General features: G+C 68.2%; 65 protein-coding genes and 1 pseudogene. 37 read left to right on the top strand and 29 right to left on the bottom strand.

Annotated elements, in window-relative coordinates; genetic code table 11:
* Positions 1 to 114 (top strand): annotated as a pseudogene (locus tag AC5P65_RS19700) (IS110 family transposase); the annotation flags it as partial.
* A 48-nt stretch (positions 115 to 162) separates the two neighbouring features.
* Here the strand turns inward: AC5P65_RS19700 and AC5P65_RS19695 are convergent.
* The gene (locus tag AC5P65_RS19695; protein ID WP_111099288.1) at positions 163 to 822 is read right to left on the bottom strand and encodes a DMP19 family protein; all 660 of its coding nucleotides are present in this window, start codon (positions 820 to 822) and stop codon (positions 163 to 165) included.
* Positions 823 to 853: 31 nt separating this feature from the next.
* Entirely contained in the window at positions 854 to 1747 is an 894-nt protein-coding gene (phhA, locus tag AC5P65_RS19690) for a phenylalanine 4-monooxygenase (RefSeq protein WP_019658833.1), read from the bottom strand.
* A gap of 125 nt (positions 1748 to 1872) precedes the next feature.
* Between phhA and AC5P65_RS19685 the strand changes: the two genes are divergently transcribed.
* Both AC5P65_RS19685 and AC5P65_RS19680 read left to right on the top strand, forming a co-directional pair.
* A complete protein-coding gene (locus AC5P65_RS19685) occupies positions 1873 to 2355 on the top strand; it encodes an Lrp/AsnC family transcriptional regulator (protein WP_004153377.1) in 483 nt (160 codons plus the stop codon).
* A gap of 85 nt (positions 2356 to 2440) precedes the next feature.
* Complete coding sequence (locus tag AC5P65_RS19680) at positions 2441 to 4438, top strand: hypothetical protein (RefSeq protein ID WP_111099287.1); 1998 nt, start codon at positions 2441 to 2443, stop codon at positions 4436 to 4438.
* 41 nt (positions 4439 to 4479) lie between these two features.
* Here the strand turns inward: AC5P65_RS19680 and AC5P65_RS19675 are convergent, their stop codons facing one another.
* Positions 4480 to 5472 carry a patatin-like phospholipase family protein gene (locus AC5P65_RS19675; protein ID WP_021204629.1) on the bottom strand — a complete coding sequence of 331 codons (993 nt, stop codon included), beginning with the start codon at positions 5470 to 5472 and terminating at the stop codon, positions 4480 to 4482.
* A gap of 173 nt (positions 5473 to 5645) precedes the next feature.
* Positions 5646 to 6659: a TIGR00266 family protein gene (locus AC5P65_RS19670; protein WP_111099286.1), complete on the bottom strand. Its 1014-nt coding sequence runs from the start codon at positions 6657 to 6659 to the stop codon at positions 5646 to 5648.
* 159 nt (positions 6660 to 6818) lie between these two features.
* On the opposite strand from AC5P65_RS19670, the gene AC5P65_RS19665 reads away from it, so the two are divergent.
* Entirely contained in the window at positions 6819 to 9089 is a 2271-nt protein-coding gene (locus AC5P65_RS19665) for a TonB-dependent receptor (RefSeq protein WP_021204631.1), read from the top strand.
* A 132-nt stretch (positions 9090 to 9221) separates the two neighbouring features.
* Here the strand turns inward: AC5P65_RS19665 and AC5P65_RS19660 are convergent, their stop codons facing one another.
* The gene (locus AC5P65_RS19660; protein WP_021204632.1) at positions 9222 to 10061 is read right to left on the bottom strand and encodes an acid phosphatase; all 840 of its coding nucleotides are present in this window, start codon (positions 10059 to 10061) and stop codon (positions 9222 to 9224) included.
* A 262-nt stretch (positions 10062 to 10323) separates the two neighbouring features.
* Here AC5P65_RS19660 and AC5P65_RS19655 point away from each other — a divergent pair, with 262 nt between their 5' ends.
* Positions 10324 to 11202, top strand: a complete 879-nt coding sequence (locus AC5P65_RS19655) for a lipase family protein (RefSeq protein ID WP_111104109.1) — start codon at positions 10324 to 10326, stop codon at positions 11200 to 11202.
* Between the two features lie 11 nt (positions 11203 to 11213).
* Positions 11214 to 12416: a DUF4785 domain-containing protein gene (locus tag AC5P65_RS19650; protein WP_495215807.1), complete on the top strand. Its 1203-nt coding sequence runs from the start codon at positions 11214 to 11216 to the stop codon at positions 12414 to 12416.
* A 128-nt stretch (positions 12417 to 12544) separates the two neighbouring features.
* Here the strand turns inward: AC5P65_RS19650 and AC5P65_RS19645 are convergent, their stop codons facing one another.
* Entirely contained in the window at positions 12545 to 13330 is a 786-nt protein-coding gene (locus tag AC5P65_RS19645; RefSeq protein ID WP_020723483.1) for an ABC transporter ATP-binding protein, read from the bottom strand.
* Positions 13331 to 13517: 187 nt separating this feature from the next.
* On the opposite strand from AC5P65_RS19645, the gene AC5P65_RS19640 reads away from it, so the two are divergent.
* From AC5P65_RS19640 to AC5P65_RS19625, 4 genes are all read left to right on the top strand, one after another.
* Entirely contained in the window at positions 13518 to 14720 is a 1203-nt protein-coding gene (locus tag AC5P65_RS19640) for a DesA family fatty acid desaturase (RefSeq protein WP_111104113.1), read from the top strand.
* Positions 14717 to 15049: an EF-hand domain-containing protein gene (locus tag AC5P65_RS19635; protein WP_021204635.1), complete on the top strand. Its 333-nt coding sequence runs from the start codon at positions 14717 to 14719 to the stop codon at positions 15047 to 15049. Before AC5P65_RS19640 ends, AC5P65_RS19635 begins: the two co-directional genes overlap by 4 nt.
* Positions 15050 to 15068: 19 nt before the next feature.
* Positions 15069 to 15881, top strand: a complete 813-nt coding sequence (mutM, locus tag AC5P65_RS19630; RefSeq protein ID WP_495215805.1) for a bifunctional DNA-formamidopyrimidine glycosylase/DNA-(apurinic or apyrimidinic site) lyase — start codon at positions 15069 to 15071, stop codon at positions 15879 to 15881.
* A gap of 105 nt (positions 15882 to 15986) precedes the next feature.
* Positions 15987 to 17591, top strand: coding sequence for an OpgD/OpgG family glucan biosynthesis protein (locus tag AC5P65_RS19625; protein ID WP_019658845.1), 1605 nt, complete (start codon positions 15987 to 15989; stop codon positions 17589 to 17591).
* A 538-nt stretch (positions 17592 to 18129) separates the two neighbouring features.
* Here the strand turns inward: AC5P65_RS19625 and AC5P65_RS19620 are convergent.
* Complete coding sequence (locus AC5P65_RS19620) at positions 18130 to 18750, bottom strand: thymidine kinase (RefSeq protein ID WP_021204637.1); 621 nt, start codon at positions 18748 to 18750, stop codon at positions 18130 to 18132.
* 101 nt (positions 18751 to 18851) lie between these two features.
* On the opposite strand from AC5P65_RS19620, the gene AC5P65_RS19615 reads away from it, so the two are divergent.
* Positions 18852 to 20828, top strand: a complete 1977-nt coding sequence (locus AC5P65_RS19615; RefSeq protein WP_021204638.1) for a UvrD-helicase domain-containing protein — start codon at positions 18852 to 18854, stop codon at positions 20826 to 20828.
* Between the two features lie 261 nt (positions 20829 to 21089).
* Positions 21090 to 21614 carry a GNAT family N-acetyltransferase gene (locus AC5P65_RS19610; protein ID WP_495215804.1) on the top strand — a complete coding sequence of 175 codons (525 nt, stop codon included), beginning with the start codon at positions 21090 to 21092 and terminating at the stop codon, positions 21612 to 21614.
* Positions 21615 to 21675: 61 nt separating this feature from the next.
* Here the strand turns inward: AC5P65_RS19610 and AC5P65_RS19605 are convergent, their stop codons facing one another.
* Positions 21676 to 22329: a YceH family protein gene (locus AC5P65_RS19605; RefSeq protein WP_180832926.1), complete on the bottom strand. Its 654-nt coding sequence runs from the start codon at positions 22327 to 22329 to the stop codon at positions 21676 to 21678.
* A 101-nt stretch (positions 22330 to 22430) separates the two neighbouring features.
* Between AC5P65_RS19605 and AC5P65_RS19600 the strand changes: the two genes are divergently transcribed.
* From AC5P65_RS19600 to plsB, 4 genes are all read left to right on the top strand, one after another.
* Positions 22431 to 23354: a 5'-nucleotidase, lipoprotein e(P4) family gene (locus AC5P65_RS19600; protein ID WP_134732410.1), complete on the top strand. Its 924-nt coding sequence runs from the start codon at positions 22431 to 22433 to the stop codon at positions 23352 to 23354.
* Positions 23351 to 24076, top strand: a complete 726-nt coding sequence (pyrF, locus tag AC5P65_RS19595; RefSeq protein WP_021202271.1) for an orotidine-5'-phosphate decarboxylase — start codon at positions 23351 to 23353, stop codon at positions 24074 to 24076. Before AC5P65_RS19600 ends, pyrF begins: the two co-directional genes overlap by 4 nt.
* Positions 24077 to 24500: 424 nt before the next feature.
* On the top strand, positions 24501 to 25454 hold the full coding sequence (locus tag AC5P65_RS19590) for a hypothetical protein (RefSeq protein ID WP_019662244.1): 954 nt from the start codon (positions 24501 to 24503) through the stop codon (positions 25452 to 25454).
* On the top strand, positions 25454 to 28090 hold the full coding sequence (gene plsB / locus AC5P65_RS19585) for a glycerol-3-phosphate 1-O-acyltransferase PlsB (protein ID WP_019662245.1): 2637 nt from the start codon (positions 25454 to 25456) through the stop codon (positions 28088 to 28090). The genes AC5P65_RS19590 and plsB overlap by 1 nt, the downstream gene beginning before the upstream one ends.
* A 116-nt stretch (positions 28091 to 28206) precedes the next feature.
* Here plsB and AC5P65_RS19580 read toward each other — a convergent pair whose 3' ends face one another.
* Entirely contained in the window at positions 28207 to 28410 is a 204-nt protein-coding gene (locus AC5P65_RS19580) for a YdcH family protein (RefSeq protein WP_005407501.1), read from the bottom strand.
* Positions 28411 to 28501: 91 nt separating this feature from the next.
* On the opposite strand from AC5P65_RS19580, the gene ttcA reads away from it, so the two are divergent.
* Genes ttcA through AC5P65_RS19565 form a run of 3 tightly spaced genes read left to right on the top strand, consistent with a single transcriptional unit; the run spans position 28502 to position 31203 of the window.
* Complete coding sequence (ttcA, locus tag AC5P65_RS19575; RefSeq protein WP_171953210.1) at positions 28502 to 29422, top strand: tRNA 2-thiocytidine(32) synthetase TtcA; 921 nt, start codon at positions 28502 to 28504, stop codon at positions 29420 to 29422.
* A gap of 36 nt (positions 29423 to 29458) precedes the next feature.
* Complete coding sequence (locus AC5P65_RS19570) at positions 29459 to 30364, top strand: recombination-associated protein RdgC (protein ID WP_021202267.1); 906 nt, start codon at positions 29459 to 29461, stop codon at positions 30362 to 30364.
* A gap of 59 nt (positions 30365 to 30423) precedes the next feature.
* Positions 30424 to 31203, top strand: a complete 780-nt coding sequence (locus AC5P65_RS19565) for a M48 family metallopeptidase (RefSeq protein ID WP_021202266.1) — start codon at positions 30424 to 30426, stop codon at positions 31201 to 31203.
* 325 nt (positions 31204 to 31528) lie between these two features.
* On the opposite strand, the gene AC5P65_RS19560 is transcribed toward AC5P65_RS19565, so the two are convergent.
* Complete coding sequence (locus AC5P65_RS19560; RefSeq protein ID WP_111102371.1) at positions 31529 to 32395, bottom strand: methylglyoxal synthase; 867 nt, start codon at positions 32393 to 32395, stop codon at positions 31529 to 31531.
* A 167-nt stretch (positions 32396 to 32562) separates the two neighbouring features.
* Here AC5P65_RS19560 and AC5P65_RS19555 point away from each other — a divergent pair, with 167 nt between their 5' ends.
* Positions 32563 to 34971: an ATP-binding protein gene (locus tag AC5P65_RS19555; protein WP_180832940.1), complete on the top strand. Its 2409-nt coding sequence runs from the start codon at positions 32563 to 32565 to the stop codon at positions 34969 to 34971.
* Here AC5P65_RS19555 and AC5P65_RS19550 read toward each other — a convergent pair.
* The 3 genes from AC5P65_RS19550 to AC5P65_RS19540 all read right to left on the bottom strand — a co-directional run bounded on the left by AC5P65_RS19550 (position 34957) and on the right by AC5P65_RS19540 (position 41482).
* Complete coding sequence (locus AC5P65_RS19550; protein ID WP_019661976.1) at positions 34957 to 36402, bottom strand: FAD-dependent oxidoreductase; 1446 nt, start codon at positions 36400 to 36402, stop codon at positions 34957 to 34959. The two genes, AC5P65_RS19555 and AC5P65_RS19550, sit on opposite strands and share 15 nt — an antisense overlap.
* 61 nt (positions 36403 to 36463) lie before the next feature.
* Complete coding sequence (gene gltB, locus AC5P65_RS19545) at positions 36464 to 40918, bottom strand: glutamate synthase large subunit (protein ID WP_495215803.1); 4455 nt, start codon at positions 40916 to 40918, stop codon at positions 36464 to 36466.
* A 174-nt stretch (positions 40919 to 41092) separates the two neighbouring features.
* Positions 41093 to 41482: an I78 family peptidase inhibitor gene (locus tag AC5P65_RS19540; protein WP_026347258.1), complete on the bottom strand. Its 390-nt coding sequence runs from the start codon at positions 41480 to 41482 to the stop codon at positions 41093 to 41095.
* A gap of 111 nt (positions 41483 to 41593) precedes the next feature.
* On the opposite strand from AC5P65_RS19540, the gene AC5P65_RS19535 reads away from it, so the two are divergent.
* Positions 41594 to 42652: a DNA topoisomerase IB gene (locus AC5P65_RS19535; protein WP_019661973.1), complete on the top strand. Its 1059-nt coding sequence runs from the start codon at positions 41594 to 41596 to the stop codon at positions 42650 to 42652.
* Here AC5P65_RS19535 and AC5P65_RS19530 read toward each other — a convergent pair.
* Positions 42640 to 42948, bottom strand: coding sequence for a putative periplasmic lipoprotein (locus AC5P65_RS19530; protein ID WP_019661972.1), 309 nt, complete (start codon positions 42946 to 42948; stop codon positions 42640 to 42642). The genes AC5P65_RS19535 and AC5P65_RS19530 overlap by 13 nt on opposite strands.
* Before the next feature lie 196 nt (positions 42949 to 43144).
* Between AC5P65_RS19530 and AC5P65_RS19525 the strand changes: the two genes are divergently transcribed.
* A complete protein-coding gene (locus tag AC5P65_RS19525; RefSeq protein ID WP_021203608.1) occupies positions 43145 to 44251 on the top strand; it encodes an SDR family oxidoreductase in 1107 nt (368 codons plus the stop codon).
* Positions 44252 to 44281: 30 nt separating this feature from the next.
* Here the strand turns inward: AC5P65_RS19525 and AC5P65_RS19520 are convergent, their stop codons facing one another.
* Positions 44282 to 45349, bottom strand: a complete 1068-nt coding sequence (locus AC5P65_RS19520) for a serine hydrolase domain-containing protein (protein ID WP_111102374.1) — start codon at positions 45347 to 45349, stop codon at positions 44282 to 44284.
* Between the two features lie 189 nt (positions 45350 to 45538).
* Here AC5P65_RS19520 and AC5P65_RS19515 point away from each other — a divergent pair, with 189 nt between their 5' ends.
* Positions 45539 to 45925, top strand: a complete 387-nt coding sequence (locus tag AC5P65_RS19515) for a BlaI/MecI/CopY family transcriptional regulator (protein ID WP_019661969.1) — start codon at positions 45539 to 45541, stop codon at positions 45923 to 45925.
* A gap of 3 nt (positions 45926 to 45928) precedes the next feature.
* Positions 45929 to 47920 carry a M56 family metallopeptidase gene (locus tag AC5P65_RS19510; RefSeq protein WP_188250441.1) on the top strand — a complete coding sequence of 664 codons (1992 nt, stop codon included), beginning with the start codon at positions 45929 to 45931 and terminating at the stop codon, positions 47918 to 47920.
* A gap of 92 nt (positions 47921 to 48012) precedes the next feature.
* Here the strand turns inward: AC5P65_RS19510 and AC5P65_RS19505 are convergent, their stop codons facing one another.
* The 3 genes from AC5P65_RS19505 to AC5P65_RS19495 form a co-directional block, all read right to left on the bottom strand.
* Positions 48013 to 48327, bottom strand: a complete 315-nt coding sequence (locus AC5P65_RS19505) for an I78 family peptidase inhibitor (protein ID WP_058983243.1) — start codon at positions 48325 to 48327, stop codon at positions 48013 to 48015.
* Positions 48328 to 48405: 78 nt separating this feature from the next.
* Positions 48406 to 49428: a ribonuclease H-like domain-containing protein gene (locus AC5P65_RS19500; protein WP_111103607.1), complete on the bottom strand. Its 1023-nt coding sequence runs from the start codon at positions 49426 to 49428 to the stop codon at positions 48406 to 48408.
* A complete protein-coding gene (locus AC5P65_RS19495; protein ID WP_111098116.1) occupies positions 49425 to 51914 on the bottom strand; it encodes a DEAD/DEAH box helicase in 2490 nt (829 codons plus the stop codon). Before AC5P65_RS19495 ends, AC5P65_RS19500 begins: the two co-directional genes overlap by 4 nt.
* 494 nt (positions 51915 to 52408) lie before the next feature.
* On the opposite strand from AC5P65_RS19495, the gene AC5P65_RS19490 reads away from it, so the two are divergent.
* The gene (locus AC5P65_RS19490) at positions 52409 to 52927 is read left to right on the top strand and encodes a hypothetical protein (RefSeq protein WP_111098117.1); all 519 of its coding nucleotides are present in this window, start codon (positions 52409 to 52411) and stop codon (positions 52925 to 52927) included.
* Between the two features lie 39 nt (positions 52928 to 52966).
* Positions 52967 to 53641, top strand: coding sequence for a hypothetical protein (locus AC5P65_RS19485; RefSeq protein ID WP_495215801.1), 675 nt, complete (start codon positions 52967 to 52969; stop codon positions 53639 to 53641).
* 71 nt (positions 53642 to 53712) lie between these two features.
* Here AC5P65_RS19485 and AC5P65_RS19480 read toward each other — a convergent pair whose 3' ends face one another.
* Genes AC5P65_RS19480 through AC5P65_RS19440 form a run of 9 tightly spaced genes read right to left on the bottom strand, consistent with a single transcriptional unit; the run spans position 53713 to position 66058 of the window.
* On the bottom strand, positions 53713 to 55521 hold the full coding sequence (locus AC5P65_RS19480; protein WP_111098119.1) for a hypothetical protein: 1809 nt from the start codon (positions 55519 to 55521) through the stop codon (positions 53713 to 53715).
* A complete protein-coding gene (locus tag AC5P65_RS19475; protein WP_456115572.1) occupies positions 55518 to 57680 on the bottom strand; it encodes a hypothetical protein in 2163 nt (720 codons plus the stop codon). Before AC5P65_RS19475 ends, AC5P65_RS19480 begins: the two co-directional genes overlap by 4 nt.
* Positions 57677 to 58798 (bottom strand): BatA domain-containing protein, encoded by a 1122-nt coding sequence (locus AC5P65_RS19470; protein WP_456115571.1) that lies wholly within the window; start codon positions 58796 to 58798, stop codon positions 57677 to 57679. The genes AC5P65_RS19475 and AC5P65_RS19470 overlap by 4 nt, the downstream gene beginning before the upstream one ends.
* Positions 58795 to 59691, bottom strand: coding sequence for a DUF58 domain-containing protein (locus AC5P65_RS19465; protein WP_111098122.1), 897 nt, complete (start codon positions 59689 to 59691; stop codon positions 58795 to 58797). Before AC5P65_RS19465 ends, AC5P65_RS19470 begins: the two co-directional genes overlap by 4 nt.
* Positions 59692 to 59698: 7 nt before the next feature.
* Positions 59699 to 60682, bottom strand: coding sequence for an AAA family ATPase (locus tag AC5P65_RS19460; protein WP_019661957.1), 984 nt, complete (start codon positions 60680 to 60682; stop codon positions 59699 to 59701).
* Positions 60683 to 60698: 16 nt separating this feature from the next.
* Positions 60699 to 61406, bottom strand: coding sequence for a DUF4159 domain-containing protein (locus tag AC5P65_RS19455; RefSeq protein WP_495215800.1), 708 nt, complete (start codon positions 61404 to 61406; stop codon positions 60699 to 60701).
* Entirely contained in the window at positions 61406 to 62740 is a 1335-nt protein-coding gene (locus tag AC5P65_RS19450; RefSeq protein ID WP_019661955.1) for a TldD/PmbA family protein, read from the bottom strand. The genes AC5P65_RS19455 and AC5P65_RS19450 overlap by 1 nt, the downstream gene beginning before the upstream one ends.
* 21 nt (positions 62741 to 62761) lie before the next feature.
* On the bottom strand, positions 62762 to 64396 hold the full coding sequence (locus tag AC5P65_RS19445; RefSeq protein ID WP_021203292.1) for a TldD/PmbA family protein: 1635 nt from the start codon (positions 64394 to 64396) through the stop codon (positions 62762 to 62764).
* 30 nt (positions 64397 to 64426) lie between these two features.
* Entirely contained in the window at positions 64427 to 66058 is a 1632-nt protein-coding gene (locus AC5P65_RS19440) for a TldD/PmbA family protein (RefSeq protein WP_167692751.1), read from the bottom strand.
* Positions 66059 to 66804: 746 nt separating this feature from the next.
* Between AC5P65_RS19440 and AC5P65_RS19435 the strand changes: the two genes are divergently transcribed.
* Positions 66805 to 67419, top strand: a complete 615-nt coding sequence (locus AC5P65_RS19435; RefSeq protein ID WP_021203731.1) for a DUF938 domain-containing protein — start codon at positions 66805 to 66807, stop codon at positions 67417 to 67419.
* An 85-nt stretch (positions 67420 to 67504) separates the two neighbouring features.
* Here the strand turns inward: AC5P65_RS19435 and AC5P65_RS19430 are convergent, their stop codons facing one another.
* On the bottom strand, positions 67505 to 71191 hold the full coding sequence (locus AC5P65_RS19430; RefSeq protein WP_111099342.1) for an indolepyruvate ferredoxin oxidoreductase family protein: 3687 nt from the start codon (positions 71189 to 71191) through the stop codon (positions 67505 to 67507).
* A 171-nt stretch (positions 71192 to 71362) separates the two neighbouring features.
* On the opposite strand from AC5P65_RS19430, the gene AC5P65_RS19425 reads away from it, so the two are divergent.
* Positions 71363 to 71998: a tetratricopeptide repeat protein gene (locus AC5P65_RS19425; RefSeq protein ID WP_019661950.1), complete on the top strand. Its 636-nt coding sequence runs from the start codon at positions 71363 to 71365 to the stop codon at positions 71996 to 71998.
* Between the two features lie 597 nt (positions 71999 to 72595).
* Here AC5P65_RS19425 and AC5P65_RS19420 read toward each other — a convergent pair.
* Positions 72596 to 74080, bottom strand: coding sequence for an AAA family ATPase (locus AC5P65_RS19420; protein ID WP_021204083.1), 1485 nt, complete (start codon positions 74078 to 74080; stop codon positions 72596 to 72598).
* Between the two features lie 123 nt (positions 74081 to 74203).
* On the opposite strand from AC5P65_RS19420, the gene AC5P65_RS19415 reads away from it, so the two are divergent.
* The 9 genes from AC5P65_RS19415 (at position 74204) to AC5P65_RS19375 (ending at position 83183) form a co-directional block, all read left to right on the top strand.
* Positions 74204 to 74833, top strand: a complete 630-nt coding sequence (locus AC5P65_RS19415; protein ID WP_010487235.1) for a nucleotide-binding protein — start codon at positions 74204 to 74206, stop codon at positions 74831 to 74833.
* 49 nt (positions 74834 to 74882) lie between these two features.
* A complete protein-coding gene (locus AC5P65_RS19410; RefSeq protein WP_019661948.1) occupies positions 74883 to 75359 on the top strand; it encodes a SixA phosphatase family protein in 477 nt (158 codons plus the stop codon).
* Positions 75360 to 75363: 4 nt separating this feature from the next.
* Positions 75364 to 75990 carry a YceI family protein gene (locus AC5P65_RS19405; RefSeq protein ID WP_019661947.1) on the top strand — a complete coding sequence of 209 codons (627 nt, stop codon included), beginning with the start codon at positions 75364 to 75366 and terminating at the stop codon, positions 75988 to 75990.
* Positions 75987 to 78038 carry a phospholipase D family protein gene (locus tag AC5P65_RS19400; protein ID WP_021204082.1) on the top strand — a complete coding sequence of 684 codons (2052 nt, stop codon included), beginning with the start codon at positions 75987 to 75989 and terminating at the stop codon, positions 78036 to 78038. Before AC5P65_RS19405 ends, AC5P65_RS19400 begins: the two co-directional genes overlap by 4 nt.
* Before the next feature lie 10 nt (positions 78039 to 78048).
* The gene (locus AC5P65_RS19395) at positions 78049 to 78483 is read left to right on the top strand and encodes a hotdog fold thioesterase (RefSeq protein ID WP_021204081.1); all 435 of its coding nucleotides are present in this window, start codon (positions 78049 to 78051) and stop codon (positions 78481 to 78483) included.
* Positions 78484 to 78604: 121 nt separating this feature from the next.
* Entirely contained in the window at positions 78605 to 79396 is a 792-nt protein-coding gene (locus AC5P65_RS19390) for a lysophospholipid acyltransferase family protein (RefSeq protein WP_019661944.1), read from the top strand.
* A gap of 52 nt (positions 79397 to 79448) precedes the next feature.
* Positions 79449 to 80438: a YheT family hydrolase gene (locus tag AC5P65_RS19385; protein ID WP_026347255.1), complete on the top strand. Its 990-nt coding sequence runs from the start codon at positions 79449 to 79451 to the stop codon at positions 80436 to 80438.
* Between the two features lie 56 nt (positions 80439 to 80494).
* Positions 80495 to 82564 carry a tetratricopeptide repeat protein gene (locus AC5P65_RS19380; protein ID WP_495215798.1) on the top strand — a complete coding sequence of 690 codons (2070 nt, stop codon included), beginning with the start codon at positions 80495 to 80497 and terminating at the stop codon, positions 82562 to 82564.
* A 10-nt stretch (positions 82565 to 82574) separates the two neighbouring features.
* Positions 82575 to 83183, top strand: a complete 609-nt coding sequence (locus AC5P65_RS19375; protein ID WP_111097738.1) for a YbhB/YbcL family Raf kinase inhibitor-like protein — start codon at positions 82575 to 82577, stop codon at positions 83181 to 83183.
* Positions 83184 to 83409 lie beyond the last annotated feature (226 nt).

Raw genomic sequence — 83409 nt, 5'->3', positions numbered from 1 at the left:
TTTAACATCCTGGCCAGGAAGCTGGCCAAGATCGCCTGGGGCGTCTTCAAGAGCGGTCGGGACTTTGACCCAGCCATGCTGAAAGTGGGTCAAGCCTGCTTCCAGCAGGCTTGACCGCGAACATAGGATCTCGGCTCTACAGAACAGCGCCGGCGTGCATGGTCATCGTCGTTCGACAGGCTCCGGGCCGAAGTGCTTCAGCCCCAACCTGGCCAGGTCTTCCGGTCGCTCGAAATAGGCTTCGTCGAAGGCGTGCAGCGCCTCCTGCTCCTGTTCGGTCATCGCGCCGTACAGGTCGGTCAGTTGCTTGACCGCCGGGTCATCTTCCAGCCGGTCGACCAGCCCGCGCATGCCGGCCAGGATCGCGTGGGTCTTCGCCGCGCCCATCGCCTGCAGCGCACGCAACGCCAGCTGGCAGGTCGGGTCGCCCCAGTTGCACAGGAACTGCATGAAGCCGCCGTTGTTGATGTCGGCCTCCATGCGCCACAGCGCCACCAGCTGCTGGTCTTCGTCGGACAGCGCATCCAGCGTCCACGCGGCTGCCTTCAGTCGCGCCAGCGCGGCCTCGTAGCGGTCTTCCCAGACCTGGTTGAGGATATCGACCACGCCAGCCTCGCGCGCCGGCCGCAGCGCCGGCCAGTTCACGCCCAGGCCATCGGCGGTGGCGACCCACCGCGCGCGTTGCCCTGCATCGGCTTCGAACAACGCAGGTACCCAGCGCAGCGGCTGGCGGGTGCGGCGGCCATCGGCCAGGGTCAGCAGGATGAAGTCGTCGTCGAAAGCGACATCGGTTACGCGCAGCGAAGCAAATGCATCAGTCATGCCGTGCAGGATAGCCGCGCGGCAGCGCGCATCACACGTCGCCGCCGTCCGCCCAGCCTTCACCCGTGCCGGCCTGGAACACGTGATCGTCAGCCTGCACGTCACCGGCAGGCAGGTGCGCCTGGTCGGCCAGTGCCGCGTAGATCGGGGTGAAGTCCGGCGACGTCGCCTGCATCAGCTGTTCAAAGCTGTCGATGACGAAGTAGGTCTTCTGGAAGGTGTCGATGCGGTACTTCGTTCGCATGATCCGCTGCAGGTCGAAACCGATGCGGTTGGGTGCGGCCGATTCCAGCGAGTACAGCGACTCGCCCTTGGACGACACGATGCCGGCACCGTAGATGCGCAGGCCGTCGGGCGTGTCGATCAGGCCGAACTCCACCGTGTACCAGTACAGGCGGGTGAGGTTCTGCAGCGCGTCCGGGCCGATCGCGTGGGCTTTGACGCCGCCACGGCCATAGGCCTCCATGTAGTCGGCGAACACCGGGTTCATCAGCAGCGGCACGTGGCCGAACAGGTCGTGGAACAGGTCCGGCTCGGCGATGTAGTCGATCTGGTCCGGGCGACGGATCCACCAGGTCACGGGAAAGCGGCGGTTGGCCAGGTGGTCGAAGAAATCCAGTTCCGGCAGCAGGCCTTCGACGCCGACCAGGGTCCAGCCGGTGGCCGCGCCCAGCACTTCGTTGAGCTGGTCGAAGCGCGGAATCATGTGCGCGTTCATGCCCATCTCGTCCTGCGCGTCCAGGAATTCCTGGCAGGCACGGCCGACCAGCAGCTCGCGCTGGCGCTGGTACAGCGTGCTCCAGGTGGCGTGGTCGTCGGCGCTGTAGGTGTCCCACGGCTGCTCGACGAGCGCGGTGGTGTACACCGGCACGTAGCCCTTGTCGGTCTGCTGGTGTTCGACGCGGCGGGGCTGGGCGAGGTCCATGGGGCACTCCTTGAAGGGATAGCCACGATGCTAGGGCAGGGCGCGCGCAACAGGGTTGCAAAAGTTGCGCCGATTGGCATTGTTGGCGCAATATCCTTGCGCAGTCACCATGTTGCGGAGCAGCAATGGCCGGAGAAGTCCAGTTTGATCGCACGGATATACGCCTGCTGGCTGAAATCCAGCGGGATGGGCGCGCCACCAACGCGGAGCTGGCGACTCGGGTGAACCTGTCGCCCTCGGCCTGCCTGCGCCGCCTGCAGCGGCTGGAAAGCGAGGGCGTGATCGTCGGCTACGGCGCGCGGCTGGAGCCGCGGCAGCTGCGCCTGGGCCTGCAGGCCTTCGTGCGCGTGCAGTTGGAAAAGCACGACCAGGCCGCCATCGGCCACTTCGTGGACAGCGTGCAGGGCTGGGACGAGGTGGTGGCCTGCCATGCGCTGACCGGCGACATGGACTACCTGCTGCACGTCTACGTGCGCGACCTGGAGCACTTTTCGCACTTCCTGCTGGACCGCCTGCTCAACGCCGGCGGCGTGGCCGACGCCAATTCCAGCTTCGTGCTGCGCACGGTGAAGGGTTTCCAGGCATTGCCGTTGTCGCAGCTGGAATGAGCGCAGCGGCGATTTGACGCGGCCGGGCGGGTAGCCGAGCATCACCGCCCTGCGCGCGCCGCAGCGTTCCTTTCCGGTTCCACGCATGTCCGAACTCCAGCACCCGGTGCCCACCACCATCTTCCTGCCGCTGCAGCGCAAGTCGCTGGCACGTTACATCGCTCACGGCACGCCGCCGCAGACGGCAGTGGAGCAGGCCGGGCTGATGGCCGCGCAGTTGTGCCGGGCGCGCCTGCATCCAGCGGCCGAGATCGAACGCCTGCTGCATGATGCCTGCGCGCTGTTTGCTGGCAACGAAGGCGCCGCCGCGCAGCTGGCCGGCCCCGGTGGCGGAGGCCAGCCGGAGCTGGATGCCTGGCTGACCGCATTGGCCGCCCACGGCGTGCTGCTGGCGCCGGCGCAGATCCTGCAGGACGTCATCGCGCAGTCGCCATTGGAGTATCCGGGCCTGGCCCTGCAGCAGGCCTGCCAGGAAACCCTGACCGAGCATGAGATCCGCTTTCCCGCCACCTTTTCCAGTGACGAGGCGCTCACGCAGGATGACGTGGCCGCCGAGGACGCGCGTGCGGTCGAACACCATGGCCTGTACACCTCCGAGCAGGCCCGCGTGCTGCGCGCCATCGCCGCCAACCCCGATGAGCTGATCGACCTCGATGGCTATGCCGGCACCGGCAAGGGCCACCTGGTGCTGGCGCTGATGGAGGCGCGGCCCGGCCGCTACACCTACGTGGCGCCCTCGCGTGGGCAGGTGGAAGCCTTCCGCAGCCGCGTGCCGGCCAGCACCGCGGTGCGCCTGCTGACCCAGATCGAGTTCGCCAACCGCGTGGCGCAGCATGCCGCGCGCAGCGGCCACACCGGTGGCTTCGTTGCCAGCTACCGGCGCAGCACCCGCACGCCGCGCGAGATTGCCGGCCGCATCGGCCTGCAGGGCATCGGTGGGCGCAGCCCGGAGCAGGTGCTGCTGACTGCGTTCGAGGCCATCAACCGTTGGTGCGCGTCGTCGGCACCGGGCTTGGCGTTCCAGCATTTCGACCGTTCGGTGCCCGCCGCGATGCTCGACGTGTCACCGTACATGGCGGCTGCCGAGCACGTCTGGCGCTGCATGTTCGACGCCGAGCTGCAGCGGGGCACGCTGCTGAGCCTCAGCCCGGCGCACATCGGCAAGTGGTTGGCACTGCGCGGCGTTACCCCGCCGCTGGACATGGGCATGCTGCTGGTGGACGAGGCGCATGACCTCAGCCCGTCGTGGAAGCAGTTGCTGGCCGGCCATGCGCCTGGCGTGGTCAGTCTGGGCGATCCGCATCAGTGCCTGTCCGGCACGGTGCCGCGCTGGGGCGCGTCGAAGGTGCTGGAAATGCACCAGTCGGTGCGCCAGGGCAACCAGGTCGAGGGCCTGGTCAACCAGACCCTGGCGCTGGATGGACTGGGCCAGGACAGTGGGCCGTTCGTCGGTGCCGCCGACCGCGCCACCGGTGTGCTGCATTACCGCCACTGGGCGCAGGTACCAAGCGAGGGCCTGCGCATCCATGGCAGCGTCGCCGATCTGGCCCTCGATGCGGCGCAGCTGCAGGCGCTCGGGCTGCGGCCCTACCTGCATCCGGCATCGCTGCGCGCGCTGCGCGGTGTGTTGCAGCGCCCGCTGGATGCGTGGCGCCGTCGCCACGCCAGCGCATCGGACCCGGAGTGGGAGCGCTTCCTGGCCACGCAGGCCGACGAAGGGCAGGGCGCGCTGGTCGAACTGTTTGCGTCTGCCGATCGGGTGCAGTCACTGCTGCAGGCGCTCGATGACCAGGACACGCCCGCTGAAGGGCGCGTGGCGCTGTGCCTGGCCGAACACGCGAAGAACCTGCAGTTCGACGTGGTCTCACTGTCACCCGGTTGCTTCAGTGCGGGGCAGGGCGGGCGCATCTGGCACAACCCGGTGCGCGCGGTCTATCTGGCACTCACCCGTGCGCGACGCCAGCTGCATGTGCCGGCCGATGGCATGGAACAACTGCAGCACACGGCGACACTGCAGGAGCAGGCCCGTCAGGCGCGCAGGCGCGAGCGGCAGCAGGCCAGCGGTTACCGGCCTGCGCGCTAGAACGCGCGCGTCGCTGTCTGGCAGCGACACGCCGGCTCAGCTCAGCACTTGTCCTTGCGGCCCATCAGCCTGCCCAGGCGCGAGGCTTCCTCGCACTTCGGCGCGGCCACGGGTGCCGGTGCGGCGGCCGCGGCGCGTGCACGCTGCAGCTGCTGGATCTTCGCGCGGATCTGCGGCATCGCGGCCATTGCGGCCTTTTCGCCCTCCAGGATCGCGGTGCCACGCTGGCTGAAATCGGCGGCGCCGATGTCCAGCACCTTCGGGCGGATGACGATGTCGGCGCGTGCCAGTTCCTGCTCGCCCAGGCGCTGGCCCATGATCGAGATGGACTGGTTGACGATGCCCAGCATGTCGGTCGGCGCCTTGCCGCTGGCCTTGCTGGAGATGTCCACGGCGATCACGAAGTCGGCGCCGAGCTGGCGCGCGGCATCGACCGGCACCGGGCTCACCACGCCGCCATCGATGTAGTTGCGGCCACCGATCTTCACCGGTTCGAACACGCCGGGAATGCTGCTGGAGGCGCGCACGGCCTGGCCGACGTTGCCGCGCACGAAGATCGCGCGCTCGCCTGTTTCCAGCTGGGTCGCGACGGCGGCGAACGGCTTCTTCAGGCGCTCGGCGGGGCGGTTGGCGACCTGCTCGTTGACGTAGTCCTGCAGCTTCTGGCCCTGCACCAGGCCACCGGAGAACAGGCGCACGTCGCGGATGCTGGCTTCATCCAGCGCCACTGCCTTGCTCTGCATCTGGAACGCATCCATGCCGCTGGCATACAGCGCGCCGACCACGCTGCCGGCACTGGTGCCGGACACCACGGCCGGTTCGAAGCCATTGGCCTCCAGCATCTTGATCACGCCGATGTGGGCGAAGCCCTTGGCTGCGCCACCACCGAGGGCGATACCGATCTTCACCGGCTTGGCCTGCGGTACCACGGTTGGCGCCGGCGGCGGCGCAGGGCGGACCGGGTCGCCACCGCAGCCGGCCAGCAGGCCGATCAGGGCGACGGACAGCAGCATGCGGGGTCGGAACAGGCTCATCGGCAGTGCGCTCGCGGCGCCGGATTCAGGAAAGGGCGCCAGCATACCGAAGGTGCCGCAGGGCGGGCAGGGTAGGTCGGCCCGCCCATTCATCGGATGCTTCGGGTAGTGCCGGCCGCTGGCCGGCACCCTCGTGAAACAGCCGGCCAGCGGCCGGCACTACCGCGAGGCGGTCAGAACCGGTTGTCGCCGTCCAGCATCCGGCCCAGGCCGCCCAGCACCGAGCCTTCGCCGCGGTTCTGGCCGCCGCCCTGCGGCGCGGCCATCCACATGCGGCCGGCCAGGCGCGAGAACGGCAGCGACTGCAGCCAGACCTTGCCCGGACCGGTCAGCGTGGCCAGGAACACGCCTTCGCCGCCGAACAGCATGCTCTTGATGCCGGCAACACGGCGCACGTCCATGTCCACCGTCGGGTGATACGCCACCACGCAGCCGGTATCCACGTCCAGGCGTTCACCGGCAGCCAGCTCGCGCTCGACCACGCAGCCGCCGGCGTGGATGAACACCCAGCCGTCGCCCTCCAGCTTCTGCATGATGAAGCCCTCGCCGCCGAACAGGCCGGTCATGATCCTGCGCTGGAACTGCACGCCGATCTGCACGCCGCGCGCGCCGGCCAGGAAACTGTCCTTCTGGCAGACCAGGCGGCCGCCGTGCTGGTCCAGCTTCATCGCCAGCACCGTGCCCGGGTAGGGCGCGGCGAAGGCGACCTTGCCCTTGCCGTGGCCGCTCTGGGTGTAGACGGTGGCGAACAGGCTCTCGCCGGTCAGCACGCGCTTGCCGGCGGCCATCACCTTGCCCATGAAGCCGCCGCCCTGGTCGCCGTTGGCGGCGCCGAACACCGTGTCCATCTGTACCGTGGCGTCCTTGAACATCAATGCGCCGGCCTCGGCAATGGCGCTCTCGCCGGGGTCGAGCTCGATCTCCACGAACTGCATTTCATGGCCGACGATGCGGAATTCGATGTCGTCGGCGCGGCCGCTGGCGGAGGGGACCGGCGGCGGGCTGTTCGGCATGCCCGGGGCCGCAGATTGCAGCTCCGGCACCTCGGCAATCGAGGTCCATCCGCTCATGCCCTGGCACCAGGCCAGCGCGCGCGGGTTGGCCCGCGCATAACGGCGCGCAGCCTGGTCATCAAGCGGGCCGATACGCTCGGCCTGGGCGGAGGCATGGAAATACCACTGGGTCATCGCGGCGGCTCCGCAGGGCTGGAAACCCCCGAGTCTAGCGAGGGCGCCCGGGCCGGGGCGACAGGCCCATGAACGGCGGGCATTTGCGGGGCAGGTGCTGTATTGCAACAATTATCTGGTAGCGCCGTTTTACCACCCCTCCAAACACAGCCTACCGCCATGTCCCCGACCCGTACTTCCCGTGGCCGCCTTCCGGTCGCGCGCCCCCTCGTTGCCGCTCTTTCCGCCCTGCTGCCGCTGGTTGCGGCCGCCCAGGAAACCCCCGCTGCCAAGGATCCGGTTGCCCTCGATGCCCTGCAGGTGACCGCGCAGCGGCGCGTCGAGAACGCCAAGGACGTACCGGTCGCACTGAGCGCGATCCAGGGCGAGAAGCTGGATGTGCTCGGCTCGGCCGGCGATGACATCCGCTTCCTGGCCGCACGCGTGCCCAGCCTCAACATCGAGTCGTCCTACGGCCGCGCCTTCCCGCGCTTCTACATCCGTGGCCTGGGCAACACCGATTTCGACCTCAATGCTTCGCAGCCGGTGTCGCTGGTGTATGACGATGTGGTGCAGGAAAGCCCGCTGCTGAAGGGCTTCCCGCTGTTCGACCTGGCCAACGTGGAAGTGCTGCGTGGCCCGCAGGGCACGCTGTTCGGCCGCAACACCCCGGCCGGCGTGGTCAAGTTCGATTCGGCGCGTCCCTCGCAGGATGCCGACGGTTACGTGCGCGTGGGCTACGGCAGCTACAACAGCTGGAACGTGCAGGGCGCCTACGGCGGCCCGCTGACCGACCGCTGGTCGGCACGTGTCTCGGCGATCTACCAGCGCCGCGATGACTGGGTCGACAACACCCGCGCCGGTGCGCCCAACAGTGGCTTCGAAGGCTATGATGAAGCCGCCGGCCGCGTGCAGTTCCTGTACGAAGGCGACGACTTCGAAGCGCTGTTCAACCTGCACAAGCGCAAGCTCAACGGTACCGCCCGCCTGTTCCGCGCCAACATCATCCAGAAGGGTGGCAATTCGCTGGTCGAGAACTTCGACCGCGACAAGGTGGCCAACGACGGCGTCAACTTCTCCGACTTGGAGACCTGGGGCGGCAGCGCGCGCCTGCAGTGGAACCTCGGTTCGGTGACCCTGCATTCGATCACCGGTTATGAAACCGCCGAGTCGCTCAACCGTGGCGACATCGACGGTGGCTACGGTGCGGCCTTCCTCGGTGCCGGCAACTACGGTCCGGGCCTGATTCCGTTCTCGTCGGAGTCGGCCGACGGCCTGCCGCACCACCGCCAGTGGACGCAGGAAGTGCGCATCGAGTCCAACGAATGGGGCCGCTTCGACTGGCAGGCCGGCGTCTTCTACTTCGATGAAGACGTGACCATCAACAACTTCAACTACGACTCGCTGACCCCGGGCAATCCGCAGACCGGCCACGTGGTGCAGAACCAGCGCAACAAGGCGTGGGCCGTGTTCGCTTCGGGCGACTTCGATGTCACCGACCGCTTCAAGCTGCGTGCCGGCGTGCGCTATACCCAGGACAAGAAGGACTTCAGCGCCAGCGTGCTGCAGGCCGTTCCGTTCGGCACCCCGGTCAGCGGCCCGTACCTGGCCAACACCGACGTCAACGACGTCAGCTGGGACGTCAGCGGCGTGTACAAGCTGACCGACGACATCAACGCCTACGCCCGCGTCGCCAAGGGCTTCCGCGCGCCGTCGATCCAGGGCCGCCTGGCCTTTGCGCCGGGCCTGTCGCAGGCCGATTCGGAGAAGGTCATCTCGTACGAGGCCGGCATCAAGGCCGACCTGTTCGAGCGCCGCGCGCGCCTGGGCCTGAGCGTGTTCCGCTACAACGTTGACGGCCAGCAGCTGATCGCCGTGGGCGGTGCCAACAACACCGCCACCCTGCTCAACGCCGACAAGACCATCGGCCAGGGCGTGGAACTGGACCTGGAAGCCTACCTGGCCGACAACGTCCTGCTGACCTTCGGCAGCAGCTACAACGACACCGAGATCAAGGACAAGAACCTTGCGGTGGCGATCTGCGGCGGTGGCTGCACCATCAACGACCCGACCACGGTCATCAACGGCGGCACCTATGCGCTGGTGAACGGCAACCCGCTGCCGCAGGCGCCGAAATGGATCCACAACGCGACCCTGCGCGTGGGCTTCCCGCTCAGCGATGGCAGCGAGCTGTACGCCTACACCGACTGGGCCTACCGCAGCGCGGTGAACTTCTTCATCTACGAGTCGCCGGAATTCCGCGGCCGCAGTTCGCTGGAAGGCGGCCTGCGCCTGGGCTACAACTGGGATTACGGCCAGTACGACGTGGCGGTGTTCGGTCGCAACCTGACCAACCAGACCCGCGTGGTCGGCGCGATCGACTTCAACAACCTGACCGGCTTCCTCAACGAGCCGCGTACCTGGGGCGTGGAGTTCACCGCGAAGTTCTGATGCGGTGGCTGCGTTGATGCAATGAAGAAGGGCCGGCGCACTGCCGGCCCTTCTGTTTCCTGCTTCGTGTAGGGCCGAGCCTGCGCTCGGCTGCTCTGAGCCGAGCATGGCTCGGCTCTACAGAGGCGTGGCCTACAGCGCGCTCTGCGGGCGCACCTTCAGCACCGCATTCTCGGTGGCGCAGTCGCGGCTGGAGTGCAGGCCGGCCTTGCGCGCCGCTTCGATCTCCTTGCGTGCGGCCAGCAGGTCCTTGTTGAAGGCCGCGTTGTCGTGCAGGCGGGCCACGGCGGCGGCACCCATGAAGCGGCCTTCGAGGATGTCGCTCTGCCAGTGCACGTTGCACACCAGGCGGCTCTCGCCGTAGTTGCGCCCGCGCGCCTGGATGGCGTCGGCGCGGTCCGGCGCGATCTCCGACAGGATCAGTGCCCAGGCCCAGCCGATCGAGGTGTGGCCGGACGGGTACGAGCCGTTCTTGCGCAGGCCGTCTTCGTCCTTCGGCGAGCAGGTCGGTTCACCGTTGACCATGAACGGACGCGGGCGCTGGTAGTGGTTCTTGGCCGCCTTGGTCGCCGCACTGGCGTCGATCCGGCTGCGCTCCAGCAGGCGATACAGCGCCGGGGTCTTCACCGCATCGACGTCGATGTCGGCGGCGCAGGAGAAGTGGTTGGCGCCTTCGGGGAAACCGAGTTCCGCATCGACGCCGGCCTGGGCGAAGCGCGGGCTGCCACGCAGCGCGCGGGCCTCACGGCTGACCTGCTCGTCCAGGGCGAACGCGGCCGAACCGGCCACCGGTGGTGCCGGTACCAGGTCGAGGCTGGCCGGAACCGCGCTCTTGTCCAGATAACCCACCGCCTTGGTGGTGATGTTGGCTTCGACGGCGGTCGGCTTGGCGGCGGTGGCGGCACAACCGGCCAGGGCAGCGGCCACGGCAAGGCCGAGCAGCGGGCGGGCAGGGTGGGAGATCAGCGACATGGACGGGCTCCGGAGAAAGAACATCGCGTCATGATCGCAGTCCCAGTGCGGCACCGCAGTGGCCATCGGTCATACGGCCAGAACCGGCATGGTCATCGAAACAAGATGAAAAACGTCATCAAGTGACGCCAGTCTCCTGAATCCGGGCGCAGCGCACGGACTTTCACGCGCCCGCGCCGTGAGCATCGGCACATCGGCAGGCACCAGAGGCCGTCCAGTTCCAGCCGGGTCGGGGGGATCCGAAGACAGAGGGAGAGACGCGATGCGCAGCACCGCAACAGGAAGTACCGTCCTGGCCCTGCTCCTGGGGCTTGCAACAGCGCCGGCGCAGGCCGCCGACGTGGTCGGCGTGGCCTTCGTGCATGGCACCGGCGCGCAGACCAACGCCACCCAGGACTACTGGCAGCCGACCATCATCGACACCGTGCGCCAGGGCCTGCCCAACAGCAGCAATTACGTGGTCATCAACTGCGATTTCACCCAGTACATGTGGAAACCGGAAGCGGCCGGCTGCCTGGCCAACCAGCTGACCCGTTTCATCGACAGCCGTGGTATCACCCAGCTGGTGGTGATCACCCACTCCAACGGCGGCAACGTGGTGCGCTGGATCCTGTCCAACCCGACCTACGACAGCCGCTATCCGAAGATCATCCGCGCGGTGCGCAAGGTCAACGCGCTGGCACCGTCCTCGGCCGGCACGCCGCTGGCCGATGCGGTGCTCAACGGCAATACCTTCGAAACCTCGCTGGGCTGGCTGCTGGGTTACAAGAACGACGCGGTGCGCCAGCAGCAGGTGGCGAGCATGGCCACCTACAACGCGCAGAACCTGTACGGCACCGCAGGCCGTCCCGCCCTGCCCAAGCCGTTCCGTGCGGTGGTCGGCAGCGACGTGGAATCGGCGGTATGGGACAGCAACAGCTACTGCGGTGGCTACGCCGCCAATGTCGGCCTGGAGTTCACCCAGAACTGGCTGTCCTCCTGCTCCGATGGCTTCCTGGAGTGCAGCAGCCAGAAGGCCGCCGGCACCACCTGGTTCACCGACACGCAGCGCACCCAGGGGGCAGAGCCGCTCAGCCACAACCAGAGCCGCCGCGAGTGCTTCGGCCTCGGCACCCTGCTGCGCAACGACCTGACCCAGTGAGGGAGACGACCATGACGATTCATTCCACCCTGCTGGCCAGTGCGGTGCTGGCAGTCCTGTCCCTTTCCGCCGCGCAGGCCGCGCAGCCTCTGCAGGCGGCCCGCGTGGGCGACCAGGTGCCTGCGGCGCTGGTTGCCGCGCCATTGCCGGCCGATGACAGCGAACGTGCACCGCTGTCCTTCGCCTGGGCGTTGGACCCGGCACAACCGCTGCAGGCGGCCACGCCGTATGCCTCGGTCAGCCGCAGCTACTGGCAGCAGGTCGATGGCTCGCAGCTGCAACGCGGCCTGGACCTGCCGCTGACGGCGCCCGATGCGGTGATCCAGCTGAGCCCGGCCGCAGGTGCCCGCGCGCTGCCTGCCAACACCCTGCAGATGCGCGACCCGGCTGGCCGCAGCAGCGTGGCCCGCAGTGTCGATGCGCGCGTGCTGCAGGATGCCGGCATGCCGGTGAGTGATGGCAGCATCATGCTGCGCACCGGCGCGACCAGTTCGGCCGGTGCGTACACGCTGCAGAGCACGCAGGCGCAGGGCCGCTATGTGGTGCAGGTGCTTGAGCCGAACAGCCCGCTGCGGCTGGAAGTGCAGGCCAACCAGGCGCAGGTGCTGGCCGGTGGCAACGTGCAGCTGCAGGTACGCCTGCTGGAAGACGGCGCCACCACCGCGCAGCTGGCCTCGCGCCGTGGCGGCCTGGGCGGTGAAGCCCTGCTGGTCGCACCGGATGGCCGCAGTTGGCCGCAGCGCCTGCTGCGCACCACCGATGGTGCCATGCGTGCACAGGTGCGGATTCCGGCTGATGTCGGCAGCGTGCAGGGGCTGTGGGAACTGCAGGTGTTCGCCCAGGCCGATGGCGTGCTGCGCGACGGCAAGGTGGCTTTCGCGGTGGCACGGCCCACTGCTCGCTTCAGTGGCCAGGCGGCACCCGACCCGGCCAGCCGCCAGGTCGCGCTGCCGCTGCAGGTGGCCGCCGCCGGTCGCTACGAGGCGCGTGGCACGTTGTATGCCACCGGCCGCGATGGCCAGCTGAAGCCGGTGGCGCAGGCGCATGCGGCCGCGTGGTTCGATGGACCGGGGCGTGGCAAGCTGGTGCTGCCATTCGACCAGGCCGCGTTGCCGGCTGGCTTCGGCGCACCCTACGAACTGCGCGACCTGCAGCTGCAGGACCAGAGCCGGATGGCACCGATCGAGTCGCGCGCGCTGGCGTTGAAGTTCTGAGCAAGGGTGCAGCGGGCGGGGTTCCGGCCCGCTGTACCGTTTTCTGTAGAGCCGAGCCTATGCTCGGCTGCCGTTCCCCGCGGCCAGAAGCAGCCGAGCATAGGCTCGGCTCTACAGTGGCATGTCGATTATCCCGCGTACGCGGTCAGCCGGCCTTCCTGCTCGCATACCGTGATCGCGCCACCGAACACCGCCGACAGCGGTTCGTTGCGCAGCAGCTCGGCGCGGGTACCGTCAGCCAGTACGCGGCCGTCACGCAGCAGCACCACGCGTTCGATCTCGGGAATGATCTCTTCGATGTGGTGGGTCACCAGCACCAGGGTGATGCCCTGCTGGGCCAGCACGCGCATGGTCGCCACCAGCTGCTCGCGGGCGACCAGGTCCAGCCCGGTGGAGGGTTCGTCCAGCAGCAGCGCCTGCGGCCGGTTGACCAGCGCGCGCGCGATCAGCACGCGGCGGGTTTCGCCGGCCGACAGCTCGGCGTAGGCACGTTCACGCAGGGACAGCGCGCCGGTCATCGCCAGTGTCTCGCCGACACGTGCGCGCATGTCGGCGGTCACCTCGCGGAAGCCGGGCACCACGTAGCTGGCGAAGAAGCCGGACAGCACCGCCTGTTCCACGGTCAGCCCCGGCATGTCGGCCAGGTTGCTGCTGAGGTCGCCGGTGACGATGCCCAGCTGCGAGCGCAGCCGGTCCACCTGCCAGCGGTTCTGGCCCAGCACCCTCACCGCGACGGAGCCGTCGACCTGCGCCAGCGGGTACAGCTCGCGGGTGATCAGCTTGATGAAGGTCGATTTGCCACAGCCGTTGGGGCCGAGCAGGGCGGTGTGCTGGCCCTGCGCGATGCGCAGGCTGAGCCCATGAAGCACCTTCACCTGGCCACGCACCACGGTGGCGCGGTCCAGTTCGATCAAGGGGGGCAGCTCCGCGACGGGCGGGGCGGCGGAAATGCGGCTGGCGCGTGGATCAAGGCTCGACAACTCAGGTCCCCAACTGTGAACGGTGCCACGGATGGCGATGCCAAGCACCGCCGCAGGGATGCAGTTTGCAACGCAAGCGCCCATCATGTCTGCCATCCCCGCGTGGATCCGGAGAGCTGCCATGCCTGATGCCCTGATGTCCCTGTTGACCGGTGGTGTTCTCGGCCTGGGGTGGTGGGCCATGCTGGCCGTGCTGCTGGTCTTCACCCAGATCACCATCTTCTCGGTGACCCTGTACCTGCATCGCAGCCAGGCCCATCGCGGGGTCGACTTCCACCCGGCGCTGGCCCACCTGTTCCGCTTCTGGCTGTGGTTGACCACCTCGATGATCACCCGGGAATGGGTGGCCATCCACCGCAAGCACCACGCCAAGGTCGAGACCGAGGACGATCCGCACAGCCCGGTCACCCGCGGCATCGGCAGGGTGTTCTGGCACGGCGTGGAGCTGTATCGGGAAGCGCGTGGTATGCGCGCGGACATTGAGCAGTACGGGCGCGGCACCCCGGACGATGCGATCGAGCGCCACCTGTACACACCGCACGCCACGCTGGGCCCGGTGCTGCTGCTGGCAATCAACAGCGTGCTGTTCGGCCTGCCCGGCGTGGCCCTGTGGGCGATCCAGATGGCGTGGATCCCGTTCTGGGCAGCCGGCGTGGTCAATGGCCTGGGCCACTGGTGGGGCTACCGCAACTACGAGTCCGCCGATACCTCCACGAACCTGACGCCGTGGGGGTTCTGGATCGGTGGCGAGGAGCTGCACAACAACCACCATGCCTTCCCCAGCTCGGCGCGCTTTGCGATGCGGCGCTGGGAATTCGACATCGGCTGGAGTGCGATCCGCCTGCTGCAGGCGCTGCGCCTGGCCAAGGTGCTGCGGGTGGCACCGGCCATGGACGTACGCCCGAACATCGCCGTGCCCGATGCCGAGACCCTTAAGGCGCTGCTGTCGCACCGCTTCCAGGCGATGACCGACTACCAGCGCAACGTGTTCATGCCGGCCCTGCGCGAGGAAGCGGCACAGGCCGGGGCCAAGCTGCGCCGCCTGCTGCCGCGCCGGCTGCGCCGTGGCCTGGTCAACGACGGTCGCTGGTTGAAGCCGGACAGTCGTGCCCAGCTCAGCGCCTGGGTGGCACAGCGCCCGCGCATCCGCACCCTGGTCGAGTACCGGGGGCGCCTGGCCGCGCTGCTGGAAGCGCGCGGCCACGATGCGGCCGAGCGCCTGCATCAGCTGCAGGCCTGGTGCCGCGAGGCCGAGGAAAGTGGCATTGCCGCGCTGCAGGCCTACGCCGCGCGATTGAAGGGCTACAGCCTGGTGGGCGCGTGAGGGCAAGGTACCGACTACTGCTGGCGGCGCTGCTGCCGGGTGCGGCGCTGGCCCAGGTCACCGATACCGCCAGCTATCTGCAGCGGATGGACAGCGATGGCGACGGCCGGGTGAGTGAATCCGAGTACGTGCAGTGGATGCTGTATGCCTTCGACCGCATGGACCGCAACGGTGATGGTGTGCTGACGGCCGAGGAGCTGCCCGGTGGCAAGGGCAGGGCGATCAGCCGCGAGCAGCAGCGGCAGGTGATCGTGCAGCGCTTCCACAAGCAGGATGCCAACGGTGATGGCTTCCTCGACGCCCGTGAGCTGTCCGCGCCGCCGCGTTGAGCGGGCGTAGAATCACCCCATGCCCGAACTGCCCGAAGTAGAAACCACCCGCCGCGGCCTGGCGCCGCACCTGCAGGGTCGTCGCGTGCATGGCGTGATCCTGCGCCGCGCCGACCTGCGCTGGCCGATTCCGCCGGAAGTGGCCGAGCTGCTGCCGGGCCAGCGCATCGAGGAGATCCGTCGCCGCGCCAAGTACCTGCTGCTGGACACCGCCGTCGGCAGCGCGGTGCTGCACCTGGGCATGTCCGGCAGCCTGCGCGTGCTGCCTGGCGATACCCCGCTGCGCGCCCACGACCACGTCGACATCAGCCTGGACAACGGCCGCCTGCTGCGCTTCAACGACCCGCGCCGCTTCGGCAGCCTGCTCTGGCAGCCGGCCGGCGAAGTCCACCCGCTGCTGCAGGGGCTGGGCCCGGAACCGCTGGACGACGTGTTTGACGGCGACTACCTGTTCGCCCGCAGCCGGGGCCGCAGTGCGCCGGTGAAGACCTTCCTGATGGACCAGGCGGTGGTGGTGGGCGTCGGCAACATCTATGCCGCCGAGAGCCTGTTCAAGGCCGGCATCAGCCCGCTGCGCGAGGCGGGCAAGATCTCGCGCGAACGCTACCAGCGGCTGGCCGGGGCGGTGAAGGAAATTCTCGGCCATGCGATCACCCGGGGCGGCACCACGCTGCGCGATTTCATCAGCCCTGACGGCGCACCGGGCTACTTCGAGCAGGAACTGCTGGTGTACGGCCGCGACGGCCTGCCATGCCCGAACTGTGGCCGCGCGCTGAAGCACGCCACCATCGGCCAGCGCGCCAGCGTCTGGTGCAACCACTGCCAGCGCTGAGCCGGGCGGCCAGCGGCAGCTGAACGGGCAGGAGACGTCTCCGCTGCCCGTTAACGTTTGTCTGCCTATCATGGCCGACCTTCCCTTCGTGCCTGACGCGCCTGCATGCAACGACGCGACTTCATCCGCAATGCCTCCCTCGCCCTGGCAGCATTCGGCCTGCCGTCCCTGCCCGCGTGCGCGGCCAGCAGGAGCGGCCAGATGGGCCTGCGCCGCCTCGGCCAGCCGCAGCCGTTCGACTTCGCTACCCTCAAGGGCCAGGCGCGCGCGCTGGCACAGGCGCCCTACAAGAGCCACAAGCGGGTGCTGCCGGGCCGCCTGGAAGGCTTGGACTGGGACCAGTACCAGTCGATCGGTTACCGCCAGGACCATGCGCTGTGGGCTGACCAGCCAGGCAAGTTCCAGGCCAAGTTCTTCCATCTGGGCCTGTACTTCCATTCGCCGGTGCGCATGTTCGACGTGGTCGACGGCAAGGCGCAGGAGCTGGCCTATGACGGCGCGGCATTCAACTACGGCAAGAGCGGCATCAAGGACGGCGAGCTGCCGGCCGACCTGGGGTTCGCCGGTTTCCGCTTGAACACCCGCAAGGACACCGACCGCGATTTCGCCGCCTTCCTCGGCGCCAGTTACTTCCGCGCGGTCGGCAAGGAGGGTCAGTACGGCCAGTCCGCGCGTGGCCTGGCGATCGATACCGGCATGGGCAAGCCGGAGGAATTCCCGGATTTCATCGCCTACTACCTGGAACAGCCGTCGGCTGATTCGGACACGATCGTGGTCTACGGCCTGCTGGATTCGCCCAGCGTGGCCGGTGCCTATCGCTTCGCGATCACCAACGGTGACGTGCTGCTGATGGACATCGACAGCGCGCTGTACCCGCGCAAGGCGATCGAGCGGTTGGGCATCGCGCCGTGCACCAGCATGTACCAGGTGGGCGAGAACGACCGCCGCATGGGCTGGGACTGGCGCCCGGAGATCCACGATACCGACGGCCTGTCGCTGTGGACCGGTGCCGGCGAATGGATCTGGCGCCCGCTGCTGAACCCGCGCAACCTGCGCTTCAACATGTTCGTGGACCGCAACCCGCGCGGTTTCGGCCTGCTGCAGCGCGACCGCAACTTCGACCACTATCAGGATGACGGCGTGTTCTACGAGAAGCGGCCGTGCCTGTGGGTGGAGCCGAAGGGCGAATGGGGCGAGGGCTCGGTGCAGCTGGTGGAGATCCCCACCGTGGACGAGACCTTCGACAACATCGTGGCGTTCTGGAATCCCAAGGAAAAGCCGCAGCCGGGCCAGGAGCTGCTGGTCGGTTACCGCCTGTACTGGGGCGCCGAGCCGCCGGCACGGCCGCCGATGGCGCACTGCGTGGCCAGCCGCACCGGCCTGGGCGGTGTGGTCGGCAAGAAGCGCGAGTACTTCAGCTGGCGCTTCGCGGTGGACTTCGAAGGTGGCGAACTGGCCAGGCTGATCGACAAGGGCGAGGTCGAGGCGGTGGTGGAAGCCAGCCGGGGCCGGGTCGAGATCGTGTCGGCGCGGCCGCTGCGCGAGATCAACGGCTACCGCGCGATGTTCGACCTGGTGCCGCCGGAAGGCAGTACCGAGCAGATCGACATCCGCCTGTTCCTGCGCAGTGGTGGCAAGACCCTCACGGAGACCTGGCTGTACCAGTACACCCCGCCGCCGGCCGGAGCGCCGGAGCGCACGCTGTACTAAGAGGGGGTTGGGTTTGCAGGGCTTGCAGCCCTGCACCTGCAGAGGCCAGAGCCGAAGCAACGGCAGAAGCTGGTTTCCTGTGGGGAGGCGCTGTGGGTCCGGTTGAGGGGGACGGCGTAAATACGTCCATGTAGCCTCGGTCGCGCCATCCATGGCGCTCACGCCCCCTCAACCGGACCCACCCCGCCTTCGACAGATCGCCGCGATCTGTCGGAGCACGGGGTCGGATCCCGTTGCTGCGCAACGGGCTCTGAACCCAGATGAATGTCGATAGATGAACTTCGATATCTGACAGATGTGCCGACCAACGGTCGGCACCCACCAACAGCCGCGTGAAATTGTCAGAGGTGGGGCGGTGTGGGTGGGCAGGACCGTTGGCGCCATGGATGGCGCCATCGAGCCCCCAGGGACGGGTTTACGGCGTGTCCTGCCCACCCACACCGCCCCGCCATCCCGCGGTGCCGCTTTGGCTTTGGCCGTTGCCGTTGCCGTTGCGTTGAGCAGGTGCAGGGCTGCAAGCCCTGCAAAAGAACACCCCTTACAGCGGCAGCGGGGCCTGCGCCGGATCGATACGCCCTTCACCGCGGGTGATCTTCTTGAACTCGGCGCGGCTGACCGACACGTAGCGGTCGTTGCCGCCGATCTCCACCTGCGGGCCGTCCTGTACTGCGTGGCCATGCTCATCCACGCGTACCGTCATCGTTGCCTTCTTGCCGCTGTGGCAGATGGTCTTGATCTCCTGCATCTCGTCGGCCCAGGCCAGCAGGTACTGGCTGCCCTCGAACAGTTCGCCGCGGAAGTCGGTGCGCAGCCCGTAGCACAGCACCGGAATGCGCAGCTGGTCGACCACCTCGCTGAGCTGCCAGACCTGGGCGCGGGTGAGGAACTGGGCTTCGTCCACCAGCACGCAGCCCATCGGACCGTTCGCCGCCAGGTCCTGCTCTACCCAGCGCTGCAGGTCGGTATCACGGTCGAAGGCCATGCCCTCGGCGCGCAGGCCGATCCGCGAGGCAACCACGCCGGCGCCGGCACGATCGTCCAGGCGCGGGGTCAGGATCGCCACCCGCATGCCGCGCTCGCGGTAGTTGTGGGCGCTCTGCAGCAGGGTGGTGGTCTTGCCGGCGTTCATCGCCGAATAGTAGAAGTAGAGCTTGGCCATCGACGGATTGTACGCCGCGGCCCCGCTTCGCCGAAGCCGTTCAGCAACCCCGCCGGCAGGCCGCTGTGGTCGTCACCCCGCCCCGCTACAATCCCCATCCCATGCACGGTCTCAATCCCCCCCAAGCCGCCGCCGTCCTGCACATCGAAGGTCCGCTGCTGGTGCTCGCCGGCGCGGGCAGCGGCAAGACGCGCGTGATCGTGGAAAAGATCGCCCACCTGATCAGCTGTGGCCGCTACCCGGCACGCCGCATCGCGGCGATCACCTTCACCAACAAGTCGGCCAAGGAAATGCGCGAGCGTGTGGCCAAGCGCCTGCGCGAGCAGGATGCCGACGAGGTGACGATCTGCACCTTCCATGCGCTGGGCCTGAAGTTCCTGCAGATCGAGCACGCGGCGGTGGGCCTGAAGCGTGGATTCTCGATCTTCGACGCCGACGATGCCGCTGCGCAGATCAAGGACCTGATGCACGGGGCCAAGCCCGACGACATCGAGGACATGAAGAACCTGGTGTCGCGCGCGAAGAACGCCGGCCTGTCGCCCGAACAGGCGATGGCCGCCGCACGCAGCAACCGCGAGAAGGAAGCGGCCAGCGTCTACGAGCGATACCAGCTGAGGCTGACCGCGTTCAATGCGGTGGACTTCGATGACCTGATCCGTCTGCCGGTGCAGATCCTGGAAGAGAATCCGGACATCGCCCTGGCCTGGCGCGAGCGCATCGGCTACCTGCTGGTGGACGAATGCCAGGACACCAACGACGCGCAGTACCGCCTGCTCAAGCAGCTGGCCGGTGAGAAGGGCAACTTCACCTGCGTCGGCGACGATGACCAGTCGATCTACGCCTGGCGTGGCGCCAATCCCGAAAACCTGCAGCAGATGGGGCGCGATTACCCCATGCTGGAAATCATCAAGCTGGAGCAGAACTACCGCTGCTCCAACCGCGTGCTGCGCGCCGCCAACGCGCTGATCGCCAACAATCCGCATGAGCACCTGAAGAAGCTGTGGAGCGACCAGGCCGACGGCGAACGCATCCGTGTTTGGGAATGCCGCAACAGCGAACATGAAGCGGAGAAGGTCGCCGCCGAGATCGCCTTCGTGGCGCAATCGCGCAACGTGCCGTGGAGTGACTTCTGCATCCTGTTCCGTGGCAACTTCCAGTCGCGCCCGCTGGAAAAGGCGATGCAGCTGCTGCGCATTCCCTATCACCTGACCGGCGGCACCATGTTCCTGGAACGCCAGGAAGTGAAGGACACGCTGGCCTGGCTGCGCCTGCTGGTGAACCCGGATGACGACACCGCGTTCATGCGTGCGGTGCAGTCGCCCAAGCGCGACGTCGGTGCCGGCACGCTGGCCAAGCTGGCCGAGCTGGCCCAGGAAAAGGACATGCCGATGGCGCATGTGGCCGAAACCATCGGTGCCCTGCAGCAGCTCCCACCGCGCGCGGCCAACAGCCTGGCGCGCTTCACCGACATCCTGCGCGACCTGCGTGCACAGATGCGCCAAGTGACGTCCGGCGACATGATCCGCAAGGTGGCCAAGGAATCGGGGTTGCTGAGCGAGCTGCGCCAGCAGGCCAAGGAAGAGGCCAGCTACCAGCGCCGCGCCAACAACATCGAGGAACTGGCGCAGTGGTTCGAGGGCGGCCCGCGCGGTGCAACCGCCGCCGACCTGGCCGGCCAGCTGGCGCTGCTGTCGCGCAGCGACAAGGACGAGGGCGGCAATCAGGTGCGCATGATGACCCTGCACGCTTCCAAGGGCCTGGAATTCCCGTACGTGTTCATCGTCGGCTGCGAGGACGGCGTGCTGCCGCACCAGGTCAGCCTGGACGAGGGCAACCTGCAGGAAGAACGGCGCCTGCTGTACGTGGGCATCACCCGCGCCAAGATCCAGCTGTGGATGAGCTACAGCAAGCTGACGCGCAAGTTCGGCGAGCATGTGCGGCTGAAGCCGAGCCGGTTCTTCGAGGAGATTCCGGCCGAGGAGATCCAGCGCGATGGCGCCGATCCGGTGGCCGATGCGGCGCGCAAGAAGGAACGGGCGAGTGCGGGGTTGGCGGCGATCGAGGCGTTGTTCGACTAGGGCGCTCCAACGGCGCCGCCCCTCCGTGGTGGAGCACGCGTTGGTTCCGCAGTGTGGCCGGTCGGGGTGGGTTCGCGGGGGACGCCGTGAACCCGTCCTTGGGGGCTTAGCCGCGCCATCCATGGCGCGGATACCCCCGCGAACCCACCTCGACCGGCCTCTGACAGATTCCGGGCGCTTCCTTCCACGGCAATGCAGAGGAAATCAAAAGCAACAGCCGGCGGTTGAGGCAGAATCGGGGTTTCGGCTGGAGGTCTGCCTGTGCAACCGATCGAGAGTGAGCGCCTGCGGCTGCGGGCCATTGAACCTGACCGTGATGCGGCACCGATGCTGGCCCTGCTCAACGATCCGGGCTTCGTGCGTTTCATCGGTGACCGCAACGTGCGCGACGAAGAACAGGCACGCGAGTACATTGCGCTGCGGGTGCTGCACAGCTATGCGTTGAATGGCTTCGGCATGTATGCCATCGAGCGGTTGTCCGATGGTGCCTGGCTGGGCAACGCCGGGCTGGTGCGGCGGGATGGCCTGCCGGGGCCGGACATCGGCTATGCGGTGCTGTCGGAATTCGCGGGGCAGGGCTATGCCGGTGAGGCGGCACGCGCGGTGTTCGCGCATGCGCGTGGAGCGCTGGGCCTGCACGATCTGTATGGCATCACCGATCTGGACAACGTGGTGTCCGGGAAGATCCTGCAGGGCCTGGGTATGCAGACGCGCGGGGTGATCCAGTTGCCGGGCGTGGACAGCCCGAGCCGGTTGTATGCCGCGCCGGGTGCGGCGCAGGTCTGACCCCTGATGTTGGTCGGCACGATTCAGATGCAGTGCCGACCAACGGTCGGCACCCACCCCCTCAGCCGCGCAGTTCGTCCAGCTGCGCCTGCAGCTCGGCCACGGCCGCTTCCAGCCGGGCCACGCGCTCGGCCAGGCCCGGATCGGCCGCATCGCTGCTGCCACCGCCGCCGCTGGCGTACTTCGCTGCCAGTGCCGCGCCGTCCACTTCTCCGCACAGCAGGTGCATGTAGCGGTCTTCGCGCTGGCCGCTGGCACGCGGCAGCACCACCAGCAGCGCGCGCTGCTGCAGGCGCTCGATGGCGTGGCGGGCTTCGTCGGTGTCGGCAAAACGGTACAGACGCTCGCTGCGCGACACCAGCTCGCCCAGGGTTTGCGGCCCACGCAGCAGCAGCAGCGCCAGCAGCACGGTCTGCTGCCGGGTCAGGTCCAGCGCGGCCTGCAGGCGGTGCTCGTAGCGGTCCGCGCGCGAGGAGAAGTGCTGGCGGGCCAGGCCCAACGCCTCCAGCTGGCGCAGCGCGTGCTGCACGCTGCCGGCATCGACGTTCATCACCGGCTCGCGCGCGGTCTTCTGGTTGGCGGCCGATTGGGCGGCGTTGACCGTCAGTGGATAGGTGTCCGGCGTGGTCGCCTCCTTTTCCACCAGGCAGCCCAGCAGGCGGGCCTGCACGGCGTCGAGCAGGGGGACGTCGGGGGTCTGGACGGAATCGGTCATGGCGGCCTCCGGAAGGGCAACGGGTCAACCGCCAAGCATAGCCGTCCCGGCGCCGCCTTTGCCGGTAAAATGCGCCGGTATATCTGATTGCCGGTGAATCCATGCGTCGTCCCGTTTCCCTGTCCCTGACCCTGCTCGCCACTGCGGCGCTGGGCCTGTCCGCCTGCAAGCGCGTGGATGCGCCTGCCGCTGAAGCCGCCGCACCGGAGGCCCCGGCCGCCGCTGCCAAAGCCGACGGCGCGCTCGATGCCACTGCCAATGACAACCTCAATGCAGTGCTGTGGATGCAGCGTGCGCAGGAGTACAAGGCGATCACCGAGCAGACCTACCGCGCCGCCGCCGACCACCTGGACGCCGCGCTGAAGGAAGCCCACTGGGATGCGCTGGTGCCGGAAGAACGCGGCAACGAGGCCAAGGGCCTGAAGCCGGCCGTGGTGCTGGACGTGGACGAGACCGTGCTGGACAACTCGCCCTACCAGGCGCGCCTGGTGCGCGACGGCAAGGAATACGATGAGTTGAGCTGGGACCAGTGGGTGGCCGAAAAGAAGGCCAAGGCCATCCCGGGCGTGGTCGATTTCGCCAAGGCCGCCAACGCCAAGGGCGTGACCTTGCTGTACATCTCCAACCGCGCCGTGCACCTGAAGGACGCGACCCTGGCCAACCTGCGCGAGCAGGGCCTGCCGGTGGCCGACGACAGCGTGTTCCTTGGCCTGGGCACGGTGGTGCCGGGCTGCGAGCAGGCCGGCAGCGAGAAGAACTGCCGCCGCCGCCTGGCCGGGCAGAAGTACCGCGTGCTGATGCAGTTCGGCGACCAGCTGGGCGATTTCGTGGAAGTGACCGCCAACACCAACGACGGCCGTGACGCACTGCTGCAGCAGTACCACGACTGGTTCGGCGAGCGCTGGTGGATGCTGCCCAACCCGACCTACGGTGGCTTCGAGCCGGCGCAGTTCAACAACGATTACAGCCAGTCGCGCCAGGCCCGCCACGACGCCAAGCGCGCTGCCCTGGACTACGCACCATGAGCCGCGCGCCACTGCCGCTGCGCGACGACGAGCGCCTGATCTTCGCGCTGGACGTGCCTGATCGCGCGCAGGCGCTGGAGTGGGTCGACCGCCTCGGCGACAGCGTGGCGTTCTACAAGATCGGCATGGAACTGCTGGCGTCGGGCGAGTACTTCCAGGTGCTGGACGAGCTGGCCCGCCGCGACAAGCGCGTGTTCGTCGACCTGAAGTTCTTCGATATCCCGGCCACCGCCGCGGCGGTGATCAAGCGCCTTTCGCAGTGGCCGGTCAGCTACGCCACCATCCACGGCTGGCACCCGGCGATGATGGAAGCCTGCGCCGCCGCCAACAGCAGCGACATGCGCCTGCTGGCGGTGACCGTGCTGACCTCGATGGGCCGCCCGGACCTGGCGCAGATGGGCATCGACCGTGAACCGGTGGAGGTGGTGGTCGAACGCGCGCTGGCCGCGCAGGCGGCCGGCATCGATGGCGTGATCGCCTCGGGCCAGGAGGCCGGCCCGATTCGCGCCGCGACCGGCGCCGGGTTCTCGATCGTCTGCCCGGGCATCCGCCCCGGTGGCCCGGTCGGCGATGACCAGAAGCGTACCGTTGGCGTGGCCCAGGCGTTTGCCGATGGTGCCGATGCCATCGTGGTTGGCCGTCCGATCCGCCTGGCCACCGATCCGCAGGCCGCGGCCCGGGCCATCCAGCAGGAAATCGCGTCGGCACTGGGTGCGCGCTGAGGTTCCGTTGCGAAGGCTGCAGGCCCGAACGCCATCCCGGCCCGCGCGGGATGGCGTTTTTGCATCTGTCTACCGAGCGGTTGTGCCCGAATCGCCGCAAAACCTGCCGTAGATTTCATTGCGTCCACCCCCATCATCAGGTGAATCAATAAAATCAATAGTTTAAGGTGCACTACGTGAAGTATTGCCTTAACTTGAGCGGCAGCGTAGGATCGCCGCCATCCGGTCCTCGGACCGGACATGTGCCACAACACTGTCCACCGGCCCTGCGCCGGTTTGAAGAGCCTGTGATCCCCGTGATCCCGGCTCTTTTTTTATTCCCGTCAGTGACTTGCACAGGCAACAGCGGAAACCGTGACGTCCCGGCTTGCCGCTGTCACGTCGCAGGCCGCAAGATGCGGACCGGTCCGGGGAGTCCGATTGCATGAGCGTGGCGGTGCGAGGAAGGTCTGCGCGTGGATGGGGGCTGGCAGCCATGCTGCTGCTGGCGGTGGCCGCGTGCCGCGAATCAGCCGATGATCCAGCCAAGCCGGCAGCCGAACCGGTCGCGGCGGTGCAGGCGATGGCCCTGCGCCTGGCCGAGGACGATCTGGTCGGCTACGCGAAGCTGTCGGTACCGCCCAGCCAGTACCAGCGCCTGCAACAGGCCTGGACCGAAGGCCACAGCCAGTGGCCGCTGACCGAACTGCCGCTGGGTGACCAGCTGCTGCCGATGCTGGCCGCGCTGCGCAAGCCCAACGCCAGCGCCGAACTGCAGCGCAGCTTCGATCGCCAGCTGGCCGGACAGGCCGGCGCCGTTCGCCAGGCCGCGCAGTCGATGGGCAACTTCGGCGTGCAGTATCTGCGCCACCAGAAGGGCTATACGCCCGGCCAACAGGCGCACTACATCGCCCTGGTGGAAACCCTCGCCAGCTGGGCGCAGGGCGCACCGATCAGTGACCGCGCCCGCGCGCGCAGCACCATCGCCGCACTGGTTGGCGCGGCCGGCAAGGTTGGGTTCGATGATGAGGCCGGCCTGCAGGCCGCCGGCATGGAAGGCAGCCTGCAGCAGCTGGCGCCGTTCATCCACACCCTCAAGGCCGTGCTGGGCAGCTACGGACTGGGCGTGGACGAGGCGCTGCGCAGCGTGCGCGGTGAGCTGCTCTCGGTGGAGGGTGACAATGCGCTGGTACGCCTGCACTACGACCTGGCTGGCCGCGAAATGATCCTGCAGCTGCCGCTGAGCCGCCGCGAGGGCCACTGGTACCTGACCCGCACCCTGGCCGACACCGATGCGCTGCTGCGCAAGGCCGACGCGGCCCGCGCTGCGGCCTCGCCATCACCGGCTGAAGCCCCTGCTGGGGGTGGGGAAGCAGCAACGCCGCCGCCTAAGCCATAATGGCGCCGATGTCGAAACAGAACCCGCTGCCGTTTCCCGGCGAAGAATCCCAGTCGACGCCCGCCGATACGGTGCCGGCGTCCCCCTCGACCGGCACCGGCCCGAACCCGGTACCGCCGCCCGTGCACGCGCGTCCGGCCGGCCGCCGCCCGCTGTGGGCTCGCCTGCTGGGCCGCCTGGTCGAGCCGTGGCTGTCGCTGAAGATCGAGCCGGAGGACCCAGGCCAGTACAACGATGGCCGTCCGGTCGTGTACGTGCTGGAAGACTACGGCCTGTCCAACGCGCTGATCCTGGACAAGGCCTGCCGCCAGGCCGGGCTGCCCTCGCCGCTGGTGCCGCTGGCCGGTGACCCGACCGGGCGCAAGCGCGCCTACCTGGCGCTGTCGCGGCGCAGCTCCAGCAACTCGCTGATTCCCGAGCAGCGCGGCGCCAAGACCCACTCCGATTCGCTGGCCAAGGTCCTGCAGGCGCACCGCGTGCGCGACGACCTGGATGTGCACCTGGTGCCGGTGTCTATCTTCGTCGGCCGCGCGCCGGACAAGCAGAGCGGCTGGTTCGCGGTGCTGTTCTCGGAAAACTGGGCGCTGGTCGGTCGCTTCCGCCGCCTGCTGGGCCTGCTGCTGAACGGGCGCAATACCATCGTGCGCTTCGCCCCGCCGATCTCGCTGCGCAGCACCGTGGACGAAGGCCTGGAGCCGGAGCGCACGGTGCGCAAGCTGCAGCGCGTGCTGCGTACGCACTTCCGGCGCATCCGTGAATCGGTGATCGGCCCGGACCTGTCGACGCGGCGCCTGCTGGTGGACCAGGTATTGGCTGCCGAACCGGTGCGCGAGGCGATCGCCGCACAGGCCAAGCGCGACAATTCGAAGCCGGCCGATGCCTGGAAGAAGGCACACGCCTACGCCTGGGAAATCGCCGCGGACTATTCCAGCCCGGTCGTGCGCTCGGCCAGCTTCATGCTCAGCCACGTGTGGAACCGCATCTATGCGGGCGTGCTGGTGCACCACCTGGACAAGTTCAAGGCTGCCGCGCCGGGCCACGAAGTGGTGTACGTGCCCAGCCACCGCAGCCACATGGACTACCTGCTGCTGTCCTACCTGCTGTACGACCGCGGCATCGTGCCACCGCACATCGTGGCCGGCATCAACCTGAACCTGCCGGTGGTGGGTACCCTGCTGCGCAAGGGCGGTGCGTTCTTCATCCGCCGCTCGATCCGCGGCAACGCGCTGTACTCGGCGGTGCTCAGCGAGTACGTCGCGCAGCTGGTGGCCGGTGGCTATTCGCTGGAGTATTTCGTTGAGGGTGGCCGGTCGCGCACCGGCCGCCTGCTGCAGCCCAAGGGCGGCATGATCTCGATGACGCTGCGTGCGTTCCTGCGCCAGCCGCGCAAGCCGGTGCTGTTCCAGCCCGTCTACATCGGCTACGAGAAACTGATGGAAGGCGGCAGCTATCTGGACGAACTGTCCGGCCGGCCGAAGGAAAAGGAATCGATCTGGTCGCTGCTGTGGGGCATCCCCAAGGTGCTCAAGCAGAACTACGGCCAGGTGGTGGTGAACTTTGGCGAACCGATCGCACTGAACGACGTGCTGGCCGAGAAGGCGCCGGAGTGGAAGGGCGAGGCGGTGTCCGAGGACGAGAAGCCGGCCTGGCTGTCGACCACGGTGGATACGCTGGCCGAACGCATCCAGGTGCGCATCAACGGCGCCGCCGACGTCAACCCGATCAACCTGCTGGCGCTGGCGCTGCTGTCCACGCCGAAGCACGCGATGGGCGAGGCCGACCTGATCGCGCAGATCGAGCTGTGCAAGACCCTGCTGGTCGAGATGCCATATTCGGACCGGGTGACGGTGACCCCGCACTCGCCGGAGCGGATCATCGCCCACGCCGAGGAAATCAACGTCCTCACCCGCATCAAGCACCCGCTGGGCGATGTGCTCAGCGTCAGTGGCGATACCGCGGTGCTGCTGAGCTACTTCCGCAACAATGTGCTGCACCTGTTCACTGCCTCGTCGTGGGTGGCCTGCTGCTTCCAGAACAACCGCCGCATGAGCCGCGCCGGCCTGGTCCAGCTGGGCCGTACGGTGTACCCGTTCCTGCAGGCCGAGCTGTTCCTGCCGTGGAGCGAGGACGAGTTCGCCCAGCGCATCGACCAGACCATCAACGTGTTCGTGCGTGAGGGGTTGCTGCAGAACGTCAATGACGACGACGGCGGCATTCTGGCGCGCAACACCGGGCAGACCGACGAGGTGTTCCGCCTGCGCGCCATCGGGCACTCGCTGCAGCAGGCGTTCGAGCGCTACTACATCGCCATTTCGGTGCTGGTGAAGAACGGCCCCGGCGTACTTGGCGCCGCCGAACTGGAAAGCCTGTGCCAGCAGGCCGCGCAGCGCCTGAGCCTGCTCTATGCGCCGGCGGCGCCGGAGTTCTTCGACAAGGCCCTGTTCCGTGGCTTCATCCAGAAGCTGCGCGAGCTGCGCCTGGTGTGGCCGGACGAGAACAGCAAGCTGCTGTTCGACGAGCGCCTGGATGCCTGGGCCAAGGATGCCAAGTTCATCCTCGGCCGCGAGCTGCGCCACACCATCGAGCGGGTCAGCCCGGAAGCGGCGCGCCCGGACGAGCCGGCACCGCAGGATTGAACTGAATCCTGCGGTGGGCGTGGACCTTGGTCCGCACACCTTCCCGTCGTGCCGACCAGGGTTGGCACGTACCGGAGCAGGAGGCCAACCCGGGTTGGCACCCACCTGAACCCGGCTCAGGCCGGCTCGTCGGGAATCTGCAGGCTCTCCAGCCTGGCGATGCAATCCTTCAACTGCAGCTTGCGCCGCTTCAGGCGCTTGGCTTCCAGTTCGTCCTCGCCGTTGGCCGCCATGCGGGTGATCTGTTCATCCAGCAGGCGGTGCTCGGCGCGCAGGGCGGCGAGGCGTTCGACGATCTCGGCGGGGTCGTAGGTGTCCACAGGTCCCGAGCATACACAGCGATGATGACCGCCGGGAGAGGGGAATACCGACCCCCGGCCGGGGCCGCTCCGAGCCGTTAGAATGGAGCCCATGAGTGCCGTGATTTCCCTTCCCGATCCCCAGCCGCGCGCCGCCCGCGATCCACGCGTGGCCGAGCGCGAGCAGCACAAGCTGGCCAAGCGCCTGCGCCGCCAGGTCGGCGAGGCGATTGCCGACTTCGGCATGATCGAGGCCGGCGACAAGGTCATGGTCTGCCTGTCCGGCGGCAAGGACAGCTACACCCTGCTGGACGTGCTGCTGCAGCTGCAGAAGAAGGCACCGGTGCCGTTCGAGCTGGTGGCGGTGAACCTGGACCAGAAACAGCCGGGCTTCCCTGAGCACATCCTGCCGGAGTACCTGGCCGGGCTGGGCGTGCCGTACCACATCATCGAGCAGGACACCTATTCGGTGGTCAGCCGGGTCATCCCGGAAGGCAAGACCATGTGTTCGCTGTGCTCGCGGCTGCGTCGTGGCGCGCTTTACAACTACGCCGAAACCCACGGTTTCACCAAGATCGCGCTGGGCCATCACCGCGACGACATGGTGGCCACCTTCTTCATGAACCTGTTCCACCACGCCAAGCTGGCGGGGATGCCGCCGAAACTGCGCAGCGATGACGGCAGGCACGTGGTGATCCGGCCGTTGGCCTACGTGCGCGAAAGCGACATCGTCGACTACGCGCAGGCACGCCGGTTCCCGATCATTCCCTGCAACCTGTGCGGCAGCCAGGAGAACCTGCAGCGCCGCCAGGTCGGCCTGATGCTGAAGCAGTGGGAAAAGGACCATCCCGGCCGCATCGAGCAGATCGCGCGCGCCATGGGCGACGTCCGGCCCTCGCAGCTGGCCGACACTACCCTGTTCGACTTCATGGCGCTGGGCCGTCGCGACGACGCGCCGCTGCCCGATGCCCATGCCTGGCTGGCCGGTTCCCCGGCCGATGCCGACGCAGATCCCGAGACGCCCACCGTTTAAGGTCGGTCGCCCTTCCTCTTTGCCATCCGGAATTCCATGTTCTTTCGCAACCTGACGTTCTTCCGTTTTCCGACCGCCACCGATTTTTCCGAAGTCGATACCCTGCTGCCGCACGCCGTGCTCAAGCCTGTTGGCGCGCTGGAAATGAACTCGCGCGGCTTCATCTCGCCGTTCGGCCGCGAGGAAAAGGAGCAGCTCTCCCACCGCATCGCCGAACACCTGTGGCTGACCGTGGGCGGCGAGGACAAGATCCTGCCGGCAGCGGTGGTCAACGACCTGCTCGAGCGCAAGCTGGAGGAGATCGAGGAGAAGGAAGGCCGCCGCCCAGGTGGCCGCGAGCGCAAGCGCATGAAGGACGACCTGCTGCATGAACTGCTGCCGCGCGCCTTCGTGAAGTCCTCGCGCAACGACGCCTTCATCGACCTGCAGCACGGCTATGTGGCGGTGGATACCTCCAGCCGCAAGACCGGCGAGTACTTCATGTCCGACATCCGCGGCCTGCTCGGCAGCTTCCCGGCGATGCCGCTGAACGCCGAAGTCGCGCCGCGCTCGATCCTGACCGGCTGGATCGCCGGCGAGCCGCTGCCGACCGGACTGAGCCTGGGCGAAGAGTGCGAGATGAAGGACCCGGTGGAAGGCGGCGCGGTGGTCAAGTGCCAGCACCAGGAACTGCGCTGCGACGAGATCGACAAGCACTTGGACGCCGGCAAGCAGGTGACCAAGCTGGCGCTGATCTTCGAGGACAACCTGTCCTTCGTCATCGGCGACGACCTGATCGTGCGCAAGCTGAAGTTCCTCGACGGCGCCCTGGACCAGCTGGAGCATGCCGACGAAGACGGACGCCGCGCCGAGTTCGACGCCCGCTTTGCCCTGCAGAGCGCCGAGATCCGCCGCCTGTTCCTGTTGCTGGAAGAAGCCTTCAAGCTCAGCAAGGCTGACTGAACAGGCAGCGCGACGGCCGCCGGTCATCCGGCGGCCCGAAGCGGCGCTATGCTGGGCGCATGAGCCGTCTGCTGCGCCGCCTGATCAGCCCGACCCCGCCCGCCACCGTACAGCGCGACACCGTTCGCCTGCGCCTGGAGGATGCCGAGATCGAGGTCCTGCGCGTGCGTGATCCGCGTGCGCGGCGCATCAAGCTGAGTGTGGACGAACGCGGCGCACGCCTGACCCTGCCGCCGCGCGCGAGCCTGGTGATGGGCGAACGCTTCCTGGAACAGCACCGCGACTGGTTGGCGCTGCAGCTGCGGCAGTACCAGGGCCAGGGCCTGCCGCCACCGTTGCAGCCGGGCGAAGACGGTGTGCTGCCCCTGCGCGGCGAACTGCTGCCGCTGCGCTGGCAGGAAGGCCGCTACGCGCGCCTGGAGATCGACGCGCACGGCGCCTGCGTGCAGTGGCCGACCCGCGGCGGCGACGCCACCCTGCGCCGTCTGCTGCGCGAATTCTACGAAGCCCAGACCCGCGCCGACGTCGGCCGCTGGCTGCCGAAGTACCTGCCCACTCTGCCGCGCGCCCCCAGCCGCCTGCGGCTGAAGGTGATGTCCTCGCAATGGGGCTCGCTGGCCCCCGACGGCAGCATGGCACTGGACCTGGCCCTGGTGCTCGGTCGTCCGGAAGCGTTCGAGTATGTGCTGGTGCACGAGCTCTGCCACCTGATCCAGCCCAATCACTCGCCTGCGTTCTGGCACGAAGTGGAACAACGCTTCCCCGCCTGGCGCGAGCAGCGCGACTACTTCCAGCTGGAAGGCCGCAGGCTGAAGGCGATGCTTCGCCAGCTGCTGTAGAGCCGAGCCGATGCTCGGCTGACGCGCGTGGCGCGGGTTCCAGTCATCACGTTGAAGAGCAGCCGAGCATGGCTCGGCTCTACAGGGAGTGTCCGTGGTGGGCAGGGGCGTGAGCCGCATGGGCCCGAGGCATGCCTCGGGCGGGTTGGGCAGGACGCCCAACCCCGGTCTTGCCGTGTGCGCAGGAAAGCGCACACGAGCAAGCGGCGACCGAGCTTACAAGGACGTACTTGCAGCGACCCCTGCGCAATCCACCCCGGCCGGCCGAGCACGGCTTCCGATTTGAACGACCCACCACGAGGGGCTCAGCCGTTGGCCGAAACCCTCACCCCACCCGCAACGCCGCGGCCGCCGCCCACCGCGCCGCCACCCGCGGCGCCGTAATGCACACTGCCTGGTCGGTCACCGTCGTCACCGCACGCTCCAGCAGCTGGATATCCGCCTCATGCTGGCGCGCCACATGCGGGTCCTCGAAGAAGATCGCACGCTGGCAACGCCCCTCCAGTACCCGGTCGGCAATCTGCGCATCACCGCCCATCGGGCCACTCTGGTAGCGCGTCACCCACGGCGTATCACGCGGCCAGCCCCGGCTCCAGGCCAGTTCGTTCAAACGCTGGCCGGTGGTGCCGGTCGCCACCCGCTCGCCGAACCGGGCCAGCACATCGAAATGCTCATCGGCGAAGGCCAGCATCGCCGGCTTCATCGCATCATGCGCGATCAGTGCCAGCGTCTGGCTTTCGAACGCATGCAGGTCGTCAGCGCCGCGGTCTGCCGGCAGCCCGCCGTGGACGCGCTCCACTTCGACCCAGTCGCGTGCAGTGGCCACGGTCGAAATGAACGGCTTGCCGTGAATCACGCACTGGCGCTTCAGCGCCGTGGCTTCTGGAAATACCGAGGACGGATCGACCGGGTCGATCAGGTAGATCGCGCCATCCAGTGTCCGATCCGGACCCATGCCAACGACTTCGGCGACCAGCTTCATCAGGCCACCCTCGCGTCCGTACGGGTAACGGTGCAGGCCCGCGTACCCGGTCAGGAAGCCCTGTCGTTCGATCGCGTCATGGGTGCGACCGACCGCATGCAGCGACACGCCCAGCTCGCGCAGGCCGGGCTCGCTGCTGCGCAGCCAACGGAACAGCGCGGCGCGCGCGTCGTGGTGATGAAGACGGTTGGCAGCCAGGCCGATGCGCATCGAACGCTCCGCAGTTACGGGTGAAGGCGGCAGTGTATGTCGGCATTCCCCTATCTGGATGCTTTTACAACTTTCTTCATTGCCGTCGGTCCGCACGTCGATAGCGTGGCAGGCAGCGGTACCGCAGCGCGGCCGTTCCTTCCGCCCGCGAGATGAGGATGCCTACCGTGAATGTCGCCGGCCTCCCGGCAGCCATTGCTGTCATGGCCAGCCTGCTGCTGCCTGCCACGGCCTCCGCCACGGGCTGCAGGACACCGCTGCGCATTGCCTGGCCTTCCGACCGCGCACCGTTGTCGTCCAGCGAACAGGGTGAGGCACGGGGGCTCGGCGCGGTGTACCTGGAGCTGCTGGGCCGGCAACGGCCGCTGCAGCTGCTGCCCGTGCCGGCCGCCAGCGTGGAACGGGATGAGCTGCCGGCCGGCACCCAGGCGCTGCTGGGATGGCCACGCTCGCAGCTGCCCGCCGGCTGGGTGGCCAGCACGCCCTACCTGCAGCTGCCACAGGTGATCGTGCGCCGTGAGGGTACGCCGCCGGTGCTGGGCCTGGAAGATCTGCGTGAGCGAACCGTAGCCAGCCCCAGCCGGATGCCGCTGCAGGGGCTGCTGGCCGAGCAGGCAACGGGTGCGCAGCTGCTGCCACCGGCAGCGCTGGACGATGCGCTCCCGCTGCTGGGCACCGGCCTGATCGATGCCGTGGTTGCCAACCTCGGCGAAGTCGAGGCCGCGTTGCGCCGCTACCAGGGCGATGCACTGCTGATTGCTGCGCCGGCCGGTTTCGATGATGCCCTGGTGCTGGCGACCACGCCCGCCTGCGCCGATGTCATCGCCGGCTTCGAGCAGGCGCTGTCGCAGCTGACCGATCCCGAGCGCGATCAGATCCGCGCGGCCTGGCTGCCGGACCGGCCGCGCAATTGGCCGTCATCGTCACCCCTGCGCTGGCTGGTGCCGGCCTCGTTGATCCTGCTCGCACTGGCGCTGGTACATGCCTACGGTTACTGGCGGGTGCATCGCGAAAGCGTGCGGCGCCGAGTCGTGGAGCAGCGCCTGCAGGAGGTGACTGCGAACCTGCCGGCGGTGGTCTACCAGGCGCGCCGTTCGGCGTGCGGTCACTACAGCTTTCCGCAGATCGCCGGCGACGTGCAGTCCCTGTTCGGAATCAGCGTGGAGAGCGCGCGCATCGATCACCAGTGGCTGCTGGCCGCAGTCCACCCCGAGGACCGCAGCAGGGTGATGGCCTGTATCGAGACAGCCGCATTGGCGCGTGGCCCGATCGATGTCACTTTCCGTACCCGTTCACCACAGGGCTGGCGATGGGTGCGTTCGCATGGGCGGCCGTTGCCCTGCGACGATAGCTACGTCGAGTGGAGCGGCTACTGGATCGACGTCAGCGAGGTGCAGTCACGTACCCGCGCGCTGGCCGACGCGCGCCGCGAGGCCGAGCAGGTGGCACAGGCCAAGGCGCACTTCCTGGCCACGATGAGCCATGAGATCCGCACGCCGATGAGCACGCTGCTGGGCATGCTCGAACGGCTGGCGGGCAGCAGGCTGGAGCCACGCCAGCAGCAGGTGCTGGCCACGGTGGATGATGCGGCGCGGATGCTGCGGCAGATCCTCGACGATGTACTGCACAGCCAGCGCCTGCAGGGCGCACCGCTGCAGTTGCGGCCCACCGATCTGGCGGCACTGGTGCGCGCGGTGCAGCAGCTGCTGATGCCGGTGGCCGCCAGCCGCGGCCTGCACCTGCAGGTGGTGCTTGATCCGGAGATGCAGCCGGGATCGCTGGCCGATGGCCTGCGCCTGCGCCAGATCCTGTTCAACCTGGCCGGTAATGCACTGAAGTTCACCCGGCACGGCCACGTGGAACTGCGGTTGCAGGTACTGCAGCAGCATGCCCGCGGGCAGCGGCTGCGCCTGCAGGTAAGCGACAGCGGCGTGGGCATCAGCGAGGAACGACAGCAGGCGGTGTTCGCCGCCTATGCCCAGGCGGAGCGCTCGACCACGCGGCGCTTCGGCGGCAGTGGGCTGGGCCTGGCGATCTGCCGCGAGCTGGCAACCTCGATGGGGGCGGAGCTGCAGCTGCGCAGCTCCCCTGGGCAGGGCACCACGGTATGGATGGATCTGGACCTGGAGGCCTGCGAGGCACCCATGGCCGCACCTTCGGCGGCATCAGCGGATGAGCATCCATTGCCGGCGGCGTGCGTACTGGTGGTTGAAGACCATCCTACCAACCTGCAGCTGCTGGAGCAGCGCCTGTGCGCGCTAGGGCTGCGGGTCCACGCCTGTACCGATGGGCAGTCGGCGCTTGAAGCATGGCAGGCGCAGCCGTTCGAGCTGGTGATCACTGACTGCCACATGCCGGGCATGGACGGCTTCGCACTGGCGCGGGCGATCCGCGCTGATGCCTGCCCGGCACGTGCGCAGGTGCCGATCATCGCGCTCACGGCCAGCGTGATGGAAAGCACCCGCGAAGCCTGTCGCGCGGCTGGCATCGACCACTTCCTGGCCAAGCCGGTGGAGCCGCACGTGCTGCGGGCGCTGCTGGCGGTACTGCTGGCGCCGGACTCAGTGGGCCAGTAGCCGGACGATGCTGGCGGCGGCATCGCGGCCCTCGGCCACGGCGGTCACCACCAGGTCGGCACCGCGTACCGCATCACCACCTGCGAACAGGCGCGGATGCGCGGTCTGGAACGGCAGGCGATCCTTGCCTCCGGCCACGATACGGCCGTTGGACCGGCCTTCCACGCCGTGCTCGGCCAGCCATGCCGGAACGGTCGGCGAGAAGCCGAAGGCGATGATCACCACGTCGGCCTCCAGCAGCGATTCGCTGCCATCGATCGGCACCGCGTTCTGGCGGCCGTTCGCATCCGGCTCACCCAACCGGGTCTCGACCACGGTTACGCCGATTACTTCGTCATCGGCGCCGGCTTCGATCGACAGCGGCTGCCGGTTGAACAGGAAGCGCACACCTTCCTCGCGTGCATTGGCGACCTCGCGCGCGCTGCCGGGCATGTTTGCTTCGTCGCGGCGGTAGGCGCAGGTGACCTTGGCCGCGCCCAGCCGTATCGCGCTGCGCACGCAGTCCATGCCGGTATCGCCACCGCCGAGCACCACCACGCGCTTGCCGTTGAGATCGGGCAGGGCGATGGTGTCTTCCCAGCCGGCAATCGGCCGGCCCTTCGGATCATCACCACCGACGATGCGGCTGTTCTGCACCAGGAACGGCAACGCCGGCAGCACGCCTTTCAGGTCCTGGCCGTCGAGGCCGCCATCGGTGTAGCGGTAGGCGCCGGTGCCGACGAACACCGCATCGTGGGTATCCAGCAGCTGCTGCAGGCTGATGTCGCGGCCGATCTCCACGCCGAGGCGGAACTGCACCCCCATGCCCTCCAGCACGTCGCGGCGGCGACGGATCACGTCCTTGTCCAGCTTGAAGCTGGGGATGCCGAACTGCAGCAGGCCGCCGATCTGCTCGTAGCGGTCATAGACCACGGCGGCAATGCCGGCGCGAGCCAGGCGGTCGGCACAGGCCAGCCCCGCCGGACCGGCGCCGATCACCGCCACGCTGTGGCCGGTCGGCTGCACCGCGGCCAGATCCGGGCGCCAGCCACTGGCCAATGCGGTATCGACGATGTACTTCTCCACCGCGCCGATGGTGACCGCACCGAACTCCTCCAGCGTGCAGCTGCCTTCGCACAGCCGGTCCTGCGGGCACACCCGGCCGCACACTTCCGGCAGCGGGTTGGTGCTGTGGCACAGCGTGGCCGCCTCGTGGATGCGGTTCTCCTGCACCAGCTGAAGCCACTGCGGAATGGCGTTGTGCACCGGGCACTTCCAGCTGCAGTACGGGTTGCCGCAGTCCAGGCAGCGGCCGGCCTGGTACTGCGCGTCTTCCTTGCCGAACCTGCCGTACAGCTCACCCCAGTCGCCGGAGGTGCGCAGTTCCACCGGAATGCGCTGCGGCATGGTGCGGGGCAGGTCGAGGAACTGGAAAGCGTGCTTGCGGCTCATGGCGGGCTCTGTAATGCGAGGGGGAACGTTGCCGGCCAGCGGCCGGCACTACCGGAAAACATCACGCGGCGCGTCGCAGGGTTTCGGTCAGCGACTCGATGCTGGCGGCCTTCGGTTTGACCAGCCAGAACTTGCCGATGTAATCGCGGAACTCGTCCAGGATCTGCTGCGCCCAGATGCTGCCGGTCAGCTCGCGGTGGCGGCCGATCAGGCGGTGCAGGTGCTGGCGATAGTTCTCGAAGCCCTCGGCGGACACGCGATGGATGTCGATCAGCTCGTGGTTGTAGCGGTCGACGAAATCGCGATCAACGTCCAGCACGTAGGCCAGGCCGCCGGTGAAACCGGCACCGAAGTTCAGCCCGACCTTGCCCAGCACCAGTACCACGCCATCGGTCATGTACTCGCAGCAGTGGTCGCCGGCACCCTCCACTACCGCCAGCGCGCCGGAGTTGCGTACCGCGAAGCGCTCGCCCGCCCTGCCCGCGGCGAACAGCTCGCCGCCGGTGGCGCCGTACAGGCAGGTGTTGCCGATGATGGCGGTGCTGCGTGCCTCGAAGCGGGCACCGCGCGGCGGTCGCACCACCAGGCGGCCACCGGCCATGCCCTTGCCGACGTAGTCGTTGGCTTCGCCTTCCACCTCCAGGTGCAGGCCACCCACGTTGAACGCGCCGAAGCTCTGCCCGGCGCTGCCGCGGAAGCGCAGTTCCAGCGGTGCCTCGGCCATGCCCTGGTTGCCGTGCGCACGCGCCACCGCGCCGGCCAGGCGGGTGCCGATGCTGCGGTCGGTGTTGTGGATCAGGAAGCGATGCTCGCCGCCGCGCTTGTGTTCAATGGCGGAGGCAAGCAGGCCGTCCATCTGCGTGGCCAGGCTGTCCGGCGACTCGTACAGGCGCTGCGCGGCGCAGTGGCTGGCCTCGTAACGGGCATCGGCCAGCAGGCGCGACAGGTCCACGCGCACGCCGTCACGCGGCGCGGCCTCGATCTGCCGCAGCAGGTCGGTTCGGCCGACGATCTCTTCCAGCGAACGCGCGCCCAGGTAGGACAGCCAGCCACGCACTTCTTCGGCCAGCAGCCGGAAGAAGTTCTCCACGCGCTCCGGCTGGCCGGTGAAGTGGTTCTCGCGCAGGCGTTCGTCCTGGGTGGCCACGCCGGTGGCGCAGTTGTTGAGGTGGCAGATGCGCAGGTACTTGCAGCCCAGCACGATCATCGGCGCCGTGCCGAAGCCGAAGCTGTCCGCGCCCAGCAGCGCGGCCTTGACCACGTCCAGGCCGGTCTTCAGCCCGCCATCGGTCTGCAGCAGGGTGCGCCCGCGCAGGTCGTTGGCCAGCAGCGCCTGGTGCGCTTCGGCCACGCCCAGCTCCCACGGCACGCCGGCATAGCGGATCGAGCTGACCGGCGACGCACCGGTGCCACCGTCATGGCCGGAGATGGTGATCAGGTCCGCACCGGCCTTGACCACACCGGCGGCGATGGTACCAACGCCGGCATGGCTGACCAGCTTCACCGATACCAGCGCGGTCGGGTTGACCTGCTTGAGGTCGTAGATCAGCTGCGCCAGGTCTTCGATCGAATAGATGTCGTGGTGCGGCGGCGGCGAGATCAGGCCGATGCCCGGCCGCGCGTAGCGCAGACGTGCGATCAGTTCGTTGACCTTGTGGCCGGGCAGCTGGCCGCCCTCGCCGGGCTTGGCGCCCTGCGCGACCTTGATCTGCAGCACTTCGGCATTGACCAGGTACTCGGCGGTAACGCCGAAGCGGCCCGAGGCGACCTGCTTGATCTTGCTGCGCTTCGCAGTGCCATAGCGCGCGGGATCCTCACCGCCTTCGCCGGAATTGCTGCGGCCGCCGAGGCGGTTCATGGCGATGGCCAATGCTTCATGTGCTTCCGGCGACAGTGCGCCCAGGCTGATCGCCGCAGTATCGAAGCGCGGGAACAGGGTACTGGCTGGAGCGACCTCGTCCAGCGGCACGGGCGCGGCCGCCGGCACCAGCTCCAGCAGGTCACGCAGCGCCGATGGCGGGCGCGCATGCACCGCATCGCAGTACTGCTGCCACGCACGCGGGTCACCGCTGCGCGCCGCGCGCTGCAGGGTGGTCACCACGTCCGGGTTGTACATGTGGTATTCGCCGCCGTGCACGTACTTCAGCAGGCCGCCGACATCCACGCCCTGCTGCGCGTCCCAGGCCTGCGCGCACAGTTCGCGCGCGTCGGCATCCAGGCGGGCAAAGCCGGCGCCGCCGATGCGCGAGGCGGTATCGGGGAAGCACAGGTCCACCACTTCCGGTTCCAGGCCGATGATCTCGAACAGCTGCGCGCCGCGGTAGCTGGCCACCGTACAGATGCCCATCTTCGAGATGATCTTCGACAGGCCCTTGTAGATACCCTTGCGGTAGCGGCGGCCGATCTGCGATTGCTCGCCGCCCTTGCTGAGCTTGAGGATGCCGCGACGGCCCAGGTCGAACAGGGTCTGGTAGGCCAGGTACGGGTAAACCGCCGTGGCACCGAAACCGAGCAGGCAGGCCATGTGGTGCGGGTCACGTGCGGTGCCGGTCTCGACGATGAGGTTCACGTCGCAGCGCAGGCCCAGCCGAGACAGGTGGTGGTGGATGGCACTGGTGGCCAGCAACGCGTGCACCATCGGCCGCCCGGCCACCGGGTAGCGGTCGGACAGCAGCAGCATCACCATGCCATCGCGCGCGGCCTGTTCCGCTTCGCTGCAGATGCGTTCGATGCCGGCGCGCAGGCCTTCGTCTTCGCTGTAAGACAGGTCGAGCAGGCGGTTGGCCTGCACGTACTGGTCCATCTTCAACAGCTGGCGCAGCTTGCGCTGGCTCAGTACCGGCGAATTGAGGATGACGTGGTTCACCGTCTCCGGGCCGGCATGGAAGATGTTGGTTTCCTTGCCGAGCTGGGTGGACAGCGACATCGCGCAGTCTTCGCGCAGCGGGTCGATCGGCGGGTTGGTGACCTGCGCGAAGGCCTGGCGGAAATAGTCGTACAGCGGGCGGCTGCGCTGGCTCAGCACCGCCATCGGCGTGTCGTCGCCCATCGAGCCGGTGGCTTCCTGCTCGGTCTCGGCCAGCGGCCGCAGCACCTGCTCCACCTCCTCGCTGCTGAGCTGGTACAGCTTGTGGTAGCTGCGCAGGGTGCCTTCGTCGAAGGGCTCTTCCACCAGCGACGGGTCGATCAGTTCGGTCTGCAGGTAGGTCACGCCCTGCTGCAGCCACTGCTTGTAGGGCGCGCGGCCGCGGTTGATGCGGTCGACCGCATCGGAGTCGAGCAGGTCGCCGCGCTTGAGGTCGATCGCGATCATCTCGCCGGGGCCGAGCTTGCCCTTGCGCACCACGCGCTCGGTCGGCACTTCCCACACGCCGGCTTCGGAGGCGACCAGGAAGTGGCGGTCGGCGGTGAGCATCCAGCGCGCCGGTCGCAGGCCGTTGCGGTCCAGCGTACACACCGCATAGCGGCTGTCGCAGGCGACGATGCCGGCCGGGCCGTCCCACGGCTCGCTGTTGAGGCCGTGGAACTCGTAGAAGGCCGCCAGGTCCGGATCCTTGAATTCCAGCGACTGCGTGGCAGGCGGCACCAGGATGCGCAGCGCCTGGATCAACTCCATGCCACCGGCGACCATCAGCTCCAGCATGTTGTCCAGGCTCTGCGAATCCGAACCGTGCATGGAGATGACCGGGTCGAATTCACCAATATCGAAGCGCGGCGTCTTCCACACCTTGCTGCGCGCCTGCGCCCAGCGACGATTGCCCTCGATGGTGTTGATCTCGCCGTTGTGGGCGAGCATGCGGAACGGATGGGCGAGCGGCCAGCGCGGCAGCGTGTTGGTCGAGAAGCGCTGGTGGAACACGATCGCGCTGGAGGCCAGCTCGCGGCGCTGCAGGTCCGGGAAGAAGCGGCTGAGCTTGTCCGGCAGCACCATGCCCTTGTAGCTGATCGCATACGGGGTGAGGGTGGTGACGTAGAAGTCGGCGTGATCGCGCAGCTGCTGTTCGCTGCGGCGGCGGGCCAGGAACAACGCCAGCGCGAAGCCGGCATCATCCTGGCCAACCCCCGCATCGACGAACACCTGCTCGATGCGCGGCAGCGTGTCGCGCGCCAGTTGGCCGCAGACGCTGTCGTCGGTCGGTACCTCGCGCCAGCCAGCGACCTTGCAGCCCACCGCTTCCACCTGCGCCTGCAGCTGCGCGCGGCAGGCCTGCGCCGCGTCGGCGTCGTGCGGTAGGAATACCAGGCCGGCGGCGAAGCGTGTGGCGACGGCAATGCCGGCTTCGCTGGCGAGCAGTTTCAGGAACGCATCGGGGCGGCGCAGCAGCAGGCCGCAGCCATCACCGGTCAGGCCATCGGCGGCAACACCGCCACGGTGGGTCATGCGCGAAAGCGCGGCGATGGCGGTATCAACCAACAGGCGCGATGGTTGATCGTCGAGCTGGGCGACCATGCCAAATCCACAGGCATCGCGCTCGGAGCGCGGGTCGTAAAGCCCTTGGCGGTTGCGGGGGGCCATCTCTACCTCGATGCGTATAGGGTTGGCGGCGACACTCGTCCCCGCTCATTCCCTGGAGCGCATCGTGAGGCCACCGGATGCCTCGACTAGATCACAGGTTGCTGCAATGCCGCAATACACGGTTGCAGGTGCAACAGAACGCGCCGGCAACCCAGTGCCGGCGCGGGGCGGGACTCAGCCGCAGCGCACGCCGCTGATGGCGCCCTTGGCGTCCACTTCGATGTTCAGGCGGTCGCCGAGGAACTCCATCGTGGCCACATCATTGGGCTTGAGCACGCGTACCTGGCTGGCGCCTGCATCTTCCTGCGCCTGCTTGCCCAGCCCATCGGTGTAGGCTTGGCCGACCAGGCTCTGCACCTGGCTGGCATCGCAGGTGCCGACCGGCGGCGCCTCGATGGCCTTGCCGGCTTCGTCGGCCGGTGCCTTGGCGGCTTCGGCCGCCTGCTGGGCGTGGGCCGTGGCCGAATCCTGTTCATCCAGCGCCGGTGCCTGGCAGGCGGTCAAGGCCAGCACGGCCGGCAGCAGCAGGGCGGAGAGCGAACGGGCGCGAATCGGGAACGACATCATGACTCCGGAAGGGGTTGTGAAGACCCGAGCATAGCGGCGAACCGGCCCTCACGTGTTTGTCTTGTGTTATCGACAGGATCGCGGCACGGCGACCGCGACACTACTGGCATGCCGACCGCCTCCACTCCCGAACGACAGGCCGCGCGCGCGGCCGGCCTGCGCTATGTCGACGACACCCAGCCGGGCATCAGCCGGCGCCGCGCCGGAAAAGGTTTCAGTTACCGCGATGCTGATGGCCACGCGATACGCGACGCCACCACCCTGCAACGCATCCGCGCACTGGCGATTCCACCGGCCTACACCGCGGTGTGGATCTGCGCCCACGCCAACGGCCACCTGCAGGCCACAGGCCGCGATGCGCGCGGGCGCAAGCAGTACCGTTACCACCCCGACTGGGCGAAGGAGCGCGACGCCGGCAAGTTCGACCGCATCATCGCCTTTGGCGAGGCCTTGCCCACGCTGCGGCGGCGGTTGTCGCGGGATCTGAAACGGCCGGGTTTCCCTAAGGAAAAGGTGCTGGCCATGGTGGTCGCGTTGCTGGCCGACACCCTGGTGCGGGTCGGCAATGAGACCTATGCGCAGCAGAACCGGTCATTCGGACTGACCACACTGCGTAACCGTCATCTGGAGCTGCTGCGTGGCGGCCGGGTGCGCATGCGTTTCCGCGGCAAGTCCGGGCAGCTGCAGGAGGTGACCGTGGGCGACCGCAGGCTGGGGCTGCTGGTGCGGCGCCTGCAGCAGCTGCCGGGGCAGGCGTTGTTCCAGTACCGCGATGACGACGGTGCGCTGCAGCCGGTCGACTCCGGTGCGGTGAACGACTACCTGCGCGAGGTGATGGGCGAGGACTTCACTGCCAAGGATTTCCGCACCTGGGGCGGGACCGTCGCGGCGGTGCAGGCGTTTGCTGCCACCGAGCTGCCGGAACCGGCCAGCCAGCGTGCGCTGGCGCAGGCACAGCGCAGCGTGGTGTGCCAGGTGGCGGCCCGGTTGGGCAACACGCCGGCGGTGTGCCGCAAGGCCTATATCGACCCGTGCGTGTTCGTCGGCTGGGAGCGCGGTGAACTGGCCAAGCTGGCCGGCCTGCGCGGGCCGCGCCAGTGGGAGCAGGCCACCCTGCGCGTGCTGCGCAGGGCACGCCGGCTCAGCCGCAGTCGTCAGCCGCAGTAGATCGCGACGATATTGTTGGTGCGGCCCTTCTCGATGGTCAGGCGGTCGCCGCCTTCGCTGGCCGGTGGCACCCGCGGGCCGTCGTGGCGCAGGACCCGCACGTGCAGGCTGTCGCTGTCCACGCGTGCACGGGCCACAGTGGCGTCCGAGGCGGCCAGGCCCACCGCGCCGCGCACCCTGTCGCTGTGGCACTGGCCGGAAATCACGCCGTCGATCGGCTGCACCTGGGCCATCGGTGTGCTGCTGCAGGCGGCGAGGGCAAAGCAGACGGCGGCGGTGGCGATGGCATGTTTCATGGAGGCGTTCCCTGTGTGGTTGCGTGCAGGGTGCGACGGCGCACGTGGTGGCGGAATGAATGCCGTGCACATCGTGGACACGGCGCGCTCACTGCCGCCAACAGCGTGCGTAGAGAGACTGCAGGTGCGGCGTGCGCCGCCCCCCGGTAGTGTCGGCCGCTGGCCGGCAGCCCCGTTCCCTCCCGAGGAGACCTGCATGGCCACCACCAAGAAGACACCCGCCCGCCGAAAGGCATCGCCGAAAGTGCGTAAAGGCAGCACCCCGGCCAAGGCGGTCGCCGACCCCGATCGCCCCCGCGTAGTGAGGACCGCGACCCGCAAGGCGGCCGCCAGCGATCCGCGGGCAGCACGCGTCGCGGCCCGGCAGCGGCGCCTGCAGGACCAGGAGAAGGCCAAGGACGCCCGGGCGGCCAGCAAGGCCACGAAGAAGACCGCGACCCAGGCCGGCGCACGGCGCCAGCCGGAGGCGATGCCGGCGCAGCAGCTGGCCAAGCCCGGGCATGAGCACGAACTGGAGCTGGCGCCCCGCTTCCTTGCACCCGACTACGCGGGCAGCGGCAAGCTGCAGGGCATGCGTGCGATCGTCACCGGTGGCGACTCCGGCATTGGCCGTGCGGTGGCGGTGCTGTTCGCACGCGAAGGCGCGGACGTGGCGGTCCTGCACCTGGACGAAGCCGAAGATGCCGACATTACCCGCCAGCACGTGGAGCGCGAAGGCGGCCGTTGCATCGTGATCGCCGGTGACGTGCGTGATCCGCGTTTCTGCGACAAGGCCGTCAAGCAGGTGGCCAAGGCGTTCGGCGGCATCGACATCCTGGTCAACAACGCCGCGTTCCAGCTGCACTGCGAGCGGCTGGAAGACCTGGAAGACGCGCACCTGCAGGAGACCCTGCAGACCAACATCGGCGGTTACATCCAGATGGCGCGCGCGGTGCTGCCGCATCTGGGCGAGGGCGCCAGCATCATCAACACCGGTTCGGAAACGGGCATCTTCGGCAGCAAGGCGCTGATCGACTACTCGGCCACCAAGGGCGCGATCCATGCGTTCACCAAGTCGCTGGCCAGCCAGCTGCTGCCACGTGGCATCCGGGTGAACTGCGTGGCGCCGGGGCCGGTGTGGACGCCGCTGAACCCGGCCGACAAGCAGGCCGAGGACGTCGCCGAGTTCGGCAAGGACAGCGACATGGGCCGGCCCGCACAGCCCGAGGAACTGTCGCCGGCCTATGTGTTCCTGGCCTCTCCGGCCTGTGCCAGTTACATCAGCGGGGTGATCCTGCCGGTGATGGGCGGTCCACGTGGGTGAGACGGGGCTGCCGGCCGCTGGCCGGCAGCCTCAGGGCACGGTCACCGCAGGCGCATAGAGATCGGCAATGCGTGGAATGAACTGCTGCGGATTGGCACCGACCAGGTTGGTCAGCACCACCACCGCCACGCCGCGCTCGGGATAGACCACGAACGCCGCACGCGCACCGCCGATACCTGCCACCTGCAGGTCGGGCGATGCGCGCAGTACCGGCCAGCCCTCAGCCCACGGGCCGGCACGGCCATCCGCCAAGCGCTCTGCGCTCCACATCCGCCGCAGGGCCGCCTCCGGCAGCAGGCGGCCTTCGGTCAGCGCGGCCAGCCAGCGCGCGGTGTCGTCGGCGGTGGTGAGGATGCCGCCACCGGCCCACAGCGAAGGCGGTATGTCGTAGAACCAATGCGACAGGCGTGGCGGTGCATCGGCCGCGTCGGTGGCACGCGGGGCCAGGCTGTACATCGTCGCCGCATCCGGAATCAGGTCGTAGCTGTCGCCGAAGGTGGTGCGGGCCATGCGCGCGCTGCTGAACTGGCCGGTGGCGAGAAAACGTTCGTAGGGCATGCCGGATTGCTTCGCGATGATCCGTGCCAGAAGAACGTAGTTGGTCTGGTTGTAGGCGAAGCGCTGCCCGGGTTCGGCTTCGACCGGCTGCGCAGTGACGGCCGCCCACGCCTGCGCTTCTGAGCCAGCGCCCAACAGCCCGTTCGCATCAAGGATGTCCGGAAGGCCGGAGGTATGCGCCAGCAACTGGTGTACGCGTACGTCTGTCCACGCTGGTGGAAGATCATCCAGGTAACGCGAGGCCGGCGCGTCCAGATCCAATCGCCCCTCCTGCGCCAGCTGCGCGGCGGCCACGCCGGTGAACGCCTTGGTGGCCGAGTTGAGCGGGAAGCGGGTGTGGCGCGAAGCAAGCACGCCGTTCTCGACGTTGGCCAGGCCGTAGGCTTCAGACAGCACGATCTGCCCGTCCTTGACCACCGCGACCTGCAGCCCGGGGATGCGCTGCTGCATCATGATCTGGCGGATCAGGCGGCGGGTCTGGTCGTTGGCATGGTCCTGGCTGGCAGAGACGGCGGTGAAGGGCAGGGCACTGATGAGCATGAGCACGACTCGGAGCATTGGACGGAACATGCGGAATTCCAGCGGGCGTTGCGGATCGGATGCGGACAGCGCGCCAAAGGTTTAAGTGCTCGGCGCCGCTACCGTTCGTCGGCCCATGACTTCCGGGGGGTTGACTACAGCTGTCGTCAAGCTGACAGTGACGACACGTGTAGTCAAGGGAGTGGTGTCATGCGTGGCAAAACCATCGGGGACCAGGAGCTGGCCCTGCTGCAGTACATCGATGAACATGCGCCGGCCAGCGTCGGCGAGGTCGCCAGTGGATATGGAGAGGCCCGAGGCCTGGCCCGTTCCACCGTGCTGACGATGATGGAGCGGCTGCGGGCGAAGGGGTATCTTCAGCGCCGGCAGCAGGACGGCGTCTACCGCTACCAGGCCACCCGTGGCCCGCAGAGCGTGCTGCAGGGTGCCGTGGCCCAGTTCGTCGACAACACCCTGCAGGGCTCGGTGTCGCCGTTCGTGGCCTACCTGTCGCAGCGCCAGCAGGTCAGCGACAACGAGCTGGCCGAGCTGGAAGCGCTGGTCGCCCAACTCCAATCGCGTCGCCACGAGGGCTGAGCCATGGACACCACGATGCTGATCCCGATGCTGGAACGGCTGGGCTGGACCAGCCTGCAGACCGTACTGCTGGTGGCGCTGGTGTACGGCCTGTGCCGCGTGCTGCCGTCGCTGTCGGCGGCCACCCGCTGCCGCCTGTGGTGGCTGGTCTCGCTGCAGGCCGTGCTCGGCCTGTTCTGGAGCCAGCCGTTGCAGTTGCCCTGGCTGCCGGCCCCGCAGGCGGTGGCGATGACCGCGACTGACGTGGCCGCTGACATGGTCTACCCGCTGGCCCCGGAGGCCTCGGCACAGTTGCTGGCCGCGATGCCGATGCCTGCAGCGGACGTGCCGGCAGTGGCGTGGTGGGCCGTTGCACTGGCTGCGCTGTGGGCATCCGGCGTGCTGCTGATGGCGCTGCGCACCTTGGGTGAGTGGCGCCGCTGCCGCGCACTGCTGGCGGCGGCCTATCCCTGCGAGGACGAGGCGCTGGTACAGGCGCTGCAGCTGGCCTCCGATGCGCACGGCGTGCGTCCTGCGCCGCGGTTGTGGATGAGCACGCAGGTGGACGCACCGCAGCTGGTCGGGCCGTTCCGCCCGGTGCTGCTGCTGCCGGCCGGCGACAATGCCCTGCAGGGCGATGCGCTGGACCTGGCCCTGACCCACGAACTGCAGCACTTGCAGCGGCGTGACCTGCAATGGGGCCTGCTGCCTGCACTGGCCCAGCACCTGTTCTTCTTCCACCCGCTGCTGCGCCTGTCGGTGCGTGAATATGCACAGGCGCGCGAGGAAGCGGTGGATGCAGCGGTGGTTGGCCAACATGGCGCCAGCCGCCAGGCCTATGGCCGCCTGTTGCTGCAGTTGGGCGTGGCCCCGCAGCCGCATCTGGGCGTGGCCAGCGCCGCACCGAGCACCACCAGCCTCAAGCGTCGCCTGCTTTCGCTGCAGTCGCCCCGGTCCTGCCCGCGTCTGCTGGCGGTGGCGCTGACCGCTGCGGTGGTGGTGGTGGGCGTGGCGCCGATGCGGCTGGTCGCAGCGCCGGTGCCGCCCGCCCCGCCCGCCCCTCCGGCCGCGCCGAAGGCCGTGGCGCCGCCACCGCCTAAGGCCCCGGAAGCACCGTCCGCACCGCCGGCGGCCGCGGCTGCCCCAGCGGCACCTGCCGCACCGGCAGCCCCGGCCGAACCTGCTGACGCGACCGGGCCCGACGATGCCGACGTGGCCGACGTGGCCGACGTCGACGATTCCACCGGCATGGCCGAAGACGATGAAGGCACGGCGTCGGCCGCCCGCTCCATCACCACCTACGGCCGCCTGGACCTGGGCAAGTCGCCCCGGGAGGCTTTTGTGCTGGTTGATGGTGATTCGACTTTCGCCAACGGCGGCATGGACGACGTGACGGTGGCCCGCAGGCAGCTCGGCAAGGGCCCGGCGCTGTGGTTCCGCCAGGGCGACAAGCGCTATGTGGTGCGCGACCCGATGCTGATCCAGAGCCTGCAGCGTGCCTACAGTGGTGCCGCAGAGCTGGGTCGCCAGCAGAGCGAACTGGGCCGCCAGCAGAGTGCGCTGGGTCGCCAGCAGGGCGAACTCGGCAGGCAGATGGGTGAGATGAGCCGCCTGCAGGGCGAGGAGTCGCGCCGCATCGCACTGATTGCCGCCGAGGCTGCACGCAATGCCATGGCCGCCCACGACATCAACCGTGAGGCCGCCGCGGAAGCGGCGAAGGCAGCGCGCGGTGCAACCAGTGATATGGCCGTTGCGCGAGAGGCTGCACGCGAGGCCGCCGCCGTGGCACGCCGTGCGATGCAGGAAGCCCGCAGCGAGGCCGCGCAGTCCGGCCGCACCCGTGACATGCAGCGCCTGGCCAGCCAGCAGTCTGAACTGGCCAGCCGCCAGGCGGCACTGGGCAGCCAGCAGGCCGCGCTGGGTGAGCGCCAGGCACGCGTGCATGCGCAGGCATCGCAGCAGGCACAGCAGGTGATCGCGCGTGCACTGGCCAGCGGCAAGGCCGAGCGCCTCTGAAACGGCGGTAGCGCCGGGCCATGCCCGGCGAGCGCAGCGGCACACCTGAAGAGGGAAGGCGCCGGGCATGGCCCGGCGCTACCAGCGGAACATCAACCGCAGCTGGCGCGTTCGATGCGGTTCTGCGCATCCACCTGCACGGTCACGCGGTCCTGGCGGAAGTCCATGGTCACCGCCATGCCTGGCTTGACCACCCGTGCACCGCGCGCGCCGCTGGCGGCCACCAGCTTCTTGATGGTGGCTTCGTCAGCCGTCTTGCCGGTGAAGGCCTCGAGCGCCTCCGGCCTGCATTCGTGCGCGGCGTCGGCCACGGGCGCTGGCGCGGGATCGGGGGCGGTACTGCTGCCGGCATGGCTGCAGGCGGCCAAGGGCAGGATGGCGAGCAGGACCAGGGGATTGAGGCGCATCGTCGGGCTCCAGGCGTGGATGGTGGCGGCAGTGTCACCGCTGCCACCGTCAGGGCATGTCAACGCTGCCCCGTGTCATTACTGCCCGACCAGCGCCAGTGTCTCGCGCTCGCGCTGTTCCTCGCGCACCAGCCGCTGCAGCAGCAAGGCCAGCGTCACCACGTCCTGATGATTGTGATCGGCCACCCGGCGCAGGTTCACGGCGTCGCCGCCACGCAGGAAGCGCAACCATGCTCCCGGTGCCTCCGAGCCCGGCAGGTCGTCCTCGCGCACCACGCGCAGCAGCTGGCGCTCGATGGTGGACAGCCTGCAGTTCTCCCAGGTGCCGCGATAGCGCCGGCGGGTGGGGTAGAGCAGGTCCACATGGTCCAGCGCCGTGATCGGATCGCGTTGGCGCGCCAGCCGGTAGCGCGCCTTCAGCAGCGGCGCATCGTAGCTGCGGCCGTTGTAGCTGCAGAACACGGTGGAGGGCTGCAGCCAGCTGGCGAAGGTGGCCAGCATCGCTTCTTCCGCAGCCATGGTGGACATCAGCAGCTGGCGGATGCGCAGGCCTTCGCCACGCTGCGGGCACACGTACCAGTCGGCCGCGCCGATCATGAAGGCACGCGTGCCGGTGCCACCGGCCAGGCCGGTGGTCTCGGTATCGAAGAACAGCAGGTCGCGCGCAGCTACGTGCTGGTCCTCGCGCTTGGCGAAGGCCAATGACAGCGGGGCGGTCGGGATTGGTTGCGGCTGCAGCGATTCGATCAGGAACAGGCCCGGTGCGATCTCCTCGCCGGGCAGCTGACGATCCTGTGCGCTGGCGCGTGCCGGCGTGGTACTGCCGCGGGAGCGCAGGCCGAGCAGGCGATGCAGGCTGCCTACTTCCGGCCGACGCAGCGGTACGGGTGCCGGTGCGGAGGCCGCAGCGCCGGTCGGCTTGTGGCGGATTTCCTGTTCGACCCAGGCGAACACCGAACGTTCGGCCGGTGGTTGCCGCGCATCGTTGGCGGCCACGGGCGCCGGTGGCGCAGGGGGCGCGTCCGGCGCGGCCGGTGTGATCGCCTTCGGGTCGCCGGCCTGCTTCCGCAGCAGGCGCAGCTTGTCCAGGCTCAGGCTCACGGTGCCAGCAACTCCATCGGCTCGCGCGTGGTGATCACCACGTCGGGCACATGCTGGCAGGCGTCGGCGTCGAACAGGTCGAGCACGCGCAGCGCCAGCGTGCGCGGCGAAGTCTCATCGTCTTCCTGCGCGGCCAGCACCGGACCCACGCAGGCCGGGCAGCCAGCCTTGCAGTCGCAGCGCTGCACCAGTTCGCGCGCGCGCTGCACCAGCTCGGCCTGGCGTTGCCACAGCGGTTCGCTGAGACCGACACCGCCGGGGAAATTGTCGTACAGGTACACGGTGGGCACGAATTCCTGCAGCAGCTCCACTCCAGCGGGATCGCCCTCGCTGCCGCGCAGCTGGCCACGGCCACTCTGGTCGGCGATGGCGAACCAGGAACCATCGCCGTTGCCGACCGACTTCTGCAGGTCGCGCGCATCGGCCATCACCGCCACGGTGGCAACGATGTGCAGCGCGTAGGCGGCGCCGAGAAAACCATCCAGCGCATCCTGCTTGCTGGCGAACGCACGCAGCAGCAGCGCCTGAGGCAGCTGCCACCACACCGCCGTGGTGTGCAGTTCCTGGTCAGGCAGGTTCACCGGGCCGTAGCCGATGTTTTCGTGGGTGTAATAGCGGATCTTCTTGTAGCCGGCCACGCGCCGCACTACATGCACTTCGCCATGGTGCGAATCGCCACGGCCGGCCACGCCGCCGTCGAAACGGTCCAGCACCTTGAGCTTGGTGAAGTCGATGCTGTCGGTGTAGTAGTCCACGTGGGTACGGGTGACGTAGGCCTTGCGGCCCTCCCAGTCCAGCGTCTCCACCTGGTACGGGGTGGACTGCACCATGTGGATCGCCCCTTCGTACAGGGTGAGTGCGGCGGCGGAGTAATCGACCTCGGCGATGATCTGCTGGCGGCCATCGCTGCGGTCGACCACCACGAAGTTACCGTCGGCCACCGCGCGCAGGCTGACCGCATTGGCGGGATAACTGTCGGCAATCCATTCCCAGCGCTCGCCTTCGCGGTGGATCACTTCGGTCTCTGCCAGCGCTTCCAGGAATACCTCCGGATCGATCGGGCCGAAGCCATCGCCGACCCGGAACGGCAGCTCGAAGGCCGCGCACCGGATATGGTCGAACAGGATCAGCGGCTGGTCCGGCGCGATACGCGCGTGCTCGGGCGAGGCCTCGGCGAAGAAGTCCGGATGCCGCACCACGTACTGGTCCAGCGGCTGCGAACTGGCCACCATCACCCCCAGCGCGGGCTGCTGGCGGCGACCGGCACGGCCAAAGCGCTGCCAGGTGGCGGCCACGCTGCCGGGGTAACCATTGAGGATGACCACGTCCAGGCTGCCGATATCCACGCCCAGTTCCAGCGCCGACGTGCTGACGATGCCGTCGATGTTGCCGGCACGCATCGCGCGCTCGGTCTCGCGCCGCTCGGTGGGCAGGTAGCCACCGCGGTAGGCGCGGATGCGCGGCGGTTTGCGCGGGTCGTGGTCGAAGATGTCCTTCAGGTACTTGGTCAGCACTTCGACCATCAACCGGGTCTGCGCGAACACCAGGGTCTTCAGCCCGGACTTGATCGCGATGCGCGCGATGCGGTTGCTCTGCGACCGCGCCGAGGCGCGCAGGCCCAGGTCCGGATTGATCACCGGCGGGTTCCACAGCAGCACCTGTTTCGGCCCGCTGGGCGCGCCGGATTCGGTGATGGCGGTGACCGGCGCCTCGATCAGCGCCTCGGCATGTGCCTGCGGGTTGCCGATGGTGGCCGAGCACAGGATGAACTGCGGTTGCACGCCGTAGAACGCGCAGATGCGCTTGAGCCGGCGCAGCACGTTGGTGACGTGGCTGCCGAACACGCCGCGGTAGGTGTGTACTTCGTCGATGACGATGTAGCGCAGGTTCTCGAAGAACTGCGCCCACTTGGTGTGATGCGGCAGGATCGCCTGGTGCAGCATGTCCGGATTGGACACCACGATGTCGCCATGCAGGCGGATCGCCTGGCGCGCATCACCCGGGGTATCGCCATCGAAGGTGAAGGCCTTGACGCCCAGATCGCCAGCACGGTTGAGTTCCAGCAGCTCGGCCACCTGGTCCTGTGCCAGCGCCTTGGTCGGGAACAGGTACAGCGCCTTGGCTTTGTCCTGCATGGCCGCACTGACCACCGGCAGGGTGTAGCACAGCGACTTGCCGCTGGCGGTGGGGGTGACGATGGCCACGTGTTCGCCGCGCTGGCTGGCCTCCCACGCTTCGGCCTGGTGGCTGTAGAGCTGCTCGATGCCACGTGCCTTCAGCGCGGCGGCCAGCGCCGGCGGCACCGACCCGGGAATGGGCGCGTAGCGGCCTTCGCGGCCGGGAATGGCGAAGCTGCCGGTGATGCGGTCCTGGTAGCGGCGCTGCAGGCGCGCGCTGAGCAGGGCGCCGTCGCGGGCGGGCAGGCCGTCGCGGGTGGCGAGCTTCTGCTCGGCGTCGGCGGTGCGCTTGGCGAGTTCGTAGGCCATGGAAAGTGGAGCCGGGACGGATTGCGAGGGGTCACATGGCACCACATCCACGTCTCAGGATGTGAGACATCGCGCGCGAGGGGCGTGAACCGTTCAGTGCCACGGGGCCGGACGCTGCGCGATATCCGCGTCAAGCGCCTCATTGCGGCGGAGGAACTGCACCATGCAGACCACAAACCGCATCGCGTGCCAGCCCAACGCCAGCAATGCCGCCGCCCGCCACCCAGACGCAAGCGGCCAGCCCAGCTCCAGGTGCTGCGACAACGGCGGCCGACGCGGCAGGCGTATGGAGGGAGCTGTCATCAGCGAGGCCTTACCGGGAAAACCGCAGGATGCCGTCCCCATCCCCCGGCGGGAATGAAGTTCGTTGCAAACTTCGGCGCCCAGGCCGCGCAGCGATGATGCGTGACACACCCTGAATGCCCCCGCCGATGCCAACGAAATCTGAAGCCCGCATCCGTATCCTTGTTCACTGGACGCAACCAACAGGGTGGATGGCTGTGGCACGACCGGGAACGCAGGGAGCACTGCTGGCCAGCCTGTTGCTGGCGGGCGTCGCGCAGGCGCAGCAGGCAGCGCCGGTAGCGGTGTCCGATCCTGTGCCCGCTCCCCCTGTTGATGCCCCGGCAGCACCTGCCGCGCCGATCTCCACCACCCTGCCGCAGGACAATGTCACCACACTCGGCGAAGTGCGTGCGCTCAAGCCCGATGACGAGCCGGTGGACCTGTACCGCTTCAAGAACCCGGTGAAGTTCGGCGACAACCGCTTCAGCCGTGACTGGAGCGAGCCGCCGTCGCCGGAGCAGGTCAGCATGGGCGGTGGCTACATCATGATGGGCGTGGTCAAGGGTGTGATGGCGGCAGCCAAAGGCATCAACAAACTCACCGGCGGGCCGGACCAGATCCAGGCGGCCGTGGCGCGGCCACCGCCAGAGCTCAGCGCCGAACAGCAGCAGCGCGCGCTGCGGTTCTCACAGGAGCAGGATGCCGGCGACACAGCGCCAGTGAAGTAGGCCGGTATATGCTGCTGACCCCCCACCGGTAATGCTGTCATGTCCCTGCGTTCGTTCTGCCTGTTGGCCGCCTTGCTGCCGGTCTCCGCCTTCGCGGATGGCATTGCCGATGATGACGCCTGCCGCAATGGCGCGTTTCCCTCCGAACAGAGCCGGTTCGCCCTGGCGCGGGTGGTCGATGCACCCCGTCTGTATCTGCTGGGTGACATGGACGGCTGCCCGGCGAAAGGCGAACCGGCCTGCCGCCAGCGCAGCTATGTGGTCAACGGCGATACGGTGGTGACCGGTCGCGACCTGGGCCGTTACCGCTGCGCGTTCTTCCCGAACAAGGTGGGCGGTAGCGCCGGCTGGGTCGACCGCAGCAAGCTGCAACCGTTGCCGGTAGCCGTGCCCACGCTGCAGGACTGGGCGGGCAACTGGAAGGACGGCGACAACGGCCTGCGCATCACCGTGCAGGGTGGGCAACTGCATGTGGAGGGGGACGCCTACTGGCCCTCCGCCAACCCCACGCCGGAGCAGCGCCCGTATGGGCCGAACCTGGGCCAGGTGGAAGCGCGTGCCATACCGCAGGGTGCCGATGTCGAGTTCGCCGAGGACACGTGCCGGGTTCGCGTGCACTCACTGGGTGAGGTGCTGATCGTGGCCGACAACAGCGAATGCGGTGGCATGAACGTGCGTTTCAACGGTGTGTACCGGCGCGCCGGAAAACGTTGAATGGCGCATGAGGATTGGGGCCGGTAGATCCACGCCACGCGTGGGTGCTGCCCGCGATTCAATCGATGCGGTCAGCGCCGCCGCTCCAGCCACCACAGCAGCGAGGCGCACAGCACGAACGCCAGCCACCACGGCCAGCGCGAGCCCGGCACGGGTTGCACCACCGACGCGTCTGCCAGCGTGCTGGCAGCCAACGCCCGCGTGGTCGCATCGATCATCACCTGTCGATGCAGCGTCGGTGCATCCTTCGGGTCGAACACGTAGCGCCAGACAACGCTGTCGCCATGCTGCAGGCGTTGCCAGCCTGCCTCACGGGGCCACCAGCCGGCGCAGCGCAGCGCCGACGCCGTGCCATCGACGATCAGGGGCACGTCGTCGCCGCGTTTGTTGAAGGCCTGCAGTGGTGCCTGCACACCGCACAGCGCCTGTCGTTCACCTGCCCAGGCGATCGGCTGCGGTGACCACAGTGCATCAGCGCTGTCCTGCGCGCGTGCCAACGTGGCCACCGCGTCGCTCCAGAGTTCGCCGTGGCGGTCATCGCGCCCGGCCAGCACCCAACGCCAGCTGTCGGTGATGGGCAGCAGGCCGATGCGGCCCTTGCCGACCGCGCGCCAGCCACCGATGGCGTTGCCAGCTCGATCGTGCAGCAGTGCGCTGCCGCCCGGCGCCTGCAACGCCAGTGCTTCCAGCGAAGGCAGCGCGGCACTGTGCGAGCTGCGGTCGGCCTCTTCGCCGTAGCCGGTGGGCAATGTGCCGGCGGCGAGCGGGCCACGGCGTGCGGCGAGGATCGCGCCTTCGCCATCGGCGGGAAGTTCGAGGGTGCGGCTGCTGCCATCGCCCTGCACGGGCAGGCCCAGATCGCGGAGGCGCTGGCGCGCACTGGCCGAAGGTGCGCCCGCACTGCGTACCAGCACGCCCAGTCCATCGCGCAGTGCCTGGCGCACGGTGGCCAGCTGGCCTGCACTCAATGCCGCGAGGCTGCGCTCGTCCAGCAGCAGCAGATCGCTGCGCGTGAGCGATGCTGCATCAATCGCCACCGCGCCATCGCCGATGCTGAGTCCGGCCCCGGTATCCGCCTGCACCCGCACACGGATGCCGGCATCGGCCGCCCAGCGGCGCAGGTACTTCAGCTCTGGGCCCGGCGCACTGGCGCGCACCAGCAGGCGCAGCGGTGCGGCCGGCAGGGTCTGCTGCGGCACCGGGACGCTGTCCACCACATGGCCGTCGGCATCGAGCAGGCGCAGCTTGAACACGCTGCGGCCTTCGGCGCGGGCGATGCCGCTCAGCTGCACGCGGCCGTCGTCGGCAACGTCCGTGCGATCGACCACGCTGCCGGCCGGGTCGAGCAGTTCTGCTTTGGCCTTTGCCGCGCCACGCGCCTGGGCCAGTACTTCGAAGCGTGCACCGGGGGCCACATCGGCCGGTGCTTGCAGCGCGATCCAGCCGCGCGGCTCCGGTGCGGCCTGCCAACGTACATCCGACGGCAGCACCGTGTCGCGGTCACGTGCGGCCAGGCCTGCACCGACCAGCGTCAGCGTGGCGGCCGGATGCTGGCGCAGCGCGGTGGCCAGGTCGGGAACGCGCTGTGCGCCGGGCACATCGGCAGCTTCGGGCAACAGCAACAGCGGGCCTTCGCTGGCCGGGGGTGCGCCGGCCTTGCCGGCATCGACGCCAAGCACGACCAGCCCGCCTGCGGGCTGCTGGCGGGTGGGCGGCATCAGGCAGAAGTACAGCAGCGTGGCGACGATGACCTGCAGTGCGATCACGCTCCACCGGCGGCCAGGGTGCGTTGTGCTTCCACGCAACTGGCGCACGCTGGCGATGACCACGACCAGAGTGAGTGCCAGCGCAATCCACAGGTTCAGGCTGGTGGCGGTCATGGCTGCGCCTCCAGCGCATCGAGGTAGCGCTGGCCCATCGCATCGGCCGCACTGCGCCGCATCGCCTGCGGCAGTGGACGCTGCAGCGCGCGCCACAGCTGCGCACGCAGGCGCTGGCGACAGTCGATGCAGTCGGGCTCGATGCGCAGCTGCTCGATGGCCGCAGCCAGATCCAATGCATCGGGCAGGTAGGCCGCGTTGCGCTGCTGCCAGGCCGCGAGCGCATCGAGATCCGGTGCGCCGTTGTCATCACCGAGGCGCTGCCAGGCTTCAACGATGGCCGGATCGGGCGGGGTGCGCGCGGCCAATGGCAGTTCGCGACTGGCCAGTCCGGCGCGATCACCGCCCAGCCGGCGGCTTTCATCGATGGGTGGCAGCTCCGGCCCGACCCGGGCCAGGTAGATGCGCTCGGCCTGCTGCACCTGCTTGATGAAGCCCAGCGCCTTGTAGGCAAATGGCAGCGCCTGCTGCGGGCGGCCCTGGCGCAGCTCACCTTCGGCCGACCACATCTGGTCAAGCGCGGCCTTCAACGTGGCGCGGGTCTGCGGATCGAGCAGGGTCGCCGCCTCGGCGTGGTCGTGGGTGTGGCCATACTCGGAGAGCACGTCGGTGTCGCTGCCGAACACCGGTGGCGTATCGGCATTGGCCGGCTTGCCGCCGTGATCATGGTCATGCGCGTCGTGCGCGCCGGCCTCGGCGCCATGGTCGTGATCGTCGTCGTGGTCGCCGGCGGACGGCGTATCGCTGGTGGGCAGGTCGCTGGTCGGCGGTGGCTTCGGTGCACCTTCGCTTTCCTCGCCCAGGAACTGGCCGTAGCGCAGGCGCAGGATGCGCTGGTCGACACCGATCGCATCGCTGCGCTTCACGAAGTCCTCGTCGGCCAGGCTGCGTCGCTGCCGGATCAGGGCTTCGGCATCGATGATGATCTGCCGCTGGCTGCGGAAGTACGCAGGCAGGGTCTTCTTGATGCGGCCTTCGAGCTCCGCACCGAGCGCGACTTCGGCGCTGGGCAGGCGCAGGATCACGCTGCTGCTGCGCCCGGTCTGCGGCGTGGGTGCATGGTTGTCGCGCACTTCCAACTGGGCGATCACATCGTTGCCGGGCTGCGCGCCCAGCGCAGCCAGATCCAGGGTAAGGGCGAAACGTCGCGCGGTGGCTTCGCCGCTGCCGGCAAGCGTGATGCCGCGCTTCACGAAGGTGATGTTCTCCCCGCTGCCCTGGGTGGTGGTGATCGACAGCGTTGCCTGCGCCGCGACACCGTAATCGTCGTTGGCTTCGAAGCGCAGTGCCCACTGTCGTTGCCCCGGCGTGCCCAGCACCAGGCTGGCCGTGGGCTCCAGTACGCGCACGCTGGGTGCACGGTCGGCCACCACATCCAGCCGATGCAGGCGGGTCTCTGCCAGTGCCGGTTCGCTCACCACGCGGTACAGCACCGGCGCGCGTGCCACATCCTGCGCCTGCCACTGTCCTTCGTGCTCGCTCAGCGGCAACCTGCGACCATCGTGGAACTGCAGCCATGCCTTGTCCGGTGCGCGGTCGAAGCGCAGCGACCAGGACAGTCGGCTGTCGGCGGCGACCTTGGCGTCCAGCGCATTCTGGGTAAGCGTGGCCTGGCCGGTATAGGCCGGTGCGTCGATGCGCAGGCGGGTGGACTGCAGGCGTAGCGGGCCTGCCGCGGCCGTGCTGCCCGGCGCTGAGGTGCGGACTGGCGCGGAACCGGGGTTCGAACGTGGCCAGCCGACTGCCAGCACAACAATGGCCAGGCCTGCGATCCAGCACAGCGCCAATGCCCCAGGCGGCCAGTGTGGACGCAGCTCCGGCATCGCGCGTTCCAGCGTGGCCAGCACATGCGCACGCTGGCGCTGCTGCAGCGGATTGAGCGTGGCGGCATCGGCGAACAGCAGATCGGCACTGTCCTCGCTGGCACCGCTGCCATCAAGGTGGCGTTGCAGCCACTGCCGGTCCAGTTGGCGGGCATGCGCAGTGGCGAAGCCCGCACACGCGAGCAGGCTGATCGTACCGACGACGCAGGCGATATCGAAACCTGCCAGACGCAGGGCCAGCCCCGCCGCAGCCAGCGCCCATGGCAGGCCCAGCAGCAGGGTGATGAGCGCACGGCGCCGGCGCGCACGTTGCCAGGCGTGCTGCAAGGTATTCATGCGGCCACCCTGCGGCGGGCGCTGCTGGCCATCCAGCGTTCCAGGGCGAACAGCAGCACGATAGCCAGCAACAGCCAAGGCGTCGGCTCACGCAGCGGTGGTGTTGCAGCAGGCAATGCGGCCCGCTGCGGTGCCTGGTCACGTGCATCGCCCAGGCGCGGAGCCGTGGGTGGCTGCAGCGCCAGCAGCAGGGCATGCGGCAACTTCGGATCGCGCAGCGCGGCGTTGCTCGTGGTATTCCAGTCGCCCGGCAGCGCCAGCAGATAGCCGTGGCCGACGCGTTGTTGCCACAGCAGCGGTGCGCCCTCCGCGTCGCGCAGCAGGATGCGGGCGTCGGCAGCGGGCTTGCCGGCGGTGATGACACGACCGCCGTCGAGCAGCCACGCCTGCCAGTTCGCCGGCAGTGCATCGCTGCGGCTCCACACGCCGATCTCGCCGCGTTCGGGCAGGGCATCCACCGACAGCGGAGCGAGCGTTGCCTGCACGCCCCACGCGCGCTGCAGTGCGTTCAACCAGTGCTGGGCAGTGGCGGATGCCTCGCCGTGCGCGCGCAGCTGCGGCAATGCCGCTGCAGTCTGCGGCGGTGTGACCGGCATCGGCTGCGTGTGCCATTGCACGTCGCGCGACAGCTGCAGGCGGGCGCCATCCAGGCCGGGCAGGGGATCGGGAACGTGCACGGTCAACGCGGTGCCCGCAGGCAGCTGTGCGTCCAGTTCGCGCAACAGGCTGGGCAGGGATGCGCTGGATGCCGGTGGTGCCTGATCGATGGCGGGGAAGCCAGGTGCCAGCCAGTGCCAGTTGCCATCCTCGGCCGCTCCACGCAGTGCCGTAGCATCCAGTCCCGGCGCTACCACGGTCCATGCAGCGGGGGGCGCTGCCGGGCCCGTCAGCGCGGGCCGCGCCAGCAGCAGCGCCAAGGCTGCCAGTAGCAACAGCCGCACCAGCAGCAACGGCCAGTCATCGAAGCGGATGCGCTGGCGCGGCCGTATCTGTGCACGCAGCCAGCGCAGCGCGGCGAAATCCAGTGGCGTATACGGATGGCGGCGGGCCAGGTGGATCAGCAGCGGCAGCAGCCCTGCGGCGAGAGCGGCCAGGCCGAGCGGGAACAGCAGGGTCATGCAGCGCCCCCACGGCCGAACAGCGCTTGCAGCGGCTGGTCCAACGGTTGGTCGAGCCAGCCGGTGGCACTGGCGATGCCGCCGGCCTGCAGGCGCGCACGTAATGCGCTGCGTGCGTCAGCGAAGCGCTGCAGGTAATCGGCGCGGATCGCCGCACCGTCGCCCAACAGTTCCTCGCCGGTTTCCGGGTCGCGGAAGCGGTGGCCGGCGTCGAACGGGAAGTCGCGCTCGTCGGCAGTCAGGATCTGCAGCAGTGCCACTTCGCGGCGTGCGCTGGCCAGCTGTTCGAGCAACACGATGCCGGCGTCGTCGAAGCCATCACCGATTGCCAGCAGCAGGTCGCCCGGGCGCACGCGTTCCCACAGCGGGCGCAGGCGATCAGGCGCGGGCCAGGCGCCGCGCGCCTGCAAGGCATGCAGTTGCAGATGCACGCGATCACGCTGGCGTGCGCCGTTCGCCGCGGGAACCAGCCGCAGGCCATCGCCATTGATCGCCAGCAGGCCGAAATGGTCGCCCTGCTGCAGCGCCAGTTCCACCACGCAGGCGGCCACGCCGCGCATGTGATCCAAGCGCGTGCGCTGCGGTGCCGCGCGATCGGCCTGGCCGGCCGAGGCGGTGGCATCGAGCAACAGCCAGACCGTGATCGGGCTTTCGCGTTCGGACTCGCGCACGAAGAAGCGATCCGAGCGGGCGTATAGCTTCCAGTCGATCTGGCGCAGTTCGTCTCCCGGCTCGTAGGCACGGTACTGGGCGAACTCGAGGCCGGCACCGCGGCTGCGGCTGGCGTGCTGGCCGATGCCACTGGCACCGCTGGCCAGGCGCGGCCGCAGCCGCAGCAGGCGCAGGCGCGCACGCAAGTCCGGTGGCAAGGTCAGCGGGGTACCGGCGTTCACGCGTGGCTCAACCCGGGAACGGCACGGCCTGCAGCAGGGCGGCGACCACGTCGTCGGCACGCTTCTGCTCGGCTTCGGCGGCGAACGACAGCAGCAGGCGATGGCGCATCACCGGTGCGGCCAGTACCTGCACATCCTCGCGGGTGGCGGCGAAGCGGCCCTGCAGCAGTGCGCGCGCTTTTGCCGCGAGCACCAGCGACTGGCCGGCGCGCGGACCGGCGCCCCACTTCACCCACTGGTTGATCGCTGCCGGTGCGCCTTCGCCCGGCCGGCTGGCACGCACCAGGCGGGTGATCCAGGCCAGCACATCGGGGCTGACATGCACCTGGCGCACGGCCGCCTGCAGTGCGGTCACCGCTTCGGCATCCATCACCTTCGGCACCGCGTCGGTGGTACCGCCGGTGGTCTGTTCCAGGATCTGCCGCTCCTCGTCTTCGCTGGGGTAATCCACCAGCACGTGCAGCAGGAAGCGGTCCAGCTGTGCCTCCGGCAGCGGGTAGGTGCCGGCCTGCTCGATCGGGTTCTGCGTGGCCAGCACGAAGAACGGCGCGGGCAGCGCGTAGGTGGTGCCGGCGTAGCTGACCGTGCGCTCCTGCATCGCTTCCAGCAGTGCGGCCTGGGTCTTGGGCGGGGTACGGTTGAGTTCGTCGGCCAGCAGCAGGTGGGTGAAGATCGGGCCCTGCTGGAAGCGGAAATGGCGATGGCCGGTGCCGTGGTCTTCTTCCAGCAGCTCGGTGCCGAGGATGTCGCTGGGCATCAGGTCGGGGGTGAACTGCACGCGCCGGAACTGCAGCTCCAGCGCCTGCCCGAGCGAGCGCACCAGCAGGGTCTTGCCGAGCCCGGGCGCGCCTTCCAGCAGGCAGTGGCCGCCGGCAAGCAGGCCGATCAGCAGCTGCTCGACCACGGTGTTCTGGCCCACCACTGCGCGTGCAAGCGCGGCGCGCAGCGCATCCAGGCGCGGCAGCAGGGAATCGAGGTCGGGGGAGGTCATGGGCGTGCAGGTCCTATCAGTTGTTCAACGCGTACATCACGATGTTGACGCCGAAGCGGGTGTTGTCTTCGGCCAGGAAACGCTTGTTGCGCCAGTCGTAGTCCCACTCGCAGCCGTAGTCCTTGTTGCTGTAGAGCAGCCCCAGGCGGCCATCGACCTCGATGCCCTTCAGGTAGTCGTGCACCAGGTCGTCGCCCCAGCCGTTGAGTTCGAAACTGGTGGCGGGCGGGCCGTCGGGGAAGCGGAAGAAGCTGCGGTACAGCGGGTGGCTGTTGGGCAGCTTCTGCAGTGCCTTCGGGCCGAACAGGCGACCCATCTGCGCCTCGAACGAGGTGGCGAACAGGCCATCGATGTCGTGGTTGTAGTCGTCCACGAAGACGAAGCCGCCATTGCGCACATAGCGCACGAAGTTCTGCCGCTCGGCGCCATTGAACTCCACCAGCGTGTGGCCGGCCAGGTAGCAGAACGGCGCTTCCAGCATGCGCGGGTCGGCCAGTGCCACCACGTGCTCCTGCGGGTCCACGCGCAGCGAGGTGTAGTCGATCAGCGAGGTGATCAGGTTGGACGGCATGCGCGCGTCCACGTCCCAATCACCGGAGTCGTACTGCAGGCGGGTGAACCAGAAGTCGTAGCGCGAACTGCGCGGGCCTGCCTGTGCCCAGGCCGGCAGCGCCGCCGCCGAAGCGGCAGCAGCCAACCAGCGCAGGCAGGCCCGGCGATCCATCAGACCGCGTCGGACAGCGAGGTGAAGGTGAAATCGCGCAGCTTCATCGGCGGGATCATCATCACGAAGCTGGACTCATCACCGGCCACGCGCACCGGCCTGCCCAGCTCTTCGATGTTGTTGAGCATGATCACCGGCGACTCGTTGAAGCGGAAGTTCTTCACCGGGTGCTTGATCTGGCCGTTCTCGATGTAGAAGGTGCCGTCGCGGGTCAGGCCGGTCAGCAGCACGGTCTGCGGGTCGACCATGCGGATGTACCAGGTACGCGTGACCAGGATGCCCTTCTGGGTGCCGCGTACCAGCTCGGCGGTGCTCTTGTCGCCACCACTCATCAGCAGGTTGCCCGGCGAGGCCTTGGCGGTCTTGCCCTGCTTCTGCGCCCAGAAACGCGAGTAGTCCAGGTTGGCGATCCTGCCGTTCTCGATGATCGCCATGCGTTCGCGCGGCAGGCCTTCGTTGTCCCACGGCAGCACCGGCGCCTCCGGATGCCACGGGTCGGCGATCATGGTCACGCGCGGGTCGTAGACCTGCTCGCCCAGCTTGTTGCCGCCACCCTTTTTTGACAGGAAGCTGCGGCCTTCATCGGCCGAGCGTGCGCTGAAGAAGTTCATCATGAAGCTGATCAGGCCTGCCGCTGCGGCCGGCTCCAGGATCACCGTGTACTTGCCCGGTTCCAGCGCCTTGGCTTCGGCCGATTCGGTGGCCTTGCGCATGGCGATGCGGATGTCCTGGTCGGCCTTGAAGTCGGCGGCATCCTTCAAGTTGCGGCCGACCCAACCCGAACCGCGGCCATCTTCGGTACGCACGGTGCAGGTGTAATCGAAGTTGGTGGTGCGCTGGTAGGCGAAGTTGCCGTTGCTGTTGGCGGTCGCCTGGAAGCCCTGGCCGTCCTCGAGGAAGCCGGCGGCAATGAGCCCGTTGCCACGGCACGGGGCGATCGAATCGGCGGCGACCTTCGCGCGGAAGGCCGGATCGATCGCGGCGGTGGATTCGCTGAAGGTCGGGCTGGGACGGTAGCTCTGCTTGCCGATGGCCGGCATGAACTCCGGGTTCTCCGGGGCCAGGCGCGCCAGGTCTTCAGCACGGCGCACCACGCGTTCCAGCGCGGCATCGTCGAACTCGTTGATCGAGGCGGTGCCGACGCGCTTGCCGAAGGCGACGGTGACCGCCAGCTCGGTGTTGTCGACGATGCCGCTGGTGGAGACATTGTTCAGCGCGAAACGGATGTTGCCGCTGATCGCGCCGGACAGCACGGCGGTGCACTCGTCGGCCTTGGACAGGGCGATGACCTTGTCGAGGATGGCCTTGGCCTGGGCTTCGGTGAAGATACTCATGGTGTAAGGGCTCCTGACCGATCAGCCGAGGCTGCGTGCGGTGTTGATGACGTTGATGCCGTTGAAGCGCGCGGTGGACGAACCGTGCGAGACCGCCGAGACCTGGCCCGGCTGGCCCTTGCCGTCGAAGAACGAACCGCCCAGGCGGTAGTCGCGCTCGTCGGCCACGGCGGTGCAGGCATTCCAGAACTCCGGCGTGCGGATCTGGTAGGCCACGTCTTCCAGCATGCGGGTGATCTGGCCGTTCTTGATCTCGTAGAACAGCTGGCCGCCGAACTGCGCGTTGTAGCGCTGCTGGTCGATCGAGAACGAACCGTCACCGATGATGTAGATGCCGTTCTCCACGTCCTTGATCAGGTCGGGCACGCTCAGCGGCTTCTTGCCCGGTGCCATCGACACGTTGGCCATGCGCTGGAACTGCACGCTGGACCACGAGTCTGCATAGCAGCAGCCGTCGGACTCGCTCTTGCCGAGGATGTGGGCCTGGTCGCGGATGGTCTGGTAATCCACCAGCTTGCCGTTGCTGATCAGGTCCCAGCGCTTGCACTTCACGCCTTCATCGTCGTACGCCACCGCGCCCAGGCTGCCCGGCTGGGTCTTGTCGGCGAAGATGTTGACCAGCTCGCTGCCGTACTGGAACTGCTGCTCGCGCTTGTCCAGGGTGGCGAAGCTGGTGCCGGCGTAGTTGGCTTCGTAGCCGAGCACACGGTCCAGCTCCAGCGGGTGGCCGATCGACTCGTGGATGGTCAGCCAGGTGTGTGACGGGTCGAGCACCAGATCGTACTTGCCCGGCTTCACCGACGGTGCCTTCAGCTTTTCCTGCGCCTGCCTGGCGGCGGCGACGGCGTCCTCCTTCATGTCGTAGGAGGTGCTGTAGTTGACCACGCCATTGGGGCTGTGCACCTTGCCGGCGGCGGCGCCATCGAGGTACTCGTAGCCCAGCCCCATCGGCGAGGACAGGCCCTCGCGGGTGCGGAACTTGCCGCTGGACTTGTCGATGGCGGTGACCGTCATCGGCGCCCAGATGCGGTGCACGTCCTGGTCGATGTAGGAGCCGTCGGTGGAGGCGAAGTACTTCTGCTCGTTCACCAGGAACAGCATCGAATTGACGAAGCTGGCGCCGGCGCCCATCGCCGCGGCGTTGACGTCCAGCAGCAGATCGACCTTTTCCTTGATCGGCACCTCCATCGCATTCTTGCGGATCGGCGTGCGCCAGCTCACCTCACCCACACCCGGCGCCTTGGCCAGCTGCACCGGCGCGGTCTGCACGCCAGCATTGGCCTTGGCGATCGCCGCGGCCTGCTGCGCCGCCCTGGCCACATCGGCGGTACCCAGCGCATTGGTGGCGGCAAAGCCCCAGGCGCCGTTGACGATCACGCGGATGCCCACGCCGGTGGACTCGGTGTTCACCACGTTCTGCACCTTGTCTTCGCGGGTGATCACGAACTGCCGCAGGTAGCGGCCGATGCGCACGTCGCAGTAGGTGGCGCCGGCGCTGCGTGCGGCCTGCAACGCAGCGTCAGCCAGGCGCTTCTTCAGCGCCGGGTCCAGGCTGGACTGCAGCTGCTCGGCGGCGATCACCTTGCCGAAGAAGGAGGGCACGATCAGCCCGCCCGCGGTAAGCCCGGTCAGGGCCAGGAAGTCACGTCTTTGCAAGGCTGCTCTCCACGTCGAAGGATGGGTGGCTCATGCGCCGAGACTGCGCGCGGTGTTGATGATGTTGATGCCGTTGAAGCGGGTGGTGGACGAACCGTGCGAGACCGCCGAGACCTGGCCGGGCTGGCCCTTGCCGTCGAAGAACGAACCGCCCAGGCGGAAGTCGCGTTCATCGCAGATGGCGGTGCAGGCATTCCAGAATTCCGGCGTGCGGATCTGGTAGGCCGCATCCTCAACCATGCCGGCAATCTTCCCGTCCTTGATCTGGTAGTACAGCTGGCCGCCGAACTGCGCGTTGTAGCGCTGCTGGTCGATCGAATACGAACCGCGGCCGTGGATCCAGATGCCGTTTTCCACGTTCTTGATCATGTCCTCGACACTGAGCGGCTGCTTGCCCGGTGCCAGCGAGACATTGGCCATGCGCTGGAACTGCACGCTGGACCAGGAATCGGCGTAGCTGCAGCCGTGCGATGCATCGCGGCCGAGGATATGGGCCTCGTCGCGGGTGGCCTGGTAGTCAACCAGGATACCGTCGCGTACGAGGTCCCAGCGCTGCGTCTTCACCCCTTCATCGTCGTAGCCGACGGCGCCGAGGCTGCCCGGCTGGGTCTTGTCGGCGAAGAAAGTGACGATGTCGCTGCCCCAGCGGAAGCCGGCATCGCGCTTGTCCAGCGTGGCGAAGCTGGTGCCGGCGTAGTTGGCCTCGTAGCCGAGCACGCGGTCCAGCTCCAACGGGTGGCCGACGTTCTCGTGGATGGTCAGGAACAGGTTGGACGGGTCCAGCACCAGGTCGTACTTGCCCGGCTTCACCGACGGCGCCTTCAGTTTCTCGCGCGCGTGGCGGGCGGCGGCGATGGCGTCTTCGACCGGGTCGTAGGAATCGCGGTAGGCGGTGATGCCGCCGGGCAGCTGGACCTTCCCACGCGCATCGCCATCGAGGAACTCGTAGCCCATGCCCATCGGCGAGGAGAGGCCGGCGCGGGTACGGAACCTGCCGCTGGCCTTGTCGATGGCGGTGGCGGTAAACGGCAGCCAGATGCGGTGAATGTCCTGGTCGATGAACGAGCCGTCGCTGGAGGCGAAGTACTTCTGTTCGTTGACCAGGAACAACGTGGAGTTGATGTAGTCGGCGCCCGCATCCAGCGCGGCGGCGTTGAGCGCCAGCAGCAGTTCGACCTTGTCCTGGATCGGCACCGCCATGGCGTTCTTCCGCACTGGCGTCTGCCAGCGCACTTCGCCGACCGACGGCGTCGGCGCCAGCTGTACCGGCCGGGTCTGGATGCCGGCATTGGCGCGGGCGATTGCCGCTGCCTGCTCGACCGCGGCGCGCACGGCGGCCTCGGTCTGCTGATGGGTTGCAGCGAAGCCCCACGCGCCGTTGACGATCACCCGCACGCCCACACCGGATGATTCGCGGTTGGTCACATTGCCGACCTGGTGTTCGCGGGTGATGACCGACTGGTTGAGATAGCGGCCGATGCGGACATCGCAGTAGCTGGCCTTGGCGGTGCGTGCGGCGGCCAGCGCGACCTCGGCCAGGCGCCTGCGCTGGGCGGTGTCGACCGGGGCCAGCAACTGCTCGGCGGCGATGGCACGGGAATGCGGCAGCAGCAGGCCCGCCAGGCCCAGACCGGAAAAAGCCAGGAACTCACGTCGTTGCACAGCGTTTCTCTCTCTCGCTTGCGTGCGGCCGACAATGGGTCGAGCCGATCACGTCAACTTCTCGACTTTCGCCAGCGCGGCGCGTGCGGGCAAGTGACTGCAGTCATGGTTGGGAGGGTTTCGGCAGGGCTTGCAGCCCTGCACCTGCTTCAAGCCAGGGCAACGTCAACGTCAAAAGCGGGCATTCCGTGGGTGGGTGGGGCGGTGTCGGATTGCGGGGACGCCGTGAATCTGTCCATGGAGGCTTGGCAGCCGCTTGCTCGTGTGCGCTTTCCTGCGCACACGGCAAGACCGGAATTGGGCGTCCTGCCCAACCCGCCCGAGGCATGCCTCGGGCCCATGCGGCTGACACCCCGCACTCCGACACCGCCCCACCTTCGACAGATTTCGTGTGCTGTTGGTGGGTGTCGACCTTGGTCGACACAATCTGTCAGATATCGAAATGTATCCGGGGTCAGATCCGTTTTCCTGTGGAAAACGGATCTGACCCCAAGAGCCGTTCCAACAGACCGCAGGAAACCGTCGAAGGCGGGGTGGGTCCGGTTGCGGGGGCGTGAGCCGCATGGATGCGGCGACCGAGCCTCCATGGACGGATTTACGGCGTCCCCCGCAACCGGACCCACCCCGCAATCCCACAGGAAGCCCGCTGTTGCTGTTGCCGTTGCTTCGGCGGGTGCAGGGCGCCGCCCTGCCGAGCAACACCCCCTCGTGCACAATGGGGCCGACCCCGCCTGGACCCCGTCCTGATGTCGAGCAAGCCGTATTCAGAAGCCTGCGAACGCAACCGCGAACCCATCGCCGCCGCGCTCGACCCGTGGATGGGCGACCGCCACCGGGTGCTGGAGATCGGCAGCGGCACCGGCCAGCATGCGGCCTTCTTTGCCGAGCGCTGGCCCTGGCTGCGCTGGCAGCCCAGTGATCATCCGGACCACCTGCCAGGCATCGAGGCATGGCGTGCCGAAACGGCATTGCTGAATCTGCTGCCGCCGGTAGCGCTGCAGGTGGAACTGCCGCCAGCGCCCGGCCTGAACCTGGCACCGGGCAGTACGTTCGATGCCGCATTCAGCGCCAACACCCTGCACATCATGAGCTGGGCACACGTCCAGTCATTGTTCGCGGCGCTGCCGCCCCTGTTGCGCCACGGTGCGCTCCTGGCGGTGTATGGCCCGTTCAACTACGGTGGCCGCTACACCAGCGACAGCAATGCGCAGTTCGATGCCTGGCTGAAGGCACGTGATCCGCGCAGCGGCATCCGCGACAGCGAAGCGGTGCAGGCGCTGGCGACCGACAACGGATTCACCCGGTTGGGCGATGTGGCAATGCCGGCCAACAATCGCCTGCTGCTGTGGCGGCTGGGGTAATCCATCGGTAGTGCCGGCCGCTGGCCGGCAACCGATTGCCGGGATGAATGCCGGGATGAATGCCGGCCAGCGGCCGGCACTACCATCAAGCCACCTGCACGATATGCAGCGCCTTCGGATTGCGCCACTGCGCCAGCAGGGCCGCTTCGCGCGCCTTGGCCTGCTCGAAATGCGCTTCCTTGACGTGGCCGAAGCCGCGGATGTGTTCGGGAATGCTGGCGATCTCCACCGCCAGCGCCAGGCGGTCGTCATCCAGGCCATCCAGCAGCACCTGCACAGTGGCCTCGTAATCACTGATCAGCTTGCGCTCCATGCGCCGCTCTTCGGTGCGGCCGAACACGTCGAAGCGGCCGCCACGCAGGAACTTCAGCTTCGCCAGCAAGCCAAACGCCTTGAACATCCACGGGCCGTATTCCTTCTTCAGCAACCGGCCCTGCTCGTCCTTCCTGGCGAACAGCGGCGGCGCCAGGTGGAAGCGCAGCTGATAGTCGCCCTCGAACTGCTGCTGCAGGCGTCGCTGGAAGTCGCCGCTGGTGTACAGGCGGGCCACTTCGTACTCGTCCTTGTAGGCCATCAGCTTGAACAGGTAGCGGGCCACCGTCTCGGTCAACGCGGTGGAGCCGCCGATACGCTCGGCTTCGGTAGCGCGCACGCGTGCCACCAGATCACGGTAACGCGTGGCGTAGGCAGCATCCTGGTACTCGACCAGGAAGGCGGCGCGGCGCTCGATCATTTCATCCAGCGAGCGCGACAGGCGCGCGTCGTCCAGCGGCAGGAATGCCACGTCGCCACCGTGCGAGGGCAGGCCGCGCAGCTCGCGTTCGTCGCCGGTGTTGCGCGGTGCAGCGGTGGCGCCCCATTCGTTGCCCTCCCATTCGCCCGGCGGCAGCGGATGCAGCGGGCCCGGGGTGGATTCGGTATCGGTGTGGCGGTTGCGCACCAGGCCGGCGGCCTGCTGCACGGCCTGCGGATCGACCGCAGCCAGGCGGCCCCAGGCGAAGGCCTGCTGGTTCATGGCCACCGCAGCGCCATTGAGCTCGATGGCGCGCATCAGCGACTCGAACGACAGCGGCACCAGGCCCTGCTGCCAGGCGTAGCCGAGGATGAACAGGTTGGCGGCGATGGCATCGCCCAGCAGCGCGGTGGCCAGTTGGGTGGCATCCAGCAGCAACGGCTCCTGGCCGCCCAGTGCCACGCGCACACCGGCGATGATGTCGGCGGCGGGGAACTGCATGTCCGGGCGGGTGGTGAAGGTACCCGGCATCGCTTCGTAGGTGTTCAGCACCACCTGCGAACGGCCGGCACGCACCTTCGACAGCGCCCAGTAGTCGTTGACCACCACCATGTCGCAGCCCAGCACCAGGTCGGCTTCACCGGCGGCGATGCGCACGGCGTGGATGTCATCCGGGCGGCGTGCGATGCGGATGTGCGTGGTCACCGCGCCACCCTTCTGCGCCAGGCCGGTCTGGTCGAGCACGGTCGCGCCCTTGCCCTCCAGGTGGCCGGCCATGCCCAGCAGCGCGCCAATGGTCACCACGCCGGTACCGCCGACGCCGGTGATCAGGATGTTCCAGGGCTGCTCAAGCGTGCCGCGGATCGTCGGCGCCGGCAGGTTGTCCAGCAGCGTGGAGGCATCGCGCTTGCTGCCCTTGCGCGGCTGGCCACCGTGCACGGTGACGAAGCTCGGGCAGAAGCCGTTCACGCAGGAATAGTCCTTGTTGCAGTTGGACTGGTCGATCTCGCGCTTGCGCCCGAACTCGGTTTCCTTCGGCAGCACCGACACGCAGAAGCTCTTCTTGCCGCAGTCGCCGCAGCCTTCGCAGACCAGCGAATTGATCAGCACCCGCTTCTGCGGATCTTCCAGCTTGCCGCGCTTGCGGCGGCGACGCTTCTCGGTGGCGCAGGTCTGTTCGTAGATCAGGATCGAAACACCCTTCACTTCGCGCAGGCGCTTCTGCACCTCCTCCAGTTCGCTGCGGTCGTGGAACTCCACGTCGCTGGGGAAGTGTTCGCGCTGGCCGGTCCACTTGCCGATGTTGTCCGACAGCACCATGATGGTGTGGATGCCTTCGGCGCGCATCTGCTTTGCGATGTCCGGCACGCTCAGCGGGCCGTCCACCGGCTGGCCGCCGGTCATCGCCACCGCATCGTTGTAGAGGATCTTGTAGGTGATGTTGACGCCGGCGGCGACCGCCTGGCGGATCGCCAGCGAGCCGCTGTGGAAATAGGTGCCGTCGCCCAGGTTCTGGAACACGTGCGGGGTGTCGGTGAACGGCGCCTGCCCGGCCCAGGTCACGCCTTCGCCGCCCATGTGGGTGAAGGTGTCGGTGCTGCGGTCCATCCAGGTAACCATGTAATGGCAACCGATGCCGGCCAGCGCACGTGAACCTTCCGGCACCTGGGTGGAGGTGTTGTGCGGGCAGCCTGAGCAGTAGTGCGGCACGCGCGGGAAGCTGGCGCGCGGCAACGCAAGCTCGGCTTCCTTTTCCTGCATCCACTGCAGGCGCTGCTCAATCGACTCGTTGTTGAAGAACCTCTGGATGCGGCGACCGATCACGCCGGCGATGGTGGCCGGGGTCAGTTCACCGGTGGACGGCAGGATCCATTCGCCGCTTTCGTCGTACTTGCCGACGATGGACGGGCGTTGGCCCCAGCTGGCCGGCCAGTTGAAGAACTGTTCCTTCATCTGGCGCTCGATGAAGGCACGCTTCTCCTCCACCACGATGATGTCTTCCAGGCCCTGCGCGAAGCGCGCGATGCCCTGCGGTTCCAGCGGCCAGGTCATGCCGACCTTGTACACGCGGATGCCGATGTCGGCGCACGCGGCTTCATCCAGGCCAAGGTATTCCAGCGCCTGCAGCACGTCCAGGTAGCTCTTGCCGGTGGTGACGATGCCCAGCCGCGCGCGCGGCGCGTCCATCACCACCTTGTCGATGCCGTTGGCGCGGGCGAATGCCTGTGCGGCCTTCACCGCATAGCGGTGCAGGCGCATCTCCTGGTCCAGCGGCGGGTCCGGCCAGCGGATGTTGAGGCCACCCGGGGGCATTTCGAAGTCTTCCGGCAGCACGATGCGGCGCGCCATCGGATCGACCTGCACCGAGGCCGACGATTCCACCGTCTCGGCAATGGTCTTGAAGCCGACCCAGCGGCCGGTGTAACGGCTCATCGCCCAGCCCAGCAGGCCCATGTCGAGGATGTCCTGCACGCCGGCGGGGTTGAGAACCGGCATCATCGCGCTGACGAATTCGTCTTCGCTGCCGTGCGGCAGGGTCGAACTGCGGCAGGCATGGTCATCGGCGGCCAGCGCCAGCACGCCGCCGTAGCGCGAGGTGCCGGCGGCATTGGCATGCTTGAACACGTCGCCGCAGCGGTCCACGCCAGGGCCCTTGCCGTACCACATGCCGAACACGCCCTGCACGTTGGCGCCGGGGAACAGGTTGGTCTGCTGCGTGCCCCACACCATGGTGGCGCCCAGGTCCTCGTTCAGGCCCGGGGTGAACTTCACCTTCGCCGCTTCAAGATGCTTGCGCGCGCGCCACAGTTCCAGGTCGAAGCCACCCAGCGGGCTGCCACGATAGCCGCTGACGAAGCCGGCGCTGTCGATGCCTTCGGCGGCATCGCGCAGGCGCTGCATCAGCGGCAGCCGCACCAGCGCCTGCACGCCACTCAGGTAGATCCGCCCCTCGTTGCGGGTGTACTTGTGGTCGAGCGTGTAGTCACGGTCGAGCAGGTCGGCGGAAGAGGGCGAAGTGAGTTGCGCGGTACTGGTCATGGCTGGCCCGGTAGGATCGGCTGGCACCGGCCGCGTGCACGCACGCAGCGGGAAAGGCGCGAATTGTAGCAGCGGGGCCGCGCAGGCCCCGGCACTCGCGCCCGTGGCGGTGCTGGGGTTAGGATCGGGGAGAGAGAGAGGGAGGCTGCAGTCGCGGCCTGGGGAGAAGGGATGTCAGTTCCAGGAAAGATCCTGGCCAGCGTGCTGCTGGCCTCGGGAGCGGCCACGGCGTGGGCCGCGCCGGCCATGCCGGCACCACAGGAGTTCTACTTCGACAATGACCCGGCGGCCACGCCGATGGTGGCGGTGCAGGGCGGGGGCGATGATCTGGTCGCCCAGCTGGTCAAGCTGCGTGAACGCGGCCGCCGTGCGGTCGAGGCCACGGTACAACTGGCCTCGGTGGCCGGTGCGCAGGGCCGTGGCGAGCTGGCCGAGCAGTTGTATGCCGAGGCGATGAAAGAGGCCCCGGCACAGAGCAGCAGTGGCCGCAGCGTGCGCTGGAACTACGGCTGGGACCTGCTGCGCCAGGGCAAGCCAGAGGCGGCGCTGGAACAGTGGCTGGCCTCGGCCGCCAATGCGCGTACCAAGCCGAGCTGGGTGCCGCCGACCTATGCGCTGGCATTGTGGCGGATGGGGCAGAAGCAGGAGGCGGTGCAGTGGTATGCGGCTGCGGTACGCACCGAGCCGACGCAGTGGAATACCACGGCCAACTATGCGCAGCTGCTGCCGCAGTGGCGCGAGGATGAGCGTGCGTCGCTGGCCGAAGTGCAGCAGGCCTGGGCGGCCGCACCGCCTGCCTGGCCCTGAGGGAGGAGGTTGCGCCGGGTTGCACCCGGCACCCGCAGAGGCAACAGCCAAAGCCAAAGCCAAAGCAACAGCGGTCTTCCGGTGGGATGGCGGGGCACTGTGGGTTTGCGGGGACGCCGTAAACCCATCCATGAAGTGACCCCCGGGGCTTGGTCGCCGCATCCATGCGGCTCACACCCCGCAAACCCACAGTGCCCCGCCTTCGACAGATTTTCGCAGCTGTGGGTAGGTGTCGACCTTGGTCGACACGGTGGATCCACGCCATGCGTGGATGAATCTGTATCGGAATCGACTATTCGATATCTGATCGAAGAGCAGCCGAGCGTGGGCTCGGCTCTACAGAAGGCGGCCAACCAACCGGCTTTTGCTTTTGCTTCTGCTTTTCTTTTTTCTTTTCCGTGGCGGACGCACTCGGAAATTGTCAGAGGCCGGGCGGGGTGGGTTCGCGGGGGTGTCCGCGGCATGGATGCCGCGGCCAAGCCCCCAGGGACGGGTTGACGGCGTCCCCCGCGAATCCATCCCGCCCGGCCAAGCGCGGCTTTTGATGTTCACGGTCAACCAGCCGCCCACGAGGGGCTGCGCCGTTCGCGGGAAACCTCAATCGTCCGCGGAAACCGTCCGTCCCGACGCCCACGCCCGCAATGCCTCCACCTGCTCGGCCATCAGCACCGACAGCGGCCGCGTGGCGCGGATCTCGTTCATCAGCAGCTCGGTGTCCAGCGGCCGGCCTTCGGCGTGCGCTGCATACAGCCCGGCCACGATCGCCTGCTCGATCTCCGCGCCGGAGAAACCATTGGCCGCGGCCGCCAGCGCCGGCAGCGCGAAGTCGTCGCCATTGAGCTGGCGCCGGCCCAGGTGCAGCCGCAGCAGTTCCACGCGCACGTCAGGCGAAGGCAGGTCAACGAAGAAGATCTCGTCGAAGCGGCCCTTGCGCAGCAGCTCGGCCGGCAGCTCGTGCACCTGGTTGGCGGTGGCGACGATGAACACCGGCGCCTTGCGCTCGGCCATCCAGGTCAGCAGGTAGCCGAGTACACGGCGTGATACGCCACCGTCCTCGCCACCACTGGCCAGGCCCTTCTCGATCTCGTCCATCCACAGCACGCAGGGTGCCAGCTGCTCGGCCGAGGCCAGTGCCTGGCGCAGGTTGGCCTCGGTCTCGCCGTGGTACTTGTTGTACAGCGCGCCCACGTCCAGCCGCAGCAATGGCACGCCGAAGCCGGCGGCGGTGGCCTTGGCCAGCATCGACTTGCCGCAGCCCTGCACGCCCAGCAGCAACATGCCGCGCGGCGGGTCCAGCCCGGCCGGCGCCGAGCCGGCGATGAAGGCCACGCGCCGCTGGCTGATCCAGCGCTTGAGCCGGTTGGCGCCGGCCACATCGCCGAAGCGCGCGCTGTCATGCTCGAAGAACAGGTGGCCGCTGCGGTTGAGCAGCTCGAACTTCAGCCGTGCCAGCTGCGGCAGGTCGTCGTCGCGCAGCGCGCCATCGGCGTAGATCAGCTGGCGCGCGATGCGCCGGGCATCGACCAGGCTCAGGCCCTGCAGGTTCTTCAGGATCTTCTTCACCGCCTCGCTGTCGACTTCGACCCGGCGGCCGCCGTGCTCGCGCGCATAGGCGTCGGCCTCTTCGCGCAGCATCTTCAACAGGGCGTTGGCATCAGGCAGGCGCGGGTTGAAGCGCACCGCCAACGCTTCCAGCTCGGCCGGCAGCTCCACCTTGGCACCGATCAACACCAGCACATGCGGCTCGCTGTGGCGGCGCTGGATCAGGTCGCGCAGGGCGCGCTGATGGCTGGCATAGCCCAGGTACGGGTGGAAATCGAGCAGCAGGTAGACCCCGCGCTGGTCGGCCTGGCGGATCATCTGCAGGGCCGCGCTGGCATCGGGTGGCCCGACCGGCGGGTCTTCACTGTCCAGGTCGATGCGGCGCAGGCCCTCGGTGATCGACCAGCGGTGCAGCGCCCGCCATACGTGCATCAGCGTCTGCCGGAACAGCTCGACGATGCGACCCTCGTCCTGGGTCTCGATCACGATCAGTGGGGTATTGGCGCGGATCAACGCGCTCAGGTCCTGCAGTTCGCTCATGCCGGTTCGATCCTTCGGGAGCGCCACGATAGCAAAGGCGATGGCCGCTGGTTCAGCACGACGCTACCTCCCGTCACCATCGCCGGTGTACGCTCGGGGAACGTACCCGGAAGCGAGGCTGGCATGAAGACGATCCTGGTGGCCGGTTCCAAGGGCGGGGTGGGCAAGACCACCGTCGCCACCCACCTGGCCGCGTACGCGGCATTGCAGGGCAAGGCCACGGTGATTGCCGATGCCGACCCGCAGGGCTCCAGCACCCGCTGGGCACAACGCCGTGCCGGGCTGGAAAGTGCGGTGCTGCCGATCGACGTATATCGGAAGAAGCAGTGGGCGCAGAAGCTGCCCGACGGTACCGACACCGTCATCATCGATGCGCCGGCCGGCGCCCTGGCCGACGATATTCCCCATTTCCTCGACGCTGCCGACGCGGTGGTGGTGCCGGTGCTGCCCTCGGCGCTGGATATCGAAGCCATCGTCGGTTTCCTCAACAGCCTGGCCCAGAACCCGCGCGTGCACAGCCGCAAGCTGCCAGTGGGTCTGGTGCTCAACCGTACCAAGCCCTGGACCCAGACCTCGCAGCAGGCGCTGCAGATGCTGGGTGAATGGCCGTACCCGGTGGTCGCGCAGCTGCGCGACAGCCAGAGCTATGTGGTCATGACCGGCCTTGGCCGCAGCCTGTTCGACTACCGCTCGGCCCAGGTGCGCGAGCACCAGGCCGATTGGGAGCCGCTGCTGTCCTGGCTGAAGCTTTGATGCCTGCATCACCCTTCCTGCTGCATCCTCTTCTTCATGGAAACCCGCGATGCGTGAATTGATCCTGCTGCGCCATGCCCATGCCGAGCCGGCGACCCCCGGCCAGGCCGACCTCGACCGGCCGTTGTCGCCGGTGGGGCTGGCCGAAGCCGAAGCCGCCGGCAAGTGGCTGAAGGAGAACAACCTGCTGCCGGACTGCGTACTGTGCTCGCCGGCGCGACGTACCCGTGAGACCCTGGAAGCGGTGATGACGGCCATCGGCTATGTCGAGAAGCGCCTGGAAGACCGGATCTACGAAGCCACCCCGGGCACCCTGGCGGCGCTGGTGGACGAGCGTCGCGACCTGGACCGGGTGCTGATCGTGGGCCACAACCCGGGCCTGGAGCAGCTGGTGGCCCTGATGACCGACGGCACCAGCAGCGACTACCGCGGCATGCCGCCGGCCGGCATTGCCGTGCTCGGCTTCCCGCGCGAGGCTTCGATCGAGCCGGGCGTGGCCAGCCTGAACGCGTTCTGGTGGCCGTGATCCAATGAGCCTGGCGCGGCGCAGCCGCTTTCTGCTGCCCGTGCTGCTGGCTTCCGGCGCGGCCTGGCCTGCCGCGCCTCCTCCGCCAACGCCAACGCCCCTGCCGCCGGTGGTCGCCGAAGCGCATCGGGTCCTGCGCCTGGACACCCAACGCTCGCAGATCGGTTTCGAGGTGCGCACCCGCTTCGGCCAGCGCATCGAAGGCGTGTTCCCGCACTTCGAGGGCCGCATCGAGATCCTCTCCGATGGCCGCCACCAGGTGCACCTCAAGATGTTCACGCGCTCGGTCGAGATCCCCGGCAAGGCGCGCTATACCGGCTGGATGCGCGGCGAGGAATTCTTCGACGCGGGCCGCCACCCGGTGGTCGAGTTCGACTCGCTGCCGTACTGGCCGGAGACCGTGGAAGAGGGGGGTGACATCAACGGCCGGCTGACCCTGCGCGGGGTCAGCCATCCCGAGAAGCTGAGGGTGGAGAAGGCGGAGTGCGCCCGACCCGGCTATGATTGCGACGTCGTCAGCCGCGGTACCGTGCAGCGAGGCCGGTATGGAATGGACAGCTGGCAGCTTGCCTTGAGTGATCGTGTGACCTTCGTATTGCGAGCGCGCCTGAGCGAGGCGCCGAAACCGTGAACCTCCTGCTGCGTGTACTGGCGCTGGCAACCGTGTTGCTGGGCAGCGGTTGTGCATCGCTGTCCAATACCGAGCGCGACCGCGCCGAAGCGATCGCCGTGCAGGCGCGCTCGACCCAGGTCGACTGCCAGCGCGCCGATCGCTGCGCACAGGACTCGCCGCTGCGGGCGCTGGCCGGCCGGGCGTTCACCGAATCCACCCCGGAGCAGCCGCGCCACTACGCCACCCTGCTGGACGAGGGAGAAGGCGCCCTGGTGGCGCGGCTGAACCTGTTGCGCAGCGCCACCCGCAGCATCGACCTGCAGACCTACATCTTCGACAAGGACGACAGCGCCCGGCTGGTCATCGACGAACTGCTGGCTGCATCGCGGCGCGGGGTGAAGGTGCGGGTGCTGATCGACCAGCTCTCGGCGATCTCCGACCTGCAGATCCTCGGCGCGCTGTCCGGCGCCCACCAGAACTTCCAGCTGCGGGTCTACAACCCGACGTTCGGCAAGGCCCGGCTGAATTACTTCGACTATGCCGGCAGCGTGCTGTGCTGCTTCCGGCGCTTCAACCAGCGCATGCACAACAAGCTGCTGGTGATCGACGACGCAATCGGCGTGGTCGGAGGCCGCAACTACCAGGACGACTACTACGACTGGGACCGCGAGTACAACTTCCGCGACCGCGACGTGCTGATTGCCGGCCCCGAGGCGCGTGCGATGGCGGCCAACTTCGATGCCTTCTGGCGTGCCCAGCGCAGCGTGCCGGCCGAGCGCCTGAATGATGTCGGCCGCACCCTGCTGCGCGAGGGCGTGCCGGCGCTGCCCCCCGCCACGTTCCGCCGCCCGGAACGGGTGCAGCGGGTCAGTGCCGAAGCCAATGACATGGACTTCGTCACCCGTTCCTTCGTGGATACCGCGCTGCCGGTGGCCTCGGTGCGCTATGTCGCCGACCTGCCGCGCAAGCACCGGCGCGAGAAGGCCGATGCCCCGCTGGCCGGCCAGCACGTGACCGAGCCCCAGCTGGATGCGCTCATTGCCGGTGCGCAGAAGGAAGTGATCCTGCAGACGCCGTACCTGGTGCTGTCCAAGCCCGCGCAGAAGCTGTTCCGCGAGCTGCGCAAGCGCCCGCAGCCACCGCGCGTGGTGGTGTCGAGCAACAGCCTGGCGGCCACCGACAATCCCATCGTGTATGCGCTGTCGTACAAGTACAAGCGGCGCAACATGCGCGAACTGGGCTTCAACATCTTCGAATACAAGCCGTTCCCGCTGGATGCGCCGGTTGATTACCGCAACCTGCTGCCCGACCCGATCGCCGCCCCCGGGGCAGACGACGACGGCGGCCGCAACCCGCTGATCGGCGGCAGCGCCGCCGGCAGCAATGCCGGGGGGGGCAGCGAGGGGGACCGGGCAACAACGCGCAGGCAGGCAGTGGTGAATCATCCGCGTACCGGCAGTGCCTACCAGAACGCGCGCGAACGCCGCCGCGCGGCCGGCAGCGAGGTGGAAACGCGCCTGCTGCGCACCGAAACGCGGCCCTCGTTCCTGGGCAGCAAGGCGGTCAACAAGCCATTGCCGGTCACCCGCAAGGGCGCGCGCATGGGCCTGCACGCCAAGTCGCTGGTGGTCGACCGCCGCATCGGCGTGGTCGGCACCCACAACTTCGATCCGCGCAGCGAGAACTACAACACCGAAGGCGCGGTGATCATCGATGATCCGGTGTTTGCCGAGCAGCTGGCCGAGAGCATCCTGCGCGATACCCATCCGCAGAACTCCTGGACGGTGGCGCCGCGGGCCAAGCCGCCGGTGCTGTCGGGGTTGAACTACAGCGTCGGCAAAGCCTCCGAAGCGCTGCCGATCCTCGACTTCTGGCCATGGCGCTATGCCACCGACTACGAGTTCAAGCCCGGCCCGGACTGCCCGCAGCCGCTGCCACGGCAGGACCCGGAGTTCCATCGCTGCTACGTTGCCGTCGGCGACTTCCCCGAAGTCAACGTCGGCCCGAAGTGGCTGCTGGTGCGCATGCTGACCGCATTCGGTGCCGGCCTCGTTCCCATTCTCTGAAGGTGACCGCATGACCCAGGTGTTCCGCGAAGCCGTTTCCCTCGAGCAGCTCAATGCGCTCAGCCGCAACACGGCGATCGAATCCCTGGGCATCGTCTTCAGCGCAGCGGGCGAAGACTGGCTGCAGGCCACCATGCCGGTGGACCAGCGCACCCGCCAGCCCTACGGCATCCTGCACGGCGGGGCCTCGGTGGTGCTGGCCGAGACGCTGGGCAGCAGCGCCGGCAACCTGTGCGTGGATACCGCAAAGCAGGTCTGCGTGGGCCTGGAGATCAATGCCAACCACGTGCGGGCGGTGCGCTCGGGGATTGTCACCGGCACCGCCCGCGCACTGCATGTGGGCCGCAGCACCCAGCTGTGGGAGATCCGCATCGAGGACGAGCAGGGTCGCCTGGTATGCATTTCGCGGCTGACCCTGGCGGTGGTGGCGGCCGGCCACGGTTGAGCCCCCGGTCGGGCGTGTTGACGACGGCAGAACCCAGCGTTCCCCACCGATTGCCCCGGTCAATGGCGGTTATGGCCTAAATCGGCTGGCAGCTGCTGCGACGCTCCGGTATCGTGCGCGGATGACTTCCCCCACTCCGGCCCCCCGTGGCGGCGTGGCGCGTGTGTGCCGTTACCTGTACCGCGTACCGCTGCTGTTGGTCCACATCACCGTGTTCCTGCCGCTGATCCTGATCGGCATGCTTCCGCCGTGGGGCGAGCTGCGCGTGGGCGAGGATACCCTCGGGGCGAAGGTGGTGAACTGGTGGCAGGGGGGCCTGATGTGGATCTTCGGCTTCCGCCTGGTGCAGATGGGCGCGCCGCTGCCCGGTGCCGTGCTGTTCGTGGCCAACCATGTCAGCTGGGTGGACATCTGCATCCTGCACAGCCAGCGCATGATGGGCTTCGTCGCCAAGCGCGAAATCGCCAGCTGGCCCCTGGTCGGCTGGCTCGCTGCGCGCGGGCAGACCATCTTCCACCAGCGTGGCAACACCGAGTCGCTGGGCGGGGTGATGCAGGTGATGGCCGATCGCCTGCGTGGCGGCAAGGCAGTGGGCGTGTTCCCGGAAGGGCGCACCCGCGGTGGCCACGAAGTGGGGCCGTTCCATGCCCGCATCTTCCAGGCCGCGGTTGAAACCGGCGTTCCGGTGCAGCCGGTGGCGCTGGTCTATGGGCTCAAGGGTGACGCACAGACCATCGTGGCATTCGGCCCCGGCGAGAGCTTCTTCGCCAATTTCCTGCGCCTGCTCGGTGAGCCGGCGCGGCGTGCGGAAGTGCACTTCCTGGCACCGATCGGTGCACAGGACCTGGAAGGCCGTCGGCGCATCGCGGAGACCTCGCGCGCGCGCATCGTGGCGGCCATGAGCACCGGTTGAGGGCACGGTGGCCCTGGTTCCGCCACCTGTCCTGGACGCCGGTACGCCGACGTTGCATGCGGCTGACTACCAGCCGCCGCGCTGGCTGCGCAACCCGCACCTGCAGTCGATGCTCAGCTCCAGCCGCATGCGCCTGCAGCGCGGCCTGCTGCTGCTGGCGGCCACCGGCGCGGTCAGCGAAGAACTGATCCTCGACGGCGGCGATGGCGTGCGCCTGCAGGGCTGGCACAGCCATGTCGAAGGCCGCGAACCCAAGGGCATGGCCCTGCTGCTGCATGGCTGGGAGGGCAGTGCCGAATCCAGCTACATGCGCATGGCGGCCGCGCGCATGATCGAACAGGGTTTCGATGTCGTGCGCCTGAACTTCCGCGACCACGGCAACACCCATCACCTGAACCCCGGCATCTTCCACTCCAACCTGATCGATGAAGTGGTGCATGCCGCAGGAGACATCGCCCAGCGCTGGCCGCAGCTGCCGCTGGTGGCGGCCGGCTACTCACTGGGCGGCAATTTCGTGCTGCGCCTGGCCCTGCGCGCGCCGGCCGCCGGCGTGCCGCTGCTGCGCGTGGCCTCGGTGTGCCCGGTGCTGGACCCGGGGCTGACCATGGAGAGCATCGAGAATGGTCCGGCAATGTACGATTGGTACTTCCGACGCAAATGGGCCGGCTCGCTGCGCCGCAAGCGCGATCTGTTCCCCGAGCTGAGCGACTGCGACGACCGCGTGTTGAAGCTGGATATCCGTGCGCTGACCGCCTGGTTGGTTGAACGGCATACCAGCTTTGGCTCGCTGCAGGCCTATTTCGATGGCTACTCGATTGCCGGTGACCGCCTGTCGGCCCTGCAGGTGCCGGCCGACATCCTGATGGCGCAGGACGACCCGGTGATTCCCTATGCGACCTTCAGCGACTGGCAGCTGCCGCGCCACGCGCGCCTGGAGACCGCCTGCTGGGGAGGCCACTGCGGTTTCCTGGAAAACTGGCGGGGCGACGGCTTCTCCGAACGGTGGGTGGCGCAGCGCCTGCAGCGGGTGCTGGCGGGCTGAACCGGCACCGGCGCGTGGACCGCTACAATGCGGGTTTGCACTCGAACCGGACCGCCATGCAAGACCAGATCATCCAAGCGTTGCGCCAGAACCAGGCCGACCAGGCCGTGCAGCTGGCCCAGGCGTGGACCCGTGACGAACCCGGCCAGGCCGGGGCCCACCGCTGGCTGGCGCTTGCGCTGCAGCAGCAGGGCAAGGCCGAAGATGCCATGGAGGCCCTGCAGCAGGCATTGCAGCTGGCCCCCGATGATGCCCAGCTGCACCTGCAGCACGCTGGCCTGCTGCTTGCCCTGCGCCAGTACCAGGGCGCGGACGAGGCACTGGCGCGCACCACCGGCCTCGACCCGAATTCCTTCGCCGCCTACCTGATGCAGGCGCACCTGGCGGTTGGCCGCAATGACTTCGACGAGGCACAACGCCTGTCCACCCTGGCCTCGCGCGTGGAGCCGGACCACCCCGAGCTGCTGACCATCGACGGCATGATCGCGCTGCGCCGCGATGACCCGGACCGTGCGCTGGTGCTGCTGTCGGCAGCCAACAAGGCCCAGCCGAATGACACCCGCGTGCTCTATGCGCTGGGCTTTGCCTACCTTGGCAAGGACATGCTGGCATTCGCCGAGCAGGCGTTCCGCCGCGTGCTGGAACTGAACCCGGCCATCAGCTCGCTGCATGGCCTTGTGGTGCAGCTGGCGCTGCGCCAGGGCAACGTGCCGGCGGCGGCCGAAGCCATGGAGGTGGCCCTGCGGCAGCCGGAGCTGGACGTGCCGGCGATGCGGCGCCTGGCCGGTGAGCTGGCGTTGCGCAACGGCCAGCCGCTGCAGGCGCTGGACCATCTGCTGCCCTTGCTGGAAGCGATCCCCGATGACCGCCAGCTGCTGCAGCTGCTGCTGATGTCCTGGCAGCGCCTTGGCCGCGAAGACGAGGCGCGTGCACGCCTCGACGCTGCCCTGGAGCAGCACCCGCAGCTGCATGATCTGTGGCTGGCGCGCCTGGCCGTGGAAGAAGTTGGCAGCCCCGCTGCCGCGGCGACCGTTGAACGCTGGATGGACGCCATGCCGGGCCACCTGCCGGCGCTGGAAGCACGCCTGCGCCTGCACGACATGGTGGGCGAGCACGAGCAGGCCGAAGCCATTGCCGAGCGTATCGTCAGCATTGAACCGGGGCGTGTCAGTGGCGAAACCCGCCTGGTTGAAGGGTTGCTGCAGCGTGATCCGCCTGCTGCGGTGGCCCGCGTGCAGGCGCTGGTCGAGCAGGCGCCGGAAGCGCATCGCGCCGATCTGCGCACCTGGATGGGCGAGATCCAGGACCGTGCCGGCCAGCCGCAGGAGGCCCTGCGTACCTGGCTGTCGCTGCAGGCCGACCAGGCCCCGCAACGCCTGCCGCTGCCACCGCAGGCCAAGTCTCCGCCAAGCTGGCCGGAGAAGGGTGAGATTGACGGCAACACCAGTTCCGCGCCGATCTTCCTCTGGGGCGCGCCGGGCTCGGGCGTGGAGCGCGTGGCGACCGGCCTGGCGGCCGCCAGCCCGGTGCTGCGCAGCGACCGCTACACCAGCAACCCGCCCGATGATGCGTTCCAGAACTACAACACGCTGCAGGATCTCGCTTCGGGCGTACTGACGCCGGAGCGGCTGGTGCAGCGTTGGCGCGAACAGCTGCCGGCGCGTGGCCTGCAGAGCGATACCGTCATCGACTGGCTGCTGTGGTGGGACAACGCCCTGCTGTGGGCGTTGCGCCCGCAGCTGCCGCAGGGGCGACTGGTGCTGGTGCTGCGTGATCCGCGCGACATGCTGCTGGACTGGGTGGCCTACGGTGCCGCCGCGCCGCTGGCGATGACCTCGCTGGCCGAAGCCAGTGAATGGCTGACCCGCGCGCTGAACCAGATTGCCACGCTGCATGAGGACGACCTGTACCCCCACGTGCTGCTCCGCATCGACCAGGTCGGCAACGATCCGCAGGCGATGGCCGAACTGCTGGGCCGCCTGTTCGAGCGGCCGATGCCGCCGGCGGTGCAGTTGGGCGCGCCGCGCTTCCCGCCCGGCCACTGGCGCAACTACCGCGACGTGATGAGCGCCGCCTTCGCCCAGCTCACCCCGGTTGCGGTGCGCCTGGGTTACCCGGAAGAGTGAGGAGATCCTGATGCAGCTGACCAGTAACAGCCTGACCAATGGCGCACCGATTGATCGTGAGTTCGCCGCCGGCGATGCCAATGGTTTTGCGCCCGACCGCAACCCGCACCTGGCCTGGAGCGGGGCGCCGGCCGGCACCCGTTCGTTCCTGCTGGTATGCGTGGACCCGGACGTACCGACCGTGCCGGAGACGGTTGGCCGCAGCGACATGAGCGTGCCGCGCGACCAGCCGCGCTGCGATTTCGTGCACTGGGTGATGGCCGATATCCCGGCCACGGTGCAGGAGATCGCCGCTGGCAGCTGCAGCGACGGCTTCGTGGTGAAGGGCAAGACCACCCCGGCCGGCCCGGCGGGCAGCCATCAGGGCCTGAACGACTTCACCGGCTGGTTTGCGGGCAACCCGGACATGGCCGGTGACTACCTGGGCTATGACGGCCCGTATCCGCCGTTCAACGACGAGCGCATGCACCGCTATTTCTTCCGGGTATTCGCGCTGGACGTGGCGTCGCTGGACCTGCCGCAGCGTTTCAGCGCCGCCGACGCGTACCGCGCCATGCACGGCCACGTGCTGGCCGAAGCCGCACTGCACGGCACCTACACGTTGAACCCGGCGCTGTAACCGCAACCCCGGTAGCGCCGGCCGTGGGCCGGCGTTGCTTTCGGTAGCGTCGAGCCATGCTCGGCTGCTTTTCCCGATAGACAGCAGCCGAGCATGGGCTTGTATGTTCCTCCCGGCTCCTACGCGGTATGTAGGAGCCAGGGTGGAGGGACCGTCAACATGATATCTGCGGATAGCAGCCGACAGACGAGCCGAGCGATCCCCATCCCGCACCTTAACGTCGATA

This window comes from Stenotrophomonas sp. YJH_SMC_48-3 (assembly GCF_059369375.1).
Note: the sequence above shows the minus strand (reverse complement) of the source record. Positions and strands in the feature narration are given on the sequence as shown.

Coding starts and splice junctions, on each gene's coding strand:
- AC5P65_RS19695 (WP_111099288.1), bottom strand. CDS start 822: ATGACTGATGCATTTGCTTCGCTGCGCGTAACCGATGTCGCTTTCGAC.
- phhA (WP_019658833.1), bottom strand. CDS start 1,747: ATGGACCTCGCCCAGCCCCGCCGCGTCGAACACCAGCAGACCGACAAG.
- AC5P65_RS19685 (WP_004153377.1), top strand. CDS start 1,873: ATGGCCGGAGAAGTCCAGTTTGATCGCACGGATATACGCCTGCTGGCT.
- AC5P65_RS19680 (WP_111099287.1), top strand. CDS start 2,441: ATGTCCGAACTCCAGCACCCGGTGCCCACCACCATCTTCCTGCCGCTG.
- AC5P65_RS19675 (WP_021204629.1), bottom strand. CDS start 5,472: ATGAGCCTGTTCCGACCCCGCATGCTGCTGTCCGTCGCCCTGATCGGC.
- AC5P65_RS19670 (WP_111099286.1), bottom strand. CDS start 6,659: ATGACCCAGTGGTATTTCCATGCCTCCGCCCAGGCCGAGCGTATCGGC.
- AC5P65_RS19665 (WP_021204631.1), top strand. CDS start 6,819: ATGTCCCCGACCCGTACTTCCCGTGGCCGCCTTCCGGTCGCGCGCCCC.
- AC5P65_RS19660 (WP_021204632.1), bottom strand. CDS start 10,061: ATGTCGCTGATCTCCCACCCTGCCCGCCCGCTGCTCGGCCTTGCCGTG.
- AC5P65_RS19655 (WP_111104109.1), top strand. CDS start 10,324: ATGCGCAGCACCGCAACAGGAAGTACCGTCCTGGCCCTGCTCCTGGGG.
- AC5P65_RS19650 (WP_495215807.1), top strand. CDS start 11,214: ATGACGATTCATTCCACCCTGCTGGCCAGTGCGGTGCTGGCAGTCCTG.
- AC5P65_RS19640 (WP_111104113.1), top strand. CDS start 13,518: ATGCCTGATGCCCTGATGTCCCTGTTGACCGGTGGTGTTCTCGGCCTG.
- mutM (WP_495215805.1), top strand. CDS start 15,069: ATGCCCGAACTGCCCGAAGTAGAAACCACCCGCCGCGGCCTGGCGCCG.
- AC5P65_RS19625 (WP_019658845.1), top strand. CDS start 15,987: ATGCAACGACGCGACTTCATCCGCAATGCCTCCCTCGCCCTGGCAGCA.
- AC5P65_RS19620 (WP_021204637.1), bottom strand. CDS start 18,750: ATGGCCAAGCTCTACTTCTACTATTCGGCGATGAACGCCGGCAAGACC.
- AC5P65_RS19615 (WP_021204638.1), top strand. CDS start 18,852: ATGCACGGTCTCAATCCCCCCCAAGCCGCCGCCGTCCTGCACATCGAA.
- AC5P65_RS19605 (WP_180832926.1), bottom strand. CDS start 22,329: ATGACCGATTCCGTCCAGACCCCCGACGTCCCCCTGCTCGACGCCGTG.
- AC5P65_RS19600 (WP_134732410.1), top strand. CDS start 22,431: ATGCGTCGTCCCGTTTCCCTGTCCCTGACCCTGCTCGCCACTGCGGCG.
- pyrF (WP_021202271.1), top strand. CDS start 23,351: ATGAGCCGCGCGCCACTGCCGCTGCGCGACGACGAGCGCCTGATCTTC.
- AC5P65_RS19590 (WP_019662244.1), top strand. CDS start 24,501: ATGAGCGTGGCGGTGCGAGGAAGGTCTGCGCGTGGATGGGGGCTGGCA.
- plsB (WP_019662245.1), top strand. CDS start 25,454: ATGGCGCCGATGTCGAAACAGAACCCGCTGCCGTTTCCCGGCGAAGAA.
- ttcA (WP_171953210.1), top strand. CDS start 28,502: ATGAGTGCCGTGATTTCCCTTCCCGATCCCCAGCCGCGCGCCGCCCGC.
- AC5P65_RS19570 (WP_021202267.1), top strand. CDS start 29,459: ATGTTCTTTCGCAACCTGACGTTCTTCCGTTTTCCGACCGCCACCGAT.
- AC5P65_RS19565 (WP_021202266.1), top strand. CDS start 30,424: ATGAGCCGTCTGCTGCGCCGCCTGATCAGCCCGACCCCGCCCGCCACC.
- AC5P65_RS19560 (WP_111102371.1), bottom strand. CDS start 32,395: ATGCGCATCGGCCTGGCTGCCAACCGTCTTCATCACCACGACGCGCGC.
- AC5P65_RS19550 (WP_019661976.1), bottom strand. CDS start 36,402: ATGAGCCGCAAGCACGCTTTCCAGTTCCTCGACCTGCCCCGCACCATG.
- gltB (WP_495215803.1), bottom strand. CDS start 40,918: ATGGCCCCCCGCAACCGCCAAGGGCTTTACGACCCGCGCTCCGAGCGC.
- AC5P65_RS19540 (WP_026347258.1), bottom strand. CDS start 41,482: ATGTCGTTCCCGATTCGCGCCCGTTCGCTCTCCGCCCTGCTGCTGCCG.
- AC5P65_RS19535 (WP_019661973.1), top strand. CDS start 41,594: ATGCCGACCGCCTCCACTCCCGAACGACAGGCCGCGCGCGCGGCCGGC.
- AC5P65_RS19530 (WP_019661972.1), bottom strand. CDS start 42,948: ATGAAACATGCCATCGCCACCGCCGCCGTCTGCTTTGCCCTCGCCGCC.
- AC5P65_RS19525 (WP_021203608.1), top strand. CDS start 43,145: ATGGCCACCACCAAGAAGACACCCGCCCGCCGAAAGGCATCGCCGAAA.
- AC5P65_RS19520 (WP_111102374.1), bottom strand. CDS start 45,349: ATGCTCATCAGTGCCCTGCCCTTCACCGCCGTCTCTGCCAGCCAGGAC.
- AC5P65_RS19515 (WP_019661969.1), top strand. CDS start 45,539: ATGCGTGGCAAAACCATCGGGGACCAGGAGCTGGCCCTGCTGCAGTAC.
- AC5P65_RS19510 (WP_188250441.1), top strand. CDS start 45,929: ATGGACACCACGATGCTGATCCCGATGCTGGAACGGCTGGGCTGGACC.
- AC5P65_RS19505 (WP_058983243.1), bottom strand. CDS start 48,327: ATGCGCCTCAATCCCCTGGTCCTGCTCGCCATCCTGCCCTTGGCCGCC.
- AC5P65_RS19495 (WP_111098116.1), bottom strand. CDS start 51,914: ATGGCCTACGAACTCGCCAAGCGCACCGCCGACGCCGAGCAGAAGCTC.
- AC5P65_RS19490 (WP_111098117.1), top strand. CDS start 52,409: ATGGCTGTGGCACGACCGGGAACGCAGGGAGCACTGCTGGCCAGCCTG.
- AC5P65_RS19485 (WP_495215801.1), top strand. CDS start 52,967: ATGTCCCTGCGTTCGTTCTGCCTGTTGGCCGCCTTGCTGCCGGTCTCC.
- AC5P65_RS19480 (WP_111098119.1), bottom strand. CDS start 55,521: ATGACCGCCACCAGCCTGAACCTGTGGATTGCGCTGGCACTCACTCTG.
- AC5P65_RS19475 (WP_456115572.1), bottom strand. CDS start 57,680: ATGAATACCTTGCAGCACGCCTGGCAACGTGCGCGCCGGCGCCGTGCG.
- AC5P65_RS19470 (WP_456115571.1), bottom strand. CDS start 58,798: ATGACCCTGCTGTTCCCGCTCGGCCTGGCCGCTCTCGCCGCAGGGCTG.
- AC5P65_RS19460 (WP_019661957.1), bottom strand. CDS start 60,682: ATGACCTCCCCCGACCTCGATTCCCTGCTGCCGCGCCTGGATGCGCTG.
- AC5P65_RS19455 (WP_495215800.1), bottom strand. CDS start 61,406: ATGGATCGCCGGGCCTGCCTGCGCTGGTTGGCTGCTGCCGCTTCGGCG.
- AC5P65_RS19450 (WP_019661955.1), bottom strand. CDS start 62,740: ATGAGTATCTTCACCGAAGCCCAGGCCAAGGCCATCCTCGACAAGGTC.
- AC5P65_RS19435 (WP_021203731.1), top strand. CDS start 66,805: ATGTCGAGCAAGCCGTATTCAGAAGCCTGCGAACGCAACCGCGAACCC.
- AC5P65_RS19430 (WP_111099342.1), bottom strand. CDS start 71,191: ATGACCAGTACCGCGCAACTCACTTCGCCCTCTTCCGCCGACCTGCTC.
- AC5P65_RS19425 (WP_019661950.1), top strand. CDS start 71,363: ATGTCAGTTCCAGGAAAGATCCTGGCCAGCGTGCTGCTGGCCTCGGGA.
- AC5P65_RS19420 (WP_021204083.1), bottom strand. CDS start 74,080: ATGAGCGAACTGCAGGACCTGAGCGCGTTGATCCGCGCCAATACCCCA.
- AC5P65_RS19415 (WP_010487235.1), top strand. CDS start 74,204: ATGAAGACGATCCTGGTGGCCGGTTCCAAGGGCGGGGTGGGCAAGACC.
- AC5P65_RS19410 (WP_019661948.1), top strand. CDS start 74,883: ATGCGTGAATTGATCCTGCTGCGCCATGCCCATGCCGAGCCGGCGACC.
- AC5P65_RS19405 (WP_019661947.1), top strand. CDS start 75,364: ATGAGCCTGGCGCGGCGCAGCCGCTTTCTGCTGCCCGTGCTGCTGGCT.
- AC5P65_RS19395 (WP_021204081.1), top strand. CDS start 78,049: ATGACCCAGGTGTTCCGCGAAGCCGTTTCCCTCGAGCAGCTCAATGCG.
- AC5P65_RS19390 (WP_019661944.1), top strand. CDS start 78,605: ATGACTTCCCCCACTCCGGCCCCCCGTGGCGGCGTGGCGCGTGTGTGC.
- AC5P65_RS19380 (WP_495215798.1), top strand. CDS start 80,495: ATGCAAGACCAGATCATCCAAGCGTTGCGCCAGAACCAGGCCGACCAG.
- AC5P65_RS19375 (WP_111097738.1), top strand. CDS start 82,575: ATGCAGCTGACCAGTAACAGCCTGACCAATGGCGCACCGATTGATCGT.